This window comes from Burkholderia anthina (assembly GCF_001547525.1).
Classification (GTDB): domain Bacteria; phylum Pseudomonadota; class Gammaproteobacteria; order Burkholderiales; family Burkholderiaceae; genus Burkholderia; species Burkholderia semiarida.
In genome coordinates, this window is record NZ_CM003768.1 from 842897 (window position 1) to 958239 (window position 115343).

Below are 115343 nucleotides of genomic sequence, written 5' to 3' on the forward strand. Positions count from 1 at the left end.
AGCTGGCGCCGACGCCCGACAGCATTCGCGTTCCGCCGTCGCTGCTGACGCTGCTCGACGAATTGTCGCGCCGCTCGCACGGCGCGGTCGCGATCGTGTCCGGGCGCGGCATCGACAACCTCGACACGTTCCTGAAGATGCCCGACCTGCCGATCGCCGGCCTGCACGGCGCGGAGCGCCGCGACGCGAACGGCGACACGCAGCGCATCGGCTTCAACGACGAACGCCTGCTGCGCATCGAGCGCGAGCTTGCCGACGTGGTCGACCGCCATCCGGGCATGCTGCTCGAAATCAAGGGCGCGGCCGTCGCGCTGCACTTTCGCAATGCGCCCGAGCGCGAGGCGGTGGCGCGCGAGGCGGCCGAGCGCCTCGTCGCCGACTATGCGGATGCGTACGTGCTTCAACCGGGCAAGATGGTGTTCGAGATCAAGCCGAAGGGCGTCGACAAGGGCCGCGCGCTGGCCGCGTTCCTCGACGAGCCGCCCTTTGCGGGCCGCGTGCCGCTGTTCGCGGGCGACGACCTGACCGACGAGAAGGGCTTCGCGGTGGTCAATGCGCGCGGCGGCCTGTCGATCAAGGTCGGCGCGGGCGAGACGTCCGCGCGCATGCGGCTCGATTCGGTCGACGCCCTGCATGAGCAGATCGCACGCTGGCTCGGCGCGGGGCAGCCGCACGCATGAGCCGGCTCATCATCGTTTCAAACCGCGTCGCGCCGATCTCGGAAGGCGAACCGGCGGCGGGCGGCCTTGCGATCGGCGTCTACGACGCGCTGAAGGAAACCGGCGGCATGTGGTTCGGCTGGAGCGGCGACGTGGTCGCGTCCGGCGCGCCGCAGCCGCAGATCCGCATCGAGGAGCGCGGGCCCGTGACGTTCGCGACCGTCGGGCTGTCGCGCCGCGATTACGACCAGTATTACCGCGGTTTCTCGAACGCGACGCTCTGGCCCGCGTTCCATTACCGCGCGGACCTGATCCAGTACGATCGCCACGAATTCGACGGCTACCGCCGCGTCAACGTGTGGCTCGCGCAGCAGCTCGTGCCGCTGCTGCAGGACGACGACGTGATCTGGGTGCACGACTATCATCTGATTCCGTTCGCGCGCGCGCTGCGCGACGCCGGCGTGAAGAACCGCATCGGCTTCTTCCTGCACATCCCGTTTCCGGCCGCGCAGGTGCTCGTCAACGTGCCGCCGCACCGCGAGCTCGTCGAGTCGCTGTGCGCGTTCGATCTGCTCGGCTTCCAGACCGAGCCCGACCTGCGCGCGTTCTGCGACTACGTCGAGTTCGAGGCGGGCGGCGACGTCGAGCGCGACGGGAATACGGTAAGCGTGCATGCGTTCGGTCAGACGCTGCGCGCGGCCGCCTATCCGATCGGCGTGTATCCGGACGAGATCGCGTCGCTCGCGCAGGCGGGCGAAAACGGCAAGGCGGTGCGTACGCTCGCGACGTCGCTACGCGGGCGGCAACTGATCATGAGCGTCGACCGGCTCGATTATTCGAAAGGGCTCGTCGAGCGCTTCCGGGCCTTCGAGAAGCTGCTCGAGCACCAGGCGTCGATTCGCAACCGCGTGTCGTTCCTGCAGATCGCGCCGTCGACGCGCGCGGACCTGCGCGCATACCAGGACATCCGCCTGCAGCTCGAGGCGGAATCGGGGCGCATCAACGGGCGCTACGCGGAACTCGACTGGGCGCCGATCCTCTACATTCACCGCCAGTACGACCGCCAGCTGCTGGCCGCGCTGTACCGGCTCGCGCGCGTGGGCTTCGTGACGCCGCTGCGCGACGGGATGAACCTCGTCGCGAAGGAGTACGTGTCCGCGCAGAATCCGGACGATCCGGGCGTGCTGGTGCTGTCGCGCTTCGCGGGCGCCGCACGCGAGCTTACCGGCGCGCTGATCGTCAATCCGATCGATATCGACGGGATGGCCGATGCGCTGTCGCAGGCATTGACGATGCCGCTCGCCGAGCGGCGCGCGCGCTACGCGGACATGATCGCGCAGCTTCGCGAGAACAACGTGTCGGTGTGGCGGGACAATTTCCTGCGCGATCTGCAGCAGGTCTGACTGGATTGCACCCGCTGCAATTGAAAAAGCCGCCGTGCGCAAGCAAGGCGGCTTTTTCGTCGGCGGTATGCCGGCGCGTCAGGCCACGCGTTCGCCGGTCGGCGTGTTGCCGTCGGCGGGCGCCGCGTGATGGCGGCCGTGCTGCTTCGCGAGCAGGTCGCGGTACAGGCCGGGACGGTTGCGCAGCACGTCGGGCGGGCCGTCGTCGATCACCTTGCCGTTGCTCATCACGATGATGCGGTCGAAGTTGCGCAGCGTCGACAGGCGGTGCGCGATCGCGATCACCGTGCGGCCGACCATCAGGCGGTCGAGCGCGCTCTGGATCGCTTCCTCGGACGCGCTGTCGAGCGCCGACGTCGCTTCGTCGAGCAGCAGGATCGGCGCATCCTTCAGGATCGCGCGCGCGATCGCGATGCGCTGGCGCTGGCCGCCCGACAGCTTGACGCCGCGGTCGCCGACGATCGTGTCATAGCCTTCCGGCATCGCCTCGATGAATTCCGCGCAGCGCGCGTCGCGCGCCGCGGCGAGCACTTCCTCGCGGGTCGCGTCGGGGCGGCCGTACGCGATGTTGTCGTAGATCGTCCGGTGCAGCAGCGAGATGTCCTGCGGCACCAGCGCGATCGCATGGCGCAGGCTGTCCTGCGTGATGCCCTTCACGTCCTGGCCGTCGATCTTCACGACACCGTCCTGCGTGTCGTAGAAGCGCTGCAGGAGCGCCAGCACGGTCGACTTGCCGGCGCCCGACTTGCCGATCAGGCCGACGCGCTGGCCCGGCTCGATATGGAGGTCGAAATGGTCGAGGATCGCGCGGCGGTGAGGGTACGCGAACGTCACGCGCTCGAAGTCGACGCGGCCGCCCGTGGCCGACAGCGGTTGCGCGTCGGAACGGTCGGGCATCCCGTGCGGTTCGAGCAACGTCTTCACCGCTTCGGACAGGCGTGCGACGTGCTGCGTGACGTCGACGAGCGCGACCGCGAGGTCGCGCGTGCCGTGCAGGATCGTGAAGCCGAGCGAGCTGACGAGCACGATGTCGCCCGACGTCGCGCGGCCCTGGTCCCACAGCCACAGCGCCCAGCCGAGCAGGCCGGCGGACAGCATCGCGGTGATCACCGCGTGCAGCAGGCGCAGCTTTTCGAGATAGAGCAGGCTTTGCTGGCGCGCATCCATCTCCGCCTTCACCGTCGCGCTGAAGCGCTTCTGTTCGCGCAGCGTCATCCCGAACGCGCGCACGAGGCCCATGTTGCCGATCACGTCGACGAGCTCGCCGTCGACCGCTGCGGCCTTCGCCGCGAATGCGTGATGGCGTGCCGAGCCGCGGCCGGCCAGCTTGAACAGGATGACGGACAGCACGGCCGAACAGCCGAGCAGGCCGGCCGCCATCAGCGGATTGACGACGATGATCATCAGGATCGCGCCCATCACCGCGATGCACGGCGGCAGCACGTTCCACGCCATCGTGTTCTCCGACGTGTAGACCGCGTTCGACGTGGCCGTGATGCGGCTGGCGAGCGTGCCCGGCTGCTTCTCCGAGTAATACGTCGGCGAATGGCCGATCAGGTACTGGAACAGGTCGCGCCGCAGGTCGCCGGTGACCGCGACGAACGTGTGCGCGGCGACCCAGCCGCCGACGCGCCACAGCAGGTTGTCGGCCGCGATCAGGCCGACGAGCAGCGCGAACGCGCTCCACAGCGGGCCGGGATGATGCCGCCCGGTCGCCAGCACGTCGATCAGGTGCTTGATCGCATATTGGGAGCCGAGCGCGCAGCCGACGGCGGCCAGCACGCTGCAGAGCACCACCAGGTGCGCGACCGGGTGCAGGCGGATGTAGCGGAACAGGAACGCGATCGGCCGATGCGCGTAGCTCGACAGCTTCGCGTTGTGGGCATTGCGCTGGGCAGGGGTGAGAGATTCCAAAATATGCGTGCGGTGATTCGGTGATTGAGCGTGGCGGCTGGATCGCAGGCCGGCGCGCTCGGACTGAATAATCCGGCATTGTAAACAAGGCCGCGCGTCGCGCTGCGCGAATCTTGCCTTGGCCAGGGGCTCGCGTTCGATTTTGAGATAAAATCCGGCATCCCGTCCTGCCGCGTGTGCCGAAATCACGCTGCCGGCAGCTGCGGGTTAACGAGGATCGCCAAAACGGCCTTCCACTCTAGAACGGACGCCCGAGTCCGCGGGTTGCAAAGTGTTGCGCCTTTGTAACAAAGTAAAGAGTTTGAAATGTCGTGCGCCGTATCGGGATTAACCCTAGATAATCGGCTCCGGGTTCGATTCCAGGTTTTTTACGAACCCCTGTCAACGGGTCTTCGTTTCAAACGTTCTATGCCTGTCGCGTCGACGACGCTCCTTGAGCAGCGCGGGTTCGACGCCCCGGCAGGCTGATTCGTCCGACTTTCGGACGACATGCATCCCGGCCCCCCCGGCAGGTTGCCGACCCATACCTGGTTTTTTGCCGATTTTTTAGGAGTTACGCATGCGAATCGCCCAAATCGCTCCGTTGCATGAAGCGGTGCCCCCGAAACTGTACGGCGGTACCGAGCGAGTGGTGTCCTATCTCACCGAAGCACTCGTCGAGATGGGGCATGACGTCACGCTCTTCGCGAGCGGCGATTCGCAGACCTCCGCGAAGCTCGAAGCGTGCTGGCCGCAGGCGCTGCGCCTCGACCCGACCATCCGCGACGTGATGGCCCCGCACATGCTGCTCCTCGAGCAGGTGCGCCGCCGCGCGGAAGAGTTCGATGTCCTGCACTGCCACATCGACTACTACCCGTTCTCGCTGTTCTCGCGCCAGCCGGTCCCGCATCTGACGACGATGCACGGCCGTCTCGACCTGCCGGAGCTGCAGCCGATCTTCAACGCATTCAGCGACGTGCCGGTCGTGTCGATCTCCGACAACCAGCGCATCCCGCTGCCGCAGGCGAACTGGCTGTCGACCGTGTATCACGGCCTGCCGGAAAACCTGCTGACGCCGATCCCGAACGTGAAGCCGAGCTACCTCGCGTTCCTCGGCCGCATCTCGCCGGAAAAGCGCGTCGACACCGCGATCCGCATCGCCGAGCAGGCCGGCCTGCCGATCAAGATCGCCGCGAAGCTCGACAAGGCCGACCGCGCGTACTACGAAGAGAAGATCAAGCCGCTGTTCGCGCTGCCGCACGTCGAGTACATCGGTGAAATCAGCGAAGCCGAAAAGACCGAATTCCTCGGCAACGCGCACGCGCTGCTGTTCCCGATCGACTGGCCGGAGCCGTTCGGCCTGGTGATGATCGAGGCAATGGCCTGCGGCACGCCGGTGATCGCGTTCAAGCGCGGCTCGGTGCCGGAAGTGATTGACAACGGCGTGTCGGGCTTCGTCGTCGAAGACGAACTGTCGGCCGTCGCCGCGCTCAAGCGCCTCGATACGCTGCCGCGCGAGAAGGTTCGCGCCGCGTTCGAAGCCCGTTTCTCGTCGAAGGTGATGGCGCAGAACTACGTGAAGGGCTACGAGGAACTGCTGCGCCAGAAGCGCCGCACGGTGCTCCGCGAAGTCAACGCGAGCTGATTGCGGGCCGCCGCCGCATGGCGGCGCGCGACCGTACGACGCCCCGTCCGGGTCTTCCGGCGGGGCGTCGTCACATCCGCGGCGCGGATGTGTTGTATTCTCGCCGCGCCCGGCGCCGCGAACCCGCTTCGAAGCGGCCCGGCACGCCATCCGGCCATCTGTCCAGACGGTAATGTCCCTATAATGGCCGTGCCGTGAAATCCGGCCCGGTACGAATATCCAGAGGAGAGCAGTCTTGGCGAGAACGAAAACCACGCGCGCAGCGCCGGCCCCCGGCGCCGGTGTGATCTTCGCGTTGCGCGCGATCGGTCTCGTGCTGCTCGCGCGCTGGCTGTTCTCGATGTCCCAGATGGGCTATCGCTCGTCGCTGTCGGCGATGGTGTCGTCGCCGTGGGCATTCATCTACCTCATCCTGATCTTCCTGCTGCTCGCGCTGCCGGGTGCCGCCGCACGGGCCGAGCGGCCGTTCCATCCGCTGCCGCAGTGGCTGCGCCAGGCGCTGCGCGTGTTCGCGCTGATCGGTTTCCTGTTCGCGGTGTGGTCGATCGGCGCCTTCACGTGGGCGGCCGGCTGGCGCCGCGCGCTGCACGCGGTGACGGCCACCAACGGCTGGCTCGTCGCTGCGCCGGCGCTGTACGCGGCGATCGTGTGGATCTGCCGGCCGCGGCCGCTGTGGCGGACCAACGTGGCCGCGCGCCGCTTCGCGGTCGGCCGGTATGCGATCTCGCTCGACATGCTGACGCGCACCGCGATCGTCTGGATGGAAAGCCGCAAGGTCGGCCAGTACGACGCGCGCGAACTGTCGGTGCGCTGGCCCGGCCGCGCGGCGCCCGCCGCGGGCGAACAGGGCGAGCAAGGCGCGCAGCCGGCGGTCGTGCCGCCGCGTCGCGGCAGCCTGTTCAATCGACCGAAGGTGGAGCTGCTGTGGGATTCGCCGGCGGCTGTCGGCCACAACCGGCAGATCGTGATGCGCACGCCGCTCGCGACCGAAGGCGACCGCGTCGCGGTGCTCGCGCTCGACGCGGCGCTCAAGCAAATCGTCTGACACGGCCCGCGCACGGACGCGGGCGACAAGGAGGCGCGATGATCGTCCGTTGGTTGCTGGCTGCCATCCACCTGAGTGCGTTCGGCGTCGCGTTTGCCGCGATCGCGGCGCGTAACCGCGCGTTGCGCCGGCTCGTCGCGTCGGCGCAGGCGGCCGATTTGCCCGGCGTGTTCAAGGCGGATGCGCTCTGGGGGCTGTCCGCGCTCGTCCTGATCGCGACGGGCCTCGCGCGTGCGTTCGGCGGTTTCGAAAAAGGGACCGCGTACTACCTGCACGAACCGCTCTTTCACCTGAAGATGACCGCGCTCGTGCTGATCCTGCTGCTCGAGGTCGTGCCGATGCTGGGGCTGATCCGCTGGCGTGTCGCCGCGCGGCGGCAGCAGATGCCCGATATCGGCCGTGCGCGCACCTATGTGCGGATCGGCCACTGGCAGGCGGTGCTGGTGATCGTCATCGTGTTCGCCGCGTCGGGGATGGCGCGGGGAATCGGTGCGGCCGGCTAGGTGCGGCTGGCTAAGGACGCCCGGTTAGGGACGCCCGGTCGGTGATCCCCGGCTAGAGGCGGCCGCCCGGGCGTGACCGGGCGACGTTGCCGCCCGGTCGGTCCGTGCTCAGCGCACGAGGCACGGGCGCTTGTTGTTGAACGTCCAGCCCGGAATCAGATACTGCATCGCCGCCGCGTCGTCGCGGGCGCCGAGGCCGTGCTGCTTGTACAGCTCGTGCGCGAGCGCGACCGCATCCATGTCGATGTCGATGCCGAGCCCCGGCCGCTTCGGCACGTCCACCAGCCCGTTCTCGATCTTCAGCGGCTCGCGCGTCAGCCGTTCGCCGTCCTGCCAGATCCAGTGCGTATCGATCGCGGTGACCTGGCCCGGCGCCGCGGCCGCGACGTGCGTGAACATCGCGAGCGACACGTCGAAGTGGTTGTTCGAATGCGAACCCCACGTGAGGCCCCAGTCGCGACACATCTGCGCGACCCGCACCGAGCCCTGCATCGTCCAGAAGTGCGGATCGGCGAGCGGGATGTCGACGGCGTGCAGCTGCACCGCATGGCCCATCTGCCGCCAGTCGGTCGCGATCATGTTGGTCGCCGTCGGCAGCCCCGTCGCGCGGCGGAATTCGGCCATCACCTCGCGGCCCGAGTAACCGTTCTCCGCGCCGCAGGGGTCTTCCGCGTACGCGAGCACGTGATGCTGGTCGCGGCACAGCCGCACGGCCTCGTCGAGCGACCACGCGCCGTTCGGATCGAGCGTCACGCGCGCGTCGGGGAAGCGCTCGGCGAGCGCCGTCACGGCCTCGATCTCGCTTGCCCCTTCGAATACGCCGCCCTTCAGCTTGAAGTCGTTGAAGCCGTAGCGCGCATGCGCGGCTTCAGCGAGCCGCACGACGGCTTCGGGCGTCAGCGCGGCTTCGTCGCGCAAGCGCGTCCAGTCGTCGGTCGCGCCGCGGCCGTCGCGATAGGGCAGCGCCGTCTTCGTGCGATCGCCGATGTAGAACAGGTAGCCGAGCATCTCGACACGCTCGCGCTGCTGGCCTTCGCCGAGCAGCGCGGCGACCGGCACGCCGAGATGCTGACCGAGCAGGTCGAGCAGCGCGGCCTCGAGCGCGGTGACCGCGTGGATCGTCGTGCGCAGGTCGAAGGTCTGCAGCCCGCGGCCGCTCGCGTCGCGGTCGGCGAAGGTGCGCCGCACGTCGTTGAGCACCGCATGATAGTTGCCCACCGGCTGGCCGACGACGAGCGCGCGCGCGTCGTCGAGCGTGCGGCGGATGCTTTCGCCGCCCGGCACTTCGCCGACGCCCGTGCGACCCGCGCTGTCCTTCAGGATCACGAGGTTGCGGGTGAAGAACGGGCCGTGCGCGCCGCTCAGGTTGAGCAGCATGCTGTCGTGGCCGGCGACCGGAATCGCTTGCAGGTCGACGATGCGCGGCGTGTCGGGGGAGGGCGAGGCAGTGACGGCGTTCATGGGCGGCGATGGCGAGAGAGTGGGCGATGCCGTGCGGCAAAAGCTTTGCCGCGCGCGGCGCGAGGTGCGATCATTCGACAACCGATGTGCGCGGCGCGCAAGGCCCGCATGTCGACGCAACCCGAAACGGGGTGAAAGCGGCAACCGGGCCGGCGGCGCGCGAAACGCGAACGCGGCCCGACTGTCACGCACGGGACCGGGGCGGTGCTGAACGGCCGACCTGAGTCGACAGGAGATCCGTGCGTCTATCATCAGTCGTCGGATGACTTGTGACGCAGTATAATGAATCATCGGCTTTCGCTCAAACCCCGCGTAAACCCTCGGCTCACATTACGATCATTCAAAAAGGAACCGGCCACATGTCCGTGCCTACGCTTCCCGCAGCGCCGCGCCGTCGCGCACGCAGCCTCGCACAAGATGTCGTCGACGCGCTGACCGCGCAGATCGAAAACGGCACGCTGCGTCCCGGCGACAAGCTGCCGACCGAAACCGAAGTCATGGCGGCACAGGGCGTGAGCCGCACGGTCGTGCGCGAGGCGATCTCGCGGATGCAGGCGAGCGGCCTCGTCGAGACGCGCCACGGCATCGGCAGCTTCGTGCTGGAGCCGTCGCGCCGCCAGACGCTCGGCATCGATCCCGCGACGATCACGACGCTGCGCGACGTGCTCGCGGTGCTGGAGCTGCGCATCAGCCTCGAAAGCGAGTGCGCGAGCCTGGCCGCGCAGCGCGCGAACGATGCCGACCTCGCCGCGCTGCGGCGCGCGCTCGACGCGATCGCGACGGGCGCGGGCGGCGGCCGCGACACCGCGCAGCTCGACTTCCAGTTCCACCTGCAGATCGCGCAATCCACCGGCAACCGCTATTTCGTCGACATCATGACGCAGCTCGGCACGTCGATCATCCCGCGCACGCGCGTGAACTCGGCGCGCTTTGCCGGCGACGACCTTGAGCGTTACGTGGGCCGGCTGAACCACGAGCACGAGGACATCTACGAGGCGATCGCGCGCCACGACCCGGAAGCGGCCCGCGCCGCGATGCGCACGCACCTCACGAACAGTCGCGAGCGGCTGCGCCGCGCGCACGAGGCGGCGGAGGCCGAGGCCGGCTGACCGCTGGCCGGGGCGTGGGGGCCGCGCGGCGGCGGGCCTGCCTCGAATCGCTTCAACATCAGTCGTCATACGAGATCGGTGCGGGCGGCGCCGGTCTCAGCGGCGAGGCGGCGTTTCCGCCGCCGGCCGCCGGCCGCCTCCGTCGCCGATCAGCCTCCCTTCGTCACGATCGTCTTCCACGCGCCATTCTTCACCTGGTACAGCGTCGACATCCCGCTCTTCAGCGAGCCGTCGTTCGCGAACGAGATGCGGCCGGTCACGCCTTCGAAGTCGATTTTCTTGAGCGCCGGGCGATAGGCCTTCGGGTCGGTCGAGTTGGCCGCCTGCATCGCCTTGATCGCCGCCCACGCCGCGTCATAGCCGAACTGCGCATACGACAGCACGTCGACGCCGAAGCGCTTCTTGAAGCGTGCCTCGAAATCCTTGCCCTGCGGCAACTCGTCGAGCGGACGGCCGTATTCCCACGCCATCGCGCCTTCGGCGGCCGGGCCCGCGATCTTGATGAACTCGTTGTCCTTCACGCCGCCCCCGCCGACGAACTGCGCATTCAGCCCGAGCTGGCGCATCTGCTTGATGAAGTTCGCGGCGAGCGAATCGAGGCCGCCGAAGAAGATCAGGTCGGGATTCTTGGCCTTCAGGCTCGTGATCTGCGCGCGGAAATCGACCGCCTGGTTATTGGTGAACTCGCGGCCGATGAGGTTGCCGCCCGCGGCCTTCACGGCCTTCTCGAATTCGTCGGCCTCGCCCTGGCCGAACGCGGTGCGGTCGTCGATGATCGCAATGCGCTTCGCCTTCGTCACCTCGACCGCGTACTTGCCCGCGTTGCCGGCATTCTGGCCGTCGGTCGCGATCACCATGAACATGTTCGCGAGCCCGCGCGACGTGAGCGTCGGGTTGGTCGCGGCCGGGTCGATCACCGGAATGCCGGCCTTGTCGTAGACCACCGACGCTGGAATCGTCGTCCCCGAGTTGAAGTGACCGACCACGACCGACACGTTCTGGTCGACCAGCGCCTGCGCGGCCTGCACGCCGATGCGCGGGTCGGCCTGGTCGTCCTGCACGACGAGATTGAAGCGGGCGGGCTTGCCGGCGATCTGCACCTTCTGCGCGACCGCATCGTCGAGCGCGAGCTGGACACCGTTTTGCAGATCCTTGCCGTAGCCGGCGTTCACGCCGGTGAGCGGCGCGGCGAAGCCGACCTTCACGTCGGTTGTGTCGGCCGCCTGCGCGGCCTGTTGCGAGAGGAGGGCAAGCGCGGAGGCGATGGACACCGACAGCAGGGAATGACGGAATTTCATGTTGTTCCTCTTGTTCGACACCGGCGAGTGGATACCGCGCGCACCAGGACGGGCCGGGCGCGTGCGACGGGCGGGCGGTTCGACCGCTTCTCGGAATCGGGCGGGGAGGTCGGCATCGTGACCCTCGGAAACATCCCCCGGCAGGCTCCGCGAAGAGCCCCGATTGCCTCGATATATAGGTCGCCGATATGCGCGGGTCTTGGAAATTTGCCGCGCATTCGATGCGGATTTGCGCATAGCTTCCGCGCGGCCGGCCACGGCCGGTATCGGGAGTTTCCCGTCGCGAACGGAACGGGTGCGGAGAAGGGGGAGCGGTGCGGGGCAAGGGCGCGGCGCGGCCTGCCGGGGCCGCGCCGCGCGTGGGCCGACGTTAGTCGGACAGGGCGTCCGAGGCGGCCTCGGCGTCGTCGTGCGACGCGGTCGTGCGGATCAGCGGGTCGCTGGTGCTCGGGCGGCCCGTTTCGACGTGGCCGGCGAAGCGGCGCAGGAAGCCGAGCTGCCGGCCGTCGCTGACGGTCAGGTCGTACCAGCCGTGGCTGCCGCGCAGGTCCCAGTAATCGTCGACGTGCGCGCCCGGCGCGAGATCGAACGTACGCGCGTGACCGTGGCCGTACGCGTTCGTGACCTTGAGCCGCACGGCCTTGTGGCCGCGGTTCATCAAGCGCAGCGTGATGTTGCCGTTCGCGACGTCGTAGCCGTAGATCACTTCGGGGTTCACGTTCGCGCTGCCGACGCCGGTCGCGAACGGGCCGCGGAAATGGCAGTAGAAGCCGTTCGGGCCGTACACGTCGAGGTCGTACAGGCCGAGCGACGCGGCCGCGCTCCACGTATCGGCGATGCGTTTGCCGGCTTCGACCGTGTACGTCCACGGGCCGTCGACGCGGTTGCGCGACTGGACCTGGAACGCGGCGCCCGCGCGGCCCGTGTTCGCGAAGGTCAGCCGGAACTGGCCGTTCGCGGCTTCGACGCGGCCGTGCACGAACAGCTCGTACGGCAGCGCGCGCGCCGGGCGCAGCCCGGCTTCCTGTTTCGGCAGCTTCTGCAGCACCGGCGGCACCGGGATGTAATCGGGGTGGCGATTGCGATCCGGCGGCGCGTAGCCGCTCGTATCGGGCAGCGTCGGCCAGCCGGCGTCGGCCGTCGCGAAATCGAACGCGGCGGTCAGGTCGCCGCACACCGCGCGACGCCACGGCGACACGTTGGCGGCCGTGACCGGATACTGCGCGCCGAACCGCGCCTCGATGAATTGCAGCAGCGACGTGTGATCGAAGGTCTGCGAGCAGACCCAGCCGCCCTTGGTCCACGGCGACACGACCAGCATCGGCACGCGCGGCCCGAGCCCGTACGGGCCGGCCATGTGCGATGCGTCGCCGGCAAACACCTCGTTGGTCGTCGCGACGGTCGACAGCCCGTTCTCGCGCGACTGCGGCGCGAACGGCGGCGGCACGTGGTCGAAGAAGCCGTCGTTTTCGTCGTACGTGATGAAGAGGGCGGTCTTGCTCCACACGTCGGGATTCGACACGAGCGCCTTCAGCACCTGCTCGATGTACCACGCGCCGTAGTTCGCGGGCCAGTTCGGGTGCTCGGAATACGCTTCCGGCGCGCAGATCCACGACACCTGCGGCAGCGTGCCGTTCTTCACGTCCTGTTGGAGCACGTCGAACAGCGTGCCGCCGGCGCTGATGTTGGTGCCGGTGCGCGCCTTGTCGTACAGCGGCGTGCCGGGCAGCGCGGTGCGGTACTGGTTGAAGTAGAGCAGGGAGTTGTCGCCGTAGTTGCCGATGTACGGGTTCTGCGTCCAGCCCCACGAGCCGTTCGCGTCGAGCCCCGTGCCGACGTCCTGGTAGATCTTCCACGACACGCCGGCCTGTTCGAGCACTTCCGGATAGGTCGTCCAGCCGTAGCCCTTTTCCTCGTTGCCGAGCACCGGGCCGCCGCCCGTGCCGTCGTTGCCGACGTAGCCCGTCCACATGTAGTAGCGGTTCGGGTCGGTCGAGCTCGGGATCGCGCAGTGGTACGCGTCGCAGATCGTGAACGCATCGGCGAGCTGGTAATGGAACGGGATGTCGTCGCGCTTGAGGTACGCCATCGTCGTGGTGCCCTTGTTCGGCACCCACTGGTCGTAGCGGCCCTTGTTCCACGCGGCGTGCATGTCCTGCCAGCCGTGCGGCAGGTCCTGCAGGAACTGCAGGCCGAGCTTGTCCGCGCCGGGGTGGAACGGCAGCAGTTCGGCCGGGCCGACCGGCTGGTGAAACACCGACTTGCCGTTCGCGAGGCGCAACGGGCGCGGGTCGCCGAAGCCGCGGACACCGCGCATCGTGCCGAAGTAGTGGTCGAACGAGCGGTTCTCCTGCATCAGGATCACGATGTGCTCGATGTCGCGGATCGTGCCGGTGCGGCGGTTCGCGGGAATCGCGAGCGCATCCCGGATCACGGGCGGAAACAGGTTCAGCGCGGCGGCGCCGGCAGTGCCGGCGGCGACGCGCAGGAAGTCACGACGGTTCGATCGGGTCATGGTCGTTATCGTGCGGTAAAGGGGGAGCCGATTGGCGGGACCTGCGGGAAAGGCGCGCACCGAATCGCAGGATGCGGCTGCGTCGGTGCGTGCCGCCGCGAGCATAGCGAGGAATCGGTGTCATTCATGTGAAGTCCGGAAACGTTTGCATGGACGGCGAACCGGTATCGGGATGCGCATCGAAGGCGGTCGTGGTGTAACGGGGAAAGCAGGAAAGCAGCGCGGCGGAGCAGCGCAACGCGGTGCCGGCGCGTCAGGCGTCGGTCACCCACGCGCCGAACCATTCGCTCGGGCGGGCGATCTCGTCCTGCGCGGCGACGAGTTCGAGTTCGTAACGGCGTGCGTCGTAGGTGGCCTTCACGACCGCATGCACGGCCGCGAGCGTGTGTTCGAACGCGGCGCGCACGGAGTCGCCGCGCAGCCGGCACGCGACGAAGATCGCGCTGGTGAGGTCGCCGACGCCGACCGGGTGGCGCGGAAACGCATACAGCGGCCGCTGGCCGATCCACGCTTCGGTTTCGGTGACGGCGAGCATGTTGAAGCGGTCGGCCGGGCTGTTGCGGTCGTGCAGGTGCTTGACGAGGATGATCTGCGGGCCGCGGCGGATCAGCGCGCGGCAGGCGTCGACGGCTTCGGCGACGGTCTCGATGCGCCGCCCGGCGAGCTTCTGCAGTTCGGTGTGGTTCGGCGACATGCCGTCGGCGAGCGCGGGCACTTCCTGGACGATGAATTCCTCGACGCCGGGCTCGGGCCGGATGCCGCCCGTCTGGCCCATCGCCGGATCGCAGAAGTACCACGCGTTCGGATTCATCGCCTTCACCGAGCGCACGATCTCGACCGCCGCGCGCGCCTGCGGCGGCGAGCCGAGGAAGCCGGACAGCACCGCGTCGCAACGCTTGAGCGCGCCGATGGCGGCGATGCCGTCGACGAGCTGTTCCATCTTCGCGGCATCGATCGCGCTGCCGGCCCAGTGGCCGTACTGCATGTGATTCGACAACTGGACGGTGTTGAGCGGCCAGACGTTGACGCCGAGGCGCTGCATCGGGAACACGGCCGCACTGTTGCCGGCATGGCCGTAGATGACGTGCGACTGAATGCTGAGGACGTTTTTCATGGGAATTCGCCTGCACGCGTTTCAGGGTCACGTCACACGATACCCGAGTTCGTCATACGCGCGGAAGTCGCGCGGCTCCGGAGTGTTGCGCGCCGTCGTCACGCGAGCGCGTAGAATCGCGGGGCGCGAGCCCGTCCCGCCGCACTCCGGCGGCCCGCGCGCGTCCCCCATCACGGTGATCGCCATGCTTTCGATTTGCAAGATGTTGTCCGTCGCGCGCGCCGCGGTGCTCGGCGCAAGCGCCGCCACCGCGTGCGCGCTGCCCGTTGCGGGCGTTGCCGCGACGCCCGCCGCCAACGACGGGCCCGCGTACGGCCCGCGGCTGGAAGGGTTTGCGTATCCGGCGCCCGTGCACGCGTACGCGTTCGTGTCGCAGCGGGAAACCCTCGAGATGGCGTACCTCGACGTGCAGCCCGCGCACCCGAACGGCCGCACCGTCGTGCTGCTGCACGGCAAGAACTTCTGCGCGGGGACCTGGGAAGACACGATCGACGTGCTGAGCCGCGCCGGCTATCGCGTGATCGCGCCGGACCAGATCGGTTTCTGCAAGTCGTCGAAGCCCGAGCGCTACCAGTACAGCTTCCAGCAACTCGCGCGCAACACGCACGCGCTGCTCGAATCGCTCGGCGTGAAGTCGGCGACGATCATCGGCCACTCGACGGGCGGGATGCTCGCGATCCGGTACGCGCTGATGTATCCGAAGGCGACCGACCAGCTCGTGCTCGTGAACCCGATCGGCCTCGAGGACTGGAAGGCGCTCGGCGTGCCGCCGCTGTCGGTCGACTACTGGTATGCGCGCGAGCAGAAGACCACGGCCGACGGCATCCGCCGCTACGAGCAGGCGACCTACTATGCGGGCAAGTGGTCGCCGTCGTACGAGCGCTGGGTGCAGATGCTCGCCGGGATGTATCGCGGCGCCGGCCGCGACGCGGTCGCGTGGAACTCCGCGCTGATCTACGACATGATCCTCACGCAGCCGGTGGTCTACGAATTCGGCGCGATCCGCGTGCCGACGCTGTTGATGATCGGCGACAAGGACACGACCGCGATCGGCAAGGACGCCGCGCCGCCCGACGTGCATGCGAAGCTCGGCCGCTATCCGGAGCTCGCGAAGCGCACGCAGGCCGCGATTCCCGGCGCGCAGCTCGTCGAATTCCCGGCGCTCGGGCACGCGCCGCAGATCCAGGACCCCGACGCGTTCCACAAGGCGCTGCTCGACGGGCTGGAGGCCGTGCGCCCGCAGTGACGCGAGGCAGGCCGCCGGCCGCGCGCCGTCGGGTGGTCAGCCTGCCTCGTTCGCGAGCTCGTCGCGGATCTGCGCGGCCAGTTCGAACGAGCGCAGCCGCGCGGCGTGATCGTAGATCTGCGCGGTGATGATCAGCTCGTCGGCGCCCGTCTGCGCGATGCGCTCGCGCAGCTTGTCGCGCACCGTGTCGCGCGAGCCGACCGCCGCGAACGACAGCGAATGCGCGACGGTCGCGAGTTCGAGTTCGTTCGCCTCGAGCACGTCGACGGGCGGCGGCAGCTTGCCCGGCGTGCCGCGCCGCAGGTTGATGAACTGCTGCTGCAGCGACGTGAACAGGCGCCGTGCCTCGTCGTCGGTCTCGGCCGCGAACACGTTGACGCCCACCATCGCGTGCGGCTTCGGCCACGCGGCCGACGGCCGGTACTGCGCGCGATAGATCTCGAGCGCGCGCATCAGGTAATCCGGCGCGAAGTGCGACGCGAACGCGAACGGCAGCCCGAGCATCGCCGCGAGCTGCGCACTGAACAGGCTCGAACCGAGCAGCCACACCGGGACGTCGAGCCCTGCGCCGGGCACCGCCCGCACGCGCTGGCCGGGCACCGGCTCTGCGAAGTAGCGCTGCAGCTCCGCGACGTCGTCCGGAAACGAATCCGCGCTGCCGATCAGGTCACGGCGCAGCGCGCGCGACGTGGTCTGGTCGGTGCCGGGCGCGCGGCCGAGGCCGAGGTCGATGCGCCCCGGATACAGCGACGCGAGGGTGCCGAACTGTTCGGCGATCACGAGCGGCGCATGGTTCGGCAGCATGATGCCGCCCGAGCCGACCCGGATCGTGCGCGTGGCGCCCGCGACGTGGCCGATCACGACGGCGGTGGCCGCGCTCGCGATGCCCGGCATGTTGTGATGCTCGGCCAGCCAGTAGCGCCGGTAGCCCCAGCGTTCGGCGTGCTGCGCGAGATCGACGGTGTTGCGGAATGCTTGCGAGGCGTCGGCGCCGGCCGGGATGGGGGCGAGATCGAGTACGGAAAACGGTGTCATCGGAAGACCTTCGAAACGGGTGGCGTGGTGATGCGCTGACGCAACAAACGCCAACGATTTTGCCAAAGGGTTCCGGAACGTGCTGGCGGCGCGCGCATACCCATGCGCCTTACAGGGGCGCAGGGTTCCTTGCGATGATCGTTGCAAAAATCAATTCAATCGCCAATTAATGACCAAACTTTACGGCGATTGGAAATGAAACCGCATCGACATACAAATTTGCACGAAATGTCTGATTTTAAAGACTGCAATACGCCTGCAAAGTACTTACGCTAACGTGAACGTGGCCGGGCCGATCGGGCTCGTCGACCGCTCAGCTTTGCTGGAATCGCACTAGTCCGTTTCCCGGAACGCCGAGCGCCGGGCGCGCGCCGACTGTTAAAATCCGGCGCCTGCCCATCTTGTGCCGATGGAGCCATTCGAGTCTTCCCGCATGCCGTCCGGGCGCTGCGCGGGGATACGCCACGCGAAGCCGGGCATGGCCGCACCCGAACGACGGGTCGTGCCGCCCCCATTACAGACGCTGCAGGAACAAGGAGTCGGGTCGTGCCCGCGTTCGTCGTAGTCGGAATACCGCATCACGTTCAATCACGCTCGAGCGTTTGCCATGGCGCCCAGGTCGCCGGGAGGCGTCGCGCATGACGCCGATCGTCACGCTGCTCGACTGGCTCCTGATCGCGTTCACGCTCGCCGCGGCCGGCTATGCGCTCGTCGCCGCCTTCGCGCCGCGGCCGCGCACGCCGCGCACGGCGGTGCGCGACGGCTTCGAGCCGGTCAGCGTGCTGAAGCCGTTGTGCGGCGCGGAGCCGCACCTGTACGACAACCTCGCGACCTTCTGCGCGCAGCGCCATCCTTGCTACGAGGTGCTGTTCGGCGTCGCATCGCCGGCCGATCCGGCCATCGCCGTCGTCGAGCGGCTGCGCGCCGCTCATCCGGCGTGCGACATCACGCTCGTGGTCGACGCGCGCGTGCACGGCAAGAACCTGAAGGTCAGCAACCTGATCAATCTCGCCGAGCGCGCGAAATACGGGCGCATCGTGATCGCGGACAGCGACATCGCGGTGCAGCCCGACTATCTGGAGCGCGTGACGGCGCCGCTCGCCGACGCGTCGGTCGGGGTCGTCACGTGCCTGTATCATGCGCGCAGCGTCGGCGGCTTCTGGACGCGCATCGGCGCGCAGTTCGTCGACGCCTGGTTCGCGCCGTCGGTGCGCATCGCGCACCTCGGCCGCTCGAGCCGCTTCGGCTTCGGTGCGACGCTCGCGCTCACGCGCGACACGCTCGAGCGGATCGGCGGCCTCTTCGCACTGAAGGACGAACTGGCCGACGATTTCTGGCTGGCCGAGCTGCCGCGTCGGCTCGGGCGGCGCACCGTGCTGTCCGAGGTCGAGGTCGCGACCGACGTGATCGAACCGTCGTTCGGGCCGCTGTGGCGCCGCGAGACGCGCTGGCTGCGCACGATCCGTTCGCTGAACCCGGCCGGCTTCGCGTTCCTGTTCATCACGTTTACCGCGCCGTGGCTCGCGATCGGCGCGGCGCTCGCGTGGCGCCTCGACGGCATCTTCGCGGGCACGCTGGCGGGCGGGGCGGCCGCGCTCGGCGCATTCGGGCGGCTCGTGCTGCACGCGCGCGGCGAGGACGGCTGGCGCGCGTTCTGGCGCGACCTGCCGCTCGTCGCGGTGCGCGACACGCTGCTCGCGCTCGAGTGGCTGGCGGCCGTGTTCGGCACCCACGTCGTGTGGCGCGGCGCGAGGATGACGGTCGTCGGCGGCGAACGCGCGACGGCGGCCGTGGAAGCGGTGGACGGCCGCTAGGGCTGGCGATCGGACCTGGCCCGCGGGCCGACACGCGTCGCACGGCGCAGCCGCGCGGCGCGACATGACGAAGAGGCGGGCGCCGGCATGGCGGCCCGCGGTTTTTTTGACTGAATCGTTGTAACGAAACGAACTATGCAGGCTACCGGAGCATTCATGAAAACGCTGTTCTTGCAGGCCCCTTCGTATGACGGCTTCGACGGCGGAGCCGGCTCGCGCTATCAGGCGAAGCGCGAAATCCGTTCCTTCTGGTATCCGACCTGGCTCGCGCAGCCGGCCGCGCTCGTGCCGGGCAGCCGCGTCGTCGACGCGCCGGCCGACGGCCTGTCGGTCGAGGAAACGCTGAAGATCGCCAACGACTACGACCTCGTGATCATCCACACGAGCACGCCGTCGTTCCCGACCGACGCGATGTTCGCGCAGGATCTGAAGAAGATGAAGCCGTCGATGCTGGTCGGCATGGTGGGCGCGAAGGTGATGGTCGATCCGCACAACTCGCTCACGGCGAGCGACGCCATCGACTTCGTGTGCCGCGAGGAATTCGACTACACCTGCAAGGAGCTCGCCGAAGGCAAGCCGTTCGCCGAGATCAAGGGCTTGAGCTGGCGCGCGAAGGACGGCTCGATCGAGCACAACGAAGCGCGTCCGATCCTCGAGAACATGGACGAACTGCCGTTCGTCGCGCCCGTCTACAAGCGCGACCTGAAGATCGACAACTACTTCATCGGCTACCTGAACTATCCGTACGTGTCGATCTACACGGGCCGCGGCTGCAAGTCGCGCTGCACGTTCTGCCTGTGGCCGCAGACGGTCAGCGGCCATCGCTACCGCACGCGCTCGGTCGAGAACGTGCTCGCGGAAGCGAAGTGGATCCGCGACAACATGCCGGAAGTGAAGGAGCTGATGTTCGATGACGACACCTTCACCGACGATCTGCCGCGCGCCGAAGCCATCGCGATCGGCCTGGGCAAGCTCGGCATGACGTGGTCGTGCAACGCGAAGGCAAACGTGCCGTACAAGTCGCTGAAGATCATGAAGGAAAACGGCTTGCGCCTGCTGCTGGTCGGCTTCGAATCGGGCGACGACCAGATCCTCGTGAACATCAAGAAGGGTGTGCGCACCGATTTCGCGCGCCGCTTCAGCGCGGACTGCAAGAAGCTCGGCATCAAGATCCACGGCACCTTCATCCTCGGGCTGCCGGGCGAGACGAAGGAAACCATCAAGAAGACGATCGAGTACGCGAAGGAAATCAATCCGCACACGATCCAGGTGTCGCTCGCCGCACCGTATCCGGGCACGACGCTGTACAAGCAGGCCGTCGAAAACGGCTGGATGGAAGAGAACAAGACGATCAACCTGGTGAGCAAGGAAGGCGTGCAGCTCGCGGCGATCGGCTATGCGCACCTGTCGCGCGACGAGATCTATCACCACCTCGAACAGTTCTATCGCGAGTTCTACTTCCGTCCGTCTAAGATCTGGGAAATCGTGCGCGAGATGCTGACGAGCTGGGACATGATGAAGCGGCGCCTGCGCGAAGGCGTCGAGTTCTTCCGCTTCCTGCGCGCGCACGAGGCCTGATCCGTGGCGACGCAGCGGGCGGCGCGGGCGCTGATCTTCACCGCGGACGACTTCGGGCTGCACCCGCGCGTCAACGCGGCGGTCGAGCGCGCACACCGCGACGGCGTGCTGAACGCCGCGAGCCTGATGGTCGGCGCACCCGCCGCGCAGGATGCGATCGAACGCGCGCGGCGGCTGCCGTCGCTCGCGGTCGGGCTGCATCTGGTGCTCGCGGACGGGCCGGCCACGCTGCCCGCGCATGAGATTCCCGCGCTCGTCGGCCCCGACGGGCGCTTCGGCGACGCGATGGCGAAGGACGGTTGTCGCTTCTTCTTCCTGCCGCACGTGCGCGCGCAACTGCGCCGGGAAATCCGTGCGCAGTTCGACGCGTTCGCGGCGAGCGGCCTGCCGCTCGACCACGTGAACGCGCACAAGCATTTCCACCTGCATCCGACCGTGCTGTCGATGATCGTCGAGATCGGCCGCGACTACGGGCTGCGCGCGGTACGGCTGCCGTACGAAACGAGCGCGCCCGCGCTGCTCAAGCCGTGGATCGCGCTGGTGCGCGCGCGGCTCGACCGCGCGGGGCTCGCGCACAACGACTACGTGGTCGGCATCGAGCATACGGGCGCGATGGACGAGGCCGTGCTGCTCGACGCGCTCGCGAAGCTGCCGCCGGGCGTCGGCGAGATCTACTGCCATCCGGCCGAAGCGGGCGACGGCCCGATCACGCCGACGATGGCCGGCTATCGCCCGGTCGACGAACTCGATGCGCTGCTGTCGCCGCGCGTCGCGGCCGCGCTGAAGGCGGCGGGCGTCGCGACCGGCGGCTTCGCCGACGTGTTCGGCGGGCCTGCGGCGCGGCGCGGCGCGCACGCGTCGCGCGCAGCGGGAGCGCAGCCGTCATGAGCAAGTGGATCAAGTGGCTCGGCTGGCCGATCGGTATCGGCATCCTGCTCGCGCTGGGGCTGCACGAAGGCGTCGATGACGTATCGCAGATGCTCGCGCGCGCCGGCTACGCGCTGCTGTGGCTCGTGCCGTTCCACGCGCTGCCGCTGTTGCTCGATGCGTACGCATGGCACCAGCTGCTCGACCGGCGCGCCTCGCTGCCGTTCCTGTGGTGGATCGCGACCGTGCGCGAGGCGGTGAACCGGCTGCTGCCGGTGGTCGGCATCGGCGGCGAGATCGTCGGCATCCGGCTCGCGCGCTGGCAGGTGCCCGACGCGAGCCGCGTGACCGCGTCGGTGATCGTCGAGGTGCTCGTGACGATCGTCGTCCAGTATGCGTTCGCGGCGCTCGGCCTCGTGCTGCTGCTCTCGACGACCGACAACATGGGCGGCGGCACGATCGGCCTCGCGCTGCTGCTGACGCTGCCGTTGCCGGTGCTCGGCGTGGTGCTGATGCGGCGCGGCGGCATCTTCCATGCGATCGAGCGTTTCGCGGGCCGCCTGCTCGGCGATTCGCACCGGCTGCTGCAGGGCGTCGACGGCCGCCGGCTCGACACCGACATCGATTCGCTGATGTCGCGCACGGGCCTGCTGTTCAGCGCGTTCTTCTGGCAACTGGCCGGCTACGTGCTCGGCGCGCTCGAGATCTACTGGGCGCTCGCGCTGCTCGGCCACCCGGTGTCGATCGGCGGCGCGATCGCGATCGAGGCGATGACGCAGGCCGTGCGTCATGCGGCGTTCATGGTGCCGGGCGGGCTCGGCGTGCAGGAGGCGACCGTCGTGCTGCTCGCGCAGATGTTCGGCGTCGACCGCGAGACGGCGTTGTCGCTCGCGGTGGTCAAGCGCGGGCGCGAGGTGCTGTTCGGCTGCCTCGCGCTCGGCTCGTGGCAGCTTGCCGAGCTGGTGCGCACGCGCCGCCGCCTTGGCGCGCCGCCGGCCGGGCCGCGCGCGGCGCCCCCGGCGAATCGGGCGCCCGAAACCCGGACCGAAACCGAAACGACGCATTGAACAGCGGACGGCCCGGGCGGCCCGTCTCGCGCTTTTGGCGTCGCGCGGGTATGCTTGCCGCGTGTTTTCTCCACGCGCCATTCTTCCGATGATTTTCCGTTTCCGGCTGCTTTCCGTGACGATGCTGGCCGCCGCGCTGGCGCTGACCGGTTGCGACGACCAGGGCCATCTCGACGTGCAACGTATCAGGGATTTCTTCAACGCGATCAAGCCCGCGCCGCTGCTGCTGAAGGGGCTGAAGGTCGGCGAATCGACCGAAGCCGACGTGCGCGGCACGATGGGCAAGCCCGAGACCGAGCGCACGTTCACCGACGGCTCGAAGCGTCTCGAATATCCGCGCGGCCCGATGGGCAACCAGACCTGGTTCGTCGATCTCGATGCGAACGGGCGCTACACGGGCGCGACGCAGGTACTGACCGCCGAGAATTTCGCGAAAGTGCGCCCGGGGATGGACGAGGAGGAGGTGCGGCGCCTGCTCGGCAAACCGGGCGACATCGCGCAGTATCCGCTGAAGCCGGAGACGGTCTGGAGCTGGCGCTGGCTCGAGGACGGCGTCAACACCGACGCGTTCTTCAACGTTCATTTCGGCCCGGACGGGCTCGTCTACACGACTTCGCGCTCCGACATCCTGAAAGGGCGGTGACGCTCACGCGCGGCGCTTCTTCAGCCAGTCGCGCAGCGCGTCGCGGGCACGAGCAAGCGATTGTGTGGCGTGTGTCCCGACCTGCCCATTCGGCCCGATGGCCAGTCCGGCGCTATATCGAAAAAGCGACCGGAAAATTGCAAAAAAACCGCTTCCCGGCATGTCATCCGACTGTCAGGGAGCGGCTTTTTTCCTTTTGAAACAGCGGCGTAGGTCGTGCGCAGAAATGGTGGGACGAATTGCTGCGATGCAGCAATCGCGCGCATGGTGATTTGAGGCAAATAATTTCGCTTGCGACTATCCGCGTCACTCCGGCGCGGGACAGGCATGCGCGTCGGCATTCATTCAACTCTGGAGACGCGCGTGTTCCTTTACGGCTTTGGTCCCGTCCTCTGGGCCGGCACCGTGCAGACCATCGAGCTGTCGGTGCTGTCGCTCGCCACCGCGGTGGCGCTGGGGCTGATCGGCGCGGTGGCGAAGCTGTCGCACAACCGGGTGCTGCGAGCGATCGCGACCGGTTATACGACGCTGATCCGCTCGGTGCCCGATCTTGTGCTGATGCTGCTGCTGTTCTACAGCATCCAGATCTGGCTGAACCAGTTCACCGACCTCGTCGGCTGGAACCAGATCGACATCGATCCGTTCGTGGCCGGCGTGCTGACGCTCGGCTTCATCTACGGCGCGTACTTCACCGAGACGTTTCGCGGCGCATTCCTGTCGGTGCCGCGCGGCCAGCTCGAAGCCGGTTCGGCTTACGGGATGAGCGGCGCGCGCGTGTTCGCGCGGATCATGTTTCCGCAGATGATGCGCTTTGCGCTGCCGGGCATCGGCAACAACTGGCAGGTGCTCGTGAAGGCGACCGCGCTGGTGTCGATCATCGGTCTCGCGGACGTCGTGAAGGCCGCGCAGGACGCCGGCAAGAGCACGTTCAACATGTTCTTCTTCATCCTCGTCGCGGCGCTGATCTACCTTGCGATCACGACCGTTTCCAACCTCGTGCTGATCCAGCTCGAGAAGCGTTATTCCATGGGCGTGCGGCACGCAGAACTATGATCGAGATCCTTCAGGAATTCGGCAAGGCGTTCCTTTTCTGGGACGGCCAGCGCCTGTCCGGCCTCGCGGTCACGCTGTGGCTGCTCGTCGCATCGATTTCGCTCGGCTTCGTGTGCGCGGTGCCGCTCGCGGTCGCGCGCGTGTCGAGGAACAAGTGGGTGTCGACGCCCGTGCGGTTCTACACGTACGTGTTCCGCGGCACGCCGCTCTACGTGCAGTTGCTGCTGATGTACACGGGCATGTACAGCCTCGAGTTCGTGCGCTCGCACTCGCTGCTCGACGCGTTTTTCCGCAGCGGTTTCAACTGCGCGATCCTCGCGTTCGCGCTGAACACCTGCGCGTACACCACCGAGATCTTCGCCGGAGCGATCCGTGCGATTCCGCATGGAGAGGTCGAGGCGGCGCGCGCGTACGGGATGTCGCCGTTCACGATGTACCGCCGCGTGATTCTGCCGTCGGCGCTGCGCCGTGCGCTGCCGCTGTACAGCAACGAGGTGATCCTGATGCTGCACGCGACGACCGTCGCGTTCACGGCGACCGTGCCGGACATCCTGAAGGTCGCGCGCGACGCCAATTCTGCGACCTACATGGCGTTCCAGTCGTTCGGGATCGCCGCGCTGATCTATCTTGCGGTATCGTTCGCACTCGTCGCGGCGTTTCGCCGCGCGGAGCGCCACTGGCTCGCGTATCTCGCGGCCGCCCGTCACTGAATTACTTCGAGGAGAGCCAGTTGGCCGAGATCACTCAAACGAGCGCGTCCGCTTCCGTCAAGCTTGCCGCGGTCGATATCCACAAGCGCTATGGCGACAACGAGGTGCTCAAGGGCGTGTCGCTGAACGCGAAGGCCGGCGACGTCATCAGCATCATCGGCGCGAGCGGCTCGGGCAAGAGCACGTTCCTGCGCTGCATCAATTTCCTCGAGCGGCCGAATGCGGGGCAGATCGTCGTCGACGGCGAGGCCGTGCGCACGAAGACCGACCGCGCCGGCGCGCTCGAAGTCGCCGATCACAAGCAGTTGCAGCGCATCCGCACGAAGCTTGCGATGGTGTTCCAGCACTTCAACCTGTGGGCGCACATGAACGTGCTGGAGAACGTGATGGAGGCGCCCGTGCACGTGCTCGGCATTTCGAAGAAGGAAGCCGAGGAGCGTGCGCGCGAGTATCTGGAGAAGGTCGGTTTGCCGCCGCGCGTCGAGAAGCAGTATCCGTCGCATTTGTCGGGCGGCCAGCAGCAGCGCGTGGCGATCGCGCGGGCGCTGGCGATGCATCCTGACGTGATGCTGTTCGACGAGCCGACTTCCGCGCTCGATCCGGAGCTGGTGGGCGAAGTGCTGAAGGTGATGCAGAAGCTGGCCGAGGAAGGCCGCACGATGATCGTCGTCACGCACGAGATGGGATTCGCGCGCAACGTGTCGAACCACGTGATGTTCCTGCATCAGGGGCGGACCGAGGAAGAGGGCGATCCGAAGGAGGTGCTGGTGCGTCCGCAGAGCGAGCGGCTCAAGCAGTTCCTGTCGGGCAGCCTCAAGTAACGCGACAGGGCGGGTTTCAACGTGGTACCGGTGTCTCGTCCCGCAGGCGCCACCCGCACGACGCAGGTGGCGATCGTTGCATTGCCGCCCGTGTCGATGTCGGGCGTGGGGCCGATCGTCGATGCGCTGAATCTCGCGAACGAGATCGACGGGCGGCTTTTGTACCGCTGGCAGGTGTGTTCGTGGGATGGGCGGCCGGTGCCGCTCGCGGGCGGCGCGCAGTGGCATGCCGATGCGGCGTTCAACGATGCGATCGCGTGCGACTGGTTGATCGTCGTGTCCGAGCGGTTTCAGCAGTTTGCCGATTACCGGTTGTTTCTCGCGAGTCTCGCGCGGGTCGGGCAGCGCACGCCGGTCGTGACCGGCATTCACCATGGCGTGTGGTGGCTGGCGATGGCGGGGCAGCTTTCCGGGTATCGCGTAAGCGTGAACTGGGAGACGTATCAGCAGTTCGCCGAGCAGTTCGAGCGGTCGATCGTCACGCAGCAGATCTTCGAGATCGATCGCGATCGGGCGACCTGCGCCGGTGGGCAGGCGACCGTCGATTTCATGCTGGCCATGATTGGCCGCGAACATGGGGTCGATCTCGCGGAGCGGATCGCCGATGCGCTCGGGGCCGGCACGCTGCGCAGCGGCGAGGAACGGCAGAGGATTCCTTTTGTTACCGCGCCCGGCGAGCGGCATCCTCGGTTGAATGATGCTTTGCTTTTGATGGAAGCCAATATCGAGGATCCGTTGACGACCGATGAGATCGCCGGGCTCGTCGGCGTTTCACGCCGGCAACTGGAGCGGCTCTTTCGGCAGTATCTCGGGGCGATGCCCTCAAAGTATTACCTCAATCTTCGGTTGCTCAAGGCTCGGACGCAGTTGCAGCGGACCAGCAAGTCGGTCGTTCAGGTTTCTCTCGCTTGTGGGTTCTCTTCTGCCGCGCACTTCTCTAACGCTTACCGCGAAAGGTTCGGAGTCACACCTCGGGAAGATCGGCGAGCGTGGCTCGAGAAGCAGACTGGCGGCGGCAGTGAACCTCGTGGAGGGGCGCTCGTCGAGCGCGAGAAGGGGTGATGGCCGGGGTGATGTTCGGGGTGGTGATCGGTGGTGCGGTTTGCTCTCTCGTGAAGTACCTGTGATCGTGTCGGTCTATTAGCGTCGCCCCTCCGCGGGGCAGCGGTCACTTTTCTTTGTCTTGCCAAAGAAAAGTAACCAAAAGAAAGGCGCTCAGATAACGCATGACTTACCGGTGCCATGGCACTCAGAGTGGATCGCACAAAAGTGTCCGCGCCAGTCACGAACCCGGAGTGGTTCGAGCAATGGTTCTGACACCACTGGCTACCCCACGGAGTGGTATACCGTCCGCTAGCTCCGTCCTCGCTTCGCTCGGCCGACAGGTCCATCCATCCCCAGCCAGCCGCCATCGCTCGCCCCTGGACGAGAGACAACTTCCGAAAAGCAGGAATTTGCCGCTCTGCCGCGAGAAAATTGGGGCCGCAAACACATCGCGGTCGCGAGAACATCTTCAAGAGATTGGGCTACCAATGCCGCGAAAAAAGTGCCTGGCGGCGGGTAGTCGTGCAGAGAAGCGTGAATGCAACCGCGCCCTTGAAGTACCTGTCGGCCGAGCGAAGCGAGGACGGAGCTAGCGGACGGTATACCACTCCGTGGGGTAGCCAGTGGTGTCAGAACCATTGCTCGAACCACTCTGGGGTCCTGACTGGCGCGGACACTTTTGTGCGGACCACTCTGGGGCGCCATGGCACCGGTAAGTCATGCGTTATCTGAGCGCCTTTCTTTTGGTTACTTTTCTTTGGCAAGACAAAGAAAAGTGACCGCTGCCCCGCGGAGGGGCGACGCTAATAGACCGACACGATCACAGGAATTTCACGACCCCGGAAGCGCCCCCGAGACAGCGAGAAAAAGCCGCAAAATACTGACCCACATCTACCAACCGACGTGCCCGGAAGGGCAAAACCCAAACCTTCCGATAGAACCCGTCGCAATTCCGCAAGACGCTTGCGTCGCCCTTACCTAAACTTGATCCTGTTGAACCCTCTTACGAAACCGAAAGGAACGACCATGACGACCTCGACCGTGACCCGCCAGACATTCGACGAAGTGATGGTGCCGGTATTCTCTCCCGCGCCGTTCGTGCCGGACCGTGCAGAGGGCTCGCGCGTATGGGACACGGCCGGCCGTGAATACATCGACTTCGCGTGCGGCATCGCGGTCACGTCACTCGGCCACGGCCACCCGGAACTGCTGAAGGTGCTGGACGAACAAGGCCGCAAGCTCTGGCACATCGGCAACGGCTACACGAACGAGCCGGTGCTGCGCCTCGCGAAGCGCCTCGAATCGCTGACCTTCGCCGACCGCGCATTCTTCGCGAACTCCGGCGCGGAAGCGAACGAAGCCGCACTGAAGCTCGCGCGCCGCGTCGCCTTCGACCGCCACGGCGCCGATAAAGTCGAAATCGTGTCGTTCGTGCAGTCGTTCCACGGCCGCACGTTCTTTACCGTCAGCGTCGGCGGCCAGCCGAAATACTCGGAAGGCTTCGGCCCCGTGCCGGAAGGCATCAAGCACCTGCCGTTCAACGACATCGAAGCCGCGAAGGCCGCGATCGGCCCGAAAACCTGCGCGGTGATCGTCGAGCCGGTGCAGGGCGAAGGCGGCGTGATTCCCGCCGATCCGGCGTTCCTCAAGGCACTGCGCGAAGCGTGCGACGCGAACGACGCCCTGCTGATCTTCGACGAAGTGCAAACGGGCGTCGGCCGCACGGGCCAGTTCTACGCCTACATGGACACGGGCGTCACGCCGGACATCCTGACGACCGCGAAAGCGCTCGGCAACGGCTTCCCGATCGGCGCGATGCTGACGACGAACGAACTGGCCGCGCACTTCAAGGTCGGCGTGCACGGCACGACGTACGGCGGCAACCCGCTCGCATCGGCGATCGCCGACAAGGTCGTCGAACTGATCGGCGACCCGGCCCTGCTCGAAGGCGTGCGCGAACGCAGCGTGCGCCTGAAGGGCGCGCTGGAACGCATCAACGCGCGCTTCGGCATCTTCAAGGACATCCGCGGCAAGGGCCTCCTGGTCGGCGCCGAACTCACCGCCGCATTCGACGGCCGCGCGAAGGACTTCGTCACCGCCGCCGCCGAGCAAGGCCTGATCATGCTGATCGCCGGCCCGAACGTGCTGCGCTTCGTGCCGTCGCTCGTGATCCCGTTCGACTTGCTCGACGAAGGCGTGAAGCGCTTCGAGAAGGCAGTCGAGCAGGTGGTCGCGGCCCAGGAAGCCACCGCGCGCTGATCGGCGCCCCCATCGCAGACAGGAACGACGATGCTATTTGTTCGCCCCGGCAAACTCACGGATCTCGATGCGCTCGCGCACATGGCGCGCACCGCGCAGCCGGTCCTGCACTCGCTGCCGCACGACCGCGCGGCGCTCGAAGCGCGTGTGGCGCTCTCGGAAGATTCGTTTCGCGCGGACGTCGACTTCGCCGGCGAGGAGTTCTACCTCTTCGTACTCGAGGATTCGTCGACCGGCAAGCTGCTCGGCACGGCGAGCATCGTGGCCGCGGCCGGCTACTCGGAACCGTTCTACGCGTTCCGCAACGACGCGCTGATCCACGCGTCGCGCGAGCTGCACGTGAACCGCAAGATCCATGCGCTCACGATGTCGCACGAGCTGACCGGCAAGAGCCGGCTCGCGGGCTTCTACGTCGATCCGTCGCTGCGCGGCGACGCGGCCGCGCACCTGATCTCGCGCGCCCGGATGATGTACATCGCCGCGAACCGCCGCCGCTTCACGCCCGAAGTATTCACGCTGCTGCTCGGCGTGAGCGACGGCAACGGCGCATCGCCGTTCTGGGAAGCGGTGGGCCGCAAGTTCTTCGGCCGCGATTTCACCGACGTCGACATCGCCTCGGGCGGCCGCAGCCGCACGTTCATCGCCGAAGTGATGCCGGCCTATCCGCTCTACGTGCCGCTGCTGCCGGAAGCCGCGCAGCGCGTGCTCGGCGAGCCGAACGAAACGGCCCTGCTCGCATACGACATCCATCTGGAGGAAGGCTTCGAGCCCGACCGCTTCGTCGACATCTTCGACGCGGGCCCGGTATTGACCGCGCAGGTCGATCGCACCGCGTGCGTGAAGCACGGCGCGGAGCGCGTCGTGCGCGAGGCCGCGCATCAGCAGGGCGACGTCGCGTACCTGGTGTCGACGGGCAGCGGCGAATCGTTCCGCTGCGTGCTGGCCGACCTGCCGGGCGAGACGGCCGACGCGCGGGGCGCCGAGGCGCCGCTGGCCGGCGACGTGCGCGCGGCGCTCGACGTGAAGGAAGGCGATGTCGTGCGCTGCGTGCCGCTGCATCGCCGCGACGATGAAGAATCGAAGGGAGACGCAGCATGATCGTCGTTCGTGTCGTACAAACGGGCGACGTCGACGCGCTCGTGTCGCTCGCGCAGGAAACCGGGCCGGGCCTGACCACGTTCAAGCCCGACCGCGACGCGCTCGCCGCGCGCATCGAACGCTCGCGCCGCACGCTGGAGGGCAAGGCGGCGCCGGGCGAAGCCGGCTACTTCTTCGTGATGGAAGATTCGAAGACGGGCGACATCGCGGGCGTGTGCGGGATCGAGACGCAGGTCGGCCTCGAGCAGCCGTTCTACAACTACCGCGTGAGCACGGTCGTGCACGCGAGCCAGGAGCTCGGCGTGTGGACGCGGATGTCCGCGCTGAACATCTCGCACGACCTGACGGGCTACGCGGAAGTGTGCTCGCTGTTCCTGAGCCCGCGCTATCGCACAGGCGGCGTCGGCGGCCTGCTGTCGCGCTCGCGCTTCATGTTCATCGCGCAGTTCCGCGACCGCTTTCCGGAGCGCATCTGCGCGGAACTGCGCGGCCACTTCGACGAGGACGGCACGTCGCCGTTCTGGCGTGCGGTCGGTTCGCACTTCTACCAGATCGACTTCAACGCGGCCGACTACCTCAGCTCGCACGGCCGCAAGTCGTTCCTCGCGGAACTGATGCCGCGCTACCCGGTGTACGTCGACCTGCTGCCGCAGGACGCGCAGGACGCGGTCGGCCTCACGCACCGCGACACGCTGCCGGCCCGCAAGATGCTCGAGGCCGAAGGGCTGCGTTACCAGAATCACGTCGACATCTTCGACGCGGGCCCGGTGCTCGAATGCCACATCAACGACCTGCGCACGGTGCGTGAGAGCGTCGTCGTGCCGGTCGCGATCGGCGTGCCGGACGCAACCGACAACGTACCGAAGTCGCTCGTGTCGAACACGTCGCTCGACGATTTCCGCGTCGGCGTCGCGCCGGGCGTGGTCGCGAACGGTTCGTTCGTGCTGTCGGCCGACGATGCCGCCGCGCTCGACGTGAAGGCCGGCGATCCGGTTCGCGTGCTGCCGCTCAAAGTCAAACAGGGATAAACGAATCATGACGGAACTCTTCATCGACGGCGCCTGGGTCGCAGGCTCGGGCCCCGTCTTCGCTTCGCGCAACCCGGGCACGGACGCGATCGCATGGCAGGGCGAAAGCGCGTCGGCGGCCGACGTCGACCGTGCGGTCGCGAGCGCGCGCGGCGCGTTCGCCGGCTGGTCGGCGCTCGACTTCGACGCGCGCTGCGACATCGTCAAGCGTTTCGCCGCGCTGCTCACCGAGCGCAAGGACGCGATCGCGACCGCGATCGGCCGCGAAACCGGCAAGCCGCTGTGGGAGGCGCGCACCGAAGTCGCGTCGATGGCCGCGAAGGTCGGCATCTCGATCCAGGCCTACCAGGAACGCACCGGCGAGAAGCGCCAGGACATGGCCGACGGCGTCGCGGTGCTGCGTCATCGCCCGCACGGCGTCGTCGCGGTGTTCGGCTCGTACAACTTCCCCGGCCACTTGCCGAACGGTCATATCGTGCCGGCGCTGATCGCCGGCAACACGGTCGTGTTCAAGCCGTCCGAACTCGCACCGGGCGTCGCGCGCGCGACGGTCGAGGTGTGGCACGAAGCCGGGCTGCCGGCCGGCGTGCTGAACCTCGTGCAGGGCGAGAAGGACACCGGCATCGCGCTCGCGAACCATCGGCAGATCGACGGGCTGTTCTTCACCGGCAGCTCGGATACCGGCACGCTGCTGCACAGGCAGTTCGGCGGCCGGCCGGAAATCGTGCTCGCGCTCGAGATGGGCGGCAACAACCCGCTCGTGATCGGCGAGGTCGAGGACATCGACGCGGCCGTGCATCACACGATCCAGTCGGCGTTTCTGTCGGCCGGCCAGCGCTGCACGTGCGCGCGCCGCATCTTCGTGCCGCAGGGCGCGTTCGGCGACCGTTTCCTCGCGCGCTTCGCCGACGTCACGTCGAAGATCACCGCCGACGTGTTCGATGCCGATCCGCAGCCGTTCATGGGCGCGGTGATCTCGGCACGCGCGGCCGCGAAGCTGGTCGACGCGCAGGCGCGCCTGGTCGAGCAGGGCGCGAAGCCGATCATCGCGATGGCGCAGCGCGATCCGCGCCTCGGCTTCGTGAATGCGGCGATCGTCGACGTGACGGGCGTCGCGGACCTGCCCGACGAAGAGCACTTCGGCCCGCTCGCGCAGATCGTCCGCTACGCGACGTTCGACGAAGCGATCGAGCGCGCGAACGACACGGCGTTCGGCCTGTCCGCCGGGCTGCTCGCCGACGACGCGAAGGCATGGGAGCACTTCCGCCGCACGATCCGCGCCGGCATCGTCAACTGGAACCGCCCGACCAACGGCGCATCGTCGGCCGCACCGTTCGGCGGCACGGGCCGCTCGGGCAACCATCGCCCGAGCGCGTACTACGCGGCCGACTATTGCGCGTACCCGATGGCGTCGGTGGAAAGCACGCAACTGACCTTGCCCGCGAGCATGTCGCCGGGCCTGCATTTCTGATCGAGGGAGCGACGATGAACGCACAAGAAGCCAATTTCGACGGACTCGTCGGCCCGACCCACAACTACGCCGGGCTGTCGTTCGGCAACGTGGCGTCGCTGAACAACGAGAAGTCGGCCGCGAACCCGAAGGCGGCCGCGAAGCAGGGGCTGCGCAAGATGAAGCAGCTCGCGGATCTCGGCTTCGCGCAAGGCGTGCTGCCGCCGCAGGAGCGGCCGTCGCTGCGCCTGTTGCGCGAGCTCGGCTTCTCGGGCAAGGACGCGGACGTGATCGCGAAGGCCGCGAAGCAGGCGCCCGAACTGCTCGCCGCGGCGAGCTCGGCGTCGGCGATGTGGACCGCGAACGCGGCCACCGTCAGCCCGTCGGCCGACACGAGCGACGGCCGCGTGCACTTCACGCCGGCGAACCTGTGCAGCAAGCTGCATCGCGCGATCGAGCACGAAGCGACGCGCCGCACGCTGTCGACGCTGTTCGCCGACCCCGCGCACTTCGCGGTGCACGAAGCGCTGACGGGCACGCCGGCGCTCGGCGACGAAGGCGCGGCGAACCATACGCGCTTCTGCGCCGAATACGGCAAGCCGGGTGTCGAATTCTTCGTGTACGGACGCGCGGAATACCGTCGCGGGCCGGAGCCGAAGCGTTTCCCGGCCCGCCAGACGTTCGAGGCGAGCCGCGCGGTCGCGCATCGCCACGGGCTCGCGGAGGAAGCGACGGTCTACGCGCAGCAGGATCCGGACGTGATCGACGCGGGCGTGTTCCACAACGACGTGATCTCGGTCGGCAACCGCGACACGCTGTTCACGCACGAACGCGCGTTCGTCAACAAGCAGGCGATCTACGACACGCTGACCGCCGCGCTCGACGCGCGCGGCGCGCGGCTGAACGTGATCGAGGTGCCGGACGCGGCGGTGAGCGTGAACGATGCCGTCACGTCCTACCTGTTCAACAGCCAGTTGCTGTCGCGCGCGGACGGCTCGCAGGTGCTCGTCGTGCCGCAGGAATGCCGTGAGAACGCGAAGGTCGCCGCCTACCTCGACCATCTCGCGGCCGGCAACGGCCCGATCCGCGACGTGCTCGTGTTCGACCTGCGCGAAAGCATGAAGAACGGCGGCGGCCCCGCTTGCCTGCGCCTGCGCGTCGTGCTGAACGAAGCGGAGCGCGCGGCCGTCACGTCGAACGTATGGATCAACGACACGCTGTTCGCGTCGCTCGACGCGTGGATCGACAAGCACTATCGCGATCGCCTCGCACCGGAAGACCTCGCCGATCCGGCGCTGCTCGACGAATCGCGCACGGCGCTCGACGAGCTCACGCAGATCCTGCGCGTCGGTTCGCTGTATGACTTCCAGCGCTGAGGCACGGATGCCGGCCGCCGCGCTGCTCGACGATTTTCTCGCGTTCACGTTGGCGGGCGGTGCACCGGCCGAAACGCACGGCGCCTGCGCGGGCGACGCGGTGCGCTGGCAATGGCTCGGCGACGGGCTGCTCGCGTTCGAGCCTGCCGCCGCTGACGCCGCGGCGCGCGCGAGCGTGCTCGTGTCGGCCGGCGTGCACGGCGACGAGACCGCGCCGATCGAACTGCTGTCGATGCTCGTGCGCGATCTCGCGTCGGGCGCGCTGCCGCTCGCGTGCCGGCTGCTCGTCGTGCTCGGCAACGTGCCGGCGATGCGCGCGGGCGAACGCTATCTCGACGACGACCTGAACCGCCTGTTCAGCGGCCGTCACGCGCAGGCGCCCGCGAGCCGCGAAGCGCCGCGCGCCGCGCGGCTCGAAGCGGCGGCATCCGCCTTCTTCGCGGCGGCGCCGGCGGGCAGCGCGCGCTGGCACATCGACATGCATACGGCGATCCGTGCGTCGGTATTCGAGCAGTTCGCGCTGCTGCCGCACACGGGCACGCCGCCCACGCGCGCGATGGTCGAATGGCTCGGCGATGCGCGCATCGCGGCCGTGCTGCTGCACACCGCGAAGGGCAACACGTATTCGCATTTCACGGCCGAGCAGTGCGGTGCGCTCGCGTGCACGCTGGAGCTCGGCAAGGTGCGGCCGTTCGGCCAGAACGACCTCGCGCGTTTCGCGCCGGCCGATCGTGCGGTGCGCAAGCTCGTGTCGGGCGAGCGGCGTGAAGACGCAGCCGAGGGCGGCCGTCCGCCGCTGCCGCGCGTGTTCACCGTGATCGACCAGATCACGAAGCAGAGCGACGCGCTCGAGCTGTTCGTCGCGGCCGACGTCGCGAACTTCACCGCATTCGCGCGCGGCACCGTGCTCGCACGGGACGGCGACTACCGCTACACGGTGACGCACGACGAGGAACGGATCGTGTTTCCGAACCCGACCGTGAAGCCCGGGCTGCGCGCGGGCCTGCTCGTGATCGACACGACGCGCGAGACGCTGGCCGCACTCGTCTGATCGATGCGCGATCGTGCGGGCCGCGGCGACGCTCGGCGTGCGCATCGTCCCGCGGCCCCTTCATTTTATTTTTGCGATGACGCCCGCCCGCCGCGCAGACGGCGCGTGCGTCGCGCTTGCTTGTTTGCGACACCGTCTTGCAAGTTCGGCGGGTCGCGTGGCGGCTGCCGGGCACGCGGCGCAGCATCGCGCGCCGACGCCCGCTCCGCCATGCCGGGCCGCGCGGATTGGTACAATCGCGGCCTTGCGGCTGTTGCGCCGCATCACGGCGCGGCGTCGGCATTGCCGGTGTCATCCGACCCTGCAATGATGGATGCGCCCGTCGTTTCGGAACATTCGAGTATCGAGGAGAACACCTGATGAAGTTGGATTGGCGTAAAGTGGCCGCGCATGCGGTGGTGGCGGCATCGGCGGTGGCGGCAGGCAGCGCGCTTGCCGCGGATCTGAAGGAGATCCGGTTCGGCGTCGAGGCCTCGTACGCCCCGTTCGAATACAAGACGCCCGACGGCAAGCTGACCGGCTTCGACATCGACATCGGCAACGCGGTGTGCGCGAAGCTGAAGACGAAGTGCGTGTGGGTCGAGAACGACTTCGATGGCCTGATCCCGGCGCTGCAGGCGCGCAAGTTCGACGCGATCAACTCGGACATGACCATCACCGATCAGCGCAAGCACGCGATCGCGTTCACCGATCCGATCTACACGATTCCGAACCAGCTGATCGCGAAGCAGGGCAGCGGCCTGCTGCCGACCCCGCAAGCGCTGAAGGGCAAGCGCGTCGGCGTGCTGCAGGGCACGATCCAGGAAGCGTACGCGAAGAAGAAGTGGGCGCCGGCCGGTGTTGAAGTCGTGCCGTACCAGACACAGGATCTGGCCTATGCCGACCTGAAGTCGGGCCGTCTCGACGCGACCTTCCAGGATTCGGAAGCCGGCTCGAAGGGCTTCCTGACGAAGCCGCAAGGCCAGGGCTTCGGGTTCGCGGGCGGCACGGTCAGCGACGCCGAGATCCTCGGCTCGGGCGTCGGCTTCGGCCTGCGCAAGAACGACGCGGCGCTGAAGACCGCGCTCGATCAGGCGCTGAAGGAACTGAAGGCCGACGGTACGATCGACAACCTCGCGAAGAAGTACTTCAGCGTGCCCGTGACGCTCAAGTAAGCGTTTCGTACGCGCACGATGTAAAAAAACCGGCCGCCGATGCGGCCGGTTTGCTTTTCGGCAGCGAAAACGGCAGCGGCGGGCCGGCCGTCAGCCCGGCTGCGCGGCGAAGAACCGCCCCAGCTCGCGTGCGAGCTCGTTGAGTACGGCCATCTCCTGCTGCGAGATCTTGCGCGCGGGCTGCGCGCCGGCCCAGTCGCCGTACAGCAGCGCGACGCTCGTCGCGCCGACGCGTACGGGCAGCAGCACGAATGCGCGCGTGTCGTCGAACGCGTCGAGATACCACGCGGGCAGGCGCTTCACCATCTTCGGCTCCCGCGCCTGCTCGATGAAGATGCCGACCGAGTTCGTGATCGCGAGATGGAACACGTCCGGCTCGAAGCGCTCGTCGAAGCGCAGCCGGTCGAGCGCCGTATCGACGCCGGGGCCGAAGCCCAGGCGCGCGGCGAACGTGCCGTCGTCGTGACGCACGAACATCACGGTGCGCGTGAACGCGAGGCCGGCCAGCAGGCTTTCCGACGCGAGCGCGAGCACCGGCGTCAGCACGTGCTCGGACGGCAGCGCACGCAGGTCGGCCAGACCGGCTTCGAGGCATGCCTCGGGTTCGGCCTGCGCGCGCGCGATCGCATCGGCGTTCGCGCGCAGCTCGACGATCTCGCGCATCACCGTGTCGCTCGCTTCCTCGCGCGCGAGCCGCTCGGCGATCTCGACGATCGCCTCGGATTCCATGTCGAGTTCGGCGCCGTAGTGCTGCGCGAGCGCCGCGATGCGCGCGTCGCGCTGCGCGCTGGCAGGCATGACGAGCGCGCCGGCGACGTCGGTCGAACAGCGGCTCACCGCGCGCAGCCAGCGGATGCGCGCTGCCGGGCCGTCGTCGGCGGCCGGGCCCGCGTGGCGGGCGTCGCCGTCCTCGTCGTCGAATGCGTCGGCGTGCGCCGCGTGGTCGCCGTCCGCCATCCCCGCGCGGATCACGTCGGGCAGCCGCCAGCGCGCGGCTGCCTCGAGACCGATCTCGTCGAAGCCGACGCCGAGCACGTCGGTGCAGGCGGCCGATTCGTCGCCGTTCAGTTCGGCCGCGCGGCGGCGGATGCGGTCCCACTCGCTGTCGAGATAGCAGACCACCAGCAGCTTGCCGACCTGGCGCATCAGCGTGCAGACGACGGCTTCCTCGCCCGCGCGCAGTTCGGCGCGCTCGGTGAGCTTGCGCGCGACGCAGCCGGACAGCAGCGCGCGGTTCAGCTCCAGCTTCGCGTCGATACGCCGCGGCGTGCTCTGATGGAAATGGTCGACGAGCTTGAGCCCGACCACGAGATGGCCGACGGCATCCATGCCGAGCACCATCAGCGCGCGGGTCACGGTGGTGATGTTGCCGCCGAACGCCATGTACATCGCGGAGTTCGCGAGCCGCAGCACTTTCTGCGTGAGTGCGAAATCCGACAGCACGACGCGCACGAGCGCGGTGAAGTCGAGATCGTCGTTCTTCATCGCGGCCATCGTCGCGCGCAGCGATTCCGACAGCAGCGGGAAATCGCCCCGTTCGTTCATCCGCGCCCACAGCTTGTCGAGCAGCGCGGTGCGGGGCAGGTGTTCGGTGATTGACATACGGATCCGTCCGGTTCGCCGCGCGCGTCAGGCGGCGGCGTGCAGGTGCAGCTGCTGCGCCGCGAAGCGCCGCGCGAGCTCCTCGGACGGCAGCGCCTGGCAGACGAGCCAGCCCTGGATGTGATTGCAGCCCATCTCCGTCAGCAGCTCGCGCTGCGCCTCGGTCTCGACGCCCTCGGCGACGAGCTCGAGATCGAGTGTCTGCGCGAGGCCGACCACCGCCGACACGATCGCGCGGTCGTTGCGCGACGTCAGCAGGTTCTCGACGAAACTGCGGTCGATCTTCAGCTTCGCGAGCGGGAAGCGCTGCAGATAGGCAAGGCTCGAATAGCCGGTGCCGAAATCGTCGATCGCGAAGCGGATGCCGAGATCGGTCAGCTCCTCGAGCAGCATTTTCGCGTGCGCGGGATCGTGCATCAGCAGGCTTTCGGTGATTTCGAGCACGATACGGCGCGGGTCGATGCCGGTCAGCGCGATCGCCTCGCGCACGCTCTGCGTGAAGCGCGGGTCGCGGAACTGCTGCGGCGACACGTTGACCGCCACGTATTGCAGCGCGAGCCCCTGGCCGTCCCAGGCGACGAGCTGCATGCACGCGGCCTTGAGCACCCAGTTGCCGAGGTAGTTGATCAGGCCGATCGATTCGGCGAGCGGGATGAAGGTGGCCGGCGGCACGAGGCCGTGCACCGGATGGCGCCAGCGGATCAGCGCCTCGACGCCGACCACCGCGCCCGACTGGCTGTGGGTGATCGGCTGGAAATGGAGCGAAAACTCGCCGTTGCGCACGCCGTCGTACAGGTCGGCTTCGAGCTTGAGCCGTTCGGCGTCCGCTGGATCGTCGACGGGCGCGTGGAACGCGAGCGCGTTGCCGCCCGAGGCCTTCGCCTGCGAGAGCGCGTGGTCGGCGCGGCGCAGCAGCGGGCTGTGATGCTGCGCCCGATGCGGCGCGGCACGTTCGTCGGGGTAGAGCGCGATGCCGATGCTCGCGGACAGGTGCACGGTCTGCCCCTGGAATACGTAGGGCTCGCGCACCGCGGCCTGCAGCCGGCGCGCGAGCGCGTCGGCGGCATGGCTCGCCTGCGTGCGGTCCGGTGCGCCCAGCACGACCGCGAACTTGTCGCTCGCGACGCGCGCGAGCTGCTCGTTCGGCGTGACGAGCGCCTTCAGCCGCTGCGCGGTCTCGCGCAGCAGCGTGTCGCCCGCGTCGTAGCCGAGCGCGCGGTTGATCCGCTGGTAGTCGTCGAGGTCGAGCAGCAGCAGCGCGGCGCAGGTGCCGTCCTCGTCGGCGGTCTGCTGCGCGCGCATCAGCGCCGGCACGAGCGCGGACAGGTTGTCGAGCCCCGTCATCGGGTCATGGTGCATTTCGTACGTCAGGCGTGCCTCGAGCGCGCGCCACGACGACACGTCGAATGCCGCGATCGCGAAGCCGTCGACGCCGTGGTGGCGGCTCTTGAACGCGCGGACCTCGACGTCCAGCGGGTAGGTGAGCGACTTGACGATGCACATCGTCGCCTTCTCGACCTGGCCGGAGCGTGCGGCGCGGGCGAGCAGGCCTTCGAGCGCCGGGGTATCCTGTTCGGCGATCAGGTCGCGCAGCGTCAGCGTATGCAGGTAGTCGCGGTGGTAGCCGATGAAGCGCAGGCTCGCGTCGGACACGTACAGAAAGCGCAGCTCGCGGTCGACATGGGCGAGGAAATCCACCGTGCCGACCGTCTGTTCCAGCCAGTTGCGCACGGAGTCGTCGCGGCGCGGCGCGACGGCGCGCGCGGGCATCAGCGCGCCGCCCGACCGAGCGAAGCGGCGCAGCGTATGCAAGGCGCTGCGCCAGGAGCCCTTGCGTGACGTCTGTTTCCTGTTGGCTTCCATGTTTCTCGCTGACGTGAAGGGCTGGAACCGGTTGTCCGGAAGGAATAACGGCAGACTGTCAGAAATCTTTAACGGGCCGGCCACGCGCGGCGCTGCCGCGGGTCCGGATCATCGATGCGGTGTTCGGCAGGCGAACGCCCACGTGGCCTACATCGAGGCTGACTTTATAAGAAATGAGGACGCAGATGAAGAGAAAACTGTTGCTGGGCGCCATGGCGGCGCTGGTGGCCGGCCATGCGCTGCTGGCGCAGGCGCAACTGAAGCCGGGCGCCGCGGCGCCCGATTTCACGACGCAGGCGTCGCTGGGCGGCAAGACGTATACGTACTCGCTCGCGGACGCGCTGAAGCAGGGGCCGGTCGTGCTGTACTTCTATCCGGCGGCGTTCACGAAGGGCTGCACGATCGAGGCGCATGCGTTCGCGGACGCGGTCGACCGTTACAAGGCTTACGGCGCGACGGTGATCGGCGTGTCGGCCGACAACATCGACACGCTGACGAAGTTCTCGGTGAGCGAATGCCGCAGCAAGTTCCCGGTAGCGGCCGACCCGGACGCGAAGATCATCCGCGAATACGATGCGAAGCTGCCGGCGCTCGACCGGGCGAACCGCGTGTCCTACGTGATTTCGCCCGAAGGGAAGGTTCTCTACGAATACACGAGCCTGTCGCCCGACAAGCACGTCGAGAACACGCTCGCCGCCGTGAAGGCGTGGGCCGACGCGCATCCGAAGCAGTAGGCGGCTGCCCGTGCGCGTGAAAACGGCCCGTCGTGCGGGCCGCGGGCTCGGGAATGCGTGGCCTGCGGGCGGCGCGCGGCCTCCCGTTGCCGTTACGCGCGCAGCGCCTGCTCGATCGGCACGCCGCCGCCGACGAAGCCGACGATCTTGCGTGAGATGCCGAGCTTGATCGCCTCGATCGCGGCCCATGCAACGTCCTGGCGCGACACGGGCGGCGCGGGATCGAGCCACGTGTCGGTCAGCGCGATCTTGCCGACGCCCGGATCGTCCGTGAGCGGGCCCGGGCGCAGGATCACGTAGTCGACGCCCGACGCGATCACGCGGTCGTCGCCTTCGCGCTTCATCTGCGAATAGTGGCGCAGCGCGTCCGGCCCGTGCTCCGGCCGGTACGCGGACAGCGAACTGACGACCACGAGCTTCTGCACGTTGAACGCGAGCGCGTAGTCGGCCGCGCGGGCGACCGCGTCGCGGTCGATCTGCTCCTCTTCGGTCGCGCCCTCCGATTCGGCGGAGCCGGCCGCGTAGATCACGTGCGTGATGCCCTGGAAGGCGTGCGAGAAATCGTTCGTCAGATCGGCCTCGACGACCCGCGCGCCCGCCAGCGCATAGCCGTGCCGGCGCACGAGCGCCGTGACCTGGAACTCCGGCTGCTTGAGCAGCAGATCCGCGCAGGCCTGGCCCGTTCGTCCGGTCGCGCCAATCAGCAGTACCTTCGTCGTCATGAAACCGCTCCTTGCTCGATGCGTCATCCGTGCAGATAGGGACGGACGACCGATAACTCAAGTGTAATGTCGAATCGGCCCGGCGGTGGGGGCGTAATAAGGGGCGTACCGGCTGCGGGCGTACCGGCGCGGGCGTACCGGCGCGGGCGTCCGGCTACGGGCGTACCGGCACGACGCATGCCGGCGTGCATTCATTCACCCGGATGCGGGAATGACGCGCCGACCGGCTATCATGTGCGCGATGCATTTTTCGCCGCTACGCGTGAATAACGCGTCGGCCCACCGGTTGGAGTACACATGGCATTACCCTTGGACAACGTCAGCATGGCCGTGTTCTGCGACTTCGAGAACGTCGCGCTCGGCGTGCGCGACGCGAAGTACGAGAAATTCGACATCAAGCCCGTGCTGGAGCGCCTGCTGCTGAAAGGCAGCATCGTCGTGAAGAAGGCCTATTGCGACTGGGATCGCTACAAGGGCTTCAAGGCGTCGATGCACGAGGCGAGCTTCGAGCTGATCGAGATTCCGCACGTGCGCCAGTCGGGCAAGAATTCGGCCGACATCCGGCTCGTCGTGGACGCGCTCGACCTCTGCTACACGAAGTCGCACGTCGATACGTTCGTGATCATCAGCGGCGATTCGGATTTTTCCCCGCTCGTGTCGAAGCTGCGCGAGAACGCGAAGAAGGTGATCGGCGTCGGCGTGAAGAAATCGACGTCGGACCTGCTGGTCGCGAACTGCGACGAATTCATCTTCTACGACGATCTGGTGCGCGAGCAGCAGCGTGCGCTCGCGAAGCGCGAACAGCAGCAGCGCGCGGGCAACGGCGGCGCGAAGCGGCCCGACGAGCCGTCGCGCAAGCACGACATGGAGGCGCGCAAGGCCGAGGCGATCGCGCTGGCGGTCGAGACGTTCGACGCGCTCGCGTCGGAGCGCGACGACGTCGGCAAGATCTGGGCGTCGGTGCTCAAGAGCGCGATCAAGCGCCGCAAGCCGGATTTCAACGAGTCGTATTACGGGTTCCGCGCGTTCGGCAACCTGCTCGACGAGGCGCAGGCGCGCGGCCTGCTCGAAGTGGGGCGCGACGACAAGTCGGGCGCGTTCGTGTCGCGGGCCCGCCAGTCGGCCGCGGAGCACGCCGCGGCGGCCGACCACGCACCGGCCCGGCACGGCCGGCGCCCGGCGGAGCCGGTGCAGGCCGAGCGCGAGCCGCGCCATCACCGCGGACGCGGGCGGCACGGCGAGCCGGTTGGCGAGCCGTTCGGCGCGCCATTCGGCGAGTCGTTCGGCACGCCGTTCGTGCAGGAGAACGAGCCGGTCGAGACGGCGGTCGAATTCACCGAAGCGGACGAAGCCGATGTGACCGTCGGCGAAGCCGCGGCCGTGCACGGCGAACCGGCGGGCGGGCACGATGATGCGAAGACCGCACGCAAGCGTGCTCGCAAGACCCCCGCGAAGAAGGCCGGTACGAAGAAGGGCGGCGACGGCAAGAGCGTCGGCCGGCAGGCGGCGGTGCAGGAAGGCGACGCCCCGCGGGGCGACGCGAAGCACGGCGGCGGCAAGCATGCCGAAGCGATGCATCGCGACGCGGAACATGACGACGGGCGAGCCGCCGGCGCGGCGCCGGCACGCGGTGAAACCGGCGGCGATGCTGTCGGGGAGCCCGCGCACGATGCTCCCGTACACGCCGAACCGGTCGCGGCGGTCGCCGACGCGCCGGCCCCGGCCAAGCCGAAGAAGCCGGCCCGCAAGGCGGCGCCGCGCGCGCGGCGGCCGCGCAAGACGGCCGAGGCTGCCGAGTAAGGGCCTGCCTGATGAAGCGCCATCCGTCGCGCCGCCGCGAAGTGCGGGCCGGATGGGGCGCAGGCACAGGCCGCGCGTTCGCATGAAGCAGTGCGGTTGCGAGCCCCGCCGTCCCGTGGCCGGCGCGATGCCGGCCTTCTTCCACTAACCGTTCAGCGCATACGGCTGCGTCATCACTTCGAGAAAGTGGCCGTCCGGATCGTCGAAGTACACGCCGCGTCCGCCGTTGTGGCGGTAGATGTCGTCGGCTTGCCGCTTCGCCGGATCGGCCCAGTGCGGCAACCCGCGTTCGCGGATGCGCGCGAGCACGCGATCGAAGCCGGCTTCGTCGATCAGGAACGCGTAATGCTGCGACCGGATCTCCCCCGCCTGTTCGTAAAAATCGAGCGACACGCCGTTGTCGAGCGCGACGACCAGCATCGCGCCGAACGGCGTCGGCGGCGGCAATTCCAGCAACTCGGTGAGGAAGCGGCTCGACGCATGCTTGTCGCGGCACCAGACGATCGTATGGTTGAGCTGGACGTTCATGGCGAGATTCCGGGACGGGAACGAGGTGGGCATGGATACACGATAGCCGATCGCGGCCGGCAAACAAGTCCGGCCACCACGTCCGGCCACCAAGTCCTGCAATCAAACCCGGCAATCAAACCCGGCAATCAAGCGCAAAAGACGGCCGCCCGAGGGCGGCCGCTTTCGTCACTCGCCGGCGACGGCCGGCCCGCCGCTGTTGCCGCGGCGATTGCGCCGCTTCTCGGCCCACACGCGCAGCCGGTCCATGTACAGGTAGACGACCGGCGTCGTATAGAGCGTCAGCACCTGCGACATGATCAGGCCGCCGGCGATTGCGATCCCGAGCGGCGCGCGCAGCTCGGCGCCGTCGCCGCTGCCGAACGCGAGCGGCAGCGCGCCGAGCAGCGCCGCCATCGTCGTCATCATGATCGGACGGAAGCGCAGCAGGCACGCCTCGTGGATCGCGTCGAACGACGACTTCCCGTTGTTGCGCGTCTGGTCGATCGCGAAGTCGACCATCATGATCGCGTTCTTCTTCACGATGCCGATCAGCAGGATCACGCCGATCAGCGCGATGATGCTGAACTCGGTCTTGAACAGCAGCAGCGCGAGCAGCGCGCCGACGCCGGCCGACGGCAGCGTCGACAGGATCGTGATCGGGTGGATGTAGCTCTCGTACAGGATCCCGAGCACGATGTAGACGGCCAGCAGCGCGGCGAGGATCAGGATCGGCTGATCGTTCATCGACTGCTGGAACGCCTGCGCGGTGCCCTGGAAGCTGCCGACGATCGTCGGCGGCACGCCGACCTCCGCCATCGTCTGATAGATGATCTGCGTCGCCTGCGACAGCGACACGCCGGGCGGCAGGTTGAACGAGATCGTCGTCGCGACGAACAGCCCCTGGTGGTTGACCGACAGCGGCGTCGTGCTCGGCCCGAACGTCGCGATCGCCGACAGCGGGATCATCGTCGATTTCGACGTCGACACCGACGCGCCCGACGACGCGCTCGACTTGCCGCTCGCCGCGATCGCGTTGAGCGCCTGGTTGCGCGCGGAGTCGGACGCGATCGCCGCGGCGCTCTGCGCGGCCGTGCCGGCGCTCGACGTGCCGGCCGAGGTCGCGACGAAGGTGCCCGCGGCCGCGTTGGTGGTCTGCGAGCCGTTCGCGCTGCCGCCCGACGTGCTGATCCACACCTGGTTCAGCATCTCCGGGCTCTGCCAGTATTTCGGCGCAACTTCCATCACGACGTGGTACTGGTTCAGCGGGTTGTAGATCGTCGAGACCTGCCGCTGGCCGAACGCGTCGTACAGCGTGTTGTCGATCTGCGCGGGCTTGATGCCGAACCGCGCGGCCGTCGCGCGGTCGATCGTCACCATCGCCTCGAGGCCGCCTTGTTGCTGGTCGGAGTTCACGTCGGTCAGCTCGGGGCGCTTCTGCAGCGCCTCGGTCAGGATCGGCCCCCACTTGTACAGGTCGGCGCTCGAATCGCCGAGCAGCGTGAACTGGTACTGCGCGTTGCTCTGCCGGCCGCCGACGCGGATGTCCTGCGCCGCCTGCAGGAACGTGCGCGCGCCCGCGACGTCCGCCAGCCGCGGGCGCAACTGCTGGATCACCTGGTCGGCCGACAGCTTGCGCTCGGTGCGGTCCTTGAGCGTGACGAACATGAAGCCCGAGTTGGTCTGCGTGCCGCCGGTGAAGCCCGCGACGCTCTTCACGTTCGGGTTGCCCTGCACGATCCGCATCATCTCGGAGAACTTCAGTTTCATCGCCTGGAACGACGTCGACTGGTCGGCCTGGATGCCGCCGATCATCAGCCCGGTGTCCTGCTGCGGGAAGAAGCCCTTCGGCACGACGACGTACAGGTAGACGTTCAGCCCGATCGTCGCGAACAGCGTCAGCAGGATCAACAGCGGCCGGCGCAGCGCCCACGACAGCGAGCGCTCGTAGCCGCGCTGCATGCGCGCGAAGCCGCGTTCGAGGAAGCGCCCGAAGCGGCCCTCGCGTTGCGGGTTGTGCCGGTCGGGCAGCAGGCGCGCGCACATCATCGGCGTGAGCGTGAGCGACACCGCGAGCGACACGGCGATCGCGAGCGACAGCGTCAGCGCGAACTCGCGGAACAGGCGCCCGACGATCCCGCCCATCAGCAGGATCGGCAGGAACACCGCGACGAGCGAGATGCTCATCGACAGCACCGTGAAGCCGACTTCGCGCGCGCCGTCGAACGCGGCCTGCATCCGCGACTTGCCGTTCTCGATGTGCCGCGAGATGTTCTCGAGCACGACGATCGCATCGTCGACGACGAAGCCGGTCGCGACGATCAGCGCCATCAGCGACAGGTTGTCGATCGAGAAGCCGAGCAGGTACATCGCGCCGAACGTGCCGACGATCGAGATCGGCACCGCGACGCTCGGGATCAGCGTCGCGCGCCAGTTGCGCAGGAACAGGAACACGACCATCACGACGAGGCTGATGGCGATCAGCAGCGTGTGCTCGGTGTCCCTCAGCGACGCGCGGATGGTGGTCGAGCGGTCGAGCACCGGCGTGACCGTGATGTCGGCGGGCAGCGACGCGGTGAGCTGCGGCAGCGCCGCGCGCACGCGGTCGATCGTCTCGATGATGTTCGCACCGGGCGAGCGGTAGAGGATCACGAGCACCGCGCGCTTGCCGTTCGACAAACCGAGGTTGCGCAGGTCCTCGACCGAATCGACGACGTCGGACAGGTCGGACAGCCGCACGGCCGAGCCGTTGCGGTAGGCGACCACGAGGTCGCGGTACTGCGACGCCTGGGACGCCTGGTCGTTCGTGTAGAGCTGGAAGCGCTGCGGGCCGAACTCGATCGCGCCCTTCGGCGCGTTGGCGTTCGCGGAGGCCAGCGCCGCGCGCACGTCCTCGAGGCCGATCCCGTAGTGGAACAGCGATTGCGGTTCGAGCTCGACGCGTACGGCCGGGTTCGCGGAGCCGCTCACGGAGACCTGGCCGATCCCGTCGATCTGCGACAGCGACTGCTGCAGCACCGTCGACGCGGCGTCGTACACCTTCGCCGGCGACGCCGTCTCCGAGGTCAGCGACACGACCATGATCGGCGAATCGGCCGGGTTGACCTTGCGGTAGGTCGGGTTGCTCTTCAGCGCGGCGGGCAGGTCGGCGCGCGCCGCGTTGATCGCGGCCTGCACGTCGCGCGCGGCGCCGTCGATGTCGCGGTTCAGGCCGAACTGCAGGATGATCCGCGCATTGCCGACCGTGCTCGTCGACGTCATTTCGGAGACGTCCGCGATCGAGCCGAGGTGCCGCTCGAGCGGGCTCGCCACGCTGGTCGCGACCGTCTCCGGGCTCGCGCCCGGCAGCGACGCCTGCACCGAGATCGTCGGGAAGTCGACCTGCGGCAGCGGCGACACCGGCAGCTTGATGAACGCGAACAGGCCCGCGAGCGCGACGCCGAGCGCGAGCAGCGTCGTCGCGACGGGGCGGGTGATGAAGGGACGCGACAGGTTCATCGCTTACACGTCCGTGCGCGTGCCGGCGTCGGGGCCGTGGCGTTCGAACCAGCCGCGCATGCGGCGCGCGAGCGAGTCGAAGCCGAGGTAGATCACGGGCGTCGTGAACAGCGTCAGCACCTGCGACACGATCAGGCCGCCGGCGATCGCGATCCCGAGCGGCTGGCGCAGCTCGGAGCCCGCGCCGGAGCCGACGATCAGCGGCACCGCGCCGAGCAGCGCGGCGAGCGTCGTCATCAGGATCGGCCGGAAGCGTAGCAGGCACGCCTGGTAGATCGCCTCGCGCGGCGGCTTGCCTTCGACGCGTTCGGCCTCGAGCGCGAAGTCGATCATCATGATCGCGTTCTTCTTGACGATGCCGATCAGCAGCACGATGCCGATGATCCCGATGATGTCGAGGTCGTGCCCGGTGATCATCAGCGCGAGCAGCGCGCCGACGCCGGCCGACGGCAGCGTCGACAGGATCGTGATCGGGTGGATGTAGCTCTCGTACAGCACGCCGAGCACGATGTACATCGTGACGACCGCCGCGAGGATCAGGAACAGCTGGTTCGACAGCGACGCCTGGAACGCGAGCGCCGCGCCCTGGAAGCGCGTCTGGAACGAGCCGGGCAGGCCGATGTCCTTCTCGGCGGCCTCGATCGCCTTGACCGCTTCGCCGAGCGACGCGCCCGGCGCGAGGTTGAACGAGATCGTCGTCGACGGGAACTGCGACAGGTGCGCGACCAGCAGCGGCGACGGCCGCTCGTGGAACGACGCGATCGACGACAGCGGCACCTGGCCGCCGCCCGCCGACGGCAGGTAGATGTCGTTCAGCGATTGCGCGTAGTGCTGCTCCTTCGGCTCCGATTCGAGAATCACGCGGTACTGGTTCGACTGCGTGAAGATCGTCGACACGATGCGCTGGCCGAACGCGTCGTACAGCGCGTTGTCGACGGTCGCCGGCGTGATGCCGAAGCGCGCGGCGCTCGCGCGGTCGATCTCGATGTACACCGACTGGCCGTTGCTCTGCAGGTCGGTCGCGACGTCGGCGAGCGACGGCTCCTGCTGCAGCCGCGCGACGAGTTTCGGCACCCAGGTCGCGAATTCTTCCGAATTCGGGCTCGTCAGCATGAACTGGTATTGCGTCGGGCTGACCGTCGAGTCGATCGTCAGGTCCTGCACCGGCTGCATGAACAGCGAAATGCCGGTGACGTTCGCGACGCGCTGCTGCAGGCCGCGGATGATCTGCGCGGCCGTTTCGCCGCGTTCGTCGCGCGCCTTCAGGTTGATCAGCATCCGCCCGCTGTTCAGCGTGATGTTGCTGCCGTCGACGCCGATGAACGACGTGAGGCTGGCGACGTTCGGGTCCTTCAGGATCTCGGCCGCGAGCGCCTGCTGGCGTTCGGCCATCGCGCCGTACGAGATCGACTGCGGCGCCTGCGTGATCGCCTGGATCACGCCGGTGTCCTGCGCGGGGAAGAAGCCCTTCGGCACGAACACATAGAGCAGCGCGGTCAGCCCGAGCGTCAGCAGCGCGACGACGAGCGTCGAGCGCTGGCGGTTCAGCACCCATTCGAGCGCGACCGCGTAGCGCGCGATCACCCAGTCGATCGCGCGATGCACGCGTGCCTCGAAGCGGTGGCTCTCGGGCGGCGGCGAATGGCGCAGCAGCTTCGCGCACATCATCGGCACGAGCGTGAGCGACACGATCGCCGAGATCACGATCGTCACCGCGAGCGTGATCGCGAATTCGTGGAAGAGGCGCCCGACCACGTCGCCCATGAACAGCAGCGGGATCAGCACCGCGATCAGCGAGACCGTCAGCGAGATGATCGTGAAGCCGATCTGGCGCGAGCCCTTCAGCGCGGCCTCGAGCCCCGATTCGCCTTCCTCGACGTAGCGCGCAATGTTCTCGATCATCACGATCGCGTCGTCGACGACGAAGCCGGTCGCGATCGTGAGCGCCATCAGCGACAGGTTGTTCAGCGAGAAGCCGGCCATGTACATCACCGCGAGCGTGCCGATCAGCGACAGCGGCACCGACAGGCTCGGGATGATCGTCGCGTAGACGTTCGCGAGGAACAGGTACATCACCAGCACGACGAGCGCGACCGCGAGCAGCAGCTCGAACTGCACGTCGCGCACGGCCGCGCGGATCATCGTCGTGCGGTCGGTGACGATCTCGACGTCGAGCGCGGCCGGCAGCGTCTCCTGCAGCTTCGGCAACTGCGCCTTGATCGCGTCGACGGTCGCGATCACGTTCGCGCCCGGCTGGCGCTGCACGTTCAGGATGATCGCCGGGTCCGCATTCACCCACGCGCCGAGCTTGGTGTTCTCCGAGCCGGCGACGACCGTCGCGACGTCGGTCAGCATCACCGGGCGGCCGTTCTTGTACGCGACGACCGCGCTGTTGTACTGGTCGGCGCTCGTCAACTGGTCGTTCGCGTTGATCGTGTATGCGCGCGTCGGGCCGTCGAAGTTGCCCTTCGGCGTGTTGACGTTCAGGTTCGAGATCGTCGTGCGCAGGTCGTCGAGGTTCATCCCGTACTGCGCGAGCGCGGTCGGGTTCGCCTGGATCCGCACGGCCGGCCGGTTGCCGCCCGACAGGCTCACGAGGCCGACGCCGGCGATCTGCGAGATCTTCATCGCGAGGCGCGTGTCGGCGAGGTCCTGCACCTGCGTGAGCGGCAGCGTCTTCGACTTGACGGCGAGCGTGAGCACCGGCGCATCGGCCGGGTTCACCTTCGCGTAGATCGGCGGGGCAGGGAGATCGGACGGCAGCAGGTTGCCGGCCGCGTTGATCGCGGCCTGCACTTCCTGTTCGGCGATGTCGAGCGGCAGGTCGAGCGAGAACTGCAGCGTGATCACCGACGCGCCGGCCGAGCTTTGCGACGACATCTGGTTCAGCGACGGCATCTGCCCGAACTGGCGTTCGAGCGGCGCGGTGACCGACGACGTCATCACTTCCGGGCTCGCGCCCGGGTAGAAGGTCTGGACCTGGATCGTCGGGTAGTCGACCTCGGGCAGCGCGGCGAGCGGCAGGAAGCGCAGCGCCACGAGGCCGGCCAGCATGATCGCCGCCATCAGGAGGGCGGTGCCGACCGGCCGGAGAATGAAGAGGCGGGATGGATTCATCGAGCGGCCCGCGCGTTACTGGGCCGCGGGGGCCGCTGCCTGCGACGCGCCGTGCTTGTGTCCGCCGCGATGGCCGGCTGCACCGGACGCAGCCGATGCGCCCGACGCCGCGCCGGCGCCGCGCGCGCCCGACGCGCCTTTCGGCTTGTCGGCCGGAATCGAGATCTTCGAGCCTTCGCGCAGGCGGTCCGAGCCGTCGGTCACCACGCGTTCGCCGAGCGCCACGCCGCTGACGATGCTCGTGCGTTCGCCGTCGACCGGCCCGACCGTGACCTTGCGCACCGTCACCGTGTTGTCGGGTTTCACGACGTAGACGAACTGGCCGATCGAGCCCGTCAGCACGGCGGAGGTCGGCACGATGATCGCGTTGCGCAGCACGTCGACGAGCAGCCGCGTGTTCACGAACTGATTCGGGAACAGCATGCCTTCCTTGTTGTCGAAATTCGCGCGCAGCTTGACCGTGCCGGTGCTCGTGTCGATCTGGTTGTCGAGCGTCGCGAGCGAGCCCGTTTCGAGCGGCACCGTGTTGTTGCGGTTGTAGGCGGTGACCGACAGCTTCCGGCCCGCGTTCATCTGCTTGAGGATCTGCGGCAGGTTGTCTTCCGACGTCGTGAAGATCACGCTCATCGGCTGCAATTGCGTGATCACGACGATGCCGTTGGTGTCCCCCGGCGTCACGTAGTTGCCGGGGTCGACCTGGCGCAGGCCGACGCGGCCCGAGACCGGCGCCGTGATGCGCGCATACGTCAGGTTGAGTTTCGCGGAATCGATCGCGGCCTGGTCGGTCTTCACCGCGCCTTCGTACTGCTTGACGAGCGACGCCTGCGTATCGACGGTTTGCGACGCGATCGAATCCTGCGACAGCAGCGTCTGGTAGCGCTTCAGGTCGAGGCGGGCCGTCGCGAGCAGCGCCGCGTCGCGCGCATGCGTGCCTTCGGCGTTCTCGAGCGCGACCTGATACGGGCGCGGGTCGATCTGCGCGAGCACGTCGCCTTTCTTGACGATCTGGCCTTCCTGGAACGACACCGATTGCAGGTAGCCCGACAGTTGCGTCTTGACCGTCACGTTCGCGAGCGGCGTGACGGTGCCGAGCGCGGACAGCACGATCGGCATCTCGCCCTGCGTCGCGGTGGCGACCTGCACCGGCTGCGGAACGTTCGCCATCGCGGCGGGGCCGCCGCGGCCGCGATGGCCGCCCGCGGCGCTGGCGCCCATGCCTTTCGCCGTGCTGCCTGCCGCCGGCGTGCGGTTCCACGGGTGCCACCACAGCAGGCCGCCGATGACGACGGCCGCCACGGTGCCGATCAGCAACGTGCGGCGCGGGCGCCGGGCGGCGGCGGGCGCGGGGTCTTTCGAAGGGGGCGTGGGCTTTTGTTCGTTATCCATCGTGTTCTGTCAGGAAGACGGCGCGGCGGGCCGGAAATCGGGCTGCTCGGCTGCGCGTGGGCGTGCGGAAGACGCGACGGGGCGGCCCGGCTCGGTCCGGGGCCCCGCCGATCCGCACGGGAAAGAGCGGTGCGCACCGCGAGTGCGGCGCGACGATGGGCATGATCCTACGTGCCGTCCCCGTTACAGTCCAGCGGTCTATCTTTCAACGGGTTACGGTCGTTACAGAACGCGACACGGCGATGACGAAACGATTACACGCCGACGCGCCGGGCCGGCGCGCCGCCGATCTCGCGCGTGATTTTCGCGATGCATTCCTGCAGCGCGGGCACGACGTGTTCCCGCAGCCATTCGGGCGGACACTGGTGCGACGCGCCGCCGCAATTCACCGAATAGCGCTGACCCGACGGGCCGACGAAACCGGCCGCGACCGCGTTCAGCCCCTCGCGCCATTCGCCGATCGCGATCGCATGGCCGTCGCGCATCGCTTCGTCGAGCGCGGGCGTCAGGCGGGCGGACACGTGCGGCCAGTCGTCGCCGGCGGTGGTGCGCAGCGACTCGAGCAGCAGGCGGCGCTCGTCGTCCTCGAGCGCGGCCAGATACGCGCGGCCCACGGCCGTGCGCGCGATGTCCATCCGCGAGCCGATCTCGAGGCGCGTGACGAGCACGGCCGAGCGCGGGCGGATCACGTCGATCGCGACCATGTCGAGCCGGTCGCGCACCGCGAGGTGCACGGACAGCGACGTGCGTTCGGCCAGCTCGATCATGAACGGCCGCGAACGCGCGCGGATGTCGAAGTTGCGCAGGAAGCCGTGGCTCAGTTCGAGCACCGACGCGGTGAGCACGAAGCGCTCGCTGTCGGGCAACTGAAACAGGAAGCCGGCGCTGACGAGCGTCGCGGTGATGCGCGAGACGGTCGGCTTCGGGATGCCGGTCAATTCGGTCAGCTCGCGGTTGCTGACGGGCGCGTCGGCAGCCGCGATGCGGCGCAGCACGGCGAGGCCGCGGGCGAGGGCGGTGATCTCGTCGGGCGACGATTCACGGTCCCGCGACGCGGGAGAGGTTACAGGTGTCGACACGAGGGATTCTCTCTAATTCCGAAACTCGATTTCAATTTTGTTGGTATTGTAGGACTATTGTCAAAGGATGCATGTTCCGCGGGAGAACCGGTCATTGTATGAGATTTTACGGGTTCACCCTTGGTTTATTAGGAAAACGCTCAAATGAGCGTTGCCGGAAAGTGCATGAACCGGTGCAAATACCGCTTGACTTGTCGGGCGGAAACGGAAAGAATGTCTCACGTTTTCGAAACATCGTTTCAAGAGTTTAACCGGCAACGATGTTTCGCGCAGTCTCTCAGGTTCTAGCACGGCCCTCGGAATGGCTAGAACTTTTTTAGCGCCACGGTCTCCGTGGCGCTTTTTTTTGCCTGTCTTTCCGACCGTCCGCCCGGACGCGTCAGGCCCGTATTATCCTCCGATCGTCGCAAACGCTTGTCCACGGTCGCATCGCGCCCGCCTGCACGCGCAATGTGCGCCGCGCTCGCGCTCGCTTCACGCAAAAAAAAGCGCGATGCCCGCAGTGGGCATCGCGCATGAAACGGCGTGGAGCGCCGACGAATGAACGGTGATCGAAGAAAGAACGCCCGGCCGGGAGGCCGGGTCACGGACGCCCGGTTAGGGACGCCCGGTCAGGGACGCCCGGTCAGGGCGCCCTGCAACGCGCAACGTCCCGTCGCGCGCCGGTCAGCCCTTCGCGAGCTTGATGCTGGTCTGCTCGGCCGTCAGGTAACCGACGCTGGCGCCGAAGCGGTCCTTGTAGTTCGCGCGCACGAGCGGGTCGAGCGTCGGCTTGACCTTGTCGTGCAGCGGCGATTCCCAATCGCCCGCGTGCTGGAAGTTGCTCATGATGTAGGTCCAGCCGTTGATCTCGTCGACCGCGTGCAGGCCCGTCGATTCGGCGCCGGCCGGGCACGACAGCACGCGCGCGAGCGACTTCGTGTCGACGTTGTAGGCCCACAGGAAGTTGTTCACGTGCATGCCCGAGTCTTCACCGATGAACAGGGTGCGCAGCTTTTCGGAGAACTTCAGGTTGTCCGGATTCGCGATCTTGTCCGGGTTCGCGAGGTTGCCGAGCGCGTCGGCCGCGGCGAGATCCTCGCCGACCAGCGCGGCCGGCGCCCCCATGTCCACCGGTACCCATTCGCTGTCGATCGCGCCGCCCGTCGTGTCGCGCTGGCCCGCCTTCAGGTTCAGCGCGTAGACGGCGCCCGCGGCGATCTTCTTGTCGAGCGCGACGTCGCGCGACACCGTGTTGCCCTTGACCATCGACGTCTCGATCCGCGACATCGCCGTGTAGACGATCTTGTCCTTCGCGTTCACGGTCGTGCCTTCGAGCTTCGTGAACGCCATGCTGCCGCCGAGCAGCGCCGCGTAGCGGTGCGTCTCGAGGAACGCGGCCGCCTTTTCCATCCCCGGCTTCACGCGCATCCAGTTGAACTTGCCGCCGAAGTGGATTTTCGTGTAGCTCGCATCGTTCGGGTCGACGGTCACCAGGTCCATGATGTCCGACGCCTTCAGCGTGTTCGCGAGCGCTTCGATCTCGCTGCTAGTCGCGTGGCCGATCCTGATCCACGTGAGCGTCGCGGTGCCGGCGCCGGCCGACGACGTCTGCGTCCACTTCGCGACGTACAGCGTGCCGGCCGACAGGTCGGCCGCCTTGTCGGCGACGAACATGAACAGGCCGCCGTTGGTCGCGTCGTCGCCCATCATCACGGTGCGCTGGTCCGGCATCACCTGGATCAGCTCGTGCGAGATGCGGCCGAGGCAGTAGTGCTTCTTCACGGTGCCCGTGCCGTCCGGATTCACGGTGATCTCGGGCAGGTGACCGTAGTGATAGGGGTTCGCCTTCGTCTCGTCGCCGAACGTGTTCTTGCTGAACGCCTTGAACTGCGCGTCGGTCGCGGCCTTCGTCGCGTCCGGCTCGTATTCCTCGCTCGACAGGTGCGTGCCCCACGGCGACAGGCTCGCGCCGCACGTGATCCACAGGCCGTGTGCGCTCGACGTGTCGACGTTGTGATACTTCACGAGCTTCAGCGCGCCGGTAGCCGGGTCCTGGTCGAGCGTGAGCACGGCGATCGGCGACGGCAGCTGGCCGTACTGCGACGCGCTCGCCTGGTCGCGCGTCGTGTATTCGAACTGCACGACCGCGAACACCGTGTTGCCCTTCACGCCGGGCACGTTCGCGTTCTTCAGCGTCAGCAGCGAGCTGCCATCCGGGCAGTCGGAATAGAACTGGCGCTCCTTGCCGGCCACCGAGCGATCGATGATCGGCTGGTTGTTGATGTCGTAGTAGCCGCCCGCGAGCGTCGTGCCGCCCTTGCCGTCCGGCACCATGTCGCCCGTCACGAAGAACGGCTTGTACGCGAGCTTGAAGTTGCGCGACGAGCCGTCCGAGAACGACACCGACAGCGTCGAGCCGACCGTCGTCGTCGCCATCGCGGCCGCGTTGTCGAGCGTCGGCGCGGCCATCGCCGAGAAGGCCGCCGACGTATAGGCGGCGGCGACCGGCGTCGACGCGGGATCGTCGTCGCCGCCGCAACCCGTCAGCAGGGCCGGCAGCGCGAGGCCGGAAAGGGGAAGCATCGGCGCGCCGGCGAGGATCTTCAGGGCCTGACGACGGGAAGCATTGGGCAACGCGGGCATGTGGAGTCCAGTTTCGGTTGTTGGAAGAATGGCCTTCGCGAAGCGCGGGCGACAAGCTTCGCGAAGGCGTATTGAAAACTGGACGGAAGTGTAAGGACGCTAGATGAAAGTTTTTTGAATCGAAAACGTAATGGCGCGTCGAGTGTGCGTCGGCAGGTCAATCGCGCTCGGGCGTGGCCGAGATGCGGTGGATCGACAGGTCGGCGCCGTCGAATTCCGCTTCGCGATCGAGACGCAGGCCGACGGTCGCCTTCAGCGCGCCGTAGACGAGCGTGCCGCCCGCGGTCGCGATCGCGATGCCGCCGAGCGTGCCGACGAGCTGCGACAGGAACGACACGCCGCCGAGACCGCCGAGCGCGGGCAGCCCGAACACGCCGGCCGCGAGGCCGCCGAGCGCGCCGCACATTCCGTGCAGCGGCCAGACGCCGAGCACGTCGTCGATGCGCCAGCGGTTCTGCACGCAGGTGAACATCGCGACGAACAGCGCACCGGCCGCGGCGCCCGTGACCAGCGCGCCGATCGGGTGCATCACGTCGGAGCCCGCGCAGACCGCGACGAGGCCCGCGAGCGGCCCGTTGTACGTGAAGCCCGGGTCGTTGCGGCCGGCCACCCACGCCGCGAGCGTGCCGCCGACCATCGCCATCAGCGAGTTCACCGCGACGAGGCCGCTGATCTTGTCGAGCGTCTGCGCGCTCATCACGTTGAAGCCGAACCAGCCGACCGCGAGCACCCATGCGCCGAGCGCGAGGAACGGGATGTTCGACGGCGGGTGCGCGGCGATCCGCCCGTCCTTCGCATAGCGGCCGTGGCGCGCGCCGAGCAGCAGCACGGCCGGCAGCGCGACCCAGCCGCCGAACGCATGCACGACGACCGAGCCCGCGAAGTCGTGGAACGGCGCACCGAACGCGTGCGCGAGCCAGGCCTGCACGCCGAAGCGCTCGTTCCACGCGATCCCTTCGAAGAACGGATAGATGAAGCCGACGATGATCAGCGTCGCGACGAGCTGCGGATTGAACTTCGCGCGCTCCGCGATGCCGCCGGACACGATCGCCGGGATCGCCGCGGCGAACGTCAGCAGGAAGAAGAACCGCACGAGCGCGTAGCCGTTGTGCTGAGACAGCGAGCCGATGTCGTCGAAGAATTCGACGCCGTACGCGATCGTGTAGCCGACGAGGAAATACGCGAGCGTCGACACCGAGAAGTCGACCAGGATCTTCACGAGCGCGTTGACCTGGTTCTTCTTGCGGACCGTGCCGAGTTCGAGAAAGGCGAAGCCCGCGTGCATCGCGAGCACCATGACGGCGCCGATCAACAGGAACAGTGTGTCGACGCCGGATTTCAGACCATCCATGCCGTGGCTTCCTTGCGCAAAAAACGGGCGAGGAATGCAAGTATCGAGCCAAGCTGGTGAATGACTGCGTGAAATTGGTGCCCGGGTACCGTGCGATGCGGCATGCCGGTGAATCGTGCACGGGATCGGGGCGTGGCCGCCGGCCGCCGATCGGTTCGCCGGATGCGCGTTTGTGGTGCGATTATGACGAAATTGGTGCGTACGCCGAATGAAGCGGTGCGCGGCGTGCGCCGCTCACGCACCGATCTGGCGCGTCAGTGGCGCGCGAACAGCACGGGCGGCCGGCGCAGCCGCAGCGCGCACGCCGACCAGTAGAGGGCGACGGCCGACAGCCCGATCGCGGCGACTGCGAGCGCCGCGAAGCCCGCGAGCGACTGGCCGTCGCCATCGGCGCCGAGAATGCCTCGCGCGACGATCAGCGCGGCCGTCCAGAAACCGATCACGGCCTGGGTGAGCAGGCGCGCGGACGCGATGCGGCGCGGGCGCCCCGATTCGGCGAGACGGCGCGCCGACGGCGCGCGCAGGCAGAGGAACAGGGTGGCGGCAAGCAGCGCGGCCAGGACGATGAACCAATCGATGAGGAAAGCCATGACGAAGAAAAAGGGGGGCACGTACGAAGTGAATTGAGGCGTGCCCACTTTAGAGGCGTGGCGCCTGCGATTGAATCAGACGAATCCGAAATTGAAAGGCATTTTTAACAACGGGTCGTCATTGGGCCTGTTCCACAGGCGGTATCATCGACACCGGTCCAACCACGAGGTCGCGCCGCGCGCGGCCGGAGATTGCTGATGAACATGAAGACATCGCGGGCGCGTCGCGTGCCCGGGTCCGTGCTGGCGGCCGTGGCCGCCGGTGCGCTGCTGTTGCTCGCGGGCTGCGAGAAGTCCGGCACGTCGGCCGCGCAACCCGATACGGCCGCGAGCGCGGCCGCCGATGCCGCCAACAACGCGGCCAAGGCGCTCGACCAGGTGGCGAGCACCGTCAATCAACAGATCAACGCGGCGAAGGCCGGCATCGCGTCCGCGGCGTCGGCCGTGCCGCCGTTGTCCGCGAGCGGCCTCGCGTCGGCTGCGCAGGCGCAGATCGACGCGGCGGCGTCCGCGGTCGTCGCGCATGCGGCTTCCGAAGCGGGCGCGAAGATCGCCGAAGCCGGCAAGAAACTCCAGCAGTGGAGCCAGCAGAGCGCCGCCGGGGCGAAACCCGCGAGCGGCGAATGACGCGGGCTTGCACGATCCGCCAAGTGTAATTATCATGGTTACACATGTCGCCGGTCGCGGGTCGGGCCGGCGTCGCCGAGTGAGTCAGGAATGAATACCAGCAGCCGGTTCGCGTTTGCCGTTCACGTGCTCGCCTTGCTGTCGATGCAGGAAGGCGTGCCGTTGTCGTCCGACGTCATCGCGGGCAGCGTGAATACGAATCCGGCGCTGATTCGCCGGCTGCTGTCGATGCTGGCGGCAGCAGGGCTGACCACGTCGCAGCTCGGCGCGGGCGGCGGCGCGCTGCTGGCGCGCGAGCCCGGCGAGATCACGCTGCTCGACGTGTATCGCGCGGTCGACGATGCGCAACTGTTCGCGCTGCACCGCGAGGCGCCGAATCCGGCGTGTCTCGTCGGGCGGCACATCCAGGGCGCGCTGACCGGCTATATCGGCGACGCACAGCGCGCGATGGAAGCGTCGCTCGCCACGCGCACGCTGGTCGACGTGACGACCGACATGCTGGATCGGGAGCAGCGCACGCAGCGGGCGGCGCACGCCGGCGGGTGACCGCGGGCAGGCAGGGCAGGAAGCCGGACGGCGCGTACGCGCGGCGGTCGGCGCAACGGGGGGCTTCGCCCCGTTTTTTTCGATCTTATATGTAATTAACTATGTTACATATTTTCTTTTCTGGAGAATCGACATGACGCAACGTTCGTTGAATATCGCGCTGTTCGGCGCCACCGGCATGATCGGCTCGCGCATCGCGGCGGAAGCCGTGCGGCGCGGCCACCGCGTCACCGCGCTGTCGCGCCATCCGGGCGCATCCGGCGACGGCATCACCGCGAAGGCGGCCGACCTGTTCGACGCGGCCAGCATCGCGGCCGCGCTGCCGGGGCATGACGTCGTCGCAAGCGCGTACGGCCCGAAGCAGGAAGATGCGGCGCAGGTCGTCGCGGTCGCGAAGGCGCTGGTCGCCGGCACGCGTCAGGCCGGTTTGAAGCGGCTCGTCGTGGTGGGCGGCGCCGGTTCGCTCGAAGTCGCGCCGGGCAAGCAGCTCGTCGACACCGAAGGTTTCCCCGAAGCGTACAAGGCGGTTGCGCTCGCGCATCGCGACGCGCTCGACTACCTGAAGACGGTTGCGGATCTCGACTGGACCTTCTTCGCGCCGGCCGCGCTGATCGCGCCGGGCGAGCGCACGGGCACGTTCCGCACGGGTGTCGGCAAGCTGATCGTCGACGCGCAAGGCAACAGCAAGATCTCGGCGGAAGACTACGCGGTCGCGTTCGTCGACGCGCTCGAGCAGGACAGCTTCGTGCGCGAGATCGCGACGGTCGCGTATTGAGCGGCGCGACGGCCGGCGGCGACGTGTGAGCGCCGGCCCGCGCGCGGCAGGCAAGCCGCGACGCTCGGCAATGTCAGGCGACGCCACCCTTCGCGGGTGGCGTCGCCTGTTTCGTTTGGCGCGGCGAGCGCGTGGCCGATCGGTATTTACACTGGTCGACGCGCGCGGACACTTTTCATATTGTTCCCCGTTGGGCAGGATGAATAGAATAAATTTCTATCGACGAGGGAATGGAGAAATGGACGCCATCGATCGCAAGCTGCTGGAGCTGCTGCAGACGGATGCCACGCTGCCGATCGCGGAGCTGGCCCAGCGCGTGAACCTGTCGCAGACGCCGTGCTGGAAGCGCGTGCAGCGGCTGAAGGAAACCGGCGCGATTCGCGCGCAGGTCGCGCTGTGCGATGCGCGCAAGCTCGGCGTCGGCACGACCGTGTTCGTCGCGATCCGCACGAATCAGCACACCGAGGAATGGGCGCAGCGCTTCACGCAGGCGGTGCGCGACATGCCGGAAGTGGTCGAGGTCTACCGAATGAGCGGCGAGACCGATTACCTGCTGCGCGTCGTGGTGGCCGGCATCGACGACTACGACCGCGTCTACAAGCAACTGATTCGCACGGTGCCGCTGTTCGACGTCAGTTCGTCGTTCGCGATGGAGCAGATCAAGTATTCGACCGCGCTACCCGTGCGCGATCTGGCCGAGCCCGCCTGACGGGCGCGCCGCCGCGCCGGCGGCGCCGCTTCATCGGCCGCGCGCCAGCGCGCGTGCGCGTTCGTCGGCCAGCGCGTCGCGGCGCACGAAATCCGCGACGAACGGGCTGGCCGGATGATGGTGCAGCGCATACGGCGTATCCCATTGCGCAAGCTGGCCGTCCTTCATCACGCCGATCCGGTCGGCGATCGCGAACGCTTCCGCCTGGTTGTGCGTGACGAGGATCGCGGTATGACCCGTGTGCTTCAGGATGTCGCGCAGCTCGAACGCGAGCCGCTCGCGCGTATCGACGTCGAGATTCGAGAACGGCTCGTCGAGCAGCAGCAGTTCCGGCGACGGCGCGAGCGCGCGCGCGAGGGCGACGCGCTGCTGCTGGCCGCCCGACAGTTCGTGCGGATAGGCGTCGCCAGAATCGGCGAGGCCGACGAGGTCGAGCATCTCCGCGACGCGCAGGCGCCGTTCGGCCTTCGGCATGCGGCGCAGGCCGAACGCGACGTTGTCGGCCGCGCTCAGGTGCGGGAACAGCGCGTAATCCTGGAACATCATGCCGATGCGCCGCCGCTCCGGCGGCACGTCGAGCGACGGCGCCGCGACGGGCGTGCCGTCCAGCACGATGCGTCCCATGCGCACGGGCTCGAAGCCGGCGATCGCGCGCAGCACGGTGGTCTTGCCGCAGCCGGACGCGCCGAGCAGGCAGCCGATGTCGCCGCGCGGCAGCGCGAGGCTCAGGCCGTCGACCACGGTGCGGCGGCCGTGCGGCGTGTCGTAGGCGACGCAGAGGTCGTCGAGTTCGAGCAGGTTCACGGTGTCAGGCTCCGATCTTGTGGCGGGTGCGGGCGAGCAGGATCACGGGCGCGAGCCCGGCCAGCACGATCGCGAGCGCGGCGACCGCGCCTTCTTCATAGGTGCCGCGCGCGGCTTCCGCATACAGCCAGGTCGCGAGCGTGTCGAAGTTCAGCGGGCGCAGCAGCAGCGTGGCCGGCAATTCCTTCATCGCGTCGACGAACACCAGCAGCGCGCTCGTCGTGAGCGCGGGCCGCAGCAGCGGCAGGTGGACGCGGCGCAGCGTGCCGCCGGCCGTCTCGCCGAGCGAGCGCGCGGCCTGTTCGAGCGACGGCGGAATGCGCGCGAGGCCGGCCTCGATGCCGCCGGCCGGGATCGCGAGGAAACGCACGGTATAGGCGATCACGAGCGCGGTGGCCGAGCCCATCAGCAGCAGCGCGTCGCGGCCGAGCGCCGCGCCGAACAGGCGGTCGGCCGCCGCGAACGGCATCAGCAGGCCGATCGCGAGCACGGTGCCCGGCACCGCGTAGCCGAGGCTCGCGATCCGCGCGCACAGGCGGGCAGGGCCTGCCCGGGCGCTGTCGCGCTGCGCGCGGGCGGCCCACGCGACGACGAGCCCGCACGCGAGCGTCGCGGCGGTGGCGGCGCTCGCGATCGTCAGCGTGTTCGCGAGTCCCGTCATCAATTGCGCAGATACGCCGCCGACGAGGTGCAGCCGCTTGGCCGTTTCGACCGCGAGGTACGCGGCCGGCGCGCCGAAGCCGAGCAGGACCGGCAGCCAGCCGAGCACCGCGGCGGCGAGCGCGGCCGAGCCGGTCAGGCGGCGCGGCGCGATCGGCCGCATGCGCCGGCCGTGCGCGTAGCGCTGGCGGCGGCGTCCGTAGCGTTCCAGCGCGATCATGCCGACGACGATCGCGAGCATCGCCAGCGCGATCTGCGCGGCGCCGGCGAGATCGGAGCGCGTGATCCACGTCGTATAGACGGACACGGTCAGCGTCTGCACGCCGAGAAATTCCGACGCGCCGATATCGTTCAGCGTTTCGAGCAGCGCGAGGCTCACGCCGACCGCGATCGCCGGCCGTGCAAGCGGCACGACGACGCGCCAGAACGTCGCGACGCGGCCGGCGCCGAGCGTGCGCGCGGCTTCGAGCAGGCTCGCGGACTGCGTGACGAACATCGCGCGCGTGCTCAGATAGACGTACGGATACAGCACGAAGCCGAGCACGAAGATCGCGCCGGGCAACGAGCGCAGGTCGGGCAGGCGGAACTGGCGCGGGCTGTCGAAGCCGAGCAGCCAGCGGATCGCGCCTTGCACGGGGCCGATCGGATGCAGCAGGTCGAGATACGCGAACGCGACGATGTAGGTGGGGACCGCGAGCGGCAGCAGCAGCGCCCAGGTCAGGACCCGGCGGCCGGGGAAATCGTACGCGGTGACGAGCCACGCGCAGCCGGTGCCGACGATCGACACGATCGTGCCGACGCCGGCGAGCAGCAGCAGCGTGTTGACGAGGGCCTGCGGCAGTACGAATTCGGCGAGATGCCGCCAGTGCGCGAGATCGGCGTCGAACGCGGCGGCCACGAGCACCGCGAGCGGCGCCGCGACCGCCGCGGCGATCGCCAGCGCCGCGATCAGCCACAGGCTGCCCGCGCGCGGCCACAGGCGCGCACGCGGACCGCGCGGCTCGCGCAACGCGCGGGCAGGCGATGCGTCAGTTGTCAAAGCCGACCTTGTCGACGAGCTGGCTCGCCTGCTTGCGATGCTTCGCGATATCCGCGAGCGGCAGCGGGTCGACCTTCAGCGTGCCGAAGCTCGCGATCACCGGGTCGAGCTTCACGTTCGCGCGCACCGGGTATTCGTAGTTCGCCTGCGCATACAGCGCCTGCGCTTCCGGCGACACCAGGTATTCCAGCAGCTTCACCGCATTGGCCTTGTGCGGCGCGTGCTTCGCGACCGTCGCGCCGCTGATGTTCACGTGCGTGCCGCCGCTCTTCGTATTCGCGAACGTCGGACGCACGACCTTGATCGCGTCGCCCCACTTGCGCGCATCGCTGCCGGGTTCCGCATTCTTCATGTGGCCGACGTAGTACGCGTTCGCGAGGCCGACGTCGCAGATGCCGCCGAGGATGTCGCGCGCGACGTCGCGGTCGCCGCCCGTCGCCTTGCGCGCGAGGTTGGCCTTCACGCCGCGCAGCCATTTTTCGGTCGCGGCTTCGCCGTCATGCGCGATCATCGCCGCGACGAGCGCCGTGTTGTACGGATGCTGGCCCGACCGGATGCAGACCTTGCCCTTCCATTTCGGATCGGCGAGATCCTCGTAGCGGAACGCATCGACCTTCAGGTCCTTTTCGACGTACAGCACGCGGTCGCGCAGCGACAGTGCGTACCAGTCGCCGTTCGCGCCGCGCAGGTTCGCGGGAATCGCATCGTCGAGCGCCTTCGAGCGCACCGGCTGGGTGACGCCGCCGTCGACGAGGTCGAGCAGGTTGCCGACGTCGACCGTCATCAGCACGTCGGCCGGCGATTGCGCGCCTTCCGCCTTCACGCGCTCGAGCAGGCCATCCTTCACGAACACCGTGTTGACCTTGACGCCGCTCTGCTTCGTGAACGCGTCGATGAGCGGCTGGATCAGCTTCGGCTCGCGGGTGGTGTACAGGCTCACTTCCTCGGCTGCCTGGGCAAGCGGCGCGAAGGCGGCCGCGGCCGCGGCCAAGGCGAGGGCGCCGGCGAGCGGCAGCAGGCGGGTGCGCGGATTCGACATGGAGACTCCGGTGGGGCAGGTGGACGAGGGAGCGTTCCGGGGCGCGCCTGCCGCCCGAGCGACCCGGAACATTACAAAGTGAAAGATTCTGGATTCTAAATCGAAATGGGAATGATTAACAAACGAAAGCTTGCGGAAAGCAGGGGAGAAGCCGGGGACGGAGACCGGCGAACGGGGCGGCCCGGCGCGGGCGCAAGCGCGTAGAATGCCCGCTTCGAGGAATTTGACGGAGCGGCACCGACCATGAACGATCAGCGCAAGAAGAACCCTGTCCGCAACGTGAGCATCCTGATCGTCGTGGCCGTGCTGCTCGTGATCGGGACGATCCTGTACAACGCGATTTCGCAGAAGCACGCGTACGACGAGGCCCATCCGGCCGAGGCCGCGAGCGCGGCGTCGCACTGACGTGCCGGTGCGCGGCCCGCTCGGGTCGCGCGCGGGGCAGGCGAACGGCGTCGATTCGCGGCTTCCGGCGTGACGGGCGCCGTGCGGAACCGGCGCGCCGTATCGACAGGTCAGCCGTGCGTCAACGTGACGCGGGCGCGAATTTCGGGCGGATCCGCGCGTAGAACACGGACATCCGCGCTCAGGCGGGCAGGCGGATCACGCTCGCGTCCTTGCGGATCAGCAGCGACGACGCGAGCATCTGCTTGCACTGGTGCGCGAGCACCTTCAGGTCGTGCGTGAGCTCGGCGCCGACCGCATCGGATTTTTCCGCGGACACGACCATCGCATCGAGATCGCGCGTGATCTGCTTCGATGCTTCGAGCTGGTCGGCCGGCGGCGGCTCGCCGGCTTCGGCCTTCTCGAGATTGTCGAGCACGGCGGCCAGGCCGCGCTGCAGCGCGTCGTCGTGGACGAGCCCGCCGTCGGCCGCGCACGCGCTGCGGATCAGCGGCGCCGCAGCCGTGATCTGCGCGCCGAGCACGTGCGTCTGCACGAGCAGGTCGTTCAGTTCGGGCACGAAGCGCTGGTGCGCCTTCGGCTCGATCATCATCCGCTGGAACGCCTGCCCGAGGTTCGCGAACGCGATGTGCACGTCCTTGCGGGCGAGCCGGTAGCGGTAGTCGTCGTCGAGGCTGGCCGCCGGAGATTCGATCGCCGCGGCGACGCCCGCGACGACGGCGGCGCCGTCGGCGGCCGGCACCGGCGGCGGCGACATGCCGCGCCCGGCGCGCCACACGGCCTCGAAGTACTTGCGGGTGGCGCTCAGCATGTCGGTGACGAGCTTGCCCATCAGCCGGTATTCCCAGTACGGGAACAGCCGGCTCGCGGCGATCGCGATCATGCAGCCCACCACCGTGTCGATCGCGCGCTCGCCGATGATCCGCATGCTGCCCGGCGCGAGCAGGTGGAACATCAGCAGCACGTACGACGACGTGAACACGACACTCGCCGCATAGTTGAACAGCAGCAGGCTGTAGCTCATCACCATCGACCCGAACATGATCGCGATCAGCAGGTGCGTGTCCTTCACCGTGTAGATCAGCGCGACGCTCGCCGCGCAGCCGATCAGCGTCCCGACGATACGCGCCGCGTTGCGCTGCTTGGTCAGCGAGTAGCCGGGCTTCAGGATGATGATGGTCGTCATCACGATCCAGTATGCGTTGGTGAGCGGCAGCAGGCGCCCGATCCAGAAGCCGACCGCGACGGCGATCGTCACGCGCAGCGCATGGCGAAAGCTCGGCGAACGCATGTTCAGGTTCGAGAAGATCAGCAGCGGCGACAGGCGGCGGCGCTGCAGGAAGCGCGTGAGCGCCTTGTCGATCTTCAGTTCGGTTTGCTGCGGATCGGCGCGGCCCGACAGGTTGCGGCGCATCCGGTCGATCAGGCGCGTCGCGCTCCAGATGCGCCGGAACGTCGCGACCACGGCCGCATAGGCTTCCGCGTGGGTGGCCGCGAAGTTCTTCTTGCGCATCAGCTCGATCTCGTACTCGATCGCGCGCAGCTCGGCCTTCACGCTGATGTGCGAATGCGGCGCGCGGTTTTCGAGCACCGCGAGGCCGACCTCCTCGAGATCGGCCGCGGCCTTGCGGATCAGGTCGCGGTAGAAGATGATCAGGTCCGTTCCGCCGAACGTGTTGCGCACGAGCGGGTAGTCGGTGTGCGCGCCGACGAACAGCTCGTGCAGATCGACGCTGTTGATGAACAGGTTGTACATCGTCGTGCGGCCGGGATCGAGCTTGCCGCGCCGCAGCTTCGGCAGGTTGCGCAGCACGATGTCGCGCGCGGTTTCCTGCGTTTCGACCGCGGTAATCTGCCGGGCGACGAGATTGCGGTAGCACTCGTCGAGATCGGCGTCGAGATCGTAGAACTGCGCGCGCGCGAGCAGGTAGTCGGCGCAGGCGAACAGGCTTTCGGCCAGCGCCTGCTGCTCGATCCGGCGCGCCTGCCACTGCGACACGAGCGTGGCCCAGTACGTGTACCAGAGGCCGCCCGCGAGAATCCAGCCGGCGTTGACGAACGCCTGCAGCGGCGTGAACTTCTCCTCGAGCGTCATCACCATCATGAACAGCGTCGCGAAGCTGATCTGCGGCCAGCGGTTGCCGTAGACGACGATCAGCGACAGCACGAACGTGAGCGGCACGATCGTGAGCCACAGCGCGAAGATGTTCGGTGTCGCGAGGCCGGTGGCGAGCGCCGCCAGAAAACCGATCACGCTGCACGCGAGCATTTCGTTGTGCTTGTACTTGAGCGGGCCCGGCATGTCGACGACGCACGCGCCGAGCGCGCCCGTCGAGATCGTGAAGCCGAGCTCGCGGTTGTGAAACACGATCAGGCACAACACGGCCGGCAGCGACACGCCGACCGCGATGCGCAGGCCGCCGAAAAAATACTGGCTGTAGAAAAACTTTCTGATTTCGACCGAATAGCGCATCGATGGGCTGAATGGCAGACGAAGACGCCCGGGGGCGGCGTATTGACTGGCGACGAGTCTATCGTATTTCGCGGTTCGCAAAAGCTGGCTTTCCGGCCGAGGTTCGCGGCGGCGGCCCATTTGCTATCCTTGGTGATCCTGTTCGCCCGGCCCCGCCGGTCCGAGGTTCCGACGCCCGCTTCATGCTCCATCTTTTCTATTCGAACCGTCACGAAACGCTGGCCGACGCGCTGCTCGAGGATCTGGCCGCGTTTCCGGCCCGTAACGGCCCGTGGGCGCCGCAACAGGTCATCGTGCCGAGCGCGGCGCTGCGCCGCCGCCTCGAGCTCGACATCGCCGCGCGCAACGGCGTGTGCGCGAACGTCGAGTTCACGTATCTCGCGCAGTGGCTGTGGGCGCAGATCGGCCGCGTGCTGGCGGTGCCCGCGCGTTCGCCGTTCGCGCCCGACCGGCTCGTGTGGCGCTGCTACCGGCTGTTCGCGCAGGCGGCAGGCGACGCGCCGTGGCTCGCGTCGCCGCGGCTGGCCGCGTATCTGTCGGCCTCCGACGATGCGATGCGCTACGAGCTGGCCCATCGCGTCGCGGCCGTGCTCGATCACTACCTGACCTACCGCCCCGAATGGCTGGCCGCGTGGCAGGCCGGCGAATCGGTGCTCGCGGGCGACGCCGCGCCGCGCGGGATCAGCGACGCCGCGCGCGACGACGAGCGCTGGCAGGCCGCGCTGTGGCGCGCGCTGCTCGCCGAGCTGAGCGACAGCGGCACGCCGCCGGCGCACCGTTTCCTCGTCGAGGCGCGCCATCTCGATGCCGATACGGTCGCGCGCGCCGACTGGCCCGAATCGGTCAGCGTGTTCGCGCTGCCGACGATGCCGCCGCTGCATGTCGCGCTGCTGCGCGAACTGTCGCGCTGGATCGACGTGCGCGTCTACGCGCTGAATCCGTGCCGCGAATTCTGGTTCGACATCGTGACCGCCGCGCACGCCGAGGCGCTCGATGCGGCCGGGCGGCGCGATTACCAGGAAGTCGGCCATCCGCTGCTCGCCGAATGGGGCAGGCAGACGCAGGCGCAACTGCACATGCTGCACGAGCTGACTGAAAGCGCGGCGTCGGGCGATGCGTCGCGTTTCGTCGAGAATCCCGCACCGACGTGGCTCGCGCGCGTGCAGAACGCGATCCTCGAACTGCAGCCGGAGGCCGACATCGGCGGCACGCCGCTCGAGCGCGGGATCGAGGTGCATGTGTGCCACAGCCTCGCGCGCCAGCTCGAGGTGCTGCACGACCGGCTGCTCGCGTGGTTCGACGCCGATGCGAGCCTGCAGCCGTCCGACGTGCTCGTCGCGGTGGCCGATCTTGCCGCCGCCGGGCCGTTGATCGACGCGGTGTTCGGCACCGCAGGCGCCGGCGGCGCGCGGGTGCCGTACCGGATCACCGGCCTGCCGCCGTCGCAGGCGAACCCGGTCGCGCGCGTGCTGCTCGACTGGCTCGCGTTGCCGGAGCGGCAGGTCGGCGCGCCGGAGCTGGTCGAATGGCTGCGCGTGGATGCGGTGGCCGCGCGCTACGACATCGACGCGGCCGCGCTCGAAACGGTGCAGACCTGGCTCGCGGCCGCCGGCGCGCGGCGCGGGCTGTCGCCGCGCGCGAGCGACGACGCGGCCGTGCCCGCGCCGCGCCATACGTTCTCCGATGCGCTCGCGCGGCTCTTTCTCGGCTATGCGATGCCCGAAGGCGCGGCGCCGATCGGTGCATGGCTGCCGATCGAGGCGGCCACGGGCAGCGAGGCCGAACTGCTCGGCCGGCTCGCACGCTTCACCGACGATCTCGACGGCTTCGCGCGGCGGCTCGCGCAGTCGCACACGCCGCGCGGCTGGAGCGAGCTGTTCGCCGACACGCTCGCGCGCTTCTTCGATTCGGGCGCCGCGTATGCCGACGCGCTGGCCGGCGTGCGCGACGCGCTCGACGCGATGCTGGCCGCGATGACGGAAGGCGCGCCCGACGAGGCGCTGCCGGCGGCCGTCGTCCGCGCGGGGCTCACCGCGGCGCTCGACGATCCGGCCCGCGGCGGGGTGCCGTGGGGCGGCGTCACGTTCTCGTCGCTCACGAGCTTGCGCGGGCTGCCGTATCGCATCGTCTGCCTGCTCGGGATGGACGACGGCGTGCTGCCGAGCCTCGCGCGCGCGGACGAATTCGACCTGATGGCCGTGCTGCCGAAGCTGGGCGACCGGCAGCGCCGCGACGACGAGCGCAATCTGTTTCTCGACCTGCTGCTGGCTGCCCGCGACCGGTTGCTGATCACCTATACGGGCCGCAGCATCCGCGACAATGCGCCGTTGCCGCCCGCGGCGCTCGTCGACGAGTTACTCGATCATCTGGCGATCGTCACGGCGGGGCCCGGCGCCGCCCCGGATGCGGTCGATGCCGCGCGGCGCGCGTTCATCGTCGAGCATCCGCTGCAGCCGTTCGCGGCCGCGTATTTCCAGCCGGGCAGCGAACTCGTTTCGTACGACGCCGAGCGGGCGACGCTGGCGTCGCTGCTGGCCACCGAAGCGTCGCGCGGCGGGCCGCGCGAGCAGCCGTTCTTCGCGCGGCCGCTGCCGGCCGAGCCGGTCGAGCCCGTCGCGTTCAGCGAATTCGAACGTTTCTGGCGGCATCCGGCGCGCGCATTGCTGCGCGGCCGGCTCGGCATCGTGCTGGCGGACGCGCAGGCCGAACTGCTCGATACCGAGCCGTTCGCGCTGGACTTCGCCGGCAGCGACGCGCTTGCCGAGCGCGTGCTGCCGCTCCTGATCGAAGCGGGCGAGGGCGGCGTGCACGATCACGCGCTGCGCATCGCGGACGCGAGCCCCGAACTGCCCGGCGGCGCGACGGGCGCGGTGTGGCGCGACCAGGCGCTCGGCTCGATGACGCAGCTTGCGTCGAACGTGCGCGGTGCGCTGGCCGGCGGCATCGAGCGGCGGCCGTTCTCGCTCGCCGTCGTGCCGAAATGGCCCGACACCGAGCAGGCGCTGTTCGGCGCCGACGACGCGATGCTGGCGGCCGACGCGGTGAGCGCCCCGCTCGAGTTGCACGGCACGCTGAACCGGCTGACGCCGGGCGGGCAGGTCATCTACCGCTATGCGCGACCGAGCGCGCGCGACTACCTGTCCGCGTGGCTCGCGCATCTCGTCTACTGTGCGATCGAGCCCGGCGGCCCGCGCCGCACGCTATGGTTCGGCAGCGGCGGCGCGTTCGAGCTGACGCCCGTCGCGGCGCCGCTCGAACGGCTCGCGCCGCTGGCCGCGCTGTTCCGCGCGGGGCGGCGCATGCCGCTGCGGTTTTTCCCGCGCAGTGCATGGGCGCGGGTGTCCGACGGCGAGGCCAAGGCCGCGAGCGTGTGGATCAACGAGCGGGTCGTGAGCGAAGCCGACGATCCGGCCATCGCGATCGCGTGGCGCGGCGCGCATCCGTCGCTCGACGAGCCGTTCGGCACGCTCGCGCGGCTCGTGTTCGAGCCGCTCGTCGAACATCTGAAGGAGGTCGCATGAGCGCCGGGGCGCAGCAGCAGGCGCTCGAACTGGACGTATTCGCGTGCCCGCTCGACGGCGTCAACCAGATCGAGGCGTCGGCCGGCACCGGCAAGACATGGAATATCTGCGCGCTGTACGTGCGCCTGCTGCTCGAAAAGGATCTCGGCGCGGACGAGATCCTCGTCGTGACGTTCACGAAAGCGGCGACGGCCGAGTTGCACGAGCGGATTCGCGGCCGGCTCGCGCAGCTCGCGCATGCGCTCGACACGGGCGACGACGGCGGCGATCCGTTCATCGCGCGCCTGCTGGAGACCACGCTCGGCGACGACGGCGCGCTCGATCCCGAGACGGCGGTGAAGCGGATCCGGCGTGCGCTGCGCGCGTTCGACCAGGCGGCGATCCATACGATCCACGCGTTCTGCCAGCGCGCGCTGCAGGAAGCGCCGTTCGCGGCGGCGATGCCGTTCGCGTTCGACATGGAGGCCGACGATGCGTCGCTGCGCTTCGAACTCGCGGCGGATTTCTGGCGCACGCGTGTCGAACCGGCGGCCGCGCGCTGGCCGGGCTTCGCGACGTGGCTCGTCGAATCGGGCGCCGGCCCGGCCGCGCTCGATGCGCAGCTCGCACGCCGGCTGAAGAAGCCGCTTGCCGCGCTGCGCTGGGATGGCGTGACCGAGCCGGACGAATCGGCCGAAGCGGCCGCGGCCGAATGCTTCGCGGAGGCCGCGCGGATGTGGGCGGCCGAGCGCGACGCGATCGATGCGCTGCTGCGCGCCGCGCAGCCCGCGCTCAATCAGCGCTCGCACAAGCCCGACGCGCTCGCCGATGCGCTCGCCGCGTGGGCGGCGCATTTCGCGCAGGGCGACGCGACGGCCGCGCTGCCGAAAGCCGCGCTGAAGCTCACGCAAACCGCCCTGACCAAGGCGACGAAAAAAGGCGGTGCGACGCCCGCCCACGCGTTCTTCGACGTGGCCGACGCGCTCGAGGCCGCCGTGGCCGCGGCCGAGGCCACGCAGCGCGCGCGCTGGCTCGCGCTGATCGCCGAATGGCTCGACATGGCGCCGCGCGAGCTGGCCGAGCGCAAGCGCACGCGGCGCGTCGTGTCGTTCGACGATCTGCTCGCGAACCTGTATCACGCGCTGCACGCGCATCCGTGGCTCGCCGAGGCGCTGCGCGCACGCTATCCGGCCGCGCTGATCGACGAGTTTCAGGATACCGATCCGCTGCAGTTCGCAATCTTCGACCGGATCTTCGCGCCGGGCGGCCCGCTGTTCCTCGTCGGCGATCCGAAGCAGGCGATCTACAGTTTCCGCGCGGCCGATCTGCATACCTATCTCGCCGCGCGCGCACGGGCGAGCGCGTGCTACACGCTCGCGGTCAACCAGCGCTCGACGCCCGCGATCGTCGACGCGTGCAACCGCTTGTTCATGTCGAATCCGCGCGCGTTCGTGCTCGACGGGCTCGACTATTACGCGGTGCGCGCCGGCACGCGCGTGCGTGCGCCGTTCGTCGACGAAACCGATCCGGGCCCCGCCGGCGATTTCCGGGTGTGGGCGCTGCCGGGCGGCGAACGCACGCTGCTCAAGCGCGATGCGCAGGCGCAGGCTGCCCAGGCGTGCGCGGCCGAGATCGCGCGGCTGATGCGCGGCGCGCGTGAAGGGCGCGTGCGCTTGGGAGACACGCCGTTGTCGCCGGGCGACATCGCGGTGCTCGTGCAGACGCACCGGCAAGGCAGCCTCGTGAAGCGCGTACTCGCGACGTGGGGCATCGGCAGCGTCGAGCTGGCGCAGGCGTCGGTGTTCTCGACCGGCGACGCGGAGCAGCTCGAACGCGTGCTGGCGGCGATCGATGCGCCGGGCGACCTGCGGCGCCTGCGCGCGGCGCTCGCGTCCGACTGGTTCGGGCTCGATGCCGGCGCGCTGTGGCGCATGGAGCAGGGCGACGGCGGCGCGCCGCCCGGCGCGCCGGCGGCCGACAGTGCCGACGCGATGAGCTGGGTCGAGCGCTTCTCGCGGTATCGGCTGCTGTGGCGCGAACGCGGTTTCGCGGTGATGTGGCGCACGTTCACGCGCGAGCTGCGGATCGCCGAGCGGCTGATGGCCGGTGCGGACGGCGAGCGCCGCGTGACCGACATCAACCATCTGGCCGAGTTGACGCAGGCCCGTGCATCCGCGCAGCCGGGCATCGCGCCGACGCTGCGCTGGCTCGCCGCGCAACGGCTCGACGGCGGCGGCGAGGAAGCGCAACTGCGGCTCGAATCCGATCGCAATCTCGTGCAGATCGTCACGGTGCACAAGTCGAAGGGGCTCGAATACGCGATCGTGTTCTGTCCGTTCCTGAACGACGGCGGGCTGCGCGAGCCGCCGCCGTCCGCGTTGCCCGATGCGCGCGAGTATCACGACGACGCGGGCGATGCGGTGCTGCATTACGGATGCGACGACGAAGCGGCCGCGCACGCGGCGCGGCAGGCGCTGCGCGAGCAGGCCGCGGAACGGGCGCGGCTCGTCTACGTGGCGCTCACGCGCGCGGTCTATCGCTGCTATGTCGTCGCCGGGCCCTACCTGTCGTCGCGCTCGACGCGCGAAGCGCGGCGCAGCGTGCTCAACTGGCTCGTCGCGGGGGCCGGCCATGCGTTCGATGCGTGGCTCGACGAGCCGCCCGACGAAGCCGCGCTCGACGCGGCGTGGCACGCGCTCGCCGGCGGCCCCGTGAGCGTCGCGCCGCTGCCGGTGCCTGCGCGCCGCGAGCGTCTCGAAGCCGGGCACGACGCGTCGCAGACGCTCGCGGCGCGCCATGCGACACGCGTGCTGCGCGATGCGTGGCGGATGGCGAGCTTCAGCTCGCTGACCGCATCGATGGCGCGGGAGGAGGCGGGCGTCGCGGCCGTGCCCGACGACGAACTGCGGCCCGATCACGATGCGCTTGCGGCGGTGACGCCCGACGGCGAACCGATACTGGCCGAAACGGCCGCGGCCGGCCCGCCGGACGACGACATCCTCATGTTCCCGCGCGGCGCGGCGGCCGGCGAATGCCTGCACCGCCTGTTCGAGCTCAGCCGGTTCACCGAGCCCGAGTCGTGGCACACCGCCGCGCTCGGCGCGCTGCACGACCGGCCGGTCGAGGCCGAGCCGGAACTTGCGGCGCGCCTGCCGGCGATGATGGCGCGGCTCGTCGACGACGTCGTGCACACCGAGCTCGTGCCGGGCATGCGGCTTGCCGATCTCGACCCGGCGAAGCGGCTCGACGAAATGGGCTTCCTGTTTCCGGCGCCGTCGCTCGACCTGACGGCGCTACGCCGGCTGCTGGTCGCGCACGGCTATCCGGACGTTGCACTGGAGGCGGGTACGCTCGCCGGTTTCGTCAAGGGCTTCATCGACATGATCGTCGAACACGACGGCCGTTTCTGGATCGTCGACTGGAAGTCGAATTACCTCGGCACGACGCCGGATGCCTACGGCCCGCGCGCGCTCGACGTCGCGATGGCCGATCACGCGTATCACCTGCAGGCGCTGCTCTATACGGTCGCGCTGCACCGTTACCTGCGTGGCCGCCTGCCCGATTACGACTACGACACGCACATCGCCGGTTACCTGTACCTGTTCGTGCGCGGCGTGCGGCCCGGCTGGCGCAGCGGCGGCGAGCCGGCCGGCGTGCATGCGCGGCGGCCCGCGCGCGCGCTCGTCGACGCACTCGACCGGATGATGGAAGGGAGCCGCGCATGACCGCGTCCGACGACATGCTCGAATTCACCGGCGGCCTCGTCGCGCGGCTGCCCGAGCCGGCCGATTTCGGCATCGCGCTCGCGGAAGGCTTCGCGCGCCGCATCGGCGACCTCGCGCGGCGTGCCGGTGCGCCTCCCGCATCGGCACGCTGGGCGGCGCGCGCCGCGTTCGCGACGAGCCGCGCGACCGCCGGCGGCCACGTGTGCGTCGCGCTTGGCGCGCTCGCGCAGCGCTACGAAGCGCCGCTCGACGAGGTCCGCGCGGCGCTGGCCGCAAGCGGCGTGGTCGCGTTCGGCACGCTCGCGCGCGGCGACGAGCGGCCGCTGATCGTCGACCGGCTCGATCACCTGTACCTGTCGCGCTATTTCGATTACGAACGGCGGCTCGCCGATGCGCTCGTCGCGCAGGCCGGCGTCGCCGCGCCGGACGAACGCCTGTCGCCCGACCGGTTGCGCGACAGTCTCGCCCGTTACTTCGGGCCGGCCACAGGTGAAGTCGACTGGCAGCGCGTCGCGGCGATCGTCGCGCTGACGGGCCGCGTGACGATCGTCAGCGGCGGGCCGGGCACGGGCAAGACGACGACCGTCGTCGGCGTGCTCGCCTGTCTGCTCGACGCGCACCCGGGGCTGCGCATCGCGCTGGCCGCACCGACCGGCAAGGCCGCGCAGCGGATGCAGGAGGCGCTGCACGCGCGCGCCGGCGATCTGCCGCCGGAACTCGCCGCGCGCCTGCCTGACACGTCGTACACACTGCATCGGCTGCTGGGCGGCGGTGGAGCAGGCGGTTTCCGGCATCATCGCGACAATCCGTTGCCGTACGATCTGATCGTCGTCGACGAGGCGTCGATGATCGACGTCGCACTTGCCGCGCATCTGCTCGACGCGCTCGCGCCGGGCGCGCGGCTCGTGTTGCTGGGCGACAAGGATCAACTGGCCGCGGTCGAGGCCGGCGCCGTATTCGCGGAGCTGAGCGCGCGGCCCGCGTTCACGGCCGCGGCGCGCGCGCGCATCGCGCAGGCGCTGGGCATCGACGAGGCGGCGTTCGTCGCGGCGTTGCCGGTGCCGGACGAAGCCGCTCCGGCTGCGGTTCCGGCCGAGCATCCGGTTTCCGCTTCCGCACGGGCTTCGGCGTCGCCATCGGCGTCCGTACCCGTTTCACGCAAGCCGGCGGCCCGGCCGAAAGTCGATGCGCGACAGGCGTCGCTCTTCGACGACGAACCGCAGGACGACGAAGCGTCGTCGCCCGGCATCGCGCCACCACCGCGCGCGGAGTCGGCAACGACCGATGTCGGCGTACCGGGCGGCACTGCGCCCGCCTGGATCGAGGCCGACGAACTCGCCTGGCTCGACACTGTCGACCTGCCGCCGTTCGACACGGCCGATGCGGTGCTCGCATCGGTGACGGCCGCCGCATCGCCATTGACCGGCGAAGTCGCTGCCGCGTCCGCCGGCATGTCCGCTCCGGCACCGCTCGCGGATTGCGTCGTGTGGCTCGAACGCAATTACCGGTTCGGTCTCGATTCGCCGATCGGGCGGCTGTCGCTCGCGATCCGCCGCGGCGACGTGCAGGCGGCGCTCGATGCGCTGCCTGCCGACGACTCGGCCGCCGCGTCGTTTCATGACGATGCGGGCGACACGCTGGCGTCGTCGACGGTCGAGCGGCTCGCGCGGCGCTTCGGCGCCTATCTCGACGCATTGCGCGACGCGTTGGCCGCGCCGGTGCCCGATCCGCTGCCGATGTTCGACGCGCTCAACCGGTTCCGGATTCTGTGCGCGACCCGCGGCGGCTCGCGCGGCGCGGAACACGTCAATGCGCTGGTGGCCGCGCACGTGCGGCACGCGGCGCGCGTGCCGCTCGCGGTCGGCGCGCACTGGTTCACCGGGCGGCCGATCATGGTCACGCGCAACGATTATGCGCTGGGGCTGTTCAACGGCGACATCGGCATTGCGCTGCCCGACGCGCACGGCGTGCTGCGCGTATGGTTCCGGCGCGCGGACGGCACCGTGCGCGCGGTGTCGCCGGCCGCGCTGCCGCCGCACGAAACGGCGTTCGCGCTGACGGTGCACAAATCGCAGGGCTCGGAATTCGACGAGGCGGCGCTCGTGCTGCCCGCGTCGTTCGGCCGCGTGCTCACGCGCGAGCTCGTTTATACGGCGGTCACGCGCGCCCGCACGCGCGTGCAGGTGATCGGGCCGCGGCGCGTGCTGGCGCAGGCAGTCGCGACGCGCACGCAGCGCGATTCGGGGCTCGCGGCCCGCATCGACGAGGCGCTCGCCCGGCGCCGCATGGAGGTTTCGCGATGATGATCCGCTACACGCTCGATCCGGCCGAGGTCGAATGGACCGCCGTGCGTGCGCAGGGCGCGGGCGGGCAGAACGTGAACAAGGTGTCGAGCGCGATTCATCTGCGCTTCGACATCCGCGCGTCGTCGCTGCCGCCGGTGCTCAAGGAGCGGCTTCTCGCGCTGTCCGACCAGCGCATCACGCGCGACGGCATCGTCGTGATCAAGTCGCAGGAATACCGGACACAGGAGAAGAACCGCGAGGCGGCGCTCGCGCGGCTCGATACGCTGATCGGCAGCGTCGCGTACACGCCGCGCGCGCGGGTCGCGACGCGGCCGACGCGTGCGTCGAAAGAACGGCGGCTCGAACACAAGTCGCGCCGCAGCGTGGTGAAGTCGGGGCGAGGGAAGGTGGTCGACTGACGAACGACGGGCCGGTGCTCGTCGCGGGCGAAGGTCCGCCGCGCGCGGCCCGCTAGCGCATCACGGTTCCGGCGCTGTCGAGCACGAAATCGACGCAGAACACGACGAGCCGGCTCTGCGCGCGGATCGCGACGGCGGCCGTATAGCAGTCGCGGCCTTCCGTCAGCGAAAAGTGCGGGCCCATCAGCGCGACGCGCCCGGGGGCGGCGATCGCGCGCTGGAAATACGGGCGTCGCGACCAGTTGCTGTGGGTCTCCGGGAACAACGGGGCGAGGCGGGTCGCGCTCGCCTGACTATCGTCGAGCGGGGCGCCGATCGACGGCAGGAACTGTTCGCCCGTCTCGTCCGTGACGAACACGCGACGCGCGGCAGGCACCGCGAATACGCGTTGTGCGGCGTCCTGCAGATTGCCGCTCGCCGAAAACGCGGCCGCGCCGCCGAGCACGAGGCGTTCGATCGCGTCGAAGCCCGGCTGCCCGGCGGCCACCGGCGTGTGCCGGCGGGCGATGAAGCGCCGCCACGCGGCGTCGAGCATCGCGGGCGCCGCCGCGCTCGCGTGCGCGATCGATGCATCGGGCTGACCGAACCGGAAACCCTGCACGAAATCGATGTCGGCTTCCATCAGCGCCTGCAACGCGTCGTCGCTTTCCACGCCTTCGGCCAGCACCATCGCGCCGGCCTGGTGCAGCATCGACACGAGGTGATGCATGATGCGGCGGTCCTCGGCCGAGCTGGTCGAACGCTCGACGAGCGAGCGGTCGAGCTTCACGATGTCGGGTCGCGCCCGCCACACGCGGTCGAAGTTCGAGAAGCCGGTGCCGAAATCGTCGATCGCGATCAGGAAATCGCGATGCTGGATCATGTCGATCGTGCGGGCGAGCGCGGCTTCGTCGCGCGCCGGCTGTTCGACCACTTCCAGCACGATGCGGTTCGGCGGCAGCGCGAAATGCCGGCATAGCGCCTCGACGAACTCGCGCTGCACGAGGCCCGTATCGAGTACGCGCGGCGTCACGTTCAGGAACAGCCAGCCGTCGCCGATGCCCTGCGCGACGAAGTTGGCCGTGTGCAGGCAGCGCGCGAGCCGGTCGAGCAGCAGCGCGTCGGCGTCGCCGCGCGTCTTGTCGAGCAGGGCGGTGGGCGACGCCAGCGCGCCGTTCCCGTCGACGACGCGCAGCAGCGCCTCGTAGCCGACGACGCGCTTGTGCGTGATCGACAGCACGGGCTGGAACACGCTGCGCAAGGTCGTGGTGCGATAGGTGGCGAGCCAGCCGTGGGGTGTCGGCGTGAGGCGTTCGAGCAGGGCGTCGAGCGACAGGTCGCGGGTGGGCTTCATGTCAACGGTGCCCGGGCGGGGGCGGCGGGGCGTCGACACTCCGCCACGCCGATGCAGCCGCATGCGCAGGCGGACGCGAAAGAACGTGGGGCATCGAGACTGCCTTCTGCGGATAAGTGTCCCGAGTGTAACGGGATTGCCGCGGCGCGCGTATCAGGGTAACTCCAGACGCAAACGCTACATCGCGATCCCGGCACGCGGGCGGCGGCGCGGCCGGGGGCGCCGCATGCGTGCGTACGGTGCATGATCGTCGCGAAACGAAGCGCGCCGCGGCCGCGGGCGAGCATCCCGCGACAGGGCGTGATCGTGCGTCGTTGCCGCCCGATACGGGAAATCCCGGCGGCCGGCCGCCGCTGTCAGACGAATGAGACGAATGCCGCGCGCCGCGGTGCGATCGGCGGCATGTCGGCCAACCCGCGGCGCGCCGTCATCGGCATTGCCGCGCGGCGGCCACTGGGCCGCGGCCAGCGGGCGGCCTGCGACGGTCCGTGCGCGCCCGGCGTGCCGATCGTCAGGCCGCTTCGCCGCCGCGGGGCCGGACACCGGGAATCCGCTTGATCACGCCGGTCGCGAGCGCGGTGCCGACGAGCACGATCGCGCAGCCTTCGATCATCACGGCCGACACGTGTTCGCCGAGGAACAGCGCGCCCCACAGCAGGCCGAACACGGGGATCACGAACGTCACGGTAATCGCGCGGGCGGGCCCGATGTGCGCGATCAGGTAGAAGAAGATGAAATAGGCGATGCCCGTGCACGCGACGCCGAGCGCGAGCACCGCGCCCCATGCGTGCACGCCGATCGGCGCGGCCGGCCACGTCGCGATCGCGAACGGCAGCAGCAGCACGGTCGAGCCGATCATGCTGCCCGCTGCGTTGACGAGCGGATCGACGCCGCCGAGGTTGCGTTTCGTATAGTTGGCCGCGACGCCGTACAGCAGCGTCGCGCCGAGTGCGGCCGCCGCGGCGAGCGCGGTCGCGCCGGCGCCCGTGTCGCCGTGCGCGGTCGCGATCTGGTTCCACACGAGCGTGAGTACGCCGGCGAACCCGATGACGAGGCCGAGCGCGCGCGGCAGCGACAGCTTGTCCTTCAGCCACAGATAAGCGACGAGCGCGCCCCACAGCGGCGTCGTCGCGTTGATCACCGACGTCACGCCGGCCGACAGCGTCAATTCGGCGAACGCGAACAGGCAGAACGGGATGCCGGAATTCAGCGCGCCGACGACGAACAGCGGCCACGCATGACGGCGCAACCGGGCGCCGAGATCGGCCGGTTTGAAGCGCGTCAGCGCGAAGCCCGCGAGAAACAGCGCGCCGATGCCCACGCGCAGCGCCATCAGCGGCGCGACGCCGAAATCGACCACGCCGATCCGGATGAACAGGAAGGATGCGCCCCACAGGGCGGCGAGCACGGTCAGCAGGAAAGCGTTTTTGGGCGACATCGATCGGGGAGGGCGGGGACGGGATGCGAGGATCTTACACCGCGTTACCACACCGTCGTTTCACGATCGGATGAAACGACAAGAAACGGGAACGTCGCCGATCGTGCCCGGCGGCGGGCGGCCACGCGCGATGCGGCCGATCAGCGATGACGCCAGCCGCCGCGTCCGCCGAAGCCGAAATTGAGCGACAGTGCCGGGCCCCAATAGCCGCCCCACGCCGGCCCATACGCAGGCGCCGGATAGTAGTAGGCGGGGGCCGGATCGACATACACGGGCGCGGGCTGTACCGGCGCCGGCGCCGCCGTGTAATAGCCTCCGGGATAGTAGGCGTACGGGTAATAGCAGCCGGCAAGCGTCGCGCAGGCAAGCGCCGCGGCGACGAAGGTCCTGTTCATGATGTGTCTCCGGCGCAGCCGGCTATCGGCAGATACCTGAAGCTTAGGCCGAGGACCGGTGACACGGTATGAGAAACGGTAACCGATCATTTCCGGTCAGCGGCCGCGCCCCGCGGCGCTACATGCAAAAACGGCGCGTCCGCGGTGCGGAAGCGCCGTTGAGCCGATCGGCCGTGGCCGGATGACGCCCGGCCGGCCGGAGTCGGGCTGCTTACTTGCCGATCTGGTTACCGATGATGCCGCCGGCCGCCGCGCCGCCCAGCGTCGACAGCGCGTTGCCGCCGATCGCCGCGCCGGCGACGCCGCCGACACCCGCACCGATTGCCGTATCGCGCTGACGCCGCGACATCGAATCGCAGGCCGACAGGCTGGCCACTGTCGCGACGAGGAGCGCGCATACCCCAAAACGCCGAATCGAATTCATGATCGTTGTCCTTGTGGTAGTGAACGGAGGGCGCGCGACCGGCCGGCGGCCGCGCATGTCCCCAATCTACGCGCCGTCCCGCGGCGCTGCTGTAAGGACTTGTTAAGGCTCGCGCGGTTTCGTAATCAATTGTTTCCCCTGCGCCGGCAGGCACGCGACATGCGCAAAAAAGCCCGCTCGAAAGCGGGCTTCGTGCAGCGCGATGCGAGCCGGTGGGGCTCGCCGCGCTTACTGGCGGTGATAGATCTCGGCGCCGGTCTTCACGAACTCGACTGCCTTGACCTCCATCCCCTTCTTCAGCGCTTCGGTCTCCGACACGCCTTGCTGCGCCGCGAACTCGCGCACGTCCTGCGTGATCTTCATCGAGCAGAAGTGCGGGCCGCACATCGAGCAGAAGTGCGCGACCTTCGCCGAATCCTTCGGCAGCGTCTCGTCGTGGAATTCGCGCGCCTTGTCCGGGTCGAGACCGATGTTGAACTGGTCTTCCCAGCGGAACTCGAAGCGCGCCTTCGACAGCGCGTTGTCGCGCACCTGCGCGCCCGGATGACCCTTGGCGAGGTCGGCCGCGTGCGCGGCGAGCTTGTACGTGATGATGCCTTCCTTCACGTCGTCCTTGTTCGGCAGGCCAAGGTGTTCCTTCGGCGTCACGTAGCACAGCATCGCGGTGCCGAACCAGCCGATCATCGCGGCGCCGATGCCCGACGTGATGTGGTCGTAGCCCGGCGCGATGTCGGTGGTCAGCGGCCCCAGCGTATAGAACGGCGCTTCCTTGCACCAGTCGAGCTGGAGATCCATGTTCTCCTTGATCAACTGCATCGGCACGTGGCCGGGGCCTTCGATCATCACCTGCACGTCGTGCTTCCACGCGATCTGCGTGAGCTCGCCGAGCGTCTTCAGTTCGCCGAGCTGCGCTTCGTCGTTCGCGTCGTAGATCGAGCCGGGGCGCAGGCCGTCGCCGAGCGAGAAGCTCACGTCGTACGCCTTCATGATCTCGCAGATCTCTTCGAAGTGTTCGTACAGGAAGCTTTCCTTGTGATGCGCGAGGCACCACTTCGCCATGATCGAGCCGCCGCGCGACACGATGCCCGTCATCCGGTTCGCGGTGAGCGGCACGTACTGCAGGCGCACGCCCGCGTGGATCGTGAAGTAGTCGACGCCTTGCTCGGCCTGTTCGATCAGCGTGTCGCGGAAGATTTCCCAGGTCAGGTCCTCGGCCTTGCCGTTGACCTTTTCGAGCGCCTGGTAGATCGGCACCGTGCCGATCGGCACCGGGCTGTTGCGGATGATCCACTCGCGCGTTTCATGGATGTGCTTGCCGGTCGACAGATCCATCACCGTGTCGCCGCCCCAGCGGATCGCCCACGTCATCTTGTCGACTTCCTCGCCGATCGACGACGTGACGGCCGAGTTGCCGATGTTCGCGTTGATCTTCACGAGGAAGTTGCGGCCGATGATCATCGGCTCGGATTCCGGGTGGTTGATGTTCGCGGGGATGATCGCGCGGCCGCGCGCGACTTCGTCGCGCACGAATTCCGGCGTGATCTCGGCCAGCGCGTTCGCGCCGAAGGCCGCGGCGCCGAACGCCTGGCCCGGATGCTGGCGGCCCATCATCGCGGCGAGCTTCGCGCCGTTCGGGCCGCTCGACTTCAGGCTCTCGATGTATTCGGCGCGGCGCTGGTTCTCGCGGATCGCGATGTATTCCATTTCCGGCGTGATGATGCCCTGACGCGCGTAGTGCATCTGCGTGACGTTCTTGCCGGGCTGCGCGCGGCGCGGGTTGCGGTGCAGGCCGGGGAAACGCAGGTCGGCGGTGGCCGGATCGGCCGCGCGCTCGAGGCCGTACTGGCTCGACAGGCCGGGGAGCACTTCGGTGTCGCCGCGCGCTTCGATCCAGCGCTGACGCAGTGCGGGCAGGCCCGCGCGGATGTCGATCTTCGCGTCCGGATCGGTGTACGGGCCCGACGTGTCGTACACGTAGATCGGCGGATTCTTCTCGCCGCCGAAGCCGGTCGGCGTGTCGGCCTGCGTGATCTCGCGCATCGGCACGCGGATGTCGGGTTGCGAGCCGGTGACATACACCTTGCGCGAATTGGGCAGCGGGGCGACGGCGGCGGCGTCGACGTGGGCGTCGGCAGACAGAAACTTCGGATTGGCGTTCATGCAATCTCCTGTGCGGGCGCCGGACAGGCGCTTCGGCGCTTGCCCGGAGCCCTTGACGAATGTGGGGCTCGAGCTAAGCAGGAGACAAGGCTTGGTGAGGCGGCGGGTTTCGTCAGAGGGATGGCGGCGAAATCCGTACGCTTCCCTGCGCTGGCATTATCCAGATCAGGTTCAAAGGGTATTTCTCACCCGCAATGCCGGTTGTTTGACCGAACGCATTGCAGGACCCCCGCGTTAGCAGCGCACACGATACACCGGCTTGGCGGCGGTTTCAACCGGATGCGGCGCGGATGCCGCCGGGCGATGGCCGGATCGCGGCCGCTGGTGCGCGCACGCTGCGCCGCAGCAAGCGCTGCGGTCGAACCGCGATGCAGGGCCGGACAGAACGGCCGAGCGGGGCAGTAGTCCGTTCCCTTTTTTCGGGCGCAAAAAAATTTTCGTCATCGCTGTCATTTCCGTCCGCGTGCTCCGTCTATTCGGCTCCTTAACCCATGTATCGGAGAGATGTCATGAAAAAAGTATTCATCGCCACCTGTATCGCCGCACTTGCCACGATCGCAACGGGGGCCTACGCGCAGAACGATGCGATGTCGAAGGACGGCATGTCGATGTCGAAGGACGCGATGGGCCACGACGCGATGGCGAAGGACGGCATGAAGAAGGACGGCATGAAGAAGCAGGCGATGAAGAAGGACGCGATGAAGAAGGACGCGATGAAGAAGGACGCGATGGGTCACGATTCGATGAAGAAGGACGACGCGATGAAGAAGGACGCCATGAGCCCGTCGAACTAACGAATGCGTGCGGGGCGCGACCGGCCGGTCACCGGCGCGTCGCGCCCCGTCACATCATCCCGGGAGTCTTCATCATGCAAACGGTCCCTGTCACGGATCGCGCGAGTGTGCCGCCGCCCGCGCCGACGATCCATCCGCGGTGGGTGCGCGCGAGCCACTGGCTCAACGCGCTCGCGGCGATCCTGATGGCGTTGTCCGGCTGGCGCATCTATGACGCGTCGCCGATCTATCCGTCGTTCACGTTCGCGCACGGCATCACGCTCGGCGGCTGGCTCGGCGGTGCGCTGCAATGGCATTTCGCGGCGATGTGGCTGCTGGTCGGCAACGGCCTGTTCTACCTCGCGATGTCGATCGCGACGGGGCGCTTCGCACGCAAGCTGCTGCCCGTGACGCCGGCGTCGGTGTGGCGCGACGTGCGCGCCGCGATCCGCGGGCGGCTGTCGCACGACGACCTGAGCGTCTACAACGCGGTGCAGCGTGCCGCGTATCTGACCGCGATCGTCGATCTCGTCGTATTGGTGCTGTCGGGGCTCGCGATCTGGAAATCGGTGCAGTTCCCGCTGCTGCGCGAACTGTTCGGCGGTTACGACAATGCGCGCATCGTGCACTTCTGGGCGATGTCGCTGCTGGTCGCGTTCGTGGTCGTCCACGTCGCGATGGCGTTGCTGGTGCCGCGCTCGCTGCTCGCGATGCTGCGCGGCCGCTGACCTGTACACCGCGGGCGAAGGAAATCATCATGTCGGAATCTGAAAACAACCGCGGCGAGCCGCGCTGGGCGCTCGACCGGAAATCGCTCGAGCTCGACGTGCGCCGCGAACTCGAGATGCCGTCGCGACGGCTCTTCAACCGGCGCGTGCTGACGCTCGGCGGCCTCACGATGCTGACCGGCTGCACGCTGCAGGACGACGCGTCGGTCAACACGTTCCTCGAGAAAGTGTCGCGCATGAACGACCGCGTGCAGGCGTGGCTGTTCAACCCGAACCAGCTCGCGCCGACCTACACCGAGGCCGACATCACGCGGCCGTTTCCGTTCAACGCGTACTACGGAATCGACGACGTGCCGCACGTCGACGAATCGACGTATCGGCTCGTGCTGTCGGGCCGCGTGACGGGCAAACGCGTATGGACGCTCGACGAGCTTCGCGCACTGCCGCATGCGGAACAGATCACCCGGCATATTTGCGTGGAAGGGTGGAGCGCGATCGGCCGCTGGGGCGGCACGCCGTTCGGCGCATTTCTCGCGCGCGCGGGCGCCGACACGCGGGCGAAATACGTCGGCTTCAAGTGCGCGGACGACTACTACGAAAGCATCGACATGCCGACCGCGCTGCATCCGCAGACGCTGCTCGCGTTCGAGTACGACGGCCGCCGGCTGCCGGCGGAATACGGCTTCCCGATGAAGCTGCGGATGCCGACCAAGCTCGGCTACAAGAACCCGAAGCACATCATGGAAATCTTCGTGACGGACACGTTCCCCGGCGGCTATTGGGTCGATCAGGGCTACAACTGGTTCGGCGGATCGTGATGTGGGCCGCATCGCGCGATGGGGCGGCGACTCATCTCGAAAATGATCGGAAAAGATCGAATTTTATGGCGTCAATGAGGGTGGTAATTTAGTACTTGTACGATTGTTTGTCAGATGCGCCGAATTTTATAATTTTCTCATCGCGCCAGATCTCCTCGCTGGAGATCGGCGCCGATTGACGGATGTATCTGGCAGCAGCGGAATTTAACCTATTCGCTATTCGAATCGCGAATGACAGGTCGAGTAACGCTGGTCGCGCACGGTGTGATGCGTGTGCGACTGCGCCTTCCTTTTTCCTATTCGCGGTGAGTCGATTAGCATGAATGTTGTATTTTTTCGGCGTGGTTTGCCGTTGGGAGCATTTTGTCTGCTGGCGGGTTTGACATTGTCGGCCTGCGGCGGTGACGATTCGTCCGAGGTCGTGCAGATCGAGGACGCGAGCCCGCGTCCGGAGCCGGGCGATGTTGAAGTGGTCGATCCGCCGCCCACGCTGCCCGAGGCGGTGCCCGGCGAGCCTCCGCCGGTTGTGCCGCCGGCGGTCGTGCCGCCGCCGGTTGTGCCGCCGCCGGTTGTGCCGCCGCCGGTTGTGCCGCCGCCGGTTGTGCCTCCGCCGGTTGTGCCGCCGCCGGTTGTGCCGCCGCCGGTCGAACCGCCGCCGGTCGAACCACCCCCGGTCGAACCACCCCCGGTCGAACCACCGCCGGTCGAACCACCGCCGGTTGTGCCGCCGCCGGTCGAACCACCCCCGGTCGAGCCGCCCCCGGTCGAACCACCCCCGGTCGAACCCCCGCCTGCACCCATCGACACGAGCTTCGCCATCCGCAACCTCGCGCAAGGCGGCGAGCGCTGCCTCACGATGTCGACTGTCGATGGCGTGTCCGTCGGGTTCGCGGCCTGTTCGGGATCGGACGCGCAGCGCTGGCGGATGGAGCGGGCCAACAACGAGAACTTCAGGGTGAAGAACGTGCTGGCCGCATCGCAGAGCCGCGACGTCTGCCTGCGTGCGGCGCCTGCCGCGCCGGGCGCGGTGAGCATGTCGTCGTGCGGCGGCGCCGATTACCCGGCGACGCGGCTGTGGCGTGCGGCGATGCTCGATCCGAACGGCACGTTCACGATGCTGAACAAGCACTGGGCCGCGACGAACACGCTGCAGGCGACGGAGGGCGCACCCGCGATGCTGCCCGAAACCGGCCAGCCCGCCGCGCGCTGGACCTATGAAGGCGAGGTGCCGACCCTCATGCGCAGGGTCGGCGGCACCGATCGCGTGTTGCTGATAACGGGCCGCTTTACGGGCCAGACGGCGAATCCCGCCGAGCCGATCCGCAAGGCGGTATTCGGTGACGGCGAGGATTTTTCGTCGCTCGCGCACTACCTCAAGCTGGCATCGCGCGGCAAGTTCGGGATCGAAGGCACGATGCTGACCGACGTGGATCTCGGCGATTTCCCCAAGGGGTGCGATTCGGTCGCCATTCGCGCGCAGGCGAAGGCCGCGGCGAAGGCGCGCGGCGTCGATGCCGGCAAGTTCAACTTGTTGTTCGTCGATTTCCCGTCGAACCGCGAATGCAGATTTTCAGGTCTGGCCGGGAGCCCGGGCGCGTGGATCCTGTCGAACGGCTCCGGGCATGGGTACTGGATGTGGACGCACGAGTTCGGGCACGGGCTCGGCGTACACCACCCCGATTCGCTGCAACACTGCCCGGTCAAGGATGGCGCCGTCGTGATCGGCAACGGCTGCGTGACGGGCGGCATCGACGATCCGACCGATACCGTGGGCGGTGGCGGCCGGCGGATGTATCCGGTCGATTACCAGTTGTTTACCGGCTGGCTTTCCGAGGAGGACGTGCCCGCCATCGTCAAGCCCGGCACGTATCGCCTCGCGCCGCTGTGGAGCACGCTGCCGGGCAAGCAGGGCTACCGGCTGCCGCGTGGGGACGGTTCGGCGCTGGTGCTCGAATTCCGCCGTCCGCAGCTCGACGCGGGCAAGCGCGGCACGTTCGAGGACTGGCCGGACACGTCGCCGTTCGTCAACGGCGTGACGGTGCGGATCATGCGCCACCCGAACACCGTGAGCATCAAGAACACCCTCGTCGATGCGACGCCCGGCAGCGCGGACGGCATGAAGGACGCGCCGCTGATGCCGGGCAAGTCGATCGTCGATACGGTGTCCGGACGCCGGATCACCGTGCTGTCGGCCGACGAGAGCGGCGCGGTCGTGCAGGTCGAACTGGCGCGGTAGACAGGAAGGGCTCGCGGCACGCCGGGTGTCGCGCCGAAACGTCACTCCCGATCCTTTCGGACAGGTGTGACGATGCTTTCGAATCCTTGATGCCATAATGCCGAGCGTGCGCAACCGAAACGGTTGCGCGCGTTTTTTTTGTCCCTCTGCCGCCGCTTGCCGGTTCTTTTTCGTCGCCGTTCGCACTGCCATGTCGTTCCGCACGTTTGCTCTGCCTTCCCGGTTCCGCCTGGACCGTTTGCCGGCATTGCCGGCGTCTTTCCGCGGAGCACGCGACGCGACGTGCGGGCGGGCAGCGCAATGACACCGCTCGACCGCCTTCTCGATTTCCTCTCCCGATTTTCGTTCCGGATCCGTCTGCCCCAAAGCCGCGGCGGTCGCCTGGCGCTGGCGCTCGTCTTCATCTATTTCGTCTGGGGCTCGACTTACAGCGGGCTGCATTTCGCGCTGCAGTCGTTTCCGCCGCTGCTGCTGTCGGGGCTGCGCAACCTGCTCGGCGGGATCGGCCTGTTCATCTTCGCGCTGCGGCGCAAGCCCGAATGGCCGACGCTGCTGGAAATCCGCAACTCGGCGATCGTCGGCACGATGCTCGTCGCGCTGTCGTCCGGCACGATCGCGCTCGGCATGCGCACGGTCAGCAGCGGGTCGGCCGCGGTGATGGTGGCCACGGTGCCGCTGTTCGCGACCGTGATCGCGGCGGTCGCCGGGCGGCCGGTGGCGAAGGGCGAATGGGCGGCCGTCGCGCTCGGGATGGTCGGCATCGTCGTGCTGAATTCGGGCGGCGCGGCCGCCGCGAACTCGGCGCTCGGCACGATCTGCGTGCTGGCCGGCGCACTGTTCTGGGCGGGCGGCGCGCATCTCGCGACGCGGCTCAAGCTGCCGTCCGACCTGTTCCTGTCGACGTCGCTGCAGATCGGCCTCGGCGGGCTGATGTCGACGATCGTCGCGTGGCTGCTCGGCGAACGCGTCGAACAGTTGGCCGTCGGGTCCGTGTTCGCGTTCGTGTACCTGATGGTGTTCTGCACGATGGCCGCGTACGTCGCGTACGGCTATCTGATCCGCCATACGAGCCCGATCATCGCGAGCAGCTGCATGTACGTGAATCCGATCGTCGCGGTCGCGCTCGGTGCGCTGCTGCTGGGCGAACCGGTGACGATGGCGACCGTCGTTGCGACCGTCGCGATTCTCGGCAGCGTCGGGTTGTCGTTCGTGTTCGATCCGGCGCGTCGGCCCGCGGCTGCTACGGCCACCGCCTCGGCCGCCACTTCACCGGCCGCACCGGCCGCGGCGGTGGAGCAGGCGCTCACAAGCGATGCTTCGCCGCCGTCCGAGCCGATGGCGACACCCGATCCGGCGCCGATTCTCGCGCCTTCGGCCGTCCCGTTGGCGGTACCGACGCCTGCCGCGGTCATGGATCCCGGCGCGGTGATCGACCCGGCCCCGGCGTTCGCGCCGCCGCCCGCCGCCGCCGAGCCGGCCGCCGCGCGCACCGACGCGTGACGCCGCCGCTGCCGCAGCAGCCGCAGCCGATCCCGCTCAGCCGCGCCGGCCGCCGCGATGGTGGGACCAGCCGGCGAGCGCGGCAAACAGCAGGCCGGCCGCGCACATGCCGGTCCAGCCGAACGCGCGCCATGCGGCGACGCCGGCCGACGAGCCGAGCGCGCCGCCGATGAAGTAGCACACCATGTACACCGTGTTCACGCGGCTGCGCGCGTCGGGCTTCAGCGCATAGATGCGCGACTGGTTCGAGATCTGCGCGGCCTGCACGCCCACGTCGAGCACGATCACGCCGATCACGAGCCCGACGAGGCTCGACCCCGACAGCGCGAAGATCACGAACGACAGCGCGAGCAGCGCGATCGCGAGCGAGATGATCGCGCGTGGGCCGCGCGTGTCCGCGAAGCGGCCCGCATAGGGCGCGGCGAGCGCGCCCGCGGCGCCGACGATCCCGAACAATCCGGCTGCCTGCGGGCCGAGATGGAACGGCGCGCCGGCGAGCAGCAGCGTGAGCACGGGCCAGAATGCGCTGAACGCCGCGAACAGCGCGGCGCCCGTCAGCGATGCCTCCCGCAGCCCGCGCAATTCGACGGCCAGATGCCACATCGAGCCGAGCAGCTTGCCGTACGACAGCGTCGACGTCGGCGAGCTGCGCGGTAGCCGCAGCACGATCACGACGGCGAGCGCGACGAGCGCCGCGACCGAGGCGGCGAACACCGCACGCCAGCCGAAATACTCGGCGACGAAGCCGGCGGCGGTACGCGCGAGCAGGATGCCGAGCAGCAGGCCGCTCATCACGGTGCCGACCGCGTGGCCGCGTTCGGCCGGCGGCGCGATTTCGGCGGCGAACGGCACGGCCTGCTGCGCGATGGTCGCGAGGATGCCGATCGCGAGGCTCGCGACCGCGAGCACGGCCAGCGACGGCGCGGCGGCCGCCACGATCAGCGCGATCGACAGCCCGGCGATCTGCAGCAGGATCAGCCCGCGGCGATCGAAACGGTCGCCGAGCGGCGCGAGCAGGAACATGCCGGCCGCATAGCCGAGCTGCGTCGCGGTCGGCACCGCGCCGATCCATGACGCGCCGTCCGGAAAGGTCGCGCGGAAGCTGTCGAGCAGCGGCTGGTTGTAGTAGATGTTGGCGACCGACACGCCCGCGATCGTCGCGAGCAGCAACAGCAGGCTGCGCGAGTAGTGGGGCGAGGCGGCGTCGGTCGGACGGTCGGTGGAGGCGGTGGACATGGCGGCGGCAACGGAGTGGGGCGGCGCGGCAGGCGGCGCACGCGTCGGATGCGCAGCAGGCCGGGCGCCGGTCGAGGCTGCCGATCATACCGGAGCGACGCGAATCCTGCCGGCGGCAAGCCGGCGCGACGGGCCGGTCGCCGCCCGTCACCGCGCTTCACATCGGTCAGTCGACCAGCTCGCCCGTCGGCTCGTAGAACGGATACGGCCCCGCGCCTTCGTCGATATACACGTGATGCGACGTCATCCCCGTATCGGGCGCATGACGGTGGACCGCGAACGCCGGCGGTTCGAGCCGGAACGCCGACGGCGCGTCGGCCCGCAGGTCGAACGCGACCTGGTGCGCGGGCGACGGCACCGCGCACGCGAGCGTGCCGCCGAAGCGCGTGAACATCGTGCGGTGTACGTGGCCGCACAGCACGCGCTCGACGTTCGGATGCGCGCGCAGCAGCGCATCGAGTTTCGCCGCGGCGCCGGGTGCGAGACGCAGCTTGTCCATGTGGCCGATGCCCGACACGAACGGCGGGTGATGCAGCGCGACGATCACCGGCTGCGCGCGCGCGGCGTCGAGTTGCGCGGCGAGCCACGCGAGCCGCGCGTCGCACAGGTCGCCGTGGCTCGCGCCCGGCACCTGCGAATCGAGCGCGAGCACGCGCACCACGCCGACGTCGAGCGCGTACTGCACGAATTCGCCGTCCTGCAACTCGGCGCGATCGGCGAACGCGCGGCGCAGACCGGCACGGTCGTCGTGATTGCCGATCATCAGGTAGTACGGCATCTCGAGTGCCGCGAGCAGCTCGCGCAGGTTGCCGTACTCTTCATCGTGGCCGAAGTCGGTCAGGTCGCCGGTGACGAGCACGGCGTCGGGGCGCGGCACGAGTGCGTTCAGCTTCGCGACGCAGCGCGCGAGCGCGGCCGCGGTGTCGACGCGCCGGTACGCGAGCTGGCCCGGCCGCTTGATGTGGAGATCGCTGATTTGAGCAAGCAGCATCGTCGTTCCTCGGAATCGTCTGGTTGTTGTCGCGGCGGCGTGCGCCGTCGTGGGGGGCTGCATGCATGATGCCCGATCGGCGGCTTACGCGCCGAGCGCGATCAGGCCTTCCGGCGCGATCGTGAGACCGACCGCCGTGCCGCGCGCGAGCGCGATGCGGCCCGGTACGTCAATCACGAGCGCGTCGGGCGCCGCATGCTCGATCGTGAGCCGCGTGCGCTCGCCGAGGAACGCGCATGCGCCGACCGCCCCGCGCAGCGGCGCGTGCGCGGGATCGGCGAGTTGCGCGTCCTCGGGGCGGAAGAACCATTCGTCGGCCGCATGCGGCGTGACGATCGCGCCGCCCGTCGTGGCGAGCGCCCCGTCGCGCCATTGGCCCGCCAGCCGGTTCAGCGTGCCGATGAAGTGCGCGACCGTGCGGTTCGCGGGGTGGTAGTAGATCTCGCGCGGCGTGCCGATCTGCTCGATGCGGCCCGCGCCCATCACGACGATCCGGTCGCCGAGTTCCATCGCCTCGGCCTGATCGTGCGTCACGTAGACGGTCGTCACGCCGAGCGCGCGCAGCAGCGCGTTCATGTCGCGGCGCAGCACGTCGCGCAGCTTCGCGTCGAGCGCGGTCAGCGGTTCGTCGAGCAGCAGCACGCGCGGCCGCACCGCGAGCGCGCGCGCCAGCGCGACGCGCTGACGCTGGCCGCCCGACAGTTGATCGACCGGTTTGTCCGCATGCGCGTCGAGCCGCATCATCGCGAGCAGTTCGTCGACGCGTTCGCGCAACGCGCGCGGCGCGGTCTTGCGGATCTTCAGCCCGTAGCCGACGTTGCCGCGCACCGTCAGGTTCGGAAACAGCGCGTAGTTCTGGAACACCATGCCGACCTGCCGGCGCTCGATCGGCAGCGCGGTCACGTCGTCGTCGCCGAACGCGATCGTGCCGCCGGCGTCCGGCGTGTCGAGCCCCGCGATCAGGCGCAGCGTGGTCGTCTTGCCGCAGCCGGACGGCCCGAGCAGCACGAGCGTTTCCCCGGCGCCGATCGACAGGTCGAGCGGCTCGAGCACGCGTGTGCCGCGGAACGTCTTCGCGCAGCGGGTCAGGGTGATGGGCGTGGAATCGAGTTTCATGGGATCGGTAAAGTCAGCACAGGGTCAGCGCGGGCGCTTCTTCAGCGCACGCGTCCCGGACGGATCGACGCCGAGCCACTGCATCGCGACGAGTAGCGGCAGCGTCATCAGCAGGAACAGGATCGTGTACGCGCTGCCGACTTCGAGGCGCAGCGACGCATAGGTATCGGCGAGCCCGACCGGCAGCGTCTTGGTGTCGGGCGTATGCAGCATCCACGTGAGGTTGAATTCGCCGATCGACAGCGTGAGCACCGCGAGCGCGCCAGCGACGATGCCCGGCCGCAGGTTCGGCAGCACGATCGTGGCGAAGCGCGTGACGAACGACGCGCCGAGGCTCGCCGCGCCTTCCTCGAGCGTGCGCAGGTCGGCGCCGGCCGCAACCGCCGCGACCGCGCGCACCATGAACGGCAGCGTGAACACGACGTGGCCGACGACGATGAACCACAGGCTCATCCGGAATGCGGTGAAGCCGCCGTACACGACCAGCAGCGCGAGCGCCGAGGCCAGGCCCGGCAGCGCGACCGGCAGCACGAGCGCTTCCTCGATCGCACGCGCGACGCGGCTCTTGCTGCGCGCGAGCGCATAGCCGGCCGGCACGCCGACCGCGAGCACGATCGCGAGCGTCGCGAACGCGACGTAGAGCGACAGCGCGACCGAGCCGTGATACTGCTGCCACACCTGTTCGAGCCAGCGCAGCGTGAGGCCGCTCGACAGCCCGCGGAAATAATTGACGGTGAGGCCCGCGAACACCGACATCACGACGGGCACGATCAGGAACGCGCACAGCAGCAGCGTGACGCTCCATTGCAGCGCGGCGATCGCGCGCGCGCCCGTGACGCGCGGTGCACGTCGTGCGACGCCGTTCGCATGCGACGGAGCGGGCGCCGACGACAGCGTGGAAGAGCCGGAAAGCGATTGCATGAAGGATTCCTCAGGCCGCGGCGGCGGCGGTGTGGCCGGTGAAGCGGCGCGCGAGCGCGAGCACGGCCCAGGTGACGATGCCGAGCACGATCGACAGGCCCGCCGCCGTCGCGATGTTCGCGTTCAGCGTGAACTCGGTGTAGATCGTCATCGGCAGCACGTTCAGGTCGGTGGCGAGCGTAAAAGCGGTGCCGAACGCGCCCATCGCGGTCGCGAAGCAGATCGCGCCGGCCGCGATCAGGCCCGGCGCGAGCGCGGGCAGCACGATGTCGACGAAGATGCGCCACGGCGACGCGCCGAGCGAACGCGCGGCTTCCTCGAGCGACGCGTCGAGCTTCGACGCGGCCGCGATCACGGTGACGATCACGCGCGGAATCGAGAAATACAGGTAGCCGATGAACAGGCCGGCAACCGAGTACGCGAACACCCACTTGTCGCCCGTGAGCTTCGCCGACAGCATGCCGATCAGCCCCTGGCGCCCGGCGAGCATGATCACCATGAAGCCGACGACGACGCCCGGGAACGCGAGCGGAAACGTGAGCAGCGCGAGCAGCACGCGCTTGCCGGCGAATTCGCGGCGCGCGAGCAGCAGGCCCGAGATCGTCGACAGCGCGAGCGTCGCGAGCGTGACGCCCGCGGACAGCGCGACCGTCTCGCCGAGGCTCTTCATGTAGCGCGCATTGCCGAGCAGCGCCGCGTAGTGCGAGAAGAACGCGCCGTCGGCGGACACCTGCACGAGCGACGCCATCGGCAGCAGCCAGAACGCGGCGAATACCGCGAGCGCCGGCGCGACGAGCGCGAGGCGCCAGCGCAGCGGAAAAGTGAGGTCGAGCATCGGTTGCGTCCCGCGGCTTACTGCATCACTTGCAGGTACTGCTGGCCGAACGCCTGCTGGCCGGCCGCCATCTTGCCGAAGTCGACCGGCTTGGCGCGCGCGTATTCGCTCGCCGGCAGAAACTTCGCGGCGACGTCGGCGCCGAGCGCCTGCGCGCGCACCGGGCGCAGGTACGCATTGGCCCACAGCTTCTGGCCTTCGTCGGACAGCACGAAATCGAGCACCTTCCTGCCGTTCGCGTCGTGCGGCGCGCCCTTCACGAGGCTCATCACGTACGGCACCGCGATCGTGCCTTCCTTCGGGATCACGAACTCGACGTTCGCGTTGTCCTTGTATTTCGCGCGATACGCGTCGAAGTCGTAGTCGAGCAGGATCGGAATCTCGCCGGACAGCACGCGCGCATACGCGGTCTGCTTCGGCACGATCGGCGCATTCGCCTTCAGCTTGCGGAACCAGTCGAGCGCCGGCTTGAAGTTGTCGAGGCTGCCGCCGAGCGCCTGGTTGACGGCGACGGCGCCCGCGTAGCCGACGAACGCGCTCGACGGATCGAGGTAGCCGACCATGCCCTTGTATTCGGGCTTCAGCAGATCGGCCCACGAGCGCGGCACCGGCTTGCCGTCGAGCGCGTCCTTGTTCACGAAGAAGCCGAGCGTGCCCGAGTGGATCGCGAACCAGTAGCCTTGCGGATCCTTCAGGTTCGCGGGAATGTCGTTCCAGTGCGCGGGCTTGTACGGTGCGATCACGCCCTTGTCCTTTGCCTGGAACGCCGACGACACGCCGAGGTAGACGACGTCGGCGACCGGACTCTTCTGCTCGGCGATCAATTGCGCGATCGACTGGCCCGAGTTCTTGTTGTCGAACGGCACGCGAATGCCGGTTTTCTGCTTGATCGCCGCGATCTGCGCGGCCCAGTCGGCCCATTCGGGCGGGCAGTTGTAGCAGATCGCCGTTTCGTCGGCATGAGCCGCAGGGGCGCCGGCAACGAGCGCGGCAAGGGCGAGCGGCGCGGCAAGTGCGCGCAGCAGCGAGGTCAGGCGAAAGGACACGGTGGGTCTCCGGGCGAGTGGGAGGGGGTGGTCGGTGTGCGTGGCGCGTGCGTGTTGCGATCAGGCCTTGCGCAGTTGCAGGTCGGTGGCGGGCGGCGCAATCGTCGCACCGTCGCGCACCGCATGCGGCAGGATCGTCGACGTGCGGTCGATCGCGGCGCCGCCGATGCATTCGACGAGACGCTGCCACGCGTGGCAGCCGATGTCGTGGTTCGGCGTCGCGACGCTCGCGAGCGGCGGCGCGAGCAACTCGCCGATCGCGATGCCGTCGAAGCCGAGCACCGACAGATCGTCGGGAATCGAGAAGCCCGCGCGGCGCAGGCCGCGCATCACGACCATCGCGAGCAGGTCGTTGCTGCAGAAGAGGGCGGTCGGGCGCGTGGCGTGCGCGGTGAGATGCGCGAGCACCGCATCGGGCAGTTCGGGTGCGTTGAAGTCGACCTCGACGGGCGGCAGCGGGGCCACGCCGCTTTCCTTGAGCGCCTGCGCATAACCGAGATGACGCTGGCGCGCGCGATCCGATGCGGCGAGCGAACCGGCCAGCATCAGCACGCGGCGGTGGCCGCGCGCGGTCAGCAATTGCACGCCGTCATGGGCGGCGCGGCGGTTGTCGACCGACACCGACGGACGGCGCCGCGTGTCGTTGTGCATCAGCACGTAGTGCGGGCCGTCGCGGTCGAGCATGTCGAGCAGCGGGTGCGTGTCCGCATCGGCGACGGTGAGGATCAGCCCTTCGACGCGCTGCTCGCGCAGCGTCTCGATCGCATGACGTTCGCGCGCCGCATCGTATTCGGTGGTCATCAGGATCAGCTTGAAACCGGCCGCGGTCGCGAGCGCGTCGATGCCTTGCAGGCAGTCGGCGAACACCGGGTTCGACAGCGTCGGCACGACGACGCCGACGAGCCGCGTGCGTTCGCCGCGCAGTTGCCGGCCGAGCGGGCTCGGGCGGAACTGCAGCGTGTCGATGGCGGTGCGGATCGTCTGCAGCGTGGCGGGGCTGACGGTATGCGGCGCGTTGATCGCGCGCGAAACGGTGGCGATCGAGAAGCCCGCGAGGGCAGCGACGTCCTTGATGGTCGAGGTCATGAAATAACGCGATGTAAACGTTTTCGACGGGGGAATTATCGAAAACGTTTGTGACTTCGCGATGACGCATGCGACGCTTGTTTCGCGAACGGCACGACACAAACGTCAAACGGTTGACGGCGTCGGACGACGCGCAACCGTTTGTATCGACGGAGGCGGCGGCGCGGGATGAAATCGTCGGGCGTGGTGTCGGTATCGAATGCGCGGGCCGAGGCGGTGCGACGACGGCCGGTGTCGCGATGCGGCGCGGCGGAATAAGGGAACGCATGCGCCAAGCAATGGTAGAATCGCGTCCGCCCTCTTGCCGGGGTGATGAAATTGGTAAACATAGCGGACTTAAACGATTGAGTGCCCGGCCGGAAACGGTCGGTGCAGAACCCTTCAAATTCGGCGAAACCCCTGATGCGCGCATCGAGGCAACGCCGAGCCAAGCCTCGCGGCACCCGCGAGGAAGGTGTAGAGACTAGACGGGGGGCGCCTAAGGCGCACGGGCAGCGGTCACGCCCGCGCGCGACGGTGAAGGCATAGTCCAGCGCACGAACGGTTCTCGCACGCGAGGCCGGCTTTGAAAGAAGCAGTGTGACGAAAATCCGCCGCCTTAACTGGCTTGCCGGTTCGAGTCCGGTCCCCGGCACCATCGCTTGCGTCGACGCGATCGATTCGATGACGGTGTAAAAAACCCGCGAGAAATGCAGCGCTCGCGGGTTTTTTATTGCGTGCACGCATGTGCGGCGGCACGCCGGCCCGGCTCACGATGCGGCTTCGCTGCGCAGAAAACCGCGCCATGTGATACTGGCACGCTCGTCGCGGCGTACGCCAGCGTCTCCCCGGCCAACGCGTCCCCCGACCGCTTTTTCCCCATCGTTTGCCTCTCGCCAGACCACCCGTCATGACCGACTCGACCCATCACTATTACGAACCGTCGCAAGGCCACGGCCTGCCGCACGATCCGTTGAACGCGATCGTGGGCCCGCGCCCGATCGGCTGGATTTCATCGCGCGGCAGCGACGGCACGCTGAACCTCGCGCCGTACAGCTTCTTCAACGCGTTCAACTACCGCCCGCCGATCATCGGCTTTTCGAGCACCGCCGCGAAGGACAGCGTGCGCAACGTGCAGGAAACCGGCGAGTTCGTGTGGAATCTCGCGACGCGCGATCTCGCGGAGCGGATGAACCAGACCTGCGCCGCCGTGCCGTACGACGTGAACGAATTCGAACTCGGCGGCCTGACCGCGGTGCCGTCGCGTCTCGTGAATGTGCCGCGTGTCGCGGAAAGCGGTGTGAACTTCGAATGCAAGGTGACCGACGTGATCCGGCTGCGCGATCATCACGGTGTCGAGACGCAAGCCACGCTGGTGCTGGGCGAGGTCATCGCGGTCCATATCCGCCACGACCTGCTGAAGGACGGCATCTTCGACACGTTCGGCGCGGGCATCATCCTTCGTGCGGGCGGCCCGTCGGCCTACGTGCACGTGAAACCCGACAGCCGCTTCGACCTGTTCCGTCCCGACGCGTGATCGATCGCCCGCCGCAGTAAGCCGGCAACCGGGCGCACAAGCGCCCGAGCCAGACGCAAGACCCCGCGGAGATCCCAGGATTTCTCCCGGGGTCTTTTGCTTCGTACCCTCTCATGATCGGGACGGCGCCGATCCGTCCGTTCCTCGATGCCCACTCGTCGTCTCAGCCGCGGCGACGATGCGCTGCAGCAAACCCGTCCTTCGCCGCCTCCGCCCGCCGCACTCACGAGCCGCCGACCGCGCCATGGCAAATCTGCTCACCACGAACGAGCGGCTTGGGCATCGACGCCCGCCGCTGCCAGGCATAAATTTCCAAGGTTGACGCGCTTATCCGCGCGTCAGCTCACGCGCGGGCCGGCAACCGGCTCGCGCGTTCCCAACCAGCGTGAGACACAATCGAGCGTGGAGACGACACGATGAGCCTGTCAGAGCCATTGCGTCTGCATGTGCCGGAGCCCACCGGGCGCCCGGGCTGCAAGACGGACTTTTCCTATCTGCATCTATCGCCGGCCGGCGCGGTCCGCCGCCCGCCGATCGACGTAGCCGCGGCGGACACCGCCAATCTCGCCCGCAGCCTCGTGCGCGTGCTCGACGACAGCGGCAAGGCCGTCGGCCCGTGGGCGCCCGATCTCGACGATGCGCGGCTGATCGCCGGGCTGCGCGCGATGCTCAAGACCCGCATTTTCGACGCGCGCATGATGATCGCGCAGCGCCAGAAGAAAATCTCCTTCTACATGCTGAGCCTCGGCGAAGAGGCGATCGGCACCGCGCACGCGATGGCGCTGCGCGACGGCGACATGTGCTTTCCGACCTATCGGCAGCAGAGCATCCTGATCGCGCGCGACGTGCCGCTCGAGCGGATGATCTGCCAGCTGATGTCCAACGAAGGCGATCCGCTGAAGGGCCGCCAGCTTCCGGTGATGTACTCGGACCGCGAAGCCGGCTTCTTCTCCATTTCCGGCAACCTCGCGACGCAGTTCATCCAGGCGGTCGGCTGGGCGATGGCGTCGGCGATCAAGGGCGACACGAAGATCGCGTCCGCATGGATCGGCGACGGCGCGACGGCCGAGGCCGATTTCCACACCGCGCTCACGTTCGCGCACGTGTACCGCGCGCCGGTCGTGCTGAACGTCGTCAACAACCAGTGGGCGATCTCGACGTTCCAGGCGATCGCGGGCGGCGAGGGCACCACCTTCGCCGGGCGCGGCGTCGGCTGCGGGATCGCGTCGCTGCGCGTCGACGGCAACGACTTCCTCGCGATCTACGCGGCGTCGAGTTGGGCGGCCGAGCGCGCGCGCCGCAATCTCGGCCCGACGCTGATCGAGTGGGTGACCTACCGCGCCGGCGCGCATTCGACGTCGGACGATCCGACCAAGTACCGGCCGAGCGACGACTGGTCCCATTTCCCGCTCGGCGATCCGATCGAGCGCTTCAAGCGTCACCTGATCGTGAAGGGCATCTGGTCGGACAGCGCGCATGACGCACTGACGGCCGAGCTCGAGGCCGAGGTGATCGCCGCGCAGAAGGAAGCCGAGAAATACGGGACGCTGGCCGACGACCGGATTCCGTCGCCGGCCTCGATGTTCGACGACGTATACAAGGAGCTGCCGGCGCACCTGCGCCGTCAGCGCCAGGAACTGGGAGCGTGATCATGGCGCGACACGAAACGGATACGGCGACGCAGCCGATGACGATGATCCAGGCGCTGCGCTCCGCGATGGACGTGATGCTCGGGCGCGACAGCGATGTGGTGGTGTTCGGGCAGGACGTCGGCTATTTCGGCGGCGTGTTCCGCTGTACCGAAGGACTGCAGAACAAATACGGCAAGTCGCGCGTGTTCGACGCGCCGATCTCCGAAGGCGGGATCGTCGGCGCGGCGGTCGGGATGGGCGCGTACGGATTGCGGCCCGTCTGCGAGATCCAGTTCGCCGACTATTTCTATCCGGCTTCCGACCAGATCGTGTCGGAAGGCGCGCGGCTGCGCTACCGCTCGGCCGGCCAGTTCACCGCGCCGATGACGATCCGGATGCCGTGCGGCGGCGGGATCTACGGCGGACAGACGCACAGCCAGAGCCCGGAGGCGATGTTTACGCAGGTGTGCGGGCTGCGCACGGTGATGCCGTCGAATCCGTACGACGCGAAAGGGCTGTTGATCGCATCGATCGAGAACGACGATCCGGTGATCTTCCTCGAACCGAAACGGCTCTACAACGGCCCGTTCGACGGCCATCACGAACGGCCCGTCACGTCGTGGCTCAAGCATCCGGCGAGCGCGGTGCCCGAAGGCTACTACACGGTGCCGCTCGATACGGCCGCCATCGTGCGGCCCGGCAACGACGTGACGGTGCTGACGTACGGCACGACCGTGCACGTGTCGCTGGCCGCGGCCGAGGAGACGGGCATCGACGCGGAAGTGATCGACCTGCGCACGCTGTGGCCGCTCGATCTCGATACCGTCGTCGCGTCGGTGCGCAAGACCGGGCGCTGCGTCGTGGTGCACGAGGCGACGCGCACCTGCGGCTATGGCGCGGAGCTCGTATCGCTGGTCCAGGAACACTGCTTCTACCACCTCGAAGCGCCGGTCGAGCGCACGACGGGCTGGGACACGCCGTATCCGCATGCGCAGGAATGGGCGTACTTTCCGGGGCCGACGCGGGTCGGCGAAGCGTTGCGACGCGTGATGGAGGCGTGAGATGGGGATTCATGTCATCAAGATGCCGGATATCGGCGAAGGGATCGCCGAGGTCGAGCTGGTGGCCTGGCATGTGGAAGTCGGGCAGACGATCAAGGAAGACCAGCCGCTCGCCGACGTGATGACCGACAAGGCGGCGGTCGAGATTCCGTCGCCGGTGACGGGCAAGGTGATCGAACTGGGCGGCCGGATCGGCCAGATGATGGCGGTCGGCAGCGAGCTGATTCGGCTGGAAGTCGAAGGCGACGGCAACCTGAAGGCGGCGGCGCCGGTGCGAGAAACGAAGGTAGCAACCGCACCGGTCGCGTCTGCGACGTCGAAGCCGGCGGCCGACGCGCCGGCCGAATCGCCCGAGCCGCCCGCGCATGCGGCGCCTCGCGCACCGGCGAAACCGCGCCGCGACGAACCGGCCGCGCAGCCGCGCGCGGCGCTCGCACCCGGCGAACGGCCGCTCGCGTCGCCGGCCGTGCGTCAGCGCGCGTGGGACATGGGTATCGAGCTGCGCTACGTGCGCGGCACCGGCGAAGCCGGGCGGATCCTGCATGCGGATCTCGATGCGTATGCGCGTACCGGCGGCGGCGCGGGCGGTGCGCAACCGCGCGGCTACGACGAACGCCATGACGAAACCGACGTGCCGTTGATCGGCCTGCGGCGCGCGATCGCGCGCAAGATGCAGGAAGCGAAACGCCGCATCCCGCATTTCAGCTACGTCGAGGAAATCGACGTCACGGAGCTCGAATCGTTGCGCACGGAACTGAATCGCCGCCACGGCGACACGCGTGGCAAGCTCACGCCGCTGCCGCTGCTGATTCGCGCGATCGTGATCGCGCTGCGCGATTTTCCGCAGATCAACGCGCGTTTCGACGACGAAGCGGGCGTCGTCACGCGCTACGGCGCGGTGCACATGGGCGTCGCGACGCAGACCGACGGCGGTCTCACGGTGCCCGTGCTGCGCCATGCGGAAGCGCGCGACGTGTGGTCGATCTCGGCGGAAATCGCGCGGCTCGCCGACGCGGTGCGCGCGAACCGTGCGCAGCGCGACGAGCTGAGCGGCTCGACGATCACGATCTCGAGCCTCGGCGCGCTCGGCGGCATCGTGTCGACGCCGGTGATCAATCATCCGGAAGTGGGGATCGTCGGCGTGAACCGGATCGTCGAGCGGCCGATGATCCGCGACGGCGCGATCGTCGCGCGCAAGATGATGAACCTGTCGTCGTCGTTCGATCATCGCGTCGTCGACGGCGCGGATGCGGCCGAATTCATCCAGGCCGTGCGCGCGGTGCTCGAACGCCCGGCGTTGCTGTTCGTGGAGTGAGCCGATGAAGAACGAACACACCACACTGCTCGTCATCGGCGGCGGCCCGGGCGGCTACGTGGCCGCGATCCGCGCCGGCCAGCTCGGCATCCCGACCGTGCTCGTCGAACGCGACCGGCTCGGCGGCACCTGCCTGAACATCGGCTGCATTCCGTCGAAGGCGCTGATCCACGTGGCCGACGCGTTCGAACAGGCGTGCGGCCACGCGGGCGAAGGGGCGCTCGGGATCCGTGTGCGCACGCCGGAGATCGACATCGCGAAAAGCGTCGCCTGGAAGGACGGCATCGTCGAGCGGCTGACGCGCGGCGTCGGTGCGCTGCTCAAGAAGAACGGCGTGCGCGTGCTGCACGGCGAGGCGCGCGTGATCGACGGCAAGACCGTCGAAGTGGTCGCCGGCAGCCATACGGTGCGGATCGGTTGCGAACATCTGTTGCTCGCGACCGGGTCCGAGCCGGTCGAGCTGCCGTCGATGCCGTTCGGCGGACACGTCGTGTCGTCCACCGAAGCGCTGTCGCCCGCGACGCTGCCGAAACGGCTGGTCGTCGTCGGGGCCGGCTATATCGGGCTCGAACTCGGGATCGTCTATCGCAAGCTCGGCGTCGACGTCAGCGTCGTCGAAGCGGCCGAGCGCGTGCTGCCCGCGTACGATGCCGAACTCGTGCGGCCGGTTGCCGATTCGCTCGCGCGGCTCGGCGTGCGGCTGTGGCTCGGCCACAAGGTGCTTGGGCTCGACGCGCACGGCGCGGTGCGCGTGCAGGCGGCCGATGGCGCCGAGCAGACGTTGCCGGCCGACCGCGTGCTGGTTGCCGTGGGCCGCCGGCCGCGCGTCGACGGGTTCGGGCTCGACACGCTGATGCTCGATCGCAACGGCCGCGCGCTGCGGATCGACGACGCATGCCGGACTTCGATGCGCAACGTGTGGGCGATCGGTGACGTCGCGGGCGAGCCGATGCTCGCGCATCGCGCGATGGCGCAAGGCGAGATGGTGGCCGAGCTGATCGCCGGCCGGCGCCGCCGGTTCACGCCGGCATCGATTCCGGCTGTGTGCTTCACCGATCCCGAGATCGTGACGGCCGGCTGGTCGCCGGACGACGCGCACGCGGCCGGCGTCGATTGTCTGAGCGCGTCGTTTCCGTTCGCCGCGAATGGGCGCGCGATGACGTTGCAGGCGACCGACGGATTCGTGCGCGTCGTCGCGCGGCGCGACAATCATCTGATCGTCGGCTGGCAGGCGGTCGGGCGCGGCGTATCGGAGCTGGCCGCGGCGTTTTCGCAGTCGCTGGAGATGGGCGCGCGGCTGGAAGACATCGGCGGCACGATCCACGCGCATCCGACGCTCGGCGAAGCGCTCCAGGAAGCGGCGTTGCGTGCGCTCGGGCATGCGCTGCATGTCTGACGTCATCGCCTGACGGGGCGCCGCCGGTGCGTCACGCACGTATCGGCGGCGCTCGCGGCGTCTGATGGACTTCATGTTGTTCATCGGTATCTGCTCGCGCCGGTCCCGAAGCCGATCCGATCCGGTTGCCCGTACTCGCACGCCGGGTCGGGAACGCGCGCAACGGCAGCGCCGGCCGCGCCGCATTCGATCGCACCCGACAGCGCCGTAATTTTTCGAGACGAGGGGAGGGTTGCCGCCGCCGCGTCGGCCGACGATCATGTCGATAGCCGGAAACCGGGCCGCCTGGGTCCGCCAACGCAGGCTCCCTCCACTCGGAATAGCGGACATGAAACTGCTGCTCGTCGGTGCGACCGGACTCGTCGGGCGCCACGTCCTCGAAGCCGCGCTGGCCGATGCGCGAGTCGATCAGGTAATCGTCCTCGCGCGCCGGCCGTTGTCGCCGCATCCGAAGATGCGCGCGCTGGAAGTCGATTTCGACCATCTGCCCGACGCGGCCGACTGGTGGCGCGCGGATGCCGTGATCTGCACGCTCGGCACCACGATGCGGGCGGCCGGTTCGCGGGCGGCCTTCCGGCGCGTCGATCACGATTATCCGCTCGCGGTCGCGCGGCTCGCGCACCGGCACGGCACGCCGACCTACGTGCTGAATTCCGCGCTCGGCGCGGATGCTGCGTCGCGGATCTTCTACAACCGCGTGAAGGGCGAGGTCGAACAGGCGCTCGCCGGCGTCGGGTTCGATTCGCTCACGTACGTGCGACCGGGCCTGATCGGCGGCAGCCGCGACGAGTTTCGATTCGGCGAACGGCTGCTGGTGTTCGCGCTGAGCGCCGCCGCACCGGTGCTGCCGGCGAAGTGGCGCGTGAATCCTGCGTCGCGGATTGCGCGCGCCTTGCTCGACGCGGCGATCGACGCACGGCCGGGCGTGCGGGTCGTCGCATCCGACCGGCTCGGCTGACGCGGCGGGGGCGGTGCGCTCGGCAGGCCATTCGTCCGCGCTCGGCGTGCAGTGACGGCTGCGCCCGATCGACCACCGCCAGGCCAGCCGAACTTTCATTTTCCCGACATCCGGCTCGCGCCGAAACTGCGCGGGCGCGCCGCAATTGCTCGGACGATTTCGAAAATCCGTCGATACCGGGTAATCACCGATATCTCGCAAGTTGTATATACAACATCATCCGCAAGCAATGTCGGCATACGCCGTGCCGGTTGCGCGCCAGCTTTCAGGCCATGCGTGCGTGGCGCATGCCGGCGATCCACGGCGTCTGCGTTCGCGGAGCCGAAAGAGTGGCGCGCAGTTTCCTGTCCCGTTCAAACCATGTGTGGTCCTGAGTATTGTGGAGATCGACCCGTGTCAACGAATTCCAGTGGAAAAGCCGGCGGACTGATCGAGGTACGCTCGATCGACTTCATTCCCGACGCCGAGCGCCACGGCGGCCTGCTGAGCCAGTTCACGCTGTGGCTGTCGGCGAACATGCAGATCACCGCGATCGTCACGGGCGCGCTCGCGGTCGTGCTCGGCGGCGACGTGTTCTGGTCGCTGGTCGCGCTGCTGCTCGGCCAGCTCGTCGGCGGTGCGGTGATGGCGCTGCACGGCGCGCAGGGCCCGCAGCTCGGCCTGCCGCAGATGATCTCGAGCCGCGTGCAGTTCGGCGTGTACGGCGCGATGATCCCGATCGTGCTCGTGTGCCTGATGTACATCGGCTTTTCCGCGAGCGGCTCGGTGCTGGCCGGGCAGGCCGTCGCGCAACTGCTGCACGTCGACGACGCGGCCGGCATCCTGCTGTTCGCGGCCGTGATCGTCGTGCTGACCGTGTTCGGCTATCGCGCGATCCACTTCGTCGGCCGGATCGCGAGCGTGGTCGGCATCGTCGCGTTCATCTACATGTTCGCGCAACTGTTCGCGAACCACGACGTCGGCGCGCTGCTCGCGAACAAGCATTTCTCGCTGGCGAGCTTCCTGCTCGCGATGTCGCTGTCCGCGTCGTGGCAGATCGCATTCGGCCCGTACGTGGCCGACTATTCGCGCTACCTGCCGCGCGCGACGTCGTCGGTCGCGACGTTTCTCGCGGTCGGCCTCGGCTCGGTGATCGGCGCGCAGGCGGCGATGGTGTTCGGCGTGTTCGCGGCCGCGCTCGCCGGCAGCCAGTTCGCGCACCATGAAGTGTCGTACATCGTCGGCCTCGGCTCGACGGGCGCCGTGGCCGCGCTGCTGTATTTCAGCATCGCGTTCGGCAAGGTGACGGTGACGGCGCTCAACGCGTACGGCAGCTTCATGTCGATGGCGACGATCGTCAGCGGCTTTCGCGGCAAGGGCGCGGTGTCGTCGAAGAGCCGCCTCGTGTACATCCTCGGGATGATCTGCGTGTCGACGCTGATCGCGCTCGCGGGCCGTCATTCGTTCCTGAAGGAATTCACCGCGTTCATCCTGTTCCTGCTCGCGTTCTTCACGCCGTGGAGCGCGATCAACCTCGTCGATTACTACTGCTTCACGCGTTCGCGCTACGACGTGCCGGCGCTGTCCGATCCGGACGGCCGCTACGGCCGCTGGAACGGGATGGCGATCGCGATCTACGTGATCGGCATCCTGGTGCAACTGCCGTTCATGTCGACGCACATCTACACGGGGCCGCTCGTCGACGCGCTCGGCGGCACGGACATCTCGTGGATCCTCGGCCTCGTCGTGCCGGCCGTGCTGTATTACGTCGGCGCCCGCGCGTCGCGACGCAGCATTCCCGAGCGCCTGATCCTGCCGCTCGAACGCGGCGAAGTTCACCACTGACGACACGCGTCGCGCATCGGGCCGGCACGCCGCCGGCTCGAGCGCCGGGCCGGGCGCCGCCCACGCGCCGTCACTTCCCCAGCCGCTGCGCGAGCGAGTAGCGCTGCATGCAGCGCTCCATCGCGTCGAGAAACGCGTGCTCGGCCGCATTCATCTTGCGGTCGCGATGCCACAGCAGGAACACGTCGACGTCGACGAGCCCGTCGTCGGGCGGCAGCCGCCACAGCCGCTGCTGCGCGATGTCGTCGCGCACGATGTGCTCGGGCAGGCAGCCGATCCCGTAGCCCGCGAAGATCAGCCGCCGCACTTCGTCGAGGCTCGGCGACGATGCGACGATACGCCCCGTGAAACCCTTCTGGTCACGGAACACGGTGAGCGGCGACAGGCTGTCGCCGATCTGGTCGCTCGTGAACGACACGAAATTCTCCGCGAGCAGATCGTCCATCCGCAACTGCGTCTGCCCGAACAGCCGGTGATGGCGGCCGCAGTAGATCGCATAGCGCTGGCGCAGGAAGCAGCGCATCTCCAGCTTGTCGTGCGGCGTGCGGCACAGGCCGAGCCCGGCCGTGGCCGTTTTCTGCAGCAGCGACGACAGGATGTCCGACGAGCGCATTACTTCGATCTGCAGATCGATCCGCGGATACGCGCGATGGAAATCCGCGAGGAATTCGTCGTAGACGGGCGATTCGATGCGGCTCACCGTCAGCAGCCGGATCGAGCCGGTCAGGTCGGCCGTGCTGTCGTCGATTTCGGTTTCGAGGCGCGAGATGCCGCCGTAGATGTCGCTCGCGATCCGGTACACGGCTTCGCCGGCCGGCGTCGGCGCGAAGTGCGCGCCGCGCCGCTCGATCAGCCGGCGCTCGAGCGTCTCCTCGAGCCGCCGCAGCGCCTGGCTCACGGCCGGCTGCGTGACGTGCAGGCGGGCCGCCGCGCGGCTCACGCTGCGCTCCTGCATGATCACCAGATAGGTGCGCAGCAGGTTCCAGTCGAGGCGGTCGTTCAGGAACGGGGCGAGATCGGGGCGCATCGGGTCTCCGGGCAGGGCGGCGGCTAGTCATTAGTTGAATTTATACGGCGAATAATAACTTGAAATTTGACTAATGATTTGCGGCCACCGATAAAGGAGGGGCGCCGCAGCGTGCGGCGCGAGGCCGCGACAGACGGCCGTCGTCACGATATTGCGTGCCGCCCCGCCGCGGCGCGCGTCAGGAGCCCGCATGAGCCAGTCCCTTCCTTCCGCCCGCCAGCCGGCACGCGCCGCGACGGCCGCGTTCATCGGCACGATGATCGAGTGGTACGACTTCTACATCTACGCGACCGCCGCCGCGCTCGTGTTCGGCGAACTCTATTTCCCGTCGCACGACCCGTTCGTCAGCACGATGGCATCGTTCGCGACGTTCGCGGTCGGCTTCTTCGCGCGCCCGCTCGGCGGCGTGATCTTCGGCCATCTCGGCGACCGCATCGGCCGCAAGAAGGCGCTGATGACGACGCTGATGATGATGGGCGTCGCAACCGTGTGCGTCGGGCTGCTGCCCGCCTATTCGAAGGTCGGCATCCTTGCACCGGTGCTGCTCGTCGCGCTGCGCGTCGTGCAGGGGATTGCGGTCGGCGGCGAGTGGGGCGGGGCGGTGCTGATGGCGGGCGAGCATGCGCCGCAGGGGCGCCGCACGTTTTTCGCGTCGTTCGCGCAGCTCGGCAGCCCGGCCGGGCTGATCCTCTCGCTGGTCGCGTTCCGCGCGGTCACGTCGATGGACAAGGCCGACTTCCTCGCGTGGGGCTGGCGCCTGCCGTTTCTCGCGAGCGCGGTGCTGCTCGTGGTGGGCATCCTGATCCGGCTCGGCGTGAACGAGTCGCCGGAATTCGCGCGGGTGAAGGAAGCCAACCGCACGGTGAAGCTGCCGGTCGCGGAAGTGTTCCGCTCCGCGTCGGGGCTCGTGCTGCTCTGCATCGGCGCGAACACGATCGGCATCGCGGGCGTCTATTTCACGAACACGTTCATGATCGCGTACACGACGCAGTATGTCGGCGTCTCGCGCTCGCTGATCCTCGACAGCCTGTTCGCGGTCGCGATCATCCAGTTCTTCGCGCAGCCGCTCGCCGCGTGGATCGCCGAGCGCATCGGCGGCGCACGCTTCCTGAAGCTCGCGGCGCTGCTCGCGATGCTGTCGCCGTATCCGATGTTCATGCTCGTGCAGGGCGGCACGTCCGCGTCGCTGATCGCCGGCATCGCACTCGCCGTGGTGTGCATGGCCGGTTTCTATTCGGTGATCGCGGGCTTCGTCAGCGACGTGTTTCCCGCGCACGTGCGCTATTCGGCGATCTCGCTCGCCTACCAGATTTGCGGCGCGATCGCGGGCGGCCTGACGCCGCTCGTCGGCACGTGGCTCGCGCATCGCTTCACGGGCCAGTGGTGGCCGCTCGCGGTGTTCTACACGTGTCTCGCCGGCGTTTCGCTGCTCTGCATCGTCGCGCTCGACGCGCGCCGTGCCGCGCAGCCGGTCGCCGCCGAAGCGCTCGGCTCGCATTGATCCTCAACGCACGAATCGATACGGAATTCTTATGGATGACCTGCTGGAAATCGACGGCGCCCGCCTGTGGCGGAGCCTGGCCGACATGGCGAGCGTCGGCGCGACGCCGCGCGGCGGCGTACGGCGCCTCGCGCTCACGGATGACGACCGCCGCGGGCGCGACCTGTTCGCGCAATGGTGCCGCGATGCGGGGCTGACGGTGAGCGTCGATGCCGTCGGCAACCTGTTCGCGCGGCGCGACGGCGCCGATGCGCACGCCGCGCCGGTGCTGATCGGCAGCCATCTCGACACGCAGCCCGAGGGCGGTCGCTTCGACGGCGTGTACGGCGTGCTCGCCGCGCTCGAACTCGTGCGCACGCTGAACGACGCGGGCATCGCGACCGACAAGCCGCTCGAGATCGTGTCCTGGACCAACGAGGAAGGCGCGCGCTTCGCGCCGGCGATGCTCGGCTCGGCCGTGTTCACGGGCGCGTTGCCGCTCGACGATGCGCTCGCGAAGCAGGACGCCGACGGCGTCACGCTCGGCGCGGCGCTCGACGCGTGCGGCTACCGCGGCACGCGCGCCACGGGCGGGGCGGTCGATGCATATTTCGAGGCGCACATCGAACAGGGCCCCGTGCTCGAAGCGAACGGCACGACGATCGGCATCGTCACGGGCGGGCAGGCGATCCGCTGGCTCGACGTGACGGTGACGGGCGTGGCCGCGCACGCGGGCACGACGCCGATGCCGTATCGCAAGGATGCGTATTTCGCGAGCGCGCAAATCGCGCTCGAACTCGAGCGGATCGTCGCCGGTTACGCGCCGCGCGGGCTCGCGACGATCGGGCAGGTCGGCATCCGCCACGCGTCGCGCAACACGATTGCCGGCGACCTGACGTTCACGGTCGACCTGCGTCATCACGACGATGCGGAAGTCGATGCGATGGAGCGCGACCTGCGCGACGCCTGCGCTCGCGTGGCCGCCGCGCGTGGCGTGCAGGTGTCGGTCGAGACCTGCTGGCGCAGCCCGGCGACGCCGTTCGACCGCGAGTGCGTCGGGCTGGTCGCGCAGGCCGCTGCCGCGTTCGGCTACACGCACGAGCGGATCGTGAGCGGCGCCGGCCACGATGCAATCCTGCTCGCGCGCCGCTTCCCGACCGCGATGGTGTTCATCCCGTGCGTCGACGGGCTGTCGCACAACGAAGCCGAGGATGCATTGCCCGACGACGTGACACGCGGCACGAACGTGCTGCTCCATGCGGTGCTGGCGCGCGCGGGAATCGCGGCGCGCGTCGACGCGGCGGCGGCCACGCACGATGCCTGAAACGGCGAATCGATGAGGATTACGATGAAAACCTATTTCCATCCCGAACAACTGCTGCACCACCCGCGCAGCTACCTGTCGCGCGGCCGGATGCGCGAGCCGCAGGAAGTGCCCGAACGCGCGGCGCGGCTCGTCGCGGCCGTCCGGTCGCTCGACTTCGACGTGCGCGAGCCGGCCGACCGCGGCACCGCACCGATCGCGGCCGTGCACGACATGAACTACCTGCGCTTTCTCGAGGACGCGCACCGCGACTGGAAGCAGATGCCCGACGACTGGGGCGACGAAGTGATGTCGAACGTGTTCGTGCGCGATCCGAATCCGTTGCGCGGCGTGCTCGCGAAAGCCGCGCGCTATCTGGCCGACGGCAGTTGCCCGGTGGGCGCGAACACATGGCGCGCGGCGTACTGGTCCGCGCAGGGCGCACTGGCGGCCGCGGCCGACGTCAACGACGGCGCGCGCGAAGCGTACGCGCTGTGCCGGCCGCCCGGCCATCATGCGCGCCGCGACGCGGCCGGCGGCTTCTGCTACCTGAACAATGCGGCGATCGCCGCGCAGGCGCTGCTCGGCCGCCATCGGCGCGTCGCGATCCTCGATACCGACATGCATCACGGGCAGGGCGTGCAGGAGATCTTCTACGGCCGCGACGATGCGCTGTACGTGTCGATCCACGGCGACCCGACCAACTTCTACCCGGTCGTCGCGGGTTACGAGGACGAGACGGGAACGGGGGCCGGCGACGGCTTCAACCTCAACCTGCCGATGCCGCACGGCGCGCCGGAGTCGGCGTTCTTCGAGCGGCTCGACGACGCGCTGCGCGCGCTCGCGCGGTTCCAGCCCGATGCGCTCGTGCTCGCGCTCGGCTTCGACATCTACAAGGACGATCCGCAATCGCAGGTCGCGGTCACGACCGACGGGTTCGGGCGGCTCGGCGGCGCGATCGGCGCGCTCGGGTTGCCGACGGTGATCGTGCAGGAGGGCGGCTATCACCTCGAGAGTCTCGACGCGAACGCACGCGCGTTTTTTGGCGGGTTTGGCGCTCGGCGCTGACCGGGCCGTCGAACCGATCGCACGCCGAAAATGAAAACGGCCGCATGGCGCGGCCGTGAGCATGCATGCGGAAGGTTCCGGATGGCCCGGGCGTGCCCGCGCTTACGAATTCGCGGCGGCCGGCGAGCGGCGGCGCTGCGTGACCTGCAGCATGACGAGCACGAGGCCGGCGGCCGCGATCAGCGCGCCGACGAGCGGCACCGCCGCGTAGCCGAATCCGGCCGAGATCGCCGCGCCGCCCGCGGCGGCGCCCAGCGCATTGCCGAGATTGAACGCGCCGATGTTCACCGCCGATGCGAGGCCCGGCGCTTCATGGGCCGCGCGCATCACGCGCATCTGCAGCGGCGGCACGACCGCGAACGTCGCGATCCCCCAGACCAGCAGCGTGACGGCGGCGCCCGCATGCGTGGCCGCAAGCAGTGGGAACGCGGCCATCGTCGCGATCAGCAGCAACAGGAAGCCGATCAGCGTGCCGTCGAGCGAGCGGTCGGCGAGGCGCCCGCCCGCGATGTTGCCGATCGAGAAACCGACGCCGATCAGCACGAGCATCGCGGTCACGAAGCCGGGCGTCGCGCCCGTCAGGTGTTCGAGCGTCGGTGCGACGTACGTATAGAGCGTGAACATCGCGCCGGCGCCGAGCACGGTCGTCCCGAGCGCGCCGAGCACGACCGGGCGCGTGAGCACGGAGAGTTCGGCACGCAGGTCGGGCATCTTGCCGGCTTCACCTTTCGGCAGCGCGGCGAACAGGCCGGCGATCGCGATCAGGCCGAGGCCCGCGGTCGCCGCGAACGACATGCGCCAGCCGATGATCTGGCCGAGCCAGGTCGCGGCCGGCACGCCGCCGACGTTCGCGATCGTCAGGCCCATGAACATCGTCGCGACCGCGCTGGCCTGCTTTTCGCGCGGCACGAGGCTTGCCGCGACCACCGAGCCGAGCCCGAAGAACGCACCGTGGTTGAGGCTCGTCACGAGACGTGCGAGCAGCAGCGTCGTGTAGTCCGGCGCGACGGCCGACAGCAGGTTGCCGATCGTGAAGATCGACATCAGCGCGATCAGTGCGGAACGGCGCGACCAGCGCGCGAGCAGCAGCGTCATCAGCGGCGCGCCGACCATCACGCCGATCGCATACGCGCTGATCAGCATGCCGGCTTGCGGAATCGACACGTGCACGCCTTCGGCGATCACGGGCAGCAGGCCCATCGGCGAGAATTCGGTCGTGCCGATGCCGAACGCGCCGGCGGCGAGCGCCAGCAGCGGCAGCGCGGCGCTGCCGCCGGGGCGGGAAGGAGAGGAAGTCGTGGGGTTCACGCGGTGGACTCCTGTGATCGTGGGACAACGGCACGAAGCCATTGAGGACAGCCGAAGTGTGCCTGCATTACTTTTGCGGAAAAAGCCGCATTCGGACGAAATTATCTTGATTTGATGTCAACAATGCAGCGCGGGGGAGACGTCCGCGTCGTGGCCCTCGGATGGTGCTTCGACGGGACCGGCATCGCACAAGGGCTGGAAAGCGTCGAACTGCCAGCGTCGGCAGCAAAAAAGCCCCGACCACAGGGGGTCCATGGCCGGGGCGGAAACGCATCCTCTCTTTGGCACGAGGGTTGGATGCGCGCGCAGTATATTTCGGGCCATGACGATTCGAATCGGCGTTAAACGACCGTTTTTGGTGTCAATTTGAGAATTGCGGTGTCGTCGCGTCGTCCGTCGGCGTTCTGAAAGATTTTTCGATGATGCGGCTGTGTCGTTCACCGTGTTACAGCATCAAAAGCGACGTGATGACGGAAGTCGGATTCCGTCCGTCGGCCCGTCGGCCGGTGCCGCAAGTCGCATCGCCCGAGCGCGCGCCGATGCATCCGGCATGCGCTCAGGCCGATTCGCCGGCCGCGTCGCGGACCGCCGCGAGAAACCGCGCGACGACGGGCGACGGGGCCGCCGCCGCGCCGTCGAACACGAACTCGATGTCGAAGCGGCTCGCGAGTTCGTCGAGCGCGACGAGCCGGACCGTGCGCGGGCAGGTCGGCGACGCGCTTTCCGGCACGAACGCGCAGCCCATGCCGGCCGCGACGAGGCCGATCAGCGTCGGGATGTCGCTGCCGACCTGCGCGATGCGCGGCGTGAAGCCGGCCTGCTGGCACTGCGTCATCAGGAAGCGGTGGTGCGCGGCGGAACGCTGCGCATCGAACCAGACGAACGGTTCGTCCGCGACGTCGGCCAGCGCGCGCGGTGCGATGAAGCGGCCGCCCGGCGGCGCGGGCATCGCGAGCACGAAGCGGTCGCTCAGCAGCCGCACGCCCGTCAGGTGAGGCGCTTCCTCGCGACGCCACGCCATGATCCCCGCGTCGAGCTGGCCGCGCGTCAGCGCGCTCGCCTGTTCGGCCGACAGCATCGGCGCGATCGACAGTTTCACATCCGGGCACGCATCGCGAAACGCCTTGAGGACGTTCGCGACGATCGGCAGCGGCAGACAGTTCGGCAGCGCGCCGAGCCGCAGTTCGCCGAGCTGGCCGTCCGCGCTGCGCAACGCGCGCTCGCGGCTGTCCTGCAGCCTCGCGAGCAGGCCGGTCGCATCGTGCAGGAAGCTCGTGCCGGCCGCCGTGAGCGTGACGCCCGTCGCGCGACGGACCAGCAGCGGCGTGCCGATCGCATCCTCGAGCTCGCGGATCTGCCGCGACAGCGCGGGCTGCACGATGCCCACCGCGCGGGCGCCGGCCATCACGCTGCCGGCCTGGGCGACGGCGACGAAGTAGCGCAGGTGACGCAGTTCGATCTGGCGCATGCGGTGTCCGGTCGGGTTCGTTGATATGCCTGGCAAGCATAGCAAATGCCATTCGATGGTATTGGAAAGCATGGCGCGCCTGCCGTACGATGACCGTCATTGCCGCACCCGCTTGCTCGCGCGCGAGCCGTGCGGGTTTCCTCCGTTCCTCCTTGCGTTCCGTCCCATGCCGCTTCATATCCCGACGCCTTACATCCGCTCGCAAATCGCGTCCCGCCGGCTCGGCAGGACCATCCGGCTGAAGCTCGACGCGTTGCAGCCGTCGGGCTCGTTCAAGCTGCGCGGCATCGGCGCCGTGTGCGAGGCGCGCCATGCGGCCGGGGCGCGGCGGTTCGTGTCGTCGTCGGGCGGCAACGCGGGCATCGCGGTCGCGTATTGCGGCCGCGAACTCGGCGTGCCGGTGCGCGTCGTCGTGCCGGAAAGCGCATCGGCCCGGGCGCGCGAACTGATCCGCGTCGAAGGCGCGGAACTCGTCGTGCACGGCGCGAGCTGGGCCGAGGCGAACGCGTTCGCGCAGTCGACGCTCGACGGGCACGATGCATTCGTGCATCCGTTCGACGACCGCGTGCTGTGGCAGGGCCACGCGACGATGATCGACGAGATGGCGGCGGTCGGCCCGAAGCCCGACGCGGTCGTGCTCGCGGTCGGCGGCGGCGGCCTGCTGTGCGGCGTGCTCGAAGGGCTGGCGCGCAACGGCTGGCACGACGTGCCGGTCGTCGCGGCCGAAACGGCAGGCGCCGACTGCTATGCACGCTCGGTCGCGCAGGGGCGCCCGGTCGAATTGCCGGCGATCGCGAGCATCGCGACGACGCTCGGCGCGAAGCGGCCGTGCGACGCGGCGGTCGAATGGGCGACGCGTCACGCGATCCATCCGGTCGTCGTGTCCGATGCCGACGCGGTGGCTGCGTCGCTGCGGTTTCTCGATGAGCACAGGATCGTCGTCGAGCCGGCGTGCGGCGCTGCGCTGGCCGTGCTCGAGCAGCCGGTGCCGGTGCTCGCGTCGGCGTCCGACATCGCGGTGATCGTCTGCGGCGGCGTGACCGCCACCGTCGAGGATCTGCAGACGCTGCGCGCGACGTTGCGGTAGGCGGGGCGCCAGCGAGCCGCGCAGTCGCGAGACGACGGATTGTTTTGCGATTTTCGCGGGGTGACTGCGAGCCTGGGGCATACGTGGCTCGCCGTGACGCGTCGACGTTGCCTTTCCGTCAACCCCGTACGGCGGACGGCCGGATAGGCAGAAACGACTTCAGGAACGGTGCGCAAGGCGGGCGTGCCGTCGCGCTGCGCCGCATGCGGCCGGGCGCGACGATACGGGAGCGCGATCAGTTCGCGGTGGGGGCGCTCGCGCCGGACGGCGCGGACGATGCGACGGGGTTGTCGGTAGCCGGTGCAGGCGATGCGCTCGACGGCGCCGATGCCGATGCGGGCGCGGATGCTGCCGATGAAGACGCGGGAGCGGCCGATGACGGCGTCGCGGTGGCCGGCGCTGCCGCCGGAGCCGAGGCAGATGCGGGCGCGAGGGCAGACGCGGGCGCGGAGACCGGCGCGGCCGTCGAACCGGAGGTCGGCGAAGGTGCCGGCGCGGTTGCCGGGCCGGAACCCGGCTTCGGCGCCGAAGCCGGCGCGGCAGCCGAAGCGGGAGCAGGCGCCGATGCAGGCGCCGGGCCGGCAGCCGAGGCCGGCACCGGCCCGGACGCCGCCGCCGGCGCGGCAGCGCGCATCGCGGCGGGCGCCGCGACGGCCGATGCCGCGGCCGGCACGGCATTCGCGCCCGCCCCCGGCGTGACACCCGGCACCGAAAGCGGCACGGGCGCCGCGGGCGGCGTCGGCACGACCGGCGTCGTCATCTTCATCGGTTCACCCTGCGGCGTCGGCGCGGGTTCGGGCAGCGGCGCGACGGGCTCCTTCTCGGCGGCCTTCACGGTCGCGCGGTCGCGCCGCGCCGGGTCGATCTTCAGGAAATGGTCGACGAGCGTGAAGAAGCGTTCATAGAACACGCCGGCGGGAATCGTCTCGCTCGCGGTCTTCACGAGCGCATCGTCGCTCGACCCGATCGGCAGCGACAGCGAGCCGAACACGCTCAAGCCGACGCTGGCCGACGTATTCGACTTCTTCAGCGTATAGCGGTCCTGCACCGCGTTCACGTATGCGATGCTCGACGAGCCGTCCGCGGTCGCGTCCGCGCACACGACGTGAAACTCGATCACGACGTGCATGTCGTTGCTCGGCTGGAAATTCTTGCTGCCGTCGACCGCGTCGTTGCGCGACGACGACACCACGTAGCCCTGGCTCAGCAGCGCGCGCCGCGCGGCCTCGCAGGCCGCGTCGGATTTCGAGTGGAACGTGTGCGCATACGGGCTGGTGGTCGCGTCGAACTGTTCCTGCTGGTAGATCGGCTTGGGCGGCGACGAGCATGCCGCCAGCACGGTCGCGGCCGCGAGCGCGCACGAAACGGAAAACAGGCGAAATCGGTTGTGCATGGCGTCTTTCAGAAGGCTCGGCGAGAGGTGGCGCAAGGGCGGTGCCCGGATGGGCGCACGCGCACATCTCGTATGGCCGGGGCGACATTATAGTTTCGTTTGATGTCGCGGCTCGCTTCAGTCGGCCGGCGCGCCGCGCGCCGCGGCCAGCAATCGCGACGTCAGCGGATGATGTTCGCCGCGCCGCGAGCGGATCGCGTGGATCTCCTCGGTCACGTCGCCCGCCTGCCCGAGCCGCCTGAGCCCGCGCAGCAGCGACGCATCGTTCGCGCCGAGTTCGCTCAGCGGGAACACGCCGAGGCCGCGCGCCGCGAACACGGCCATCAGCGCGCTGTCCTCGAACTCCCCGGCCACGCGGGGCACGATCCGCTCGTTTTCCAGCCACAGGTCGAGGCGGGCGCGCAACGCCGAATGCGCGGTCGGCAGCAGCACGGGCAGCTCGGCCAGGCACTGCGGAAAGCGCTGCCGGGCGGCCGGCGTGACGAGCGCCGCGGGCCCGTACCAGTCGACCGGCGAGGCCACGAGCCGCTCGCTCGTCACGCGCAGGTTCGACCCCGACGGCGCGCCCTGGCCGGCCAGCACGAGATCCAGGTGATGCAGCGCGAGTTCCGCGAGCAGCGCGTCGTGCTCGCCCTCGTGACACAGCAGCCGCA

89 protein-coding genes and 1 riboswitch (2 of these 90 running past the window's edge) are annotated in these 115343 nt (G+C 68.6%); of the genes, 50 read left to right on the forward strand and 39 right to left on the reverse strand.

From position 1 onward, the window contains the following. Window positions 1-680, forward strand: partial view of a trehalose-phosphatase gene (otsB, locus tag WS64_RS04035; protein WP_059573979.1) — the 3' portion only. Its footprint begins 73 nt before the window's first position; the window shows 680 of its 753 coding nt (coding positions 74-753); the start codon falls outside the window, past its left edge; it ends in the stop codon at window positions 678-680. Further along, entirely contained in the window at window positions 677-2062 is a 1386-nt protein-coding gene (gene otsA / locus WS64_RS04040) for an alpha,alpha-trehalose-phosphate synthase (UDP-forming) (protein ID WP_059573978.1), read from the forward strand. Before otsB ends, otsA begins: the two co-directional genes overlap by 4 nt. A 78-nt stretch (window positions 2063-2140) precedes the next feature. On the opposite strand, the gene WS64_RS04045 is transcribed toward otsA, so the two are convergent. Further along, window positions 2141-3976, reverse strand: a complete 1836-nt coding sequence (locus WS64_RS04045) for an ABC transporter ATP-binding protein (RefSeq protein ID WP_059573977.1) — start codon at window positions 3974-3976, stop codon at window positions 2141-2143. A gap of 559 nt (window positions 3977-4535) precedes the next feature. Here WS64_RS04045 and WS64_RS04050 point away from each other — a divergent pair. From WS64_RS04050 to WS64_RS04060, 3 genes are all read left to right on the forward strand, one after another. Continuing rightward, window positions 4536-5600, forward strand: a complete 1065-nt coding sequence (locus tag WS64_RS04050; protein ID WP_034186533.1) for a glycosyltransferase family 4 protein — start codon at window positions 4536-4538, stop codon at window positions 5598-5600. Window positions 5601-5835: 235 nt separating this feature from the next. Beyond that, window positions 5836-6645 (forward strand): hypothetical protein, encoded by an 810-nt coding sequence (locus WS64_RS04055; RefSeq protein ID WP_060965771.1) that lies wholly within the window; start codon window positions 5836-5838, stop codon window positions 6643-6645. 38 nt (window positions 6646-6683) lie between these two features. Then, window positions 6684-7148, forward strand: coding sequence for a DUF2214 family protein (locus WS64_RS04060; RefSeq protein WP_059573975.1), 465 nt, complete (start codon window positions 6684-6686; stop codon window positions 7146-7148). A gap of 108 nt (window positions 7149-7256) precedes the next feature. Here WS64_RS04060 and gudD read toward each other — a convergent pair whose 3' ends face one another. Beyond that, complete coding sequence (gene gudD, locus WS64_RS04065) at window positions 7257-8609, reverse strand: glucarate dehydratase (RefSeq protein ID WP_060965772.1); 1353 nt, start codon at window positions 8607-8609, stop codon at window positions 7257-7259. A gap of 359 nt (window positions 8610-8968) precedes the next feature. Here gudD and WS64_RS04070 point away from each other — a divergent pair, with 359 nt between their 5' ends. Further along, on the forward strand, window positions 8969-9718 hold the full coding sequence (locus tag WS64_RS04070; protein ID WP_011544971.1) for a FadR/GntR family transcriptional regulator: 750 nt from the start codon (window positions 8969-8971) through the stop codon (window positions 9716-9718). 149 nt (window positions 9719-9867) lie between these two features. Here the strand turns inward: WS64_RS04070 and WS64_RS04075 are convergent, their stop codons facing one another. The 3 genes from WS64_RS04075 to pdxY form a co-directional block, all read right to left on the reverse strand. Further along, window positions 9868-11016 (reverse strand): branched-chain amino acid ABC transporter substrate-binding protein, encoded by a 1149-nt coding sequence (locus WS64_RS04075; RefSeq protein WP_059573973.1) that lies wholly within the window; start codon window positions 11014-11016, stop codon window positions 9868-9870. A 370-nt stretch (window positions 11017-11386) separates the two neighbouring features. Next, a complete protein-coding gene (locus tag WS64_RS04080; protein WP_060965773.1) occupies window positions 11387-13531 on the reverse strand; it encodes a phosphocholine-specific phospholipase C in 2145 nt (714 codons plus the stop codon). A gap of 253 nt (window positions 13532-13784) precedes the next feature. Beyond that, complete coding sequence (gene pdxY, locus WS64_RS04085; RefSeq protein ID WP_060313304.1) at window positions 13785-14645, reverse strand: pyridoxal kinase PdxY; 861 nt, start codon at window positions 14643-14645, stop codon at window positions 13785-13787. A 184-nt stretch (window positions 14646-14829) separates the two neighbouring features. Here pdxY and WS64_RS04090 point away from each other — a divergent pair, with 184 nt between their 5' ends. Then, window positions 14830-15891: an alpha/beta fold hydrolase gene (locus WS64_RS04090; RefSeq protein ID WP_060965774.1), complete on the forward strand. Its 1062-nt coding sequence runs from the start codon at window positions 14830-14832 to the stop codon at window positions 15889-15891. A 36-nt stretch (window positions 15892-15927) separates the two neighbouring features. On the opposite strand, the gene WS64_RS04095 is transcribed toward WS64_RS04090, so the two are convergent. Then, on the reverse strand, window positions 15928-16926 hold the full coding sequence (locus tag WS64_RS04095) for an LLM class flavin-dependent oxidoreductase (RefSeq protein WP_059573969.1): 999 nt from the start codon (window positions 16924-16926) through the stop codon (window positions 15928-15930). Between the two features lie 638 nt (window positions 16927-17564). Here WS64_RS04095 and hpnI point away from each other — a divergent pair. The 16 genes from hpnI (at window position 17565) to WS64_RS04175 (ending at window position 35939) form a co-directional block, all read left to right on the forward strand. Further along, a complete protein-coding gene (hpnI, locus tag WS64_RS04100) occupies window positions 17565-18740 on the forward strand; it encodes a bacteriohopanetetrol glucosamine biosynthesis glycosyltransferase HpnI (protein ID WP_060965775.1) in 1176 nt (391 codons plus the stop codon). 135 nt (window positions 18741-18875) lie between these two features. Then, entirely contained in the window at window positions 18876-20318 is a 1443-nt protein-coding gene (hpnJ, locus tag WS64_RS04105) for a hopanoid biosynthesis associated radical SAM protein HpnJ (protein WP_306532324.1), read from the forward strand. Window positions 20319-20321: 3 nt separating this feature from the next. Beyond that, window positions 20322-21206, forward strand: coding sequence for a hopanoid biosynthesis-associated protein HpnK (gene hpnK / locus WS64_RS04110; RefSeq protein ID WP_060965776.1), 885 nt, complete (start codon window positions 20322-20324; stop codon window positions 21204-21206). After that, window positions 21203-22252 (forward strand): lysylphosphatidylglycerol synthase domain-containing protein, encoded by a 1050-nt coding sequence (locus WS64_RS04115; RefSeq protein ID WP_060965777.1) that lies wholly within the window; start codon window positions 21203-21205, stop codon window positions 22250-22252. The genes hpnK and WS64_RS04115 overlap by 4 nt, the downstream gene beginning before the upstream one ends. Window positions 22253-22340: 88 nt before the next feature. Then, entirely contained in the window at window positions 22341-22895 is a 555-nt protein-coding gene (locus WS64_RS04120; protein WP_060965778.1) for a hypothetical protein, read from the forward strand. A 363-nt stretch (window positions 22896-23258) separates the two neighbouring features. Next, complete coding sequence (locus tag WS64_RS04125) at window positions 23259-23948, forward strand: ABC transporter permease (RefSeq protein WP_012328180.1); 690 nt, start codon at window positions 23259-23261, stop codon at window positions 23946-23948. Further along, window positions 23945-24658 carry an ABC transporter permease gene (locus WS64_RS04130; protein WP_059573964.1) on the forward strand — a complete coding sequence of 238 codons (714 nt, stop codon included), beginning with the start codon at window positions 23945-23947 and terminating at the stop codon, window positions 24656-24658. The genes WS64_RS04125 and WS64_RS04130 overlap by 4 nt, the downstream gene beginning before the upstream one ends. A 20-nt stretch (window positions 24659-24678) precedes the next feature. Next, window positions 24679-25479 (forward strand): ABC transporter ATP-binding protein, encoded by an 801-nt coding sequence (locus tag WS64_RS04135; RefSeq protein ID WP_006488736.1) that lies wholly within the window; start codon window positions 24679-24681, stop codon window positions 25477-25479. A gap of 21 nt (window positions 25480-25500) precedes the next feature. Further along, a complete protein-coding gene (locus WS64_RS04140; protein ID WP_060965779.1) occupies window positions 25501-26541 on the forward strand; it encodes a GlxA family transcriptional regulator in 1041 nt (346 codons plus the stop codon). Window positions 26542-27549: 1008 nt separating this feature from the next. Continuing rightward, a complete protein-coding gene (locus tag WS64_RS04145; protein WP_059573962.1) occupies window positions 27550-28782 on the forward strand; it encodes an aspartate aminotransferase family protein in 1233 nt (410 codons plus the stop codon). A 30-nt stretch (window positions 28783-28812) separates the two neighbouring features. Further along, a complete protein-coding gene (gene aruF / locus WS64_RS04150; protein WP_059573961.1) occupies window positions 28813-29880 on the forward strand; it encodes an arginine/ornithine succinyltransferase subunit alpha in 1068 nt (355 codons plus the stop codon). Next, window positions 29877-30908: an arginine N-succinyltransferase gene (gene astA, locus WS64_RS04155; protein ID WP_060965780.1), complete on the forward strand. Its 1032-nt coding sequence runs from the start codon at window positions 29877-29879 to the stop codon at window positions 30906-30908. Before aruF ends, astA begins: the two co-directional genes overlap by 4 nt. A 7-nt stretch (window positions 30909-30915) precedes the next feature. Continuing rightward, window positions 30916-32379, forward strand: a complete 1464-nt coding sequence (gene astD, locus WS64_RS04160) for a succinylglutamate-semialdehyde dehydrogenase (RefSeq protein WP_060965781.1) — start codon at window positions 30916-30918, stop codon at window positions 32377-32379. A gap of 14 nt (window positions 32380-32393) precedes the next feature. After that, entirely contained in the window at window positions 32394-33734 is a 1341-nt protein-coding gene (astB, locus tag WS64_RS04165; protein ID WP_060965782.1) for an N-succinylarginine dihydrolase, read from the forward strand. Between the two features lie 7 nt (window positions 33735-33741). Further along, on the forward strand, window positions 33742-34785 hold the full coding sequence (gene astE, locus WS64_RS04170; RefSeq protein ID WP_059644033.1) for a succinylglutamate desuccinylase: 1044 nt from the start codon (window positions 33742-33744) through the stop codon (window positions 34783-34785). A gap of 359 nt (window positions 34786-35144) precedes the next feature. Then, window positions 35145-35939 (forward strand): ABC transporter substrate-binding protein, encoded by a 795-nt coding sequence (locus WS64_RS04175; protein ID WP_059644035.1) that lies wholly within the window; start codon window positions 35145-35147, stop codon window positions 35937-35939. 90 nt (window positions 35940-36029) lie between these two features. Here the strand turns inward: WS64_RS04175 and WS64_RS04180 are convergent, their stop codons facing one another. Continuing rightward, entirely contained in the window at window positions 36030-37541 is a 1512-nt protein-coding gene (locus WS64_RS04180) for an HDOD domain-containing protein (RefSeq protein ID WP_060313341.1), read from the reverse strand. Between the two features lie 27 nt (window positions 37542-37568). Continuing rightward, window positions 37569-39311, reverse strand: a complete 1743-nt coding sequence (gene cdpA / locus WS64_RS04185; RefSeq protein WP_208606850.1) for a cyclic di-GMP phosphodiesterase CdpA — start codon at window positions 39309-39311, stop codon at window positions 37569-37571. Between the two features lie 278 nt (window positions 39312-39589). Between cdpA and WS64_RS04190 the strand changes: the two genes are divergently transcribed. After that, a complete protein-coding gene (locus WS64_RS04190; RefSeq protein WP_059573953.1) occupies window positions 39590-40138 on the forward strand; it encodes a peroxiredoxin in 549 nt (182 codons plus the stop codon). Between the two features lie 92 nt (window positions 40139-40230). Here the strand turns inward: WS64_RS04190 and WS64_RS04195 are convergent, their stop codons facing one another. Beyond that, window positions 40231-40860 carry an SDR family oxidoreductase gene (locus WS64_RS04195; RefSeq protein WP_060965784.1) on the reverse strand — a complete coding sequence of 210 codons (630 nt, stop codon included), beginning with the start codon at window positions 40858-40860 and terminating at the stop codon, window positions 40231-40233. Window positions 40861-41157: 297 nt separating this feature from the next. On the opposite strand from WS64_RS04195, the gene WS64_RS04200 reads away from it, so the two are divergent. Further along, a complete protein-coding gene (locus WS64_RS04200; RefSeq protein WP_060965785.1) occupies window positions 41158-42660 on the forward strand; it encodes an NYN domain-containing protein in 1503 nt (500 codons plus the stop codon). A 144-nt stretch (window positions 42661-42804) separates the two neighbouring features. Here WS64_RS04200 and WS64_RS04205 read toward each other — a convergent pair whose 3' ends face one another. From WS64_RS04205 to WS64_RS04240, 8 genes are all read right to left on the reverse strand, one after another. Then, complete coding sequence (locus tag WS64_RS04205) at window positions 42805-43188, reverse strand: VOC family protein (RefSeq protein WP_060965786.1); 384 nt, start codon at window positions 43186-43188, stop codon at window positions 42805-42807. 168 nt (window positions 43189-43356) lie between these two features. Then, the gene (locus tag WS64_RS04210) at window positions 43357-46665 is read right to left on the reverse strand and encodes an efflux RND transporter permease subunit (protein WP_060965787.1); all 3309 of its coding nucleotides are present in this window, start codon (window positions 46663-46665) and stop codon (window positions 43357-43359) included. 3 nt (window positions 46666-46668) lie between these two features. Next, the gene (locus WS64_RS04215; RefSeq protein WP_060313371.1) at window positions 46669-49782 is read right to left on the reverse strand and encodes an MdtB/MuxB family multidrug efflux RND transporter permease subunit; all 3114 of its coding nucleotides are present in this window, start codon (window positions 49780-49782) and stop codon (window positions 46669-46671) included. Window positions 49783-49797: 15 nt separating this feature from the next. After that, on the reverse strand, window positions 49798-51168 hold the full coding sequence (locus WS64_RS04220) for an MdtA/MuxA family multidrug efflux RND transporter periplasmic adaptor subunit (RefSeq protein WP_060965788.1): 1371 nt from the start codon (window positions 51166-51168) through the stop codon (window positions 49798-49800). Window positions 51169-51422: 254 nt separating this feature from the next. Then, window positions 51423-52247: an IclR family transcriptional regulator gene (locus WS64_RS04225; RefSeq protein WP_059573946.1), complete on the reverse strand. Its 825-nt coding sequence runs from the start codon at window positions 52245-52247 to the stop codon at window positions 51423-51425. A gap of 666 nt (window positions 52248-52913) precedes the next feature. Further along, the gene (locus tag WS64_RS04230) at window positions 52914-54872 is read right to left on the reverse strand and encodes a PhoX family protein (RefSeq protein WP_060965789.1); all 1959 of its coding nucleotides are present in this window, start codon (window positions 54870-54872) and stop codon (window positions 52914-52916) included. A 157-nt stretch (window positions 54873-55029) separates the two neighbouring features. After that, entirely contained in the window at window positions 55030-56223 is a 1194-nt protein-coding gene (locus WS64_RS04235; RefSeq protein ID WP_060313379.1) for an ammonium transporter, read from the reverse strand. 254 nt (window positions 56224-56477) lie between these two features. Next, the gene (locus WS64_RS04240; RefSeq protein WP_059573943.1) at window positions 56478-56813 is read right to left on the reverse strand and encodes a hypothetical protein; all 336 of its coding nucleotides are present in this window, start codon (window positions 56811-56813) and stop codon (window positions 56478-56480) included. A gap of 198 nt (window positions 56814-57011) precedes the next feature. Between WS64_RS04240 and WS64_RS04245 the strand changes: the two genes are divergently transcribed. From WS64_RS04245 to WS64_RS04260, 4 genes are all read left to right on the forward strand, one after another. Next, a complete protein-coding gene (locus WS64_RS04245) occupies window positions 57012-57440 on the forward strand; it encodes a hypothetical protein (protein ID WP_059644065.1) in 429 nt (142 codons plus the stop codon). A gap of 90 nt (window positions 57441-57530) precedes the next feature. Further along, window positions 57531-57986 carry an Rrf2 family transcriptional regulator gene (locus tag WS64_RS04250; protein ID WP_059644068.1) on the forward strand — a complete coding sequence of 152 codons (456 nt, stop codon included), beginning with the start codon at window positions 57531-57533 and terminating at the stop codon, window positions 57984-57986. 133 nt (window positions 57987-58119) lie between these two features. Further along, complete coding sequence (locus WS64_RS04255; protein WP_059644071.1) at window positions 58120-58761, forward strand: NAD(P)-dependent oxidoreductase; 642 nt, start codon at window positions 58120-58122, stop codon at window positions 58759-58761. 238 nt (window positions 58762-58999) lie between these two features. Further along, complete coding sequence (locus WS64_RS04260; protein ID WP_059573939.1) at window positions 59000-59470, forward strand: Lrp/AsnC family transcriptional regulator; 471 nt, start codon at window positions 59000-59002, stop codon at window positions 59468-59470. A gap of 30 nt (window positions 59471-59500) precedes the next feature. Here the strand turns inward: WS64_RS04260 and WS64_RS04265 are convergent, their stop codons facing one another. From WS64_RS04265 to WS64_RS04275, 3 genes are read right to left on the reverse strand one after another with little or no spacing between them, the layout of a single operon-like run. After that, entirely contained in the window at window positions 59501-60274 is a 774-nt protein-coding gene (locus WS64_RS04265; RefSeq protein ID WP_059644073.1) for an ABC transporter ATP-binding protein, read from the reverse strand. A 4-nt stretch (window positions 60275-60278) separates the two neighbouring features. Further along, window positions 60279-61973: an ABC transporter permease gene (locus WS64_RS04270; protein ID WP_060965790.1), complete on the reverse strand. Its 1695-nt coding sequence runs from the start codon at window positions 61971-61973 to the stop codon at window positions 60279-60281. Next, on the reverse strand, window positions 61963-63012 hold the full coding sequence (locus tag WS64_RS04275) for a Fe(3+) ABC transporter substrate-binding protein (protein WP_060965791.1): 1050 nt from the start codon (window positions 63010-63012) through the stop codon (window positions 61963-61965). Before WS64_RS04275 ends, WS64_RS04270 begins: the two co-directional genes overlap by 11 nt. Before the next feature lie 243 nt (window positions 63013-63255). On the opposite strand from WS64_RS04275, the gene WS64_RS34160 reads away from it, so the two are divergent. Further along, window positions 63256-63417 carry a hypothetical protein gene (locus WS64_RS34160; protein WP_006476417.1) on the forward strand — a complete coding sequence of 54 codons (162 nt, stop codon included), beginning with the start codon at window positions 63256-63258 and terminating at the stop codon, window positions 63415-63417. A 181-nt stretch (window positions 63418-63598) separates the two neighbouring features. Here the strand turns inward: WS64_RS34160 and WS64_RS04280 are convergent, their stop codons facing one another. Then, entirely contained in the window at window positions 63599-65890 is a 2292-nt protein-coding gene (locus WS64_RS04280) for an FUSC family protein (RefSeq protein ID WP_060965792.1), read from the reverse strand. Window positions 65891-66072: 182 nt separating this feature from the next. Here WS64_RS04280 and recC point away from each other — a divergent pair, with 182 nt between their 5' ends. The 4 genes from recC to arfB are packed head-to-tail and all read left to right on the forward strand — an operon-like array spanning window position 66073 to window position 75819. Further along, entirely contained in the window at window positions 66073-69411 is a 3339-nt protein-coding gene (recC, locus tag WS64_RS04285) for an exodeoxyribonuclease V subunit gamma (RefSeq protein ID WP_060965793.1), read from the forward strand. Further along, complete coding sequence (recB, locus tag WS64_RS04290; RefSeq protein ID WP_060965794.1) at window positions 69408-73115, forward strand: exodeoxyribonuclease V subunit beta; 3708 nt, start codon at window positions 69408-69410, stop codon at window positions 73113-73115. Before recC ends, recB begins: the two co-directional genes overlap by 4 nt. Next, window positions 73112-75418, forward strand: coding sequence for an AAA family ATPase (locus WS64_RS04295; protein WP_060965795.1), 2307 nt, complete (start codon window positions 73112-73114; stop codon window positions 75416-75418). The genes recB and WS64_RS04295 overlap by 4 nt, the downstream gene beginning before the upstream one ends. After that, entirely contained in the window at window positions 75415-75819 is a 405-nt protein-coding gene (gene arfB / locus WS64_RS04300; protein WP_059573930.1) for an alternative ribosome rescue aminoacyl-tRNA hydrolase ArfB, read from the forward strand. The genes WS64_RS04295 and arfB overlap by 4 nt, the downstream gene beginning before the upstream one ends. 52 nt (window positions 75820-75871) lie before the next feature. Here arfB and WS64_RS04305 read toward each other — a convergent pair whose 3' ends face one another. From WS64_RS04305 to thiC, 5 genes are all read right to left on the reverse strand, one after another. Further along, on the reverse strand, window positions 75872-77152 hold the full coding sequence (locus tag WS64_RS04305; RefSeq protein ID WP_059573929.1) for a sensor domain-containing phosphodiesterase: 1281 nt from the start codon (window positions 77150-77152) through the stop codon (window positions 75872-75874). A 511-nt stretch (window positions 77153-77663) separates the two neighbouring features. Further along, entirely contained in the window at window positions 77664-78590 is a 927-nt protein-coding gene (locus WS64_RS04315) for a DMT family transporter (RefSeq protein ID WP_059644097.1), read from the reverse strand. Between the two features lie 140 nt (window positions 78591-78730). Beyond that, window positions 78731-78985, reverse strand: coding sequence for a hypothetical protein (locus WS64_RS04320; RefSeq protein ID WP_060965797.1), 255 nt, complete (start codon window positions 78983-78985; stop codon window positions 78731-78733). Between the two features lie 211 nt (window positions 78986-79196). After that, the gene (locus tag WS64_RS04325; protein ID WP_059573926.1) at window positions 79197-79409 is read right to left on the reverse strand and encodes a glycine zipper 2TM domain-containing protein; all 213 of its coding nucleotides are present in this window, start codon (window positions 79407-79409) and stop codon (window positions 79197-79199) included. 228 nt (window positions 79410-79637) lie between these two features. Continuing rightward, complete coding sequence (gene thiC, locus WS64_RS04330) at window positions 79638-81569, reverse strand: phosphomethylpyrimidine synthase ThiC (RefSeq protein WP_060965798.1); 1932 nt, start codon at window positions 81567-81569, stop codon at window positions 79638-79640. 124 nt (window positions 81570-81693) lie between these two features. Further along, window positions 81694-81810: riboswitch (TPP riboswitch) on the reverse strand. A 268-nt stretch (window positions 81811-82078) separates the two neighbouring features. Here thiC and WS64_RS04335 point away from each other — a divergent pair. From WS64_RS04335 to WS64_RS04345, 3 genes are all read left to right on the forward strand, one after another. Then, a complete protein-coding gene (locus WS64_RS04335) occupies window positions 82079-82363 on the forward strand; it encodes a pentapeptide MXKDX repeat protein (RefSeq protein WP_060965799.1) in 285 nt (94 codons plus the stop codon). A gap of 74 nt (window positions 82364-82437) precedes the next feature. Further along, a complete protein-coding gene (locus WS64_RS04340; RefSeq protein WP_060965800.1) occupies window positions 82438-83070 on the forward strand; it encodes a cytochrome b/b6 domain-containing protein in 633 nt (210 codons plus the stop codon). Between the two features lie 29 nt (window positions 83071-83099). Then, window positions 83100-83888 carry a molybdopterin-dependent oxidoreductase gene (locus WS64_RS04345; protein ID WP_060965801.1) on the forward strand — a complete coding sequence of 263 codons (789 nt, stop codon included), beginning with the start codon at window positions 83100-83102 and terminating at the stop codon, window positions 83886-83888. Window positions 83889-84104: 216 nt separating this feature from the next. Here the strand turns inward: WS64_RS04345 and WS64_RS34840 are convergent, their stop codons facing one another. Then, window positions 84105-84707: a hypothetical protein gene (locus tag WS64_RS34840; protein ID WP_167351600.1), complete on the reverse strand. Its 603-nt coding sequence runs from the start codon at window positions 84705-84707 to the stop codon at window positions 84105-84107. Window positions 84708-84744: 37 nt separating this feature from the next. Between WS64_RS34840 and WS64_RS04350 the strand changes: the two genes are divergently transcribed. Together WS64_RS04350 and WS64_RS04355 are read left to right on the forward strand one after the other, a co-directional pair. Beyond that, on the forward strand, window positions 84745-86124 hold the full coding sequence (locus tag WS64_RS04350; protein ID WP_208606844.1) for an RICIN domain-containing protein: 1380 nt from the start codon (window positions 84745-84747) through the stop codon (window positions 86122-86124). A gap of 300 nt (window positions 86125-86424) precedes the next feature. Continuing rightward, window positions 86425-87624, forward strand: coding sequence for an EamA family transporter (locus WS64_RS04355; protein ID WP_060966885.1), 1200 nt, complete (start codon window positions 86425-86427; stop codon window positions 87622-87624). 36 nt (window positions 87625-87660) lie between these two features. Here WS64_RS04355 and WS64_RS04360 read toward each other — a convergent pair whose 3' ends face one another. From WS64_RS04360 to WS64_RS04390, 7 genes are all read right to left on the reverse strand, one after another. Then, window positions 87661-88860 (reverse strand): MFS transporter, encoded by a 1200-nt coding sequence (locus WS64_RS04360; RefSeq protein WP_059573921.1) that lies wholly within the window; start codon window positions 88858-88860, stop codon window positions 87661-87663. Window positions 88861-89026: 166 nt separating this feature from the next. Beyond that, window positions 89027-89851, reverse strand: a complete 825-nt coding sequence (locus WS64_RS04365; protein WP_060965803.1) for a phosphodiesterase — start codon at window positions 89849-89851, stop codon at window positions 89027-89029. Window positions 89852-89935: 84 nt separating this feature from the next. Beyond that, window positions 89936-90967, reverse strand: coding sequence for an ABC transporter ATP-binding protein (locus tag WS64_RS04370; RefSeq protein WP_060965804.1), 1032 nt, complete (start codon window positions 90965-90967; stop codon window positions 89936-89938). Window positions 90968-90991: 24 nt separating this feature from the next. Beyond that, a complete protein-coding gene (locus WS64_RS04375; RefSeq protein ID WP_060965805.1) occupies window positions 90992-91888 on the reverse strand; it encodes an ABC transporter permease in 897 nt (298 codons plus the stop codon). A gap of 10 nt (window positions 91889-91898) precedes the next feature. After that, window positions 91899-92723 carry an ABC transporter permease gene (locus WS64_RS04380; protein ID WP_060965806.1) on the reverse strand — a complete coding sequence of 275 codons (825 nt, stop codon included), beginning with the start codon at window positions 92721-92723 and terminating at the stop codon, window positions 91899-91901. Window positions 92724-92740: 17 nt separating this feature from the next. Beyond that, the gene (locus tag WS64_RS04385; RefSeq protein ID WP_059644129.1) at window positions 92741-93769 is read right to left on the reverse strand and encodes an ABC transporter substrate-binding protein; all 1029 of its coding nucleotides are present in this window, start codon (window positions 93767-93769) and stop codon (window positions 92741-92743) included. Window positions 93770-93829: 60 nt separating this feature from the next. Further along, window positions 93830-94855, reverse strand: a complete 1026-nt coding sequence (locus WS64_RS04390; protein WP_060965807.1) for a LacI family DNA-binding transcriptional regulator — start codon at window positions 94853-94855, stop codon at window positions 93830-93832. Window positions 94856-95744: 889 nt separating this feature from the next. Here WS64_RS04390 and WS64_RS04395 point away from each other — a divergent pair. From WS64_RS04395 to WS64_RS04425, 7 genes are all read left to right on the forward strand, one after another. After that, complete coding sequence (locus tag WS64_RS04395) at window positions 95745-96371, forward strand: flavin reductase family protein (RefSeq protein WP_060965808.1); 627 nt, start codon at window positions 95745-95747, stop codon at window positions 96369-96371. Between the two features lie 416 nt (window positions 96372-96787). After that, entirely contained in the window at window positions 96788-98020 is a 1233-nt protein-coding gene (locus tag WS64_RS04400; protein ID WP_059573914.1) for a 3-methyl-2-oxobutanoate dehydrogenase (2-methylpropanoyl-transferring) subunit alpha, read from the forward strand. A gap of 2 nt (window positions 98021-98022) precedes the next feature. After that, complete coding sequence (locus WS64_RS04405) at window positions 98023-99063, forward strand: alpha-ketoacid dehydrogenase subunit beta (RefSeq protein ID WP_059573913.1); 1041 nt, start codon at window positions 98023-98025, stop codon at window positions 99061-99063. Window position 99064: 1 nt separating this feature from the next. Further along, the gene (locus WS64_RS04410) at window positions 99065-100378 is read left to right on the forward strand and encodes a dihydrolipoamide acetyltransferase family protein (RefSeq protein WP_060965809.1); all 1314 of its coding nucleotides are present in this window, start codon (window positions 99065-99067) and stop codon (window positions 100376-100378) included. A 4-nt stretch (window positions 100379-100382) separates the two neighbouring features. Beyond that, complete coding sequence (gene lpdA / locus WS64_RS04415; protein WP_060965810.1) at window positions 100383-101774, forward strand: dihydrolipoyl dehydrogenase; 1392 nt, start codon at window positions 100383-100385, stop codon at window positions 101772-101774. A 328-nt stretch (window positions 101775-102102) separates the two neighbouring features. After that, window positions 102103-102732, forward strand: coding sequence for an NAD(P)H-binding protein (locus WS64_RS04420; protein WP_060965811.1), 630 nt, complete (start codon window positions 102103-102105; stop codon window positions 102730-102732). Window positions 102733-103125: 393 nt separating this feature from the next. After that, window positions 103126-104556, forward strand: coding sequence for a purine-cytosine permease family protein (locus WS64_RS04425; protein ID WP_060965812.1), 1431 nt, complete (start codon window positions 103126-103128; stop codon window positions 104554-104556). 70 nt (window positions 104557-104626) lie between these two features. On the opposite strand, the gene WS64_RS04430 is transcribed toward WS64_RS04425, so the two are convergent. Continuing rightward, window positions 104627-105583 carry a LysR family transcriptional regulator gene (locus WS64_RS04430; RefSeq protein WP_059644144.1) on the reverse strand — a complete coding sequence of 319 codons (957 nt, stop codon included), beginning with the start codon at window positions 105581-105583 and terminating at the stop codon, window positions 104627-104629. 190 nt (window positions 105584-105773) lie between these two features. Between WS64_RS04430 and WS64_RS04435 the strand changes: the two genes are divergently transcribed. From WS64_RS04435 to WS64_RS04445, 3 genes are read left to right on the forward strand one after another with little or no spacing between them, the layout of a single operon-like run. Further along, window positions 105774-107084, forward strand: coding sequence for an MFS transporter (locus WS64_RS04435; protein WP_060965813.1), 1311 nt, complete (start codon window positions 105774-105776; stop codon window positions 107082-107084). A gap of 31 nt (window positions 107085-107115) precedes the next feature. After that, window positions 107116-108387 carry a Zn-dependent hydrolase gene (locus WS64_RS04440; protein WP_060965814.1) on the forward strand — a complete coding sequence of 424 codons (1272 nt, stop codon included), beginning with the start codon at window positions 107116-107118 and terminating at the stop codon, window positions 108385-108387. A gap of 24 nt (window positions 108388-108411) precedes the next feature. Then, on the forward strand, window positions 108412-109434 hold the full coding sequence (locus tag WS64_RS04445; protein ID WP_060965815.1) for a histone deacetylase family protein: 1023 nt from the start codon (window positions 108412-108414) through the stop codon (window positions 109432-109434). Between the two features lie 102 nt (window positions 109435-109536). Here WS64_RS04445 and WS64_RS04450 read toward each other — a convergent pair whose 3' ends face one another. Together WS64_RS04450 and WS64_RS04455 are read right to left on the reverse strand one after the other, a co-directional pair. After that, on the reverse strand, window positions 109537-110742 hold the full coding sequence (locus WS64_RS04450) for an MFS transporter (protein ID WP_155720387.1): 1206 nt from the start codon (window positions 110740-110742) through the stop codon (window positions 109537-109539). A 556-nt stretch (window positions 110743-111298) separates the two neighbouring features. Continuing rightward, a complete protein-coding gene (locus WS64_RS04455; protein WP_060965817.1) occupies window positions 111299-112210 on the reverse strand; it encodes a LysR family transcriptional regulator in 912 nt (303 codons plus the stop codon). Window positions 112211-112376: 166 nt separating this feature from the next. On the opposite strand from WS64_RS04455, the gene WS64_RS04460 reads away from it, so the two are divergent. Next, on the forward strand, window positions 112377-113297 hold the full coding sequence (locus WS64_RS04460; protein WP_059573903.1) for a pyridoxal-phosphate dependent enzyme: 921 nt from the start codon (window positions 112377-112379) through the stop codon (window positions 113295-113297). A gap of 235 nt (window positions 113298-113532) precedes the next feature. Here the strand turns inward: WS64_RS04460 and WS64_RS04465 are convergent, their stop codons facing one another. Continuing rightward, window positions 113533-114690: a DUF2242 domain-containing protein gene (locus WS64_RS04465; protein WP_060965818.1), complete on the reverse strand. Its 1158-nt coding sequence runs from the start codon at window positions 114688-114690 to the stop codon at window positions 113533-113535. 117 nt (window positions 114691-114807) lie between these two features. Further along, window positions 114808-115343, reverse strand: partial view of a LysR family transcriptional regulator gene (locus WS64_RS04470; protein ID WP_059644163.1) — the 3' portion only. The gene runs 358 nt beyond the window's last position; the window shows 536 of its 894 coding nt (coding positions 359-894); its start codon lies beyond the right edge, outside the window; its stop codon occupies window positions 114808-114810.

Bases quoted from the DNA above. Each gene is read 5' to 3' on its own strand.
- WS64_RS04215 (WP_060313371.1), bottom strand. From the start codon at position 49,782: ATGAATCCATCCCGCCTCTTCATTCTCCGGCCGGTCGGCACCGCCCTC.
- WS64_RS04455 (WP_060965817.1), bottom strand. From the start codon at position 112,210: ATGCGCCAGATCGAACTGCGTCACCTGCGCTACTTCGTCGCCGTCGCC.
- arfB (WP_059573930.1), top strand. From the start codon at position 75,415: ATGATGATCCGCTACACGCTCGATCCGGCCGAGGTCGAATGGACCGCC.
- WS64_RS34840 (WP_167351600.1), bottom strand. From the start codon at position 84,707: ATGGCGAAGCTCGTGTCGATGGGTGCAGGCGGGGGTTCGACCGGGGGT.
- WS64_RS04240 (WP_059573943.1), bottom strand. From the start codon at position 56,813: ATGGCTTTCCTCATCGATTGGTTCATCGTCCTGGCCGCGCTGCTTGCC.
- WS64_RS04460 (WP_059573903.1), top strand. From the start codon at position 112,377: ATGCCGCTTCATATCCCGACGCCTTACATCCGCTCGCAAATCGCGTCC.
- WS64_RS04195 (WP_060965784.1), bottom strand. From the start codon at position 40,860: ATGACGACGAAGGTACTGCTGATTGGCGCGACCGGACGAACGGGCCAG.
- WS64_RS04120 (WP_060965778.1), top strand. From the start codon at position 22,341: ATGATTTTCCGTTTCCGGCTGCTTTCCGTGACGATGCTGGCCGCCGCG.
- WS64_RS04075 (WP_059573973.1), bottom strand. From the start codon at position 11,016: ATGAAATTCCGTCATTCCCTGCTGTCGGTGTCCATCGCCTCCGCGCTT.
- astE (WP_059644033.1), top strand. From the start codon at position 33,742: ATGCCGGCCGCCGCGCTGCTCGACGATTTTCTCGCGTTCACGTTGGCG.
- WS64_RS04050 (WP_034186533.1), top strand. From the start codon at position 4,536: ATGCGAATCGCCCAAATCGCTCCGTTGCATGAAGCGGTGCCCCCGAAA.
- WS64_RS04410 (WP_060965809.1), top strand. From the start codon at position 99,065: ATGGGGATTCATGTCATCAAGATGCCGGATATCGGCGAAGGGATCGCC.
- WS64_RS04280 (WP_060965792.1), bottom strand. From the start codon at position 65,890: ATGCGCTATTCGGTCGAAATCAGAAAGTTTTTCTACAGCCAGTATTTT.
- WS64_RS04200 (WP_060965785.1), top strand. From the start codon at position 41,158: ATGGCATTACCCTTGGACAACGTCAGCATGGCCGTGTTCTGCGACTTC.
- WS64_RS04360 (WP_059573921.1), bottom strand. From the start codon at position 88,860: ATGTCCACCGCCTCCACCGACCGTCCGACCGACGCCGCCTCGCCCCAC.
- WS64_RS04320 (WP_060965797.1), bottom strand. From the start codon at position 78,985: ATGAACAGGACCTTCGTCGCCGCGGCGCTTGCCTGCGCGACGCTTGCC.
- WS64_RS04380 (WP_060965806.1), bottom strand. From the start codon at position 92,723: ATGCTCGACCTCACTTTTCCGCTGCGCTGGCGCCTCGCGCTCGTCGCG.
- WS64_RS04305 (WP_059573929.1), bottom strand. From the start codon at position 77,152: ATGAAGCCCACCCGCGACCTGTCGCTCGACGCCCTGCTCGAACGCCTC.
- WS64_RS04465 (WP_060965818.1), bottom strand. From the start codon at position 114,690: ATGCACAACCGATTTCGCCTGTTTTCCGTTTCGTGCGCGCTCGCGGCC.
- WS64_RS04355 (WP_060966885.1), top strand. From the start codon at position 86,425: ATGACACCGCTCGACCGCCTTCTCGATTTCCTCTCCCGATTTTCGTTC.
- WS64_RS04430 (WP_059644144.1), bottom strand. From the start codon at position 105,583: ATGCGCCCCGATCTCGCCCCGTTCCTGAACGACCGCCTCGACTGGAAC.
- WS64_RS04345 (WP_060965801.1), top strand. From the start codon at position 83,100: ATGTCGGAATCTGAAAACAACCGCGGCGAGCCGCGCTGGGCGCTCGAC.
- WS64_RS04350 (WP_208606844.1), top strand. From the start codon at position 84,745: ATGTCGACTGTCGATGGCGTGTCCGTCGGGTTCGCGGCCTGTTCGGGA.
- WS64_RS04145 (WP_059573962.1), top strand. From the start codon at position 27,550: ATGACGACCTCGACCGTGACCCGCCAGACATTCGACGAAGTGATGGTG.
- WS64_RS04090 (WP_060965774.1), top strand. From the start codon at position 14,830: ATGCTTTCGATTTGCAAGATGTTGTCCGTCGCGCGCGCCGCGGTGCTC.
- WS64_RS04190 (WP_059573953.1), top strand. From the start codon at position 39,590: ATGAAGAGAAAACTGTTGCTGGGCGCCATGGCGGCGCTGGTGGCCGGC.
- WS64_RS04115 (WP_060965777.1), top strand. From the start codon at position 21,203: ATGAGCAAGTGGATCAAGTGGCTCGGCTGGCCGATCGGTATCGGCATC.
- gudD (WP_060965772.1), bottom strand. From the start codon at position 8,609: ATGAACGCCGTCACTGCCTCGCCCTCCCCCGACACGCCGCGCATCGTC.
- cdpA (WP_208606850.1), bottom strand. From the start codon at position 39,311: ATGCCCGCGCGCGCCGTCGCGCCGCGCCGCGACGACTCCGTGCGCAAC.
- aruF (WP_059573961.1), top strand. From the start codon at position 28,813: ATGCTATTTGTTCGCCCCGGCAAACTCACGGATCTCGATGCGCTCGCG.
- WS64_RS04335 (WP_060965799.1), top strand. From the start codon at position 82,079: ATGAAAAAAGTATTCATCGCCACCTGTATCGCCGCACTTGCCACGATC.
- WS64_RS04060 (WP_059573975.1), top strand. From the start codon at position 6,684: ATGATCGTCCGTTGGTTGCTGGCTGCCATCCACCTGAGTGCGTTCGGC.
- otsA (WP_059573978.1), top strand. From the start codon at position 677: ATGAGCCGGCTCATCATCGTTTCAAACCGCGTCGCGCCGATCTCGGAA.
- WS64_RS04230 (WP_060965789.1), bottom strand. From the start codon at position 54,872: ATGCCCGCGTTGCCCAATGCTTCCCGTCGTCAGGCCCTGAAGATCCTC.
- WS64_RS04405 (WP_059573913.1), top strand. From the start codon at position 98,023: ATGGCGCGACACGAAACGGATACGGCGACGCAGCCGATGACGATGATC.
- WS64_RS04175 (WP_059644035.1), top strand. From the start codon at position 35,145: ATGAAGTTGGATTGGCGTAAAGTGGCCGCGCATGCGGTGGTGGCGGCA.
- recC (WP_060965793.1), top strand. From the start codon at position 66,073: ATGCTCCATCTTTTCTATTCGAACCGTCACGAAACGCTGGCCGACGCG.
- WS64_RS04070 (WP_011544971.1), top strand. From the start codon at position 8,969: ATGTCCGTGCCTACGCTTCCCGCAGCGCCGCGCCGTCGCGCACGCAGC.
- hpnI (WP_060965775.1), top strand. From the start codon at position 17,565: ATGACGCCGATCGTCACGCTGCTCGACTGGCTCCTGATCGCGTTCACG.
- WS64_RS04130 (WP_059573964.1), top strand. From the start codon at position 23,945: ATGATCGAGATCCTTCAGGAATTCGGCAAGGCGTTCCTTTTCTGGGAC.
- WS64_RS04295 (WP_060965795.1), top strand. From the start codon at position 73,112: ATGACCGCGTCCGACGACATGCTCGAATTCACCGGCGGCCTCGTCGCG.
- WS64_RS04365 (WP_060965803.1), bottom strand. From the start codon at position 89,851: ATGCTGCTTGCTCAAATCAGCGATCTCCACATCAAGCGGCCGGGCCAG.
- WS64_RS04235 (WP_060313379.1), bottom strand. From the start codon at position 56,223: ATGGATGGTCTGAAATCCGGCGTCGACACACTGTTCCTGTTGATCGGC.
- WS64_RS04080 (WP_060965773.1), bottom strand. From the start codon at position 13,531: ATGACCCGATCGAACCGTCGTGACTTCCTGCGCGTCGCCGCCGGCACT.
- thiC (WP_060965798.1), bottom strand. From the start codon at position 81,569: ATGAACGCCAATCCGAAGTTTCTGTCTGCCGACGCCCACGTCGACGCC.
- WS64_RS04445 (WP_060965815.1), top strand. From the start codon at position 108,412: ATGAAAACCTATTTCCATCCCGAACAACTGCTGCACCACCCGCGCAGC.
- WS64_RS04395 (WP_060965808.1), top strand. From the start codon at position 95,745: ATGACCGACTCGACCCATCACTATTACGAACCGTCGCAAGGCCACGGC.
- WS64_RS04180 (WP_060313341.1), bottom strand. From the start codon at position 37,541: ATGTCAATCACCGAACACCTGCCCCGCACCGCGCTGCTCGACAAGCTG.
- astA (WP_060965780.1), top strand. From the start codon at position 29,877: ATGATCGTCGTTCGTGTCGTACAAACGGGCGACGTCGACGCGCTCGTG.
- WS64_RS04095 (WP_059573969.1), bottom strand. From the start codon at position 16,926: ATGACACCGTTTTCCGTACTCGATCTCGCCCCCATCCCGGCCGGCGCC.
- WS64_RS04375 (WP_060965805.1), bottom strand. From the start codon at position 91,888: ATGCAATCGCTTTCCGGCTCTTCCACGCTGTCGTCGGCGCCCGCTCCG.
- hpnJ (WP_306532324.1), top strand. From the start codon at position 18,876: ATGCAGGCTACCGGAGCATTCATGAAAACGCTGTTCTTGCAGGCCCCT.
- WS64_RS04245 (WP_059644065.1), top strand. From the start codon at position 57,012: ATGAACATGAAGACATCGCGGGCGCGTCGCGTGCCCGGGTCCGTGCTG.
- WS64_RS04250 (WP_059644068.1), top strand. From the start codon at position 57,531: ATGAATACCAGCAGCCGGTTCGCGTTTGCCGTTCACGTGCTCGCCTTG.
- WS64_RS04370 (WP_060965804.1), bottom strand. From the start codon at position 90,967: ATGAAACTCGATTCCACGCCCATCACCCTGACCCGCTGCGCGAAGACG.
- WS64_RS04315 (WP_059644097.1), bottom strand. From the start codon at position 78,590: ATGTCGCCCAAAAACGCTTTCCTGCTGACCGTGCTCGCCGCCCTGTGG.
- recB (WP_060965794.1), top strand. From the start codon at position 69,408: ATGAGCGCCGGGGCGCAGCAGCAGGCGCTCGAACTGGACGTATTCGCG.
- WS64_RS04275 (WP_060965791.1), bottom strand. From the start codon at position 63,012: ATGTCGAATCCGCGCACCCGCCTGCTGCCGCTCGCCGGCGCCCTCGCC.
- WS64_RS04435 (WP_060965813.1), top strand. From the start codon at position 105,774: ATGAGCCAGTCCCTTCCTTCCGCCCGCCAGCCGGCACGCGCCGCGACG.
- lpdA (WP_060965810.1), top strand. From the start codon at position 100,383: ATGAAGAACGAACACACCACACTGCTCGTCATCGGCGGCGGCCCGGGC.
- WS64_RS04260 (WP_059573939.1), top strand. From the start codon at position 59,000: ATGGACGCCATCGATCGCAAGCTGCTGGAGCTGCTGCAGACGGATGCC.
- WS64_RS34160 (WP_006476417.1), top strand. From the start codon at position 63,256: ATGAACGATCAGCGCAAGAAGAACCCTGTCCGCAACGTGAGCATCCTG.
- WS64_RS04420 (WP_060965811.1), top strand. From the start codon at position 102,103: ATGAAACTGCTGCTCGTCGGTGCGACCGGACTCGTCGGGCGCCACGTC.
- WS64_RS04340 (WP_060965800.1), top strand. From the start codon at position 82,438: ATGCAAACGGTCCCTGTCACGGATCGCGCGAGTGTGCCGCCGCCCGCG.
- WS64_RS04255 (WP_059644071.1), top strand. From the start codon at position 58,120: ATGACGCAACGTTCGTTGAATATCGCGCTGTTCGGCGCCACCGGCATG.
- WS64_RS04390 (WP_060965807.1), bottom strand. From the start codon at position 94,855: ATGACCTCGACCATCAAGGACGTCGCTGCCCTCGCGGGCTTCTCGATC.
- astD (WP_060965781.1), top strand. From the start codon at position 30,916: ATGACGGAACTCTTCATCGACGGCGCCTGGGTCGCAGGCTCGGGCCCC.
- WS64_RS04210 (WP_060965787.1), bottom strand. From the start codon at position 46,665: ATGAACCTGTCGCGTCCCTTCATCACCCGCCCCGTCGCGACGACGCTG.
- WS64_RS04220 (WP_060965788.1), bottom strand. From the start codon at position 51,168: ATGGATAACGAACAAAAGCCCACGCCCCCTTCGAAAGACCCCGCGCCC.
- WS64_RS04205 (WP_060965786.1), bottom strand. From the start codon at position 43,188: ATGAACGTCCAGCTCAACCATACGATCGTCTGGTGCCGCGACAAGCAT.
- WS64_RS04440 (WP_060965814.1), top strand. From the start codon at position 107,116: ATGGATGACCTGCTGGAAATCGACGGCGCCCGCCTGTGGCGGAGCCTG.
- WS64_RS04400 (WP_059573914.1), top strand. From the start codon at position 96,788: ATGAGCCTGTCAGAGCCATTGCGTCTGCATGTGCCGGAGCCCACCGGG.
- astB (WP_060965782.1), top strand. From the start codon at position 32,394: ATGAACGCACAAGAAGCCAATTTCGACGGACTCGTCGGCCCGACCCAC.
- WS64_RS04325 (WP_059573926.1), bottom strand. From the start codon at position 79,409: ATGAATTCGATTCGGCGTTTTGGGGTATGCGCGCTCCTCGTCGCGACA.
- pdxY (WP_060313304.1), bottom strand. From the start codon at position 14,645: ATGAAAAACGTCCTCAGCATTCAGTCGCACGTCATCTACGGCCATGCC.